At 71.5% G+C, this 113,754-nt stretch carries 104 protein-coding genes and 3 pseudogenes (1 of these 107 cut by a window edge); 61 read left to right on the plus strand and 46 right to left on the minus strand.

All coding sequences use genetic code 11. The features are described 5' to 3' along the window. Together egtC and egtD are read left to right on the plus strand one after the other, a co-directional pair. Positions 1-632, plus strand: partial view of an ergothioneine biosynthesis protein EgtC gene (gene egtC / locus DQ392_RS08005; RefSeq protein ID WP_114014817.1) — the 3' portion only. The gene continues 121 nt to the left of window position 1, outside the view; the window shows 632 of its 753 coding nt (coding positions 122-753); its start codon lies beyond the left edge, outside the window; it ends in the stop codon at positions 630-632. Further along, on the plus strand, positions 629-1,600 hold the full coding sequence (egtD, locus tag DQ392_RS08010) for an L-histidine N(alpha)-methyltransferase (RefSeq protein WP_114014818.1): 972 nt from the start codon (positions 629-631) through the stop codon (positions 1,598-1,600). Before egtC ends, egtD begins: the two co-directional genes overlap by 4 nt. An 83-nt stretch (positions 1,601-1,683) precedes the next feature. Here the strand turns inward: egtD and DQ392_RS08015 are convergent, their stop codons facing one another. Then, positions 1,684-4,422, minus strand: a complete 2,739-nt coding sequence (locus DQ392_RS08015; protein WP_114014819.1) for a SpoIIE family protein phosphatase — start codon at positions 4,420-4,422, stop codon at positions 1,684-1,686. Between the two features lie 339 nt (positions 4,423-4,761). Between DQ392_RS08015 and DQ392_RS08020 the strand changes: the two genes are divergently transcribed. The 7 genes from DQ392_RS08020 to DQ392_RS08050 all read left to right on the plus strand — a co-directional run bounded on the left by DQ392_RS08020 (position 4,762) and on the right by DQ392_RS08050 (position 12,020). Beyond that, entirely contained in the window at positions 4,762-5,880 is a 1,119-nt protein-coding gene (locus DQ392_RS08020) for an ROK family transcriptional regulator (protein WP_245981275.1), read from the plus strand. 120 nt (positions 5,881-6,000) lie between these two features. Then, positions 6,001-7,335, plus strand: a complete 1,335-nt coding sequence (locus DQ392_RS08025; protein ID WP_114014820.1) for an ABC transporter substrate-binding protein — start codon at positions 6,001-6,003, stop codon at positions 7,333-7,335. A gap of 10 nt (positions 7,336-7,345) precedes the next feature. Then, positions 7,346-8,344 carry a carbohydrate ABC transporter permease gene (locus DQ392_RS08030; RefSeq protein ID WP_114014821.1) on the plus strand — a complete coding sequence of 333 codons (999 nt, stop codon included), beginning with the start codon at positions 7,346-7,348 and terminating at the stop codon, positions 8,342-8,344. Positions 8,345-8,348: 4 nt separating this feature from the next. Further along, positions 8,349-9,284 (plus strand): carbohydrate ABC transporter permease, encoded by a 936-nt coding sequence (locus tag DQ392_RS08035; RefSeq protein WP_114014822.1) that lies wholly within the window; start codon positions 8,349-8,351, stop codon positions 9,282-9,284. Positions 9,285-9,291: 7 nt separating this feature from the next. Further along, the gene (locus DQ392_RS08040; RefSeq protein ID WP_114014823.1) at positions 9,292-10,557 is read left to right on the plus strand and encodes a 6-phospho-beta-glucosidase; all 1,266 of its coding nucleotides are present in this window, start codon (positions 9,292-9,294) and stop codon (positions 10,555-10,557) included. After that, entirely contained in the window at positions 10,554-11,654 is a 1,101-nt protein-coding gene (locus tag DQ392_RS08045) for an N-acetylglucosamine kinase (RefSeq protein ID WP_425470506.1), read from the plus strand. Before DQ392_RS08040 ends, DQ392_RS08045 begins: the two co-directional genes overlap by 4 nt. A gap of 93 nt (positions 11,655-11,747) precedes the next feature. Further along, the gene (locus DQ392_RS08050; RefSeq protein ID WP_114014825.1) at positions 11,748-12,020 is read left to right on the plus strand and encodes a hypothetical protein; all 273 of its coding nucleotides are present in this window, start codon (positions 11,748-11,750) and stop codon (positions 12,018-12,020) included. A 73-nt stretch (positions 12,021-12,093) separates the two neighbouring features. On the opposite strand, the gene DQ392_RS08055 is transcribed toward DQ392_RS08050, so the two are convergent. Then, entirely contained in the window at positions 12,094-12,288 is a 195-nt protein-coding gene (locus DQ392_RS08055) for a hypothetical protein (RefSeq protein WP_114014826.1), read from the minus strand. Between the two features lie 153 nt (positions 12,289-12,441). Then, positions 12,442-14,058: a hypothetical protein gene (locus DQ392_RS08060; RefSeq protein ID WP_245981258.1), complete on the minus strand. Its 1,617-nt coding sequence runs from the start codon at positions 14,056-14,058 to the stop codon at positions 12,442-12,444. 711 nt (positions 14,059-14,769) lie between these two features. Here DQ392_RS08060 and DQ392_RS08065 point away from each other — a divergent pair. The 4 genes from DQ392_RS08065 (at position 14,770) to DQ392_RS08080 (ending at position 17,919) form a co-directional block, all read left to right on the plus strand. After that, a complete protein-coding gene (locus tag DQ392_RS08065) occupies positions 14,770-15,150 on the plus strand; it encodes a hypothetical protein (protein ID WP_245981259.1) in 381 nt (126 codons plus the stop codon). 197 nt (positions 15,151-15,347) lie between these two features. Next, positions 15,348-16,049 carry a DUF5134 domain-containing protein gene (locus tag DQ392_RS08070; RefSeq protein WP_342774919.1) on the plus strand — a complete coding sequence of 234 codons (702 nt, stop codon included), beginning with the start codon at positions 15,348-15,350 and terminating at the stop codon, positions 16,047-16,049. An 89-nt stretch (positions 16,050-16,138) separates the two neighbouring features. Continuing rightward, entirely contained in the window at positions 16,139-17,077 is a 939-nt protein-coding gene (locus DQ392_RS08075; protein WP_114014828.1) for a M56 family metallopeptidase, read from the plus strand. 131 nt (positions 17,078-17,208) lie between these two features. Next, entirely contained in the window at positions 17,209-17,919 is a 711-nt protein-coding gene (locus tag DQ392_RS08080; protein ID WP_181856327.1) for a phosphatase PAP2 family protein, read from the plus strand. A 27-nt stretch (positions 17,920-17,946) separates the two neighbouring features. On the opposite strand, the gene DQ392_RS08085 is transcribed toward DQ392_RS08080, so the two are convergent. Continuing rightward, positions 17,947-18,753: an SAM-dependent methyltransferase gene (locus DQ392_RS08085; protein WP_114014830.1), complete on the minus strand. Its 807-nt coding sequence runs from the start codon at positions 18,751-18,753 to the stop codon at positions 17,947-17,949. Between the two features lie 247 nt (positions 18,754-19,000). Between DQ392_RS08085 and DQ392_RS08090 the strand changes: the two genes are divergently transcribed. After that, on the plus strand, positions 19,001-19,699 hold the full coding sequence (locus DQ392_RS08090; RefSeq protein ID WP_114014831.1) for a TetR/AcrR family transcriptional regulator: 699 nt from the start codon (positions 19,001-19,003) through the stop codon (positions 19,697-19,699). A gap of 222 nt (positions 19,700-19,921) precedes the next feature. On the opposite strand, the gene DQ392_RS08095 is transcribed toward DQ392_RS08090, so the two are convergent. Continuing rightward, positions 19,922-20,581 carry a DUF6214 family protein gene (locus DQ392_RS08095; RefSeq protein WP_245981260.1) on the minus strand — a complete coding sequence of 220 codons (660 nt, stop codon included), beginning with the start codon at positions 20,579-20,581 and terminating at the stop codon, positions 19,922-19,924. A 235-nt stretch (positions 20,582-20,816) separates the two neighbouring features. Here DQ392_RS08095 and DQ392_RS08100 point away from each other — a divergent pair, with 235 nt between their 5' ends. From DQ392_RS08100 to DQ392_RS08115, 4 genes are all read left to right on the plus strand, one after another. Beyond that, the gene (locus tag DQ392_RS08100) at positions 20,817-21,926 is read left to right on the plus strand and encodes a WD40/YVTN/BNR-like repeat-containing protein (protein WP_114014832.1); all 1,110 of its coding nucleotides are present in this window, start codon (positions 20,817-20,819) and stop codon (positions 21,924-21,926) included. 81 nt (positions 21,927-22,007) lie between these two features. Then, positions 22,008-22,685, plus strand: a complete 678-nt coding sequence (locus DQ392_RS08105; RefSeq protein ID WP_114014833.1) for a uracil-DNA glycosylase — start codon at positions 22,008-22,010, stop codon at positions 22,683-22,685. After that, positions 22,682-23,845 carry an N-acetylglucosamine kinase gene (locus tag DQ392_RS08110; protein WP_114014834.1) on the plus strand — a complete coding sequence of 388 codons (1,164 nt, stop codon included), beginning with the start codon at positions 22,682-22,684 and terminating at the stop codon, positions 23,843-23,845. The genes DQ392_RS08105 and DQ392_RS08110 overlap by 4 nt, the downstream gene beginning before the upstream one ends. Positions 23,846-24,078: 233 nt before the next feature. Then, entirely contained in the window at positions 24,079-25,074 is a 996-nt protein-coding gene (locus DQ392_RS08115; protein WP_114014835.1) for a sirohydrochlorin chelatase, read from the plus strand. 236 nt (positions 25,075-25,310) lie between these two features. On the opposite strand, the gene DQ392_RS08120 is transcribed toward DQ392_RS08115, so the two are convergent. Together DQ392_RS08120 and DQ392_RS08125 are read right to left on the minus strand one after the other, a co-directional pair. Continuing rightward, complete coding sequence (locus DQ392_RS08120; RefSeq protein ID WP_114014836.1) at positions 25,311-26,408, minus strand: lactonase family protein; 1,098 nt, start codon at positions 26,406-26,408, stop codon at positions 25,311-25,313. Positions 26,409-26,567: 159 nt separating this feature from the next. After that, positions 26,568-28,175 (minus strand): CocE/NonD family hydrolase, encoded by a 1,608-nt coding sequence (locus DQ392_RS08125; RefSeq protein ID WP_114015010.1) that lies wholly within the window; start codon positions 28,173-28,175, stop codon positions 26,568-26,570. A 248-nt stretch (positions 28,176-28,423) separates the two neighbouring features. Between DQ392_RS08125 and DQ392_RS08130 the strand changes: the two genes are divergently transcribed. Continuing rightward, positions 28,424-29,140: a TetR/AcrR family transcriptional regulator C-terminal domain-containing protein gene (locus DQ392_RS08130; RefSeq protein ID WP_114014837.1), complete on the plus strand. Its 717-nt coding sequence runs from the start codon at positions 28,424-28,426 to the stop codon at positions 29,138-29,140. Between the two features lie 31 nt (positions 29,141-29,171). Here DQ392_RS08130 and DQ392_RS08135 read toward each other — a convergent pair whose 3' ends face one another. After that, positions 29,172-29,660 carry a nucleoside deaminase gene (locus DQ392_RS08135; RefSeq protein WP_245981277.1) on the minus strand — a complete coding sequence of 163 codons (489 nt, stop codon included), beginning with the start codon at positions 29,658-29,660 and terminating at the stop codon, positions 29,172-29,174. Positions 29,661-30,015: 355 nt separating this feature from the next. Between DQ392_RS08135 and DQ392_RS36150 the strand changes: the two are divergent. Next, positions 30,016-30,203 (plus strand): annotated as a pseudogene (locus DQ392_RS36150) (response regulator transcription factor); the annotation flags it as partial. Between the two features lie 93 nt (positions 30,204-30,296). On the opposite strand, the gene DQ392_RS08140 reads toward DQ392_RS36150, so the two are convergent. The 3 genes from DQ392_RS08140 to DQ392_RS08150 form a co-directional block, all read right to left on the minus strand. Next, positions 30,297-31,652 carry an MFS transporter gene (locus tag DQ392_RS08140; protein ID WP_114014839.1) on the minus strand — a complete coding sequence of 452 codons (1,356 nt, stop codon included), beginning with the start codon at positions 31,650-31,652 and terminating at the stop codon, positions 30,297-30,299. A gap of 21 nt (positions 31,653-31,673) precedes the next feature. Next, the gene (locus DQ392_RS08145) at positions 31,674-33,269 is read right to left on the minus strand and encodes an acetate--CoA ligase (RefSeq protein WP_114014840.1); all 1,596 of its coding nucleotides are present in this window, start codon (positions 33,267-33,269) and stop codon (positions 31,674-31,676) included. 92 nt (positions 33,270-33,361) lie between these two features. Next, complete coding sequence (locus tag DQ392_RS08150) at positions 33,362-34,162, minus strand: enoyl-CoA hydratase/isomerase family protein (protein ID WP_114014841.1); 801 nt, start codon at positions 34,160-34,162, stop codon at positions 33,362-33,364. 188 nt (positions 34,163-34,350) lie between these two features. On the opposite strand from DQ392_RS08150, the gene DQ392_RS08155 reads away from it, so the two are divergent. The 5 genes from DQ392_RS08155 to DQ392_RS08175 all read left to right on the plus strand — a co-directional run bounded on the left by DQ392_RS08155 (position 34,351) and on the right by DQ392_RS08175 (position 40,433). After that, on the plus strand, positions 34,351-35,313 hold the full coding sequence (locus tag DQ392_RS08155) for a LysR family transcriptional regulator (protein WP_114014842.1): 963 nt from the start codon (positions 34,351-34,353) through the stop codon (positions 35,311-35,313). A gap of 166 nt (positions 35,314-35,479) precedes the next feature. After that, entirely contained in the window at positions 35,480-36,175 is a 696-nt protein-coding gene (locus DQ392_RS08160; protein WP_245981261.1) for an HAD family hydrolase, read from the plus strand. Between the two features lie 155 nt (positions 36,176-36,330). Then, positions 36,331-37,746 carry a hypothetical protein gene (locus tag DQ392_RS08165; RefSeq protein ID WP_114014844.1) on the plus strand — a complete coding sequence of 472 codons (1,416 nt, stop codon included), beginning with the start codon at positions 36,331-36,333 and terminating at the stop codon, positions 37,744-37,746. 153 nt (positions 37,747-37,899) lie between these two features. Beyond that, a complete protein-coding gene (locus DQ392_RS08170) occupies positions 37,900-39,177 on the plus strand; it encodes an AAA family ATPase (protein ID WP_114014845.1) in 1,278 nt (425 codons plus the stop codon). Further along, on the plus strand, positions 39,174-40,433 hold the full coding sequence (locus DQ392_RS08175; RefSeq protein WP_114014846.1) for a vWA domain-containing protein: 1,260 nt from the start codon (positions 39,174-39,176) through the stop codon (positions 40,431-40,433). Before DQ392_RS08170 ends, DQ392_RS08175 begins: the two co-directional genes overlap by 4 nt. 175 nt (positions 40,434-40,608) lie before the next feature. On the opposite strand, the gene DQ392_RS08180 is transcribed toward DQ392_RS08175, so the two are convergent. From DQ392_RS08180 to DQ392_RS08200, 5 genes and pseudogenes are all read right to left on the minus strand, one after another. Continuing rightward, positions 40,609-41,493, minus strand: coding sequence for a geranyl diphosphate 2-C-methyltransferase (locus DQ392_RS08180; RefSeq protein ID WP_245981262.1), 885 nt, complete (start codon positions 41,491-41,493; stop codon positions 40,609-40,611). Between the two features lie 14 nt (positions 41,494-41,507). Beyond that, a pseudogene (locus DQ392_RS08185) lies at positions 41,508-42,608 on the minus strand (family 2 encapsulin nanocompartment cargo protein terpene cyclase); the annotation flags it as partial. 699 nt (positions 42,609-43,307) lie between these two features. After that, on the minus strand, positions 43,308-43,793 hold the full coding sequence (locus DQ392_RS08190) for an MSMEG_6728 family protein (protein ID WP_114014849.1): 486 nt from the start codon (positions 43,791-43,793) through the stop codon (positions 43,308-43,310). Positions 43,794-43,991: 198 nt separating this feature from the next. Beyond that, positions 43,992-45,050: a beta family protein gene (locus DQ392_RS08195; RefSeq protein ID WP_114014850.1), complete on the minus strand. Its 1,059-nt coding sequence runs from the start codon at positions 45,048-45,050 to the stop codon at positions 43,992-43,994. A gap of 127 nt (positions 45,051-45,177) precedes the next feature. Then, positions 45,178-45,600 carry a secondary thiamine-phosphate synthase enzyme YjbQ gene (locus DQ392_RS08200; protein ID WP_114014851.1) on the minus strand — a complete coding sequence of 141 codons (423 nt, stop codon included), beginning with the start codon at positions 45,598-45,600 and terminating at the stop codon, positions 45,178-45,180. A 71-nt stretch (positions 45,601-45,671) separates the two neighbouring features. Here DQ392_RS08200 and DQ392_RS08205 point away from each other — a divergent pair, with 71 nt between their 5' ends. From DQ392_RS08205 to DQ392_RS08240, 8 genes are all read left to right on the plus strand, one after another. Next, complete coding sequence (locus tag DQ392_RS08205; RefSeq protein WP_114014852.1) at positions 45,672-46,826, plus strand: NAD(P)-binding domain-containing protein; 1,155 nt, start codon at positions 45,672-45,674, stop codon at positions 46,824-46,826. Positions 46,827-47,110: 284 nt separating this feature from the next. Then, positions 47,111-47,863 carry a (Fe-S)-binding protein gene (locus tag DQ392_RS08210; RefSeq protein ID WP_114014853.1) on the plus strand — a complete coding sequence of 251 codons (753 nt, stop codon included), beginning with the start codon at positions 47,111-47,113 and terminating at the stop codon, positions 47,861-47,863. Between the two features lie 32 nt (positions 47,864-47,895). Continuing rightward, positions 47,896-48,102 (plus strand): hypothetical protein, encoded by a 207-nt coding sequence (locus DQ392_RS08215; protein WP_114014854.1) that lies wholly within the window; start codon positions 47,896-47,898, stop codon positions 48,100-48,102. Then, complete coding sequence (locus DQ392_RS08220; protein WP_245981263.1) at positions 48,099-49,664, plus strand: lactate utilization protein B; 1,566 nt, start codon at positions 48,099-48,101, stop codon at positions 49,662-49,664. Before DQ392_RS08215 ends, DQ392_RS08220 begins: the two co-directional genes overlap by 4 nt. Continuing rightward, positions 49,651-50,307 carry a LutC/YkgG family protein gene (locus DQ392_RS08225; RefSeq protein ID WP_114014855.1) on the plus strand — a complete coding sequence of 219 codons (657 nt, stop codon included), beginning with the start codon at positions 49,651-49,653 and terminating at the stop codon, positions 50,305-50,307. Before DQ392_RS08220 ends, DQ392_RS08225 begins: the two co-directional genes overlap by 14 nt. Positions 50,308-50,460: 153 nt before the next feature. Continuing rightward, positions 50,461-51,054: a hypothetical protein gene (locus DQ392_RS08230; protein ID WP_114014856.1), complete on the plus strand. Its 594-nt coding sequence runs from the start codon at positions 50,461-50,463 to the stop codon at positions 51,052-51,054. Between the two features lie 251 nt (positions 51,055-51,305). Continuing rightward, complete coding sequence (locus DQ392_RS08235; RefSeq protein ID WP_114014857.1) at positions 51,306-52,112, plus strand: ABC transporter ATP-binding protein; 807 nt, start codon at positions 51,306-51,308, stop codon at positions 52,110-52,112. Between the two features lie 195 nt (positions 52,113-52,307). Then, positions 52,308-53,435, plus strand: coding sequence for a questin oxidase family protein (locus tag DQ392_RS08240; protein ID WP_114014858.1), 1,128 nt, complete (start codon positions 52,308-52,310; stop codon positions 53,433-53,435). A gap of 215 nt (positions 53,436-53,650) precedes the next feature. Here DQ392_RS08240 and DQ392_RS08245 read toward each other — a convergent pair whose 3' ends face one another. Next, complete coding sequence (locus DQ392_RS08245; RefSeq protein WP_114014859.1) at positions 53,651-54,163, minus strand: O-acetyl-ADP-ribose deacetylase; 513 nt, start codon at positions 54,161-54,163, stop codon at positions 53,651-53,653. 175 nt (positions 54,164-54,338) lie between these two features. Here DQ392_RS08245 and DQ392_RS08250 point away from each other — a divergent pair, with 175 nt between their 5' ends. Further along, positions 54,339-55,640 carry an exo-beta-N-acetylmuramidase NamZ family protein gene (locus DQ392_RS08250; RefSeq protein ID WP_114014860.1) on the plus strand — a complete coding sequence of 434 codons (1,302 nt, stop codon included), beginning with the start codon at positions 54,339-54,341 and terminating at the stop codon, positions 55,638-55,640. 105 nt (positions 55,641-55,745) lie between these two features. Here the strand turns inward: DQ392_RS08250 and DQ392_RS08255 are convergent, their stop codons facing one another. Continuing rightward, entirely contained in the window at positions 55,746-57,653 is a 1,908-nt protein-coding gene (locus tag DQ392_RS08255) for an ABC transporter ATP-binding protein (RefSeq protein WP_114014861.1), read from the minus strand. Positions 57,654-57,814: 161 nt separating this feature from the next. Here DQ392_RS08255 and DQ392_RS08260 point away from each other — a divergent pair, with 161 nt between their 5' ends. Together DQ392_RS08260 and DQ392_RS08265 are read left to right on the plus strand one after the other, a co-directional pair. Next, positions 57,815-58,264, plus strand: coding sequence for a MarR family winged helix-turn-helix transcriptional regulator (locus tag DQ392_RS08260; protein WP_114014862.1), 450 nt, complete (start codon positions 57,815-57,817; stop codon positions 58,262-58,264). A gap of 135 nt (positions 58,265-58,399) precedes the next feature. Then, positions 58,400-61,369, plus strand: a complete 2,970-nt coding sequence (locus DQ392_RS08265; RefSeq protein WP_114014863.1) for an FAD-binding and (Fe-S)-binding domain-containing protein — start codon at positions 58,400-58,402, stop codon at positions 61,367-61,369. 52 nt (positions 61,370-61,421) lie between these two features. On the opposite strand, the gene DQ392_RS08270 is transcribed toward DQ392_RS08265, so the two are convergent. Continuing rightward, positions 61,422-62,828, minus strand: a complete 1,407-nt coding sequence (locus DQ392_RS08270; protein ID WP_114014864.1) for an alpha-amylase — start codon at positions 62,826-62,828, stop codon at positions 61,422-61,424. A gap of 344 nt (positions 62,829-63,172) precedes the next feature. Between DQ392_RS08270 and DQ392_RS08275 the strand changes: the two genes are divergently transcribed. Next, positions 63,173-64,588 (plus strand): Gfo/Idh/MocA family protein, encoded by a 1,416-nt coding sequence (locus DQ392_RS08275; protein ID WP_114014865.1) that lies wholly within the window; start codon positions 63,173-63,175, stop codon positions 64,586-64,588. A gap of 92 nt (positions 64,589-64,680) precedes the next feature. Here DQ392_RS08275 and DQ392_RS08280 read toward each other — a convergent pair whose 3' ends face one another. Further along, positions 64,681-65,523, minus strand: a complete 843-nt coding sequence (locus tag DQ392_RS08280; protein WP_114014866.1) for a L,D-transpeptidase family protein — start codon at positions 65,521-65,523, stop codon at positions 64,681-64,683. Between the two features lie 279 nt (positions 65,524-65,802). Here DQ392_RS08280 and DQ392_RS08285 point away from each other — a divergent pair, with 279 nt between their 5' ends. Beyond that, complete coding sequence (locus tag DQ392_RS08285) at positions 65,803-67,950, plus strand: ABC transporter transmembrane domain-containing protein (RefSeq protein ID WP_245981264.1); 2,148 nt, start codon at positions 65,803-65,805, stop codon at positions 67,948-67,950. A 32-nt stretch (positions 67,951-67,982) separates the two neighbouring features. Then, positions 67,983-69,794, plus strand: coding sequence for an ABC transporter ATP-binding protein (locus tag DQ392_RS08290; RefSeq protein WP_114015011.1), 1,812 nt, complete (start codon positions 67,983-67,985; stop codon positions 69,792-69,794). 191 nt (positions 69,795-69,985) lie between these two features. On the opposite strand, the gene DQ392_RS08295 is transcribed toward DQ392_RS08290, so the two are convergent. Continuing rightward, a complete protein-coding gene (locus DQ392_RS08295; protein WP_114014867.1) occupies positions 69,986-70,783 on the minus strand; it encodes a metal-dependent hydrolase in 798 nt (265 codons plus the stop codon). A gap of 199 nt (positions 70,784-70,982) precedes the next feature. Here DQ392_RS08295 and DQ392_RS08300 point away from each other — a divergent pair, with 199 nt between their 5' ends. Beyond that, positions 70,983-73,511 carry a DEAD/DEAH box helicase gene (locus DQ392_RS08300; protein WP_114014868.1) on the plus strand — a complete coding sequence of 843 codons (2,529 nt, stop codon included), beginning with the start codon at positions 70,983-70,985 and terminating at the stop codon, positions 73,509-73,511. A 61-nt stretch (positions 73,512-73,572) separates the two neighbouring features. Continuing rightward, entirely contained in the window at positions 73,573-74,481 is a 909-nt protein-coding gene (tesB, locus tag DQ392_RS08305; protein WP_114014869.1) for an acyl-CoA thioesterase II, read from the plus strand. Between the two features lie 81 nt (positions 74,482-74,562). Here tesB and DQ392_RS08310 read toward each other — a convergent pair whose 3' ends face one another. Beyond that, positions 74,563-75,606, minus strand: coding sequence for a DUF6397 family protein (locus tag DQ392_RS08310; protein WP_220182600.1), 1,044 nt, complete (start codon positions 75,604-75,606; stop codon positions 74,563-74,565). Positions 75,607-75,707: 101 nt separating this feature from the next. Continuing rightward, positions 75,708-76,100 (minus strand): roadblock/LC7 domain-containing protein, encoded by a 393-nt coding sequence (locus tag DQ392_RS08315; RefSeq protein WP_114014870.1) that lies wholly within the window; start codon positions 76,098-76,100, stop codon positions 75,708-75,710. A 221-nt stretch (positions 76,101-76,321) separates the two neighbouring features. Here DQ392_RS08315 and DQ392_RS08320 point away from each other — a divergent pair, with 221 nt between their 5' ends. Next, entirely contained in the window at positions 76,322-76,939 is a 618-nt protein-coding gene (locus DQ392_RS08320; protein ID WP_114014871.1) for a class I SAM-dependent methyltransferase, read from the plus strand. A gap of 82 nt (positions 76,940-77,021) precedes the next feature. Here the strand turns inward: DQ392_RS08320 and DQ392_RS08325 are convergent, their stop codons facing one another. Beyond that, on the minus strand, positions 77,022-77,936 hold the full coding sequence (locus DQ392_RS08325; protein WP_114014872.1) for an oxygenase MpaB family protein: 915 nt from the start codon (positions 77,934-77,936) through the stop codon (positions 77,022-77,024). Between the two features lie 110 nt (positions 77,937-78,046). Between DQ392_RS08325 and DQ392_RS08330 the strand changes: the two genes are divergently transcribed. Next, positions 78,047-78,829, plus strand: coding sequence for a hypothetical protein (locus DQ392_RS08330; protein WP_114014873.1), 783 nt, complete (start codon positions 78,047-78,049; stop codon positions 78,827-78,829). Positions 78,830-79,562: 733 nt separating this feature from the next. Here DQ392_RS08330 and DQ392_RS08335 read toward each other — a convergent pair. After that, positions 79,563-79,745 (minus strand): hypothetical protein, encoded by a 183-nt coding sequence (locus DQ392_RS08335; protein ID WP_114014874.1) that lies wholly within the window; start codon positions 79,743-79,745, stop codon positions 79,563-79,565. Between the two features lie 297 nt (positions 79,746-80,042). On the opposite strand from DQ392_RS08335, the gene DQ392_RS08340 reads away from it, so the two are divergent. Beyond that, positions 80,043-82,973, plus strand: a complete 2,931-nt coding sequence (locus DQ392_RS08340) for a DEAD/DEAH box helicase (RefSeq protein WP_114014875.1) — start codon at positions 80,043-80,045, stop codon at positions 82,971-82,973. Next, positions 82,970-84,394: an SWIM zinc finger family protein gene (locus DQ392_RS08345; RefSeq protein WP_114014876.1), complete on the plus strand. Its 1,425-nt coding sequence runs from the start codon at positions 82,970-82,972 to the stop codon at positions 84,392-84,394. Before DQ392_RS08340 ends, DQ392_RS08345 begins: the two co-directional genes overlap by 4 nt. Positions 84,395-84,453: 59 nt before the next feature. Here DQ392_RS08345 and DQ392_RS08350 read toward each other — a convergent pair whose 3' ends face one another. Next, complete coding sequence (locus DQ392_RS08350; protein ID WP_114014877.1) at positions 84,454-85,254, minus strand: SGNH/GDSL hydrolase family protein; 801 nt, start codon at positions 85,252-85,254, stop codon at positions 84,454-84,456. 150 nt (positions 85,255-85,404) lie between these two features. Then, on the minus strand, positions 85,405-86,166 hold the full coding sequence (locus DQ392_RS08355) for a hypothetical protein (RefSeq protein WP_147266499.1): 762 nt from the start codon (positions 86,164-86,166) through the stop codon (positions 85,405-85,407). A 116-nt stretch (positions 86,167-86,282) separates the two neighbouring features. Here DQ392_RS08355 and DQ392_RS08360 point away from each other — a divergent pair, with 116 nt between their 5' ends. Beyond that, entirely contained in the window at positions 86,283-89,351 is a 3,069-nt protein-coding gene (locus DQ392_RS08360; protein WP_114014879.1) for a glycoside hydrolase family 2 TIM barrel-domain containing protein, read from the plus strand. A gap of 21 nt (positions 89,352-89,372) precedes the next feature. On the opposite strand, the gene DQ392_RS08365 is transcribed toward DQ392_RS08360, so the two are convergent. From DQ392_RS08365 to DQ392_RS08375, 3 genes are all read right to left on the minus strand, one after another. Next, positions 89,373-90,185 carry an SAM-dependent methyltransferase gene (locus DQ392_RS08365; protein WP_114014880.1) on the minus strand — a complete coding sequence of 271 codons (813 nt, stop codon included), beginning with the start codon at positions 90,183-90,185 and terminating at the stop codon, positions 89,373-89,375. A 132-nt stretch (positions 90,186-90,317) separates the two neighbouring features. Next, entirely contained in the window at positions 90,318-90,554 is a 237-nt protein-coding gene (locus DQ392_RS08370; RefSeq protein WP_114014881.1) for a DUF397 domain-containing protein, read from the minus strand. Positions 90,555-90,557: 3 nt separating this feature from the next. Then, positions 90,558-91,430, minus strand: coding sequence for a helix-turn-helix domain-containing protein (locus DQ392_RS08375; RefSeq protein ID WP_114014882.1), 873 nt, complete (start codon positions 91,428-91,430; stop codon positions 90,558-90,560). Positions 91,431-91,615: 185 nt separating this feature from the next. On the opposite strand from DQ392_RS08375, the gene DQ392_RS08380 reads away from it, so the two are divergent. The 5 genes from DQ392_RS08380 (at position 91,616) to DQ392_RS08400 (ending at position 95,885) form a co-directional block, all read left to right on the plus strand. Continuing rightward, a complete protein-coding gene (locus DQ392_RS08380) occupies positions 91,616-92,065 on the plus strand; it encodes an ATP-binding protein (protein ID WP_245981265.1) in 450 nt (149 codons plus the stop codon). A gap of 180 nt (positions 92,066-92,245) precedes the next feature. Further along, the gene (locus DQ392_RS08385) at positions 92,246-93,037 is read left to right on the plus strand and encodes a basic amino acid ABC transporter substrate-binding protein (protein WP_114014884.1); all 792 of its coding nucleotides are present in this window, start codon (positions 92,246-92,248) and stop codon (positions 93,035-93,037) included. Next, the gene (locus DQ392_RS08390; RefSeq protein ID WP_114014885.1) at positions 93,034-93,813 is read left to right on the plus strand and encodes an amino acid ABC transporter permease; all 780 of its coding nucleotides are present in this window, start codon (positions 93,034-93,036) and stop codon (positions 93,811-93,813) included. The genes DQ392_RS08385 and DQ392_RS08390 overlap by 4 nt, the downstream gene beginning before the upstream one ends. Before the next feature lie 5 nt (positions 93,814-93,818). Then, positions 93,819-94,691 carry an amino acid ABC transporter ATP-binding protein gene (locus tag DQ392_RS08395; RefSeq protein WP_114014886.1) on the plus strand — a complete coding sequence of 291 codons (873 nt, stop codon included), beginning with the start codon at positions 93,819-93,821 and terminating at the stop codon, positions 94,689-94,691. Positions 94,692-94,844: 153 nt separating this feature from the next. Then, entirely contained in the window at positions 94,845-95,885 is a 1,041-nt protein-coding gene (locus tag DQ392_RS08400; RefSeq protein WP_114014887.1) for a sigma-70 family RNA polymerase sigma factor, read from the plus strand. A gap of 234 nt (positions 95,886-96,119) precedes the next feature. Here DQ392_RS08400 and xylA read toward each other — a convergent pair whose 3' ends face one another. Then, positions 96,120-97,286, minus strand: coding sequence for a xylose isomerase (gene xylA, locus DQ392_RS08405; RefSeq protein WP_114014888.1), 1,167 nt, complete (start codon positions 97,284-97,286; stop codon positions 96,120-96,122). Between the two features lie 214 nt (positions 97,287-97,500). Between xylA and xylB the strand changes: the two genes are divergently transcribed. The 7 genes and pseudogenes from xylB to DQ392_RS08435 all read left to right on the plus strand — a co-directional run bounded on the left by xylB (position 97,501) and on the right by DQ392_RS08435 (position 104,045). After that, positions 97,501-98,943, plus strand: a complete 1,443-nt coding sequence (gene xylB, locus DQ392_RS08410; protein ID WP_114014889.1) for a xylulokinase — start codon at positions 97,501-97,503, stop codon at positions 98,941-98,943. Positions 98,944-99,060: 117 nt separating this feature from the next. Further along, entirely contained in the window at positions 99,061-100,299 is a 1,239-nt protein-coding gene (locus DQ392_RS08415) for an ROK family transcriptional regulator (RefSeq protein WP_114014890.1), read from the plus strand. Between the two features lie 243 nt (positions 100,300-100,542). After that, the gene (locus DQ392_RS08420; protein ID WP_114014891.1) at positions 100,543-101,190 is read left to right on the plus strand and encodes an N-acetylmuramoyl-L-alanine amidase; all 648 of its coding nucleotides are present in this window, start codon (positions 100,543-100,545) and stop codon (positions 101,188-101,190) included. 1,407 nt (positions 101,191-102,597) lie between these two features. Further along, positions 102,598-102,747 (plus strand): annotated as a pseudogene (locus DQ392_RS34350) (bestrophin-like domain); the annotation flags it as partial. 549 nt (positions 102,748-103,296) lie between these two features. Continuing rightward, positions 103,297-103,578 (plus strand): GntR family transcriptional regulator, encoded by a 282-nt coding sequence (locus tag DQ392_RS08430; RefSeq protein ID WP_114014893.1) that lies wholly within the window; start codon positions 103,297-103,299, stop codon positions 103,576-103,578. A 9-nt stretch (positions 103,579-103,587) separates the two neighbouring features. Beyond that, the gene (locus tag DQ392_RS34355; RefSeq protein ID WP_181856330.1) at positions 103,588-103,764 is read left to right on the plus strand and encodes a hypothetical protein; all 177 of its coding nucleotides are present in this window, start codon (positions 103,588-103,590) and stop codon (positions 103,762-103,764) included. A 35-nt stretch (positions 103,765-103,799) separates the two neighbouring features. Continuing rightward, the gene (locus tag DQ392_RS08435) at positions 103,800-104,045 is read left to right on the plus strand and encodes a hypothetical protein (protein ID WP_114014894.1); all 246 of its coding nucleotides are present in this window, start codon (positions 103,800-103,802) and stop codon (positions 104,043-104,045) included. Here the strand turns inward: DQ392_RS08435 and DQ392_RS34020 are convergent. From DQ392_RS34020 to DQ392_RS08450, 4 genes are all read right to left on the minus strand, one after another. Further along, a complete protein-coding gene (locus DQ392_RS34020) occupies positions 104,042-104,350 on the minus strand; it encodes a hypothetical protein (RefSeq protein WP_147266500.1) in 309 nt (102 codons plus the stop codon). The genes DQ392_RS08435 and DQ392_RS34020 overlap by 4 nt on opposite strands. Then, positions 104,347-104,763 (minus strand): DUF6221 family protein, encoded by a 417-nt coding sequence (locus tag DQ392_RS08440; RefSeq protein WP_114014895.1) that lies wholly within the window; start codon positions 104,761-104,763, stop codon positions 104,347-104,349. Before DQ392_RS08440 ends, DQ392_RS34020 begins: the two co-directional genes overlap by 4 nt. Then, positions 104,760-104,972: a hypothetical protein gene (locus DQ392_RS08445; RefSeq protein WP_114014896.1), complete on the minus strand. Its 213-nt coding sequence runs from the start codon at positions 104,970-104,972 to the stop codon at positions 104,760-104,762. Before DQ392_RS08445 ends, DQ392_RS08440 begins: the two co-directional genes overlap by 4 nt. 117 nt (positions 104,973-105,089) lie before the next feature. Continuing rightward, positions 105,090-105,818: a zinc metalloprotease gene (locus DQ392_RS08450; protein ID WP_245981266.1), complete on the minus strand. Its 729-nt coding sequence runs from the start codon at positions 105,816-105,818 to the stop codon at positions 105,090-105,092. Positions 105,819-105,973: 155 nt separating this feature from the next. Here DQ392_RS08450 and DQ392_RS08455 point away from each other — a divergent pair, with 155 nt between their 5' ends. After that, entirely contained in the window at positions 105,974-106,192 is a 219-nt protein-coding gene (locus tag DQ392_RS08455; RefSeq protein WP_114014897.1) for a hypothetical protein, read from the plus strand. Between the two features lie 4 nt (positions 106,193-106,196). After that, the gene (locus DQ392_RS08460; protein WP_114014898.1) at positions 106,197-106,409 is read left to right on the plus strand and encodes a hypothetical protein; all 213 of its coding nucleotides are present in this window, start codon (positions 106,197-106,199) and stop codon (positions 106,407-106,409) included. Between the two features lie 119 nt (positions 106,410-106,528). Here the strand turns inward: DQ392_RS08460 and DQ392_RS35785 are convergent, their stop codons facing one another. The 3 genes from DQ392_RS35785 to DQ392_RS08470 are packed head-to-tail and all read right to left on the minus strand — an operon-like array spanning position 106,529 to position 107,974. Further along, complete coding sequence (locus DQ392_RS35785; RefSeq protein WP_281272962.1) at positions 106,529-106,660, minus strand: hypothetical protein; 132 nt, start codon at positions 106,658-106,660, stop codon at positions 106,529-106,531. After that, positions 106,641-107,702 carry a tyrosine-type recombinase/integrase gene (locus tag DQ392_RS08465; RefSeq protein ID WP_114014899.1) on the minus strand — a complete coding sequence of 354 codons (1,062 nt, stop codon included), beginning with the start codon at positions 107,700-107,702 and terminating at the stop codon, positions 106,641-106,643. The genes DQ392_RS35785 and DQ392_RS08465 overlap by 20 nt, the downstream gene beginning before the upstream one ends. After that, entirely contained in the window at positions 107,699-107,974 is a 276-nt protein-coding gene (locus DQ392_RS08470; protein ID WP_114014900.1) for a hypothetical protein, read from the minus strand. Before DQ392_RS08470 ends, DQ392_RS08465 begins: the two co-directional genes overlap by 4 nt. Positions 107,975-108,119: 145 nt before the next feature. Here DQ392_RS08470 and DQ392_RS08475 point away from each other — a divergent pair, with 145 nt between their 5' ends. Continuing rightward, the gene (locus DQ392_RS08475; RefSeq protein WP_114014901.1) at positions 108,120-108,800 is read left to right on the plus strand and encodes an HNH endonuclease family protein; all 681 of its coding nucleotides are present in this window, start codon (positions 108,120-108,122) and stop codon (positions 108,798-108,800) included. A 62-nt stretch (positions 108,801-108,862) separates the two neighbouring features. Here DQ392_RS08475 and DQ392_RS08480 read toward each other — a convergent pair whose 3' ends face one another. Genes DQ392_RS08480 through DQ392_RS08515 form a run of 8 tightly spaced genes read right to left on the minus strand, consistent with a single transcriptional unit; the run spans position 108,863 to position 113,754 of the window. Beyond that, entirely contained in the window at positions 108,863-109,054 is a 192-nt protein-coding gene (locus DQ392_RS08480) for a hypothetical protein (RefSeq protein WP_114014902.1), read from the minus strand. An 8-nt stretch (positions 109,055-109,062) separates the two neighbouring features. Beyond that, positions 109,063-109,749 carry a collagen-like domain-containing protein gene (locus DQ392_RS34785; RefSeq protein ID WP_114014903.1) on the minus strand — a complete coding sequence of 229 codons (687 nt, stop codon included), beginning with the start codon at positions 109,747-109,749 and terminating at the stop codon, positions 109,063-109,065. Then, positions 109,746-110,093 carry a hypothetical protein gene (locus DQ392_RS08490; RefSeq protein WP_114014904.1) on the minus strand — a complete coding sequence of 116 codons (348 nt, stop codon included), beginning with the start codon at positions 110,091-110,093 and terminating at the stop codon, positions 109,746-109,748. Before DQ392_RS08490 ends, DQ392_RS34785 begins: the two co-directional genes overlap by 4 nt. Positions 110,094-110,106: 13 nt before the next feature. Continuing rightward, positions 110,107-110,454 (minus strand): hypothetical protein, encoded by a 348-nt coding sequence (locus DQ392_RS08495; RefSeq protein ID WP_114014905.1) that lies wholly within the window; start codon positions 110,452-110,454, stop codon positions 110,107-110,109. A gap of 51 nt (positions 110,455-110,505) precedes the next feature. Beyond that, positions 110,506-111,369: an N-acetylmuramoyl-L-alanine amidase gene (locus DQ392_RS08500; protein WP_114014906.1), complete on the minus strand. Its 864-nt coding sequence runs from the start codon at positions 111,367-111,369 to the stop codon at positions 110,506-110,508. Between the two features lie 59 nt (positions 111,370-111,428). Beyond that, positions 111,429-112,049, minus strand: a complete 621-nt coding sequence (locus DQ392_RS08505; protein WP_114014907.1) for a hypothetical protein — start codon at positions 112,047-112,049, stop codon at positions 111,429-111,431. Between the two features lie 8 nt (positions 112,050-112,057). Next, positions 112,058-112,660 (minus strand): hypothetical protein, encoded by a 603-nt coding sequence (locus DQ392_RS34360; RefSeq protein WP_181856331.1) that lies wholly within the window; start codon positions 112,658-112,660, stop codon positions 112,058-112,060. Further along, positions 112,657-113,754, minus strand: a complete 1,098-nt coding sequence (locus tag DQ392_RS08515; protein WP_114014908.1) for a DUF5047 domain-containing protein — start codon at positions 113,752-113,754, stop codon at positions 112,657-112,659. The genes DQ392_RS34360 and DQ392_RS08515 overlap by 4 nt, the downstream gene beginning before the upstream one ends.

The following is a 113,754-nucleotide window of genomic DNA, read 5'->3' on the forward strand; positions in this document are numbered from 1 at the left end:
ACGCGGACGGCTTCGGGGTCGGCTGGTACGCCGAGGGCGACCCGGTCCCGGCGCGGTACCGCCGCACCGGCCCCGTGTGGGCCGACGGCTCGTTCACCGATCTGTGCCGCGTGGTGCGCTCCGACGGCGTACTGGCGGCGGTGCGGGACGCCACGGACGGCTGCTCCGGCGGGGAGGCGGCCGTCGCCCCGTTCGGCGCGGACAGCTGGCTGTTCAGCCACAACGGGGCGGTCACCGGCTGGCCCGCCTCGGTCGCCGACGTGGCCGCCCGCACGCTGAGCACGCGGGAGCTGCTCGACGTGGAGGCGCGCACCGACGCCGCACTGGCCTGGGCTCTGGTGCTGCACCGGTTGCGCTCCGGCGCTTCGCTCGCAGCGGCCGTGGCGCAGCCGGCGGCCGCGCTGGCACGGGCAGCACCGAGATCGCGGCTGAACTTCCTGCTCACCGACGGACGCGGTGTGGCCGGGACGGCGGTGGGCGAGTCGCTGTGGGTGCTGGCACGGCCGCAGGAGTCGCTGACGGTGGCCTCGGAGCCGTACGACACGGATCAGGGCTGGCGGCAGGTGCCCGAGGGGTGCGTCGTCGCAGGGGATGCCGCGCACGTCGAGATTCTTGGCTTGGAGGATCTGTGAACACCCCCCGTTTCTCCCTCACCCGCAGCCTGCCGCCCGGGGCCACCTCGGCGGCGCTGGCGGCCGATGTGGCCCGGGGCCTGTCGCGCGTACCCAAGGAGCTGCCGCCGCGGTGGTTCTACGACGCGCGGGGTAGCGAACTGTTCGAGGAGATCACCGGCCTGCCCGAGTACTACCCGACCCGGGCCGAGCAGGAGATCCTCACGCGGCACGCCGGGGACATCGCCCGTCTGTCCGGGGCGGGTGCCCTGGTGGAGCTGGGGTCGGGCTCGTCGGTCAAGACGCGGCTGCTGCTGGACGCGCTGCCCGAGCGGCTGTTGTACGTGCCGGTGGACGTCAGCTCCTCGGCCCTGGAGGCGGCCGGACGGGCGCTGCTGGCCGAGCGCCCGGAGCTGAGGGTGCACGCCATGGTCGCCGACTTCCTGGCCGGGCTCCCGTTGCCGGCCTCGCCGTCCCCCCGTCTGGTGGCTTTCCTGGGCGGCACCGTCGGCAACCTGCTGCCGGCCGAACGCGCCCGTTTCCTGACCTGGCTGCGCACCTCGCTGGCCCCTGGAGACGCGCTCCTGCTCGGCACCGACCTGGTCAAGGAACCCGCGCTGCTGGTGGCCGCATACGACGACGCGCGGGGTGTGACCGCCGAGTTCAACAAGAACGTCCTGCGGGTGCTGGCCCGCGAGCTGGACGCGGACTGCGATCCGGCCGACTTCGACCATGTCGCGGTGTGGGACGCGGAACGGGAGTGGATCGAGATGCGGTTGCGCGCCCGTGCGGCACTGAGCGTGAAGGTGCCCGCGCTCGATGCGAGCTTCGACTTCCAGGTGGGTGAGGAACTGCGCACCGAGGTGTCGGCCAAGTTCCGTCCCGAGAGGCTGCGGGTCGAACTCGCGGACAGCGGCTGGCGCCTGGAGCGGATGTGGACCGATACGCGAAGCCGTTTCGCGCTGAGTCTCGCGTTCCCGGCGCCGTGAACGCGGGGACTCGCGCTCCCGGCACCGCACGCGGCGGATCTCGCGTTGCCCGCGCCGTGGGCGGGTCCGCCCGGGCCCGCCCCTCACGTCCACTGGGCCTCGTGCTCGGCGCTGTCCGTCAGAGGCATCTCGGCCCAGATCGTCTTGCCGTGCGGCCCGTAGCGGGTGCCCCAGTGCTGGGCGAGCTGGGCGATGAGGAACAGGCCGCGGCCGCCCTCGTCGACGGTGGTGGCACGGCGCAGATGGGGCGCGGTGCTGCTGCTGTCGGACACCTCGCAGGTCAGGTACCGGTCGCAGAGCAGCCGCACGGTGACGGGAGGCGCTCCGTAGCGGACGGCGTTGGTGATCAGCTCGCTGAGGACGAGTTCCGCGGTGAAGGCGGTCTCCTCCAGGCCCCATGCGGTCATCCGGTCCATGCAGGCGGCACGCACCGGGGCGACCGCCTCGGGGTCGCTGGGTACCTCCCACTCGGCGACCCGGTCGGGCGGCAGCCTGCGGGTGACGGCGACGAGCAGCGCGATGTCGTCCCTGTCGGTGTGCGACCTGCCGGGCAGCAGCGCCTCCAGGAGGGCACCGCAGGTCTCGTCCGGGTCGCGGCCCGCGCGGGCGACCTCCTCGAGGAGGGTCTCCAGCCGCTCGTCGAGGTCGCGGCCGCGCGAGCGGATCAGACCGTCCGTGTAGAGGACCAGCCGGCTGCCCTCGGGGACCGTCAGGGTGCGCGTCTCGAACGGTGACGTGCCCAGCCCCAGGGGGAGGTTGGCCGGCACGTCCAGGAGTGCGGTCGTCCCGTCGGGCCTGGCCAGTGCGGGCGGCGGGTGGCCGGCTCTGGCGATGTGGCACTGCCCGGTGGCCGGCTCGTACAGGACGTAGAGCACGGTGGCGCCGGTGACCGTCTCGGTCTCCGGGCGGCGGGTGGGGTCCTGGTCGATGCGGACCACCAGCTCGTCCAGGTGGGCGAGGAGTTCGTCGGGCGGCAGGTCGAGCGAGGAGAAGTTGTGCACGGCCGTCCGCAGCCGTCCCATGGTGGCGGCCGCGTGCAGCCCGTGTCCGACGACGTCGCCGACGACCAGCGCCACGCGGGCGCCGGGCAGCGGGAGGACGTCGAACCAGTCGCCGCCGACGCCCGCCTGCGCGGGCACGTAGCGGTAGGCGGCGTCGACCGCGTTCTGTTCCGGCAGTCCGCCCGGCAGCAGGCTGCGCTGCAAGGTGACGGCCATGCCGTGTTCGCGGGCGTAGCGCCGTGCGTTGTCGACGCAGACCGCCGTGCGGGCGACCAGTTCCTGCGCGGAGGCGAGGTCTTCGGGCTGGAAGGGCTGCTGGTCGCGGCGCCAGAAGCTGGCGAGTCCGAGAACGGTGCCCCTGGCCCGCAGCGGCACGGTGATCCGCGAGTGGAAGCCCGAGGAGAGGATGTGTGCGGCGCCTTCGGGGTCGATCTCGCGCCACTCGGTGGCGGCGGCCAGGTCGGGCTCGAAGACGGGTGCGACCTGAACCGCGTCTCCCGTCGTGCGGAAGGCCACCGGGGGGATGCGCGGTCTGCTGCCCAGGGGCTGCAACGGGTGGTCGCCGACCGCCGAGCGCAGGGCGACGCGCCGCACGGTGGCGGTGGTGGGGTCGGGCAGCGGCTCTTGTCCCTCGATCACCGGGTCGAGCAGGTCGACGCTCACCACGTCGGCGAACCGGTCCACGGCGACCTCGGCCAGCTCCTCGGCGGTGCGTTTCACGTCGAGGGTCGTGCCGACGTGCAGCCCTGCCGTGTAGAGCAGTTCGAGACGCTGGGCGGCGACTTCGGCCTGCCCTGCCACTTCCCGCAGCTCGGTGGTGTCCCGCGCAGTGGTCACGGTGCCGCTCGGGTCGCCGTCGCCGCCGGTGGGGCGCTGGTTGACGGCCAGCAGCCGTTCGCCGACGGGGTGCACCTCGTCGGTGGCCGTACGGCCCGAGACCAGCAGCTGTCCGACGCCGGACGGCAGGCGCAGCGCGCCGATGCGCTGCCCCTGCGCGCCCGCGGGCAGCCCCAGGAGGCGGTGGGCCTCGTCGTTGGCCAAAAGCAGCCGCCGGTCGACGTCGAGCACGAGGACGCCCTCGCGGACCGCGTGCAAAACCGCGTCGTGGTGCTCGTACATCCGGGTCACCTCGGTCGGGCCGAGGCCGCGCGTCTGCCGTTTGAGCCGCCTGCTGATCAGGCCCGCGCCCGCGGCGGCCAGCAGGAGCGCGCCGACGGCGCCGACGCCGACCCAGGGCAGTTCCCGGTCGAGCCGGGCGGAGACGGTGGCCAGGTCGACGCCCGCGGTGACGAGGCCGACCACCTTGCGCTCCGAGTCCCGTACGGGCGCGACCGCCCGCACCGAGTCCGTGGGCTCTCCGTGGAAGCGTTCGAGGTAGGTCTCGCCGGCCAGCGCCCTGCTGAAGTCGCCCGCGGCGCGTCTGCCGATCAGCTCGGTGAGGGGGTCGGAGAGGCGCACGCCGCCGTCGTCGAGCACCGCCACGAAGTCGATGCCGCACGCGTCGCGCGCCCGGAGGCTCACGGGTTGCAGTGCGGCCGTCGGACGGGTGGAACGGAGGGCCGCTGCGGTGGAGGGGGCGGCCGCCAGGGTGCCGGCGCAGGCCAGTGACCGGTCGCGGGCGCTGCGCACGTCGGCGGCGCGGGCCTGCCAGGCGAGGAGGGCGGCGCCCGCCAGCACCAGCAGCAGGACGATCGCCAGTTGCAGGGCGAACACCTGAGCGGCGACGCTGCGCCCCGCGAACCGTGCTCCGCGCTCCCCCGGCTCCTGGGCCCTTCGCCGCCCGCGCCACCGCCTCAGCCGTCTTCGCCACTCCCGCGCCATAGAGCATGGTCTACCGCCCTTTGCGCGCGTTTTCGCGAACGCGCCCCACGGGGCCCCAGGGGTGCCCGGATCAGGGGATGGCAGCCGACCGCCCGTCCGGCGCGCAGATCACGGCTCGGTTGCTTCCGTCCGCAGCCATTGACGTGGCCGTCGGCGGAGTTCTAGGTTCCCGCCATCGATAGGAAACTTTCCTAACGAATCCCGCCGCCCGTGCACCGTCGCCCGGGCGGCCCGGACGGACGGGGCTCCACCTTGGCCACCACACACGCCGACTCCAGCGGCATACCCGGCACCCCGGGAGCGCCCGGGACCCCGGGAACGCCACGTGTGCTGCGGGCGATGAACGACCGGGCCGCACTCGATCTGCTCGTCGCCCACGGGGCACTGACCCGCACCCGGATCAGCGAACTGACCGGCCTGTCGAAGCCGACCGCCTCCCAGCTCCTCAACCGGCTCACGGAGACCGGGCTCGTGCGGACCCGGAACAAGGAGCGCGGCAAACCCGGCCCCAACGCGCTGCTGTACGAGATCGATCCCGCCGCCGCACACGTCGCCGCGCTGTCGGCCGACCCCTGGGGCATCTCCGCCGTGGTCGCCGACATCACGGGCACGGTCGTCGGCCGCGCGCGCGTCGAGGCCGACTCGGTGGCCGACCACGTGCGCCACCGCACGGCGCAGTTGGTCAAGGAGGCCGTCGACGGCGCCCTGGCGGACGCGGGTCCCGGCACGCGGGAGCCGCACACCACGGTCATCGGCACACCCGGCGCCATCGACCCGCACTCGGGTGAGCTGCGCTACGCCCCGCACCTGCCCGGCTGGCACTCCAGGACGCTGCGCGCCGAACTGGCCGAGGTGCTCGGCGCCCCCGTCACGATCGAGAACGACGTCAACCTCGCGGCCATGGCCGAGCAGCACGAGGGGGCCGCCCAGGACCACGACAACTTCGCGCTGGTCTGGGTGGACAACGGTACGGGCGCGGCCGTCGTCGTGGACGGCACGCTGTTGCGCGGGGCGACGGGCGGCGCGGGCGAGATCGGCTACATGCCGCTGCCCGGGGCGCCGCTGGCCCGGGGCGGCCCTGGCGAGTACGCGACGGCGCGGGCAGGCGGCGGCTTCCAGAGCCTGGTCTCGGTCTCGGCCGTCCGCGAACTCGCGGGGGGCGGGCCGCTCCCCGACGCGCTGGCCGATCCGCCCGTGCGCGAGGAGACCGCACGCCGGCTGGCGGCCGGGATCGCCGCCGTGGTCGCCGTCGTCGACCCCGAACTCGTCGTCCTGTCGGGTGCGGTGCCGCAGACGGGCGGCGAAGAACTGCGCACGCTGGTCGAGCAGGAGCTGACCGGGCTCGCGCTGCCCCGTCCGCTGCTGCGGCTGAGCGATCTGGACGGCGACCCGATTCTGACCGGCGCCCTGCTGTCCGCCCTGGCCCAGGCACGCGAGCAGGTGTTCGACACCGCCTGACGGCGGCCACCGCACCCCGCTCCGCACGCCCCACGGCCGCCCACCGCGCCCCGCTCTCCCGGCGGCGCGCCCCCGCTTGCGCACTCAGGCCCCACCCCACCCTGCCCTGAAGGAGTTCCCATGCCGCCTCCGCGTCTGCGCGCCTGGCCGGCCGTGCTGCTCGCCACCGGGCTGCTGCTGTCCGGCTGCGCCAACCCCAGCGTCGGCAGCGCCGACGACGACCCGGACGCGCCCGTCACGCTGAGGTTCTGGCACGGCTGGTCCGAACCCGGCGAGGTGAAAGCGATCGACAAGAGCGTTGAGCGCTTCGAGGAGCTGCACCCCAACATCCACGTCGAGACCACGGGCAACGTCAGCGACGCCACCGTCAACCAGGCGCTGCGGGCCGGCGGCGACAAGGCACCCGACGTGGTGTCCTCCTTCACCACGAACAACGTCGGCCAGTACTGCGACTCGGGGATGTGGGCCGACCTCGACCCCTTCCTGAAGAAAAGCGGTGTCGACAAGAAGAAGGTCTTTCCCTCCACCCTGCTGGACTACACGCGGTACGAGGGCACCCAGTGCGCGCTGCCGCTGCTGGCCGACGCCTTCGGGCTCTACTACAACAAGGACGCCTTCGCGAAAGCCGGCATCGACCGTCCGCCGCGGACCATGTCGGAGTTCGCCGAGGACGCGGCCAAGCTCACCGAGCGCGACGGCGACCGGGTCGAGAGGGCCGGCTTCATGCCCAACTTCCGCCTGTACCAGAACAGTCCCGACCGGCTGTTCGCCCAGTGGGGCCCGCGCTACTTCGACCAGGACGGCAAGGCCCGCCTCGCCGAGGAGCCGCTCACCCGGCAGTTCTACCGCACGATGAAGAAGCTCTCGGACGCCCAGGGCGGCTACGCGGCACTGGAGCGGCTGCGGCAGAGCTTCGGCGACGAGATGTCCCGGCAGAGCGGGTTCATGACCGGCAAGCTGGCGATGCACCTGGACGGCGAGTGGCGCGGCCTGATGCTCCAGGAGGACGAGCCCGACTTCGACTGGGGCGTGGCACCGCTGCCGGTACCCGACGACCAGGCCGACACCTACGGGCGCGGCTACCTGACCGGCACGGTCGCCGGGATCGCCCACAGCAGCACCCACCAGAACGCGGCGTGGGAGCTGCTGAGATTCCTGACCACCGACACCGAACAGGTGGTGTCCTTCGCCAACGCGATCCACAACGTGCCCTCCACCAAGGCGGCCCTCACCTCCCCGGAGCTGGACGCCGACCCGGCCTTCCGCACGTTCCTGCGGATCGCGAGGAACCCGCACAGCCAGGCGCTGCCGCCCTCGACGACCGGCGGCATGTACGTGACGGCCTTCCAGGACTTCTCCTACTCGGTGGAGGCGGGAAAGGCCGGCGACCTGGGCGCGGGTCTGCGTGAACTCGACAGGCAGATCGACGCCGACACCCTCCAGGCCAAGAACTAGGAGCGCGGCCATGGCACCCTCCCTCTCCTCCGGCACCAGGCCGGAGACGCCCGGCCCCACCGCCCCGGCCTCCGACGCGCGGCTGCGCCGCAAGAGGAGGCGCGACAGGCTGCGCACGATCGGCTTCCTGTCGCCCTGGCTCGTGGGGTTCTCGGTCTTCTTCGGCTACCCGCTGGCCGCCACCGTCTACTTCTCCTTCATGCACTACAACCAGATCAAGCAGCCCGAGTTCGTGGGACTGCGCAACTGGTCGTACGTCTTCACGCAGATGCCCCTGTTCGGCCCGGCGCTGTGGAACACGCTGTGGCTGGTCGTGGTGATGGTCGCGCTGCGCGTGGTCTTCGGCGTCGGCATCGGGCTGCTGGTGACCAAGCTCAAGAGCGGTGTGGGCTTTTTCCGCACCGCCTTCTACGTGCCCTATCTGGCACCCCCGGTGGCCGCCACCGTGGCCTTCGTCTTCCTGCTCAACCCGGCGACCGGGCCGGTCAACGAGATACTCTCGGCGGTCGGGATCGACGGGCCGAACTGGTTCAACGACCCGGCCTGGGCCAAACCGTCGCTGGTGATGCTCTCGCTGTGGGGCATCGGCGACCTCATGGTGATCTTCATGGCCGCGCTGCTGGACGTACCCAAGGAACAGTACGAGGCGGCCGAACTGGACGGCGCCGGAGCGCTGACGAAGTTCCGCTTCGTCACCTGGCCGAACATCACGCCGATCGTGATGTTCGCGGTGGTGACCGGCGTCGTGCAGACGATGCAGTACTACACGCAGGCGCTCGTGGCCGGAAAGCTGGCCTCCGGCGTCACCATCGGCCCCGGCACGGTCATCCAGCCCGGCTACCCCGACCACTCGACGATCACCGTGCCGCAGCTCGTGTACCAGCTGGGCTTCCAGAACTTCAACACCGGGGCGGCCTGCGTGCTCTCCCTGGTGCTGTTCGCCATCGCGATGGCCGTGACCATGCTGCTCATGCGCCGCAGAAGCGGCCTGCTGTCGGCGGAGGACTGATCAGATGACGACCCCGACCACTCCGACGGCCACGCCGCCCTCCGCTGCGGCCCGGCCCCCGAGGGCGGCCCGCACGCCCTCCCCCGGACCCTCCCCGGCGAGCCGCAGGGCACGCCGCAAGCGCGTACTGCACTGGATCGCCGTGCACTCCGCCGCCGTCGCGCTCGCGCTGGCCTTCGTGCTGCCGTTCGTCTTCGTACTGCTGACCTCGGTGATGGGCGACGGGCAGGCCATGAGCGGCGAGCTGTGGCCCACCTCGTGGCACTGGGAGAACTACGCGAAGGTCTTCCGCACCCCCGGCTTCCTCGACTGGTGGCGCAACTCGCTGATGTACGCGCTGCTGGGGACGCTGTTCACCGTGTGCTCGTCACTTCCCGTGGCCTACGCGCTGGCGAAGTTCCGCTTCCGCGGCCGGCGGACGGCCATGCTGCTGGTGATCTCCACGATGATGCTGCCGCCGCAGGTGATCGTCGTGCCGATGTACCTGGTGTGGGCGCAGCAGTTCCACCTGTCGGGATCGCTGTGGCCGTTGATCATCCCGATGGCGTTCGGTGACGCGTACTCGATCTTCCTGCTGCGGCAGTTCCTGCTGACGATCCCCAAGGAGTACATCGAGTCGGCCCGGATCGACGGCTGCGGCGAGGTGCGCACCCTGCTGCGGATCGTCGTCCCGATGGCGAAGCCCGGCATCGCCGCCGTCGCGCTGTTCCAGTTCTTCTACTGCTGGAACGACTACTTCGGCCCCCAGATCTACGCGGCCCAGAACCCGGGCGCCTGGACGCTCAGTTACGGGCTCGAATCGTTCAAGTCCGCGCACAGTGTGGACTGGAACCTGACGATGGCGGCCACTTTGCTGGTCATGGCGCCGGTCATCATCGTCTTCTTCTTCGCACAGAAGGCCTTCGTCGAAGGCGTCACCCTCACCGGAGTAAAGGGCTGAGACACACATGAAGCTCGCAGTGGTCGGCGGAGGCTCGACCTACACCCCCGAACTCATCGACGGCTTCGCGCGGCTGCGCGACGTGCTCCCCATCGACGAGCTCGTCCTGATCGACCCGGCCGCCGACCGGCTGGAGCTGGTCGGCGGCCTGGCCCGGCGGATCTTCGCCAGGCAGGGCCACCCCGGCACCGTCACCACCACGGCCGACCTGGACGCCGGCGTGGACGGCGCGGACGCCGTACTGCTCCAGCTGCGCGTCGGCGGGCAGGCGGCCCGCGACCGGGACGAGACCTGGCCGCTGGAGTGCGGCTGCGTCGGCCAGGAGACCACCGGCGCCGGCGGCCTCGCCAAGGCGCTGCGCACCGTGCCCGTCGTCCTCGACATCGCCGAGCGGGTCCGCCGCAGCAACCCGCACGCCTGGATCATCGACTTCACCAACCCCGTCGGCATCGTCACCCGCGCCCTGCTCACCGCGGGACACAAGGCCGTCGGGCTGTGCAACGTCGCGATCGGCTTCCAGCGCAAGTTCGCCAAGCTGCTCGAGGTCTCCCCCGCCGAGGTGCACCTCGACCACGTCGGCCTCAACCACCTCACCTGGGAGCTGGGCGTGCGGCTCGGCGGCCCCGACGGCACGGACGTGTTGCCGAAGCTGCTGTCCGAGCACGGCGACGCCGTCGCCGACGACCTGCACATGCCCCGCACCCTCGTCGACCGCCTCGGCGTCGTGCCGTCCTACTACCTGCGCTACTACTACGCGCACGACGAGGTGGTGCGCGCCCAGCGGCAGAAGCCCACCCGGGCGGCCGAGGTCGCGGCGCTGGAGAAGCAGCTGCTCGAGATGTACGCCGACCCGGCGCTCGACACCAAGCCCGAACTGCTCGCCCGCCGCGGCGGCGCCTACTACTCGGAGGCCGCCGTCGACCTGGCCGCCTCGCTGCTGCGCGAGGGCGGCAGCACCCATCAGGCGGTCAACACCCTCAACAACGGCACCCTGCCCTTCCTCCCCGACGACGCGGTCATCGAGACCCAGGCCCGGATCGACCGCGACGGCGCGCACCCGCTGCCGGTACCCGCCCTCGACCCGCAGTTCACCGGGCTGATCGCACACGTCACCGCGTACGAGGACCTCGCCCTCGGCGCGGCGCTGCACGGCGGCCGCGACCGCGTCTTCAAGGCGCTGCTCGCCCACCCCCTCATCGGCCAGATCGAGTACGCCGAGCAGCTGACCGACCAGCTCCTCGCGCACAACAAGGAGCACCTGGCGTGGGCCTGAGCCAACCGCAGACCGCACCGGGACCCGGGGCCGCCTCGCCGCTCCCGGGGGCCGAGGGGACGGTCCCGGCCGTCCTGGCCATCGACGCGGGCAACAGCAAGACCGACGCGGCTCTCCTCGGCGCCGACGGCAGCGTCATGGGCACGGCACGCGGCGGCGGCTTCCGCCCGTCGGCCGTCGGCGTGCGCACCGCCGTCGACGTGCTGGCCGACGCGGTGTCGAGGGCGCGGCAGGACGCCGCGGGCTCCCACCCGCTGCCCGCGGTGCAGCAGGTGATGGCCTGTCTGGCCAACGCGGACCTGCCCGTCGAGGAGGAGCAGTTGGCGGCGGCACTCGCCGAACGCGGCTGGGGCAAGGACGTCACCGTGCACAACGACACCTTCGCCGTGCTGCGCGCCGGGCTCGGCGCGCAGCACGGCGACGCCGCACCGTGCGGTGTGGCCGTCGTGTGCGGCGCGGGCGTCAACTGCGCCGGGATGCTCCCGGACGGACGTACCGCGCGCTTCCCCGCACTCGGCCGGCTCTCGGGCGACTGGGGCGGCGGGGGCGGACTCGCCGACGAGGCGCTGTGGCACGCGGCCCGCGCCGAGGACGGCCGCGGTGCGGCCACCGCGCTGGCGACCGCGCTGCCCGCGCACTTCGAGCTGGCCTCCATGTACGCGCTGATCGAGGCCCTGCACCTGGGACACATCCCGTACGCGCGGCGACTGGAGCTGACTCCGGTGCTGTTCAAGGTGGCCGACGGCGGAGACGCCGTGGCCTCGTCCCTCGTGGCACGTATGGCGGAGGAGGTCGTCACGATGGCGACGGTGGCGCTGCGCCGGCTGGACCTGCTGGACGCGGATGTGCCCGTGCTGCTCGGTGGAGGCGTACTGGCCGCCGCTCATCCCCTCCTCAACGACCGGATCGGCGAACTGCTGGCCCGGCGCGCCCCGCGCGCCGTCCCCCGCGTCGTGCACGCCCGCCCCGTCCTGGGCGCGGCGCTCCTCGGTCTCGACGCCCTGGGCGCTCCGCTGGAAGCACACGCGAGAGCGCGCCGCCACTTCGAGCACGGTCGGGACGGAGGCGGTCACTCCGAAGTCAAAAAATTGCACTGATGCAAAACTGGCATCCAGTTGACTTTTCGGGGAGAGTGACGTGGCCGAGGCGGCCCGCGCACGCCACCGACCAGGGACCCGAGAGGGGACGCCATGACACCGCACGAGACACCACGGGGCCACGACCCGCACCAGGCCGCCGTGGACCGTGCGAACACCGCGCTCCAGACGCACACTCTGACCGAGGGCTGGCGGAACAGCCCCAGCCAGACCCTGGGCCGCGTCCTGGCCGACCTGCTGCACTGGTGCGACGACACACAACGGGACTTCGACGCCGCCCTGGCCCGCGCCCGACGGCAACACGCCGCCGAAGCCGGCGGCGGCCCCCTCCAGCCGCGCGAGGCGGTCGACGGCGAGTCACCGTGAGGTGCGGACGGTAGCGGCTCACCGGGCCGCGGGGGCGGGGCACTTCGCGGCCCCGCGCCCGCGGCCCCAGGTGTCAGCGCCCGCCCGAGCCGACGACGCCACCCAGCAACTTGTCCAGCACCGTGCCGGCGGCCTGCAAAGTCGCCTGCTCGCGTGGGGTCAACTCGTCGGGCTGGTCCTGCGGCGCGTCAGCGGCCGCGGCGGACCCGGCCGCGAGGACGGTCGCCGTGAACACGATGGCCAGGGTGAGAGCCGGGCGACGGAACATGCACACTCCTGCGGTACGTGACGAACGGGTGCGCTTCCCACCCTCGGCGAGGCGGCCGCGTGCGCGGGGACGGCTGGCCCGGGCTCCTGCGAACGGACCACCCACGCCACCCTTGCGGCCGCCCCGACGGCGGGAACACAAGGGGCGACGCTCTCAGTGGTCGACGCCCCCCAGCAGGTGATCCATCCGCTCCTCCAGGAGTCGCACCGCGCCGGGCTGGCGGCCCGGGACCCGTCGCCGGAGGACGACGAGCTCCGGCACCAGCTCACGAGCGGCCTCCACGTTCTCCACGCGCAGACGCTCCCACTGGTGGTGCGCCCTGTCGACGGCGCCCTCCACATCGGAGGAGTCGTCCGCCTCCCCCAGCTCCAGCCGACCGCGAGCCACCCACATCCACAACTCGCAGCTGCGCGCCGGCGCCCCGGCCAAGCGTGCCAGGTCGGCGCGGACCTCCACCCAGTGCAAGACACCCTCGGAGCCGGGGCCTTCGGTCTGCTCGGCGGTCCTCTGCCAGGCCACGGCGATCCCCTCGGCCTCCTCATGGCGTCCTGCCCGCGCGGCGGTCATGATCGCCGCGTGCGGGTCCTCCCTGTCCTGGGCCGGGAGGACGGCGGCCTCCTCCACGGGGGGAGGTATCGAGGCCGGGGCGTGCGGTCGCACGACCTCGGGCGGTGCGACGGAACGGGTCTCCGCGTCCGGCACGGTGGACGGAGGGGCGCCTTCCGGCGGCGCGAAGGACTGAGTATCCGCGGGCCGTTGTACGTCCGTGTGCCGCGGTACGTCCGAGGGCTGTTGTGCTTCCGTGGACCACGGTACGTCCGTGGGCCGGCGTGCGTCCTGTACCGGGCGTGTGTCCTGTACCGAACGCGGCGGCGGCTCCGCCCCGTTCACCGGCTGCGAGGCGCCCGTCCCGGACGGGAGGGGAGCGGCGCTGGGCGTCCACGGCGGAAGACCCTCGTGGGTCTGCGGGGCCCAGCCGTTCTGCGCGGAGGGCGACTGCCAGGGCTGGTGCCCGTTCTCCGCACTCCCCGCGGGGGCGCCCTGGCTGCCCACGGGGGCGGCCGGTTCGGCTGTCGTAGGGGCCACGAAGACGGCCTGGTGTCCCTCCGTCGCGTGGGAGGCGGAAGCGGCCCGTTCGTGCAACTCGGCGAAGGGCATACGGCCACCCGCCCGCCACATGCGTACGCACTCCTGGAGATAGGTGGGCTCCGTCGGGACGGTGCCGCCCCGCAGCCGCCGCCACTTCGACTCGCGGCCCTGCCGCACGACGCGCCCGAACACACCGACCCCGTAAGCGTCCGGCAACCCGCCGGCCCTGACGGTCTCCCACACATCGGCTTCCGCCGCCACGTCCAGCAGAACCGTCGTCGATCCGGTGGGGCGTATCGCCAACTCCCCGACGAGCCACTCCCACGGCAGCCCGCTGTAGCGCACTGCCGCCGATCCCTGTCCTGGGGCCCCCAGACCGATGTGCAGTCCACCCTTGCGGGGGTCCTTGCGCAGCTCGCCCACGATCAGCACCAACAGCCGGCCCGAAACCCCCGCGACCAGGCGGACACGGGCCAGCACCATCTGCGGGTCCACCGGGCCGACCAGCTCGACGACGTCCACGCCGCCCCGTACGGCGCCGCCGCCGTGTCCGGTCGCACCCGCCAGGACTCCGCCCCACGAGACACCGCCCAGGCCGGCCACCACCACGCCGACGTCCATCAGCCCTCCGCCGACGCCCGCCACCACCAGCACGCCGTCGCCCGCGGCTTCGGAGCCCACACCCGGTACCGACACCAAAACCCCCCACACACCAAAAACCTATAGAACACGGACAGTTAGCAGCCGACGACACCGACGGACGGCGGAGCCCCGGACCTTGCCGACAGCAACCTCCAAACCTTCGGCAACGGACTCCAATTCAACACGACGCGCTGCCCCTGGGCGATCCGGACGGCCCCGTGAACCGACCGGGAACCGCCGCGGACGGGGACCGGGCGCGACCGCGGGGGTGGATTCGGACGCCGCACCGGTTCGCCACCCCATCGAGTGAATTCCGCCGGGACGCCCGCCCGGACAGCTCTCCGGACTGCGGCGACGAAGAATCGCGAGCAACGAAAGGAAGGCTGCTCGGTACGATCAGATTCTTCCTCTTGTTCACCTCGTACGCTCACATCCGAAAAGAAGCGGGAACCATTTCACCGCACTGGCTCGTTGTCCGACTGTCGGCGAACCGCGCCGACGCCGCGTGCAATTGCCGATGAATTTGCACACGGCATCCACTCATGGCGGACCACCGACCCGGACCTGTAGCTTCCGGCGGAAGGGGGACCGCGACGGAGGGGATGGGAGGGGAAGAGAACGTTGAGCGTTCGGATGCCCTCGCCGTGCGAACAACGCGGCTCAGCAAAATCGGCTGCCGGGAAATGCGCGCACACGCAATCCGCCCGGCAGCGGAACGGCCCGGAGACCCGGTCGGAGGACGGTTGCGGCGTGCCGGTGGAGTTCGCCGCTTTCTGCGCGCTGTACCGGACCCGGTATCTGCAGTACGCGCACAGCCGCCTGGCCGACCTGCCGACAGCGGACGTCGCGGTGCGTACCGCGTTCGCTCAGCTGGCGGAGCAGTGGGACCAGGCGCTGCGCAGCCCGCACACCAACGCCTACGCCTGGCGCCTGCTCAACCGGCACATCAGCGCCCTCGAGGGGGCAGCAGACGACGCCGGCGGGGAAGCAGCACGCCCGAAGGGACACGGAGTCGGCCGCTCGCTCCTGCCCGACCACACCAACGAGACCCGCATCCTCCACCAGGACCTGGGCATTCCGTTCGTGGAGGCCACCGAGATGATGGGACACGTCTCCCCGCGACCACGCTGAGCCACCCGCCCCTGCCACCCGCCCCTTCACAAGGCTCTGCTCCACCGCTGCGCCCCACTGCACCCGTGCGCTCCCGTGTACGGGGACGGCGGCGGGCAGTCTGTCCACGAGCAAGGAGGGGGAGCGCCCCGGCGGGTAAGGGCGGCACCCCGCGAGCGAGGGGGTGAGCGATGCACGGTTCCGCCACGGTCGCTTGGTTGCTGGCGGCTCTCTGCGCGGTGACGGGCGCCTCTTGCGTGCTGCGCGCACGAGGGGCGGGCCACCGGCAACGTGCCGACGCGGGCGGCGAGGCAGCGATGGGCTTCGGTATGGCGGTCATGGCCGTCCCGCTGCTGTGGAGCGTGCCACCCACGGTGCGCTCTCTTCTGGCGTGGGGCTTCGCCGCGGCCTTCGGCGCACTCCTGGCACACGGCGCGTGGCGGGCGACGTCCAGCGGTCGCGGGGACAGGGCCCGCTACGGGAAGAGGTCCTGGCGCGGGGAGAGAGTGAGCGACCGGGACGGGAGACGGTCCCGGCACGGAGGTCCGCGTCAGCACGTGCACCATCTGGTCGGCGGAGCGGCGATATTGTACATGTCGGTGGTCATGGCCCTCGGCACGGCGGGCGCGTCGGGCTCCGCCCATGCGGCGTCCGCCTCGCCCCACTCCGCTCACTCCGCGCCCGGAGGTGTGCCCGTCGTCACGGCGCTGCTGCTGGCCTACTTCGCGATGTACGCGCTCTGGACGGCCGCGCGGCTGATGCCCGCCGCGACGGACCGGGGGGCCGCGGGGGTGGCAGGCGGAAGAGAGGGCGGCACCGTGGGCGTGCCCGCCGCTGACCTGATGCGGCAGGCGGGAATCGCCGCGGGGTGCAGGCTGGCGATGGCCACGGGGATGTTCGCCATGCTGATCACGCTGTGACGGGCGAAACGCGCCCCCACAGTGAGCCGCGTCACTTCTTCACCGCCGGACGTATCACTGTCTCGTAACGGCCTCTTAGGCTGAGCGGCATGACGGTCCCGCTCGCGTTGATGGTGCTCGCCCTGCTCGCCGCGGGCCTGGCGCCGCGCGTACTGACCCGCTCCTCCTGGCCCGACCGTGAGCCCGTGCTCGCCCTGTGGGCGTGGCAGTGCCTGGTGGGTGCGGTGCTGTTGTGCTGCGGGCTGGCGATGGCACTCTCCGGTGCCGCCGCCTTCGCGGTGGTGCGCAGCCATGTCTTCGCCGGGGCCCCCGACGGGGTGGTGCGGGTGTACACGTCCAGTGCGTACGCGCCGTGGGCCGGAGCGCTGTGCCTGTTGCTCGCCTGCGGGGGTGCGTGGACCGGCGCCATGCTGCTGCGGGAGATCAAGGACGCGCGGACAAGGCGCCGCAAGCGCCGCGCGGAGCTGCGCGAGCGCGTGCCGAGGCTGCCGGGTGAGCCGGCGGCCTCCAGCGAGCGGCTGGTCGTGCTGGAGGAGGAGAGGCCGGACGCGTGGTGGCTGCCGGGTGCCACACCGCAACTGGTCATCACGACCGCGGCGCTGCGGCGGCTCAAGGGACGACAGTTGGACGCCGTGCTGGAACACGAGCAGGGGCACGCGCGGGCCCGCCACGACTGGCTTCTGCACTGTTCGTCCGCGCTGGCCACCGGGTTCTCCCGGGTGCCGGTGTTCGCCTCTTTCCGCGATCAGGTGCACCGCCTGGTGGAACTGGCCGCCGACGACGCCGCGTCCCGCCGGTGCGGCCGGCTGACCATCGCGCTGGCGCTCGTGGAGCTCAACGAGGGCCGAGGGGTCTTCGGCCCCTGTTCCACACCGGTCGCCATGGTGCCGCAGCGCGTCCACCGGCTGCTGACGCCCGCTCCCCGGCTGCCGGTCAGCCGCCGGGTGCGGATGACCGCCGTGGCCTCCTTCGTGCCTGTCGTCCCGCTCCTCGTCGCGTTCGTCCCCGGCCTCTCGGCTCTGCGCTAGCCCCCCGTTCCCCCTCAGGGGTTCCGCTCGGTCCCTGGCCCCGGCCGCTGGTGGTCCGGTGCGCGGAGGGGAGGGTGAGGGACGCGCGGGGGACTTGCCCCGTGGCCGGTGACAGGGGCGATGATCGGCGCATGCGTGGTCCGATCCGACAGAGCTCTCCCGGCGCCTGGCAGGCCGCAGTGGCGGCCGCGCTGGGAGCCGCCGCCGTCCTGCTGATCGTCTTGGCCCTGCTGCCGTGGCAGCCGCTCGCCACCCTCGACACGGATGTGGCCTCCGCGCTGCACGCGGCGGCGCTCGACAACCCGGGGGTCACCCGTGCCAACCGGGTGCTGAGCGACTGGGTGTGGGATCCGTGGGCCTTCCGGCTGCTGGTGGCCGTCGTGGTGGGGTGGCTGCTGTGGCGCGGAGAGCGTCCGTTGGGCTGGTGGCTGGCCGGCACCGTGCTGGTCGGTTCCGGGCTCCAGCAGGGTCTCAAGGCGGCGCTGGCCAGGGAGAGGCCGCAGTGGCGGGAACCGGTCGACTCCGCGCACTACGCCGCCATGCCGTCGGGGCACACGATGACCGCCGCGCTGGTGTGCGTGGTGCTCCTGTGGCTCTGGCGCGAGCGGGGGCTGCCCGCCGGGGAGACGCGGTGGCGCTCCGCGGCGGTCGTGGCGTGCGTGTTCGTCGCCGGGGTGGCGTTCACCCGCGTGTGGCTGGGCGTGCACTGGCTGACGGACACCCTCGTGGGCGTCCTGCTCGGTACGGCGCTGGGGCTGGCCTCCGCAGCCGCGTGGGCGGCCCTGCGCGCCGGAGAGAGGCTGCCCGCCCCCTCGGCCGGTAACGCGCCGCGGGAGCGGTAGGGCACCGCGGGATCGGCAGCGCGGGGCTCAGGGCTTCCTGGCGACGCCCCCGACGTTGTCGACCTCGTCGGGTTCGCCGAACGGAAGGGCCTCGGGACGCCACCGGGTGACGGAGACCAGTCCGGGTTCGAGGATGTCGAGCCCGTCGAAGAAACGGCCGATCTCGTCCCGGGTGCGGTTGACGCGGGGGTTGTCGCTGGTGCGGTTCCACTCGCGCACCATCGCGCGCACCGCTTCGGGGTTGGCGACCTCGGCCGAGTCGCTGAAGACCAGGTGGCTGCCGGACGGAAGGGCGTCCAGCAGACGGCCGACCACCTCGTAGGCGCTCTCGTCGGTGATGTGGGCGGCCACACCGAGCAGGATCAGGGCGACGGGCCGCTCGAAGTCGAGGGTGGCGGCGGCTCCGCTGAGAATGGCGTCGGGCTCGCGCAGGTCCGCGTCGATGTAGTGGGTGACGCCCTCGGGCGTGCTGGTCAGCAGGGCACGGGCGTGGGTGAGGACCAGAGGGTCGTGGTCGACGTAGACGATCCGCGCCTCGGGCGCGACACGCTGGGCCACCTCGTGGGTGTTGTCGACCGTGGGCAGCCCCGTGCCGACGTCGAGGAACTGCCGGATGCCGACCTCGCCCGCCAGATGCCTGACGGCGCGGCACAGGAAGGCGCGCTGCGCCCGCGCGGTGGTCACGATCCCGGGGTTGCTGCGGGCGATCTCGTCACCGACCTGGCGGTCGATGTCGTAGTGGTCCTTGCCGCCCAGCCAGTAGTTCCAGATCCGCGCCGAATGCGGCACCGTGTCGTCGATCTCTTCCGAGTCGGGCCCCAGGTGGTCCGCCATCGCTCTCCCCTGCTCTCCGCGCGTGCGCTGACGCTGTGTGCGCACTAACGTACCGTCGGCCCGGAGTTCGAGTGCCACACGGAGAAGCGACGTCCCGTTTCGCCCTGGTTGACGTCGATATCGGGGCGATCCCCCGCGTCGCCCCGATATCGACTGCTGCACCGGATGTCCCCGCACGAGGGGCGCGGACATCCGAAGACTCACTGAGTATATTGGCTGCCAGCCAGCCAACGCCAGGAGTTACAGCATGTCCCCTCGGAGCGCATCGGTCAATGAGGAGTTGCGCCGACGTTCGCGCGAACGCCTGCTACAGGCGACCGTCGAGCTGGTCGCCGAACACGGTTACGAGGCGACGACACTGGGTGCGATCGCCGACCGCGCGGGCTCGGCACGCGGCCTGATTTCGTACTATTTCTCAGGAAAGCGCGAGTTGTTCCAGTCCGCCGTGCACCGGCTGATGCACTTGACGCTGGCCGCGGCACTGGAGCGCGCGCCGCTGCCCGAAGAGCCGGGCAGCGGGGAGGAGACGCTGGCCCTCGCCATCGACGCCATCATGGGTCTGGCGCGTGACCACCCGGTGCTCATGCGCGCCCACATGGCGGGCATCCTCCAGCAGGAGGGGTTCGTCCAGTGCGACGAGCAGCGGCGCCTCGCGGCCCTGCTGCGCACGGCGGTGGCCCGCTACGGATCCCCCGACCCCGACCGCGACTACCCGCTGCTGCGCGCGAATCTCATGGGCTCCGTCGTCGCGGCACTCCTGCCGGGCGCTCCGATGCCGCTGGAGAGGCTGCGCGGAGAGCTGTTCACCCGGTACGGACTGGCCTGGGACCGGGGCACGCCGCCCGAGGGGCCCGGCGAGCGGGCGGACGGCGCCTCTTCCGCGGCTCTCATCCGGCAGTTGGGCCGTGTCACACCGTACGGCCAGGAGCCGCGCTCCAAGCCGTAGAGCACCGCGGAACAGCGGTGCCGCGGACGCCCTGGTCCGACAGCGGGCACGGTCCGCGCCCCCTGCTCGTACTCGCGCTCGTGTGGAGTCGGCTGAGCGCGCGGAAGAAAGCCGCGCTGTGCTCGTGCGGAAGCCACACTGCTGTGCTCGCGCGCCGGCCACGCCCGTGCGGCAGCCGCGCTGGACCGGACGACGGGGCAGGCGACGGGCACGGCGTCGCGTTCAGCGGCGGGCGTGCCGGGGCGGCAGCAGGCCGTCGTCGCGGGCGTCCGCGATGACGCGCAGGGACTTGCGGCGGCTGTGCCCGGTGAGCCGCATGACAGCCAGGACCGGGTCGGCGCCCTGCTGTCGGGCAGCGGCGTACGTCTCGGCCACCGCGCGCCGCGCCGCCTGGCCGCGAGGCCCCGGCGGTCGCCCACGGCCCCTCACCGGCGCGGGCGGCGGTGCGGCGAGCAGCACGCACTCTCCCGTCACCCACACGGTGGGAGCTTTCTGCGGAGGGCGGAGCGCGTCCGGGCACGCGTCCGCCAACGGCCCGTCCAGCCACGGCGTGAGTTCCGTCAGCGCCCGTGGCCTCAGCGGCGGATCGGCCCGCACCTCCTCGACGCGGATCGCGTCGTCCACGACAGCGGCGAGTACTTCCACCTGTGCACCGTCGGACAGGGTGAGACCGACGGCGTACCAGGGCGCCTGCCCGCTCGCGTCGTACGGCGCGGGGCACGCGCCGGTGCCGTGGCCCAGCAGCCGCCAGGCCGGACAGGACGGTCCTGGCGGCTCACCGTCCGGTGGCCCGGCGTCCGGCGGACAGCCGGAGGGTTCACGTGTGTGGTCACAGGAGGAGTGATCCGGCGAGCAGCGGGAGTACGGGGGTCTGTCCGACACGTCGCGGCACCGTAGTCCCGGACGCCCGGCGGCGTGCCCCGGCGCGCACGGGGTCCTTCGAGGGCACTCCTATCGACGGAGCCGCGGCAGCCCGAACGGCGCATCCCTGCCGCCGTACGGGGGCCGGTGTCTCGTGCACGGGCGCGCACTCCTCCGCTGCCGGGCCGGGATGTCAGTGGGCCGGTGCAGACTGAGCGGTACCTCAGGACAACGACGTCTCCAAGGTGGTGCCGACATGGCGGATGTGCTGCTCGCGGTAGGTACGAGAAAGGGCTTGTTCCTCGCCCGGCAGAAGGCCGGGCAGCGGGGTTCGGGCGACTGGGAGTTCACCGGCCCGCACTTCAACGCGCAGGCCGTGTACTCCCTCAGCGTCGACCGGCGCGGTCCGGGAGGGCCCCGGCTGCTGGCGGGAGGGGACAGCGCCCACTGGGGCCCCTCGGTCTTCCACTCCGACGACCTCGGCAAGACGTGGAAGGAGCCGGCCCGTCCGGCCATCACGTACCCGAAGGACACCGAAGCGTCCCTGGAGCGGGTGTGGCAGCTGCAACCTGGCGGCGCGGACGAGCCGGGTGTGGTCTACGCGGGGACGGAGCCGGGCGGCCTGTTCCGCTCGCAGGACGGCGGCGAGTCCTTCGAGCTGGTCCGCCCGCTGTGGGAGCATCCGACCCGGCGTGACTGGGTGCCGGGCGGCGGCGGGCTGGGGCTGCACACGATCCTGGTGGATCCGCGCGACTCCCGGCGGGTGACGGTGGCCGTCTCGACGGGCGGCGCCTACCGGACAGCGGACGGCGGAGCGAGCTGGGAGCCGTGCAACCGCGGGGTGTCGGCCGTCTTCCTCCCCGAGGGGCAGCGCTACCCGGAGTACGGGCAGTGTGTGCACAAGGTCGCACGCGACGCGGAGGACCCCGACAGGTTCTACCTGCAAAACCACTGGGGGGTCTTCCGCAGCGACGACGGCGCCGACACCTGGCAGTCGATCGGCGAGGGACTCCCCTCGGACTTCGGCTTCCCCGTGGCCGCCCACCCGCGCCGGGGCGGCGTGGCCTACCTCTTCCCGCTCAACGCGGACGCCGACCGGGTCCCCGCCGAGCACCACTGCCGCGTTCACCGTACGCAGGACGCGGGCGGCAGCTGGGAGGCGCTGGGCACCGGGCTGCCGCAGTCGGCGCACTACGGCCCGGTGCTGCGGGACGCGCTGTGCACCGACGACGCCGACCCGGCGGGCCTCTACTTCGGCAACCGCAATGGTGAGGTGTTCGCGAGCGCGGACGAGGGCGAGAGCTGGCGGCAGTTGGCCCGGCACCTGCCGGACGTGCTGTGTGTACGGGCGGCGGTGATCGACTGAGCGGCGGGGATGCGTGGGCGGAGCGTTCTCTCCGCCGGGTGGCGGCCCGGCCGGGCGGATGAGCCAGTAGAGTGACGGCTCGTGGCTGCACGACCGTTGAACGAGATTGTCGAACCGGGCTGGGCCAAGGCGCTGGAGCCGGTCGCCGAACGCATCGCCTCCATGGGCGAGTTCCTGCGCGCGGAGATCGCGGAGGGGAGGACGTATCTCCCCTCGGGAGCCAACGTCCTCAGAGCCTTTCAGCAACCGTTCGACGAGGTGCGCGTCCTCATCGTCGGCCAGGACCCTTACCCCACGCCGGGGCACGCGGTCGGTCTCTCCTTCTCGGTCGCGCCCGACGTGCGGCCGTTGCCGGGCAGCCTGGAGAACATCTTCCGGGAGATGAACAGCGACCTGGGTCTCCCCCGCCCTTCGAACGGCGATCTGACGCCCTGGACGCGACAGGGCGTGCTGCTGCTCAACAGGGCGCTGACCACGGCCCCGCGCAGGCCCGCCGCGCATCGCGGCAAGGGCTGGGAAGAGGTCACAGAACAGGCCATCCGGGCGCTGGTCGCGCGGGAGCGTCCTTTGGTGTCGGTGCTGTGGGGCAGGGACGCACGCAATCTGCGTCCCCTGCTGGGCGGCCTGCCCTCGGTGGAGTCCTCGCACCCCTCCCCCATGTCCGCTGACCGGGGCTTCTTCGGTTCGCGCCCGTTCAGCCGCGTCAACCAACTGCTGGCCCAGCAGGGTGCCGAGCCCGTGGACTGGCGCCTGCCGTGAGCACGGGGGCGGCCGGCGAGGGCACATGGGTGCTCGGGGTGGACTCGGGAGGGTCGGGGCTCCGGGTCGCCCTCGGGTGGCAGCAGGCGGACGTGAGGGCGAGTCCCCGGCCGGTGGGGAGTGTCACCTGTGCGGAGCCGGTCCGCACGAACGCCTCGGGCATCGATCCGGCGCACATGGCGGAGCAGTTGGTGCCCGCCGTGCGGACCTTGCTGGACGAGGCGGAGGCCCGGCCCGCGCCCGGCTCCGGGATCGCGGCCGCCGCCGGGGCCAGGCGCGCCCCACAGCCGCGGATCGCGGCGGCCTGTGTCGGCGCCGCGGGGATGGCCACGCTCGGCGACGGGCTGCGCGCCGAGTTGCCGGGTCTTTTGGCGCGGGAGTTCCGGGTACGCCGGTCGGCGCTCGCCGCCGACGCCGTGACGGCGTACGCGGGCGCGCTCGGCGAGCGGCCGGGGGCGGTGGTCGCGGCGGGCACCGGGATGATCGCCATGGGCACCGATCTGGCCACCTGGCGACGCGCCGACGGCTGGGGCCACCTGCTGGGCGACTGCGGCAGCGGCGCCTGGATCGGCCGCGCGGGCCTGGAAGCAGCCCTGCGCGCTCACGACGGACGAGCGGGTGGCTCGGCGGCGCTGCGGGACAGGGCGGAGTCCGTATTCGGAGCGCCCCTCAGCGGGCTGCCAGGCCGGCTGTACCCGCGCACCGACCGTCCCGCCGTGCTCGCCTCGTTCGCGCCGGAGGTGGCACGGTGCGCGGAGCGGGACCACGTGGCGGCGGGCATCCTGCGAGCGGCCGCCCGCGAGATCGCGGGCAGCGCCGTGGCCGTGTGCCCTTCCGGCGACGCCGCGTGCCCTGCCGACGACAAGGGACCCGTGCGTCCTTCCGGCGGCGAGGTGCCGGGTGAAGGGCCGCGGGAGGCGCGCGGGGTGACGCCCGTGCGCGTCGCCTTCACCGGTGGCCTGTTCGCCATGGGCGAGCCCCTCACCGAACCGCTGCGCAACGAGTTGGCCGAGCGGCTGCCGCAGGCCCGGGTGGTCGAGGCCGCGGGAGGCCCGCTGGACGGCGCGCTGCTGCTCGCGGGGCGCCTGGCCACAGGCGGTGTCGCGCTGCCGCCCGACCCGGCTCTGCTGCACCTCACGGACGCTCCTGGGGCCGCCTGAGGCAGGCTCCCGCCCGCCCCCGGCGGCGTCCGCCTGTGGGCGCTGGCCTGTCCTGCCGGATCGTCCTGCCACCTCCCGCGTGGCCCAACGGACACATCCGGTCGTAGACGGAGCAGCCTGGGGCAGGAAGAGTCAGAGAACAGCGCACTTCGACCCGGGCGAAACGGGACATACGCCCACCTGCCTCCCCCGGCCGAACAGCCGACCTCATCAAGGCATTAGCATGCGGGCGCATGAGCTCCCCCACAGGACCGGACAATGGCCTGCCCGTACGAATGCCACGTCCCCGCCGGCCCGGACGGCACCGCCGCCCGGAGCCCGTCGTCGCCCCCGAGGGCGCGCCGGCCCTGGTTTTGGCCGTCCCCGGCACCCCCTCCAGCGCCACGCGCAGCCTCGCGGAGGAGACGCTGAGCATCGCGCGCTCGGAGCTGCCCGGTCTCGACGCGCGGATCGGTTTCACCGACGGTGACGACGAGGAGTTCCCCACCATCCGCGCCGCCCTCACCTCGGCGGTGACCGACCGTGCGACCCGGATACGGTACGCGCGGGAGGCCCGCGAGATGTCGGCGGCGACCGCCGGCGGAGCGGCCGCGGAGGAGTCCGAGTCCCCCGTCACCGCCCCTGCCCGCGAGGAGGAGGACGGCCTGCCCGCCGTCGTCGTCCCGCTGCTGGCCGGACCGGACGCCGCCCAGCTGCGGCGCATCCGTCAGGAGGTGCTGGGCAGCGGCTCCGGAGCCGAGCTGACCGACGTCCTGGGGCCGCACCCGCTGCTCGCCGAAGCCGTTCACGTGCGGCTCTCCGAGGCGGGCCTGGCACGTGCCGACCGGGCCCGGCTCTTCACGGTGGCGACAGCGGCGGACGGCATCATCCTGGCCACCGTCGGCGGGGAGGAAGCCGTGCAGGCGGCCGGTATCACCGGCATGCTGCTGGCGGCCCGGCTGGCGGTGCCGGTACTCGCCGCGGCGCTCGACGACGAGGGCGCCATCCAGCACACGGCCGAACAGCTGCGCGGCTCGGGTTCGCAGAACCTGGCCGTCGCCCCGTGCCTGATCGGCCCGGAGATCGCTGACGGGCTGCTGGAGGCCGCCGCGCAGGAAGCGGGCTGCTCGACGGCGGAGCCGCTGGGTGCCTACCCCGCGCTGGGCAAGCTCGTGGCGTCCACGTTCGCGACCAAGGCCGGGATCGCCCAGCCGGAGGCAGCCCAGCAACAGGGCATGCCGGTGCGCTGAGCTGGCGGCACGGTCACCCGCCGCGAGGCGGGCGGCCCGCCACGCAGGGGTGGGCGGCCCGACGCGGGGCGGCTGAGCCCGGACGACGCAGCGGTCGCGCGTGCTGTGTGCGACAGAGGCGCCGTACCCGCGCGGAGACCCCTTTGGCGGGTACGGCGCCTCCGTCCGACCGGACATGGGCTTCTCTCAGCGCGGGTACGGCGCCCCCGCCCGGCGGTAAGGGACCATCCAGCCGGTCAGTCGAGAGGGACGTCGAAAACGACGCAGGAAGCGGCGGGAGCCGGCAGTGAGCCTCCTCGGTGCGGCATGCCGGTCTCGGGGTCCACGTCGAACCAGGTGACATCACCGGACCGTTCGTTGGCCGCGTACAGCCGGCCGCCCGCCGGGGGCGCGGCGAGATCGCGCGGCCAGTGGCCGCCGCACGGAACGGTGGCCGTGAGGACGGGCAGCTCATCCGCCGTCAGGTCGAGGACGGCGATGCTGTCGTCACCCCGGTTCGCGACCCAGGCGAAGCGTCCGTCGGGCGAGAGGACCAGCGCGGAGGGGTAGTTGTCCGGGCCCGTGCGTCCGGACGGCACGACCCGGCTCTCCCCCAGAGCCTCCAGCTCACCGGTCCCGCTGTGCCAACGGCAGGTCGTCACTGTCGAGTCCAGTTCGTTGACGACGTACACCCGTTCGCCTTCCGGCGGTTCCGCTGTCCGGCCGCTCGCCCCGGAGGCGAAAGCCAGATGGCGCGGGCCGGTTCCGGCGCGGAGCGGCACCTCGCGGTGGAGGCGGAGACCTGGGGGCGTGCCCCGCACGTCGTAGATCCACACCGAGTCGGTCCCCAGATCGGTGACGAGCAGCCACTGCCCCGACGGGTCGGGTACGACGGCGTGGGCGTGCGGCCCCTCCTGCCTGTCCGCGACGGGCCCGCTCCCGTGGTGCTGACGCGTGACGGGAGCAGGTCCCAGGCTGCCGTCGGCGCGCAGGGGCAGGGCGGTGACGCTCCCCGAGGTGTAGTTCGCCGTGAACAGACGGCCATCCGCAACACTCAGATGCGTGGGGCCTGCGGCGTCCACGGAAACGGTGCCTCCCAGAGGTTCGGGAGGCCCGTCATGGCGCGGGGAGAACGCCGCGGCACCGCCCTGGTCGCTCTCGCTGACCGCGTAGAGGGTTCTCCCTGCGGGGGCCAATGCGAGGAACGACGGGTCCGCGACGGCGCCTTCCGTGTGATGCAGCGGGGTGAGTGCCCCGGTGGCGGCGTCGAGGCCCGCCGTGGTGATACCGCGGCCTCCCGCGGAGGTGAACGATCCGATGTAGGCCCGTGCCCGGCGGTGTGTACCCTCGGCCATCGCGCTGCCCTTCGCCGCTCCGTCTGGGACAACGACGGTAACAGGTAGACGCATTTGGTCTGGACCAATCGTCGGCCGTGGGCTGCTCATGGACCGCTCGCCGGCCGCCGGCCATTGACTGCTCGCCGGCCGCCGGCCGTTTCCTGGAGGGCTGCCGCGTTACGCCGGCTCGGAGCTGGTCGGAAGTACCAGCGCCGAGTCCGCGTGGAGCGTCAGGTGCACCGGCGTGGCGGCGGTGGCGTCCAGCGGCGACTCACCTGTGCCGGGGCCGTGGGTGTAGCGCGGATGGGCGCCTCCGCTGATCTGCCAGCGTATGCGGTGACCGGCGGCGAAGCGGTGGGCTGTGGAGCTCATCGGCACGGTGGTCTGCGAGGACGACGCCCCTTCCGCCGTCCGTAGCCGGCGGAATCCGTCACAGACGTTGACAGAGCGGCCCTGTGGGTCCACATCGCACAGGCGGGTGAAGACATCGGCGTATCCGGTGTCCGTGGAGACGGTCACCCGTGCGCAGACGGGGCCCAGGATCTCGAGGGGCTCGGTCAGCGGCGGGCCGGTGAAGGTCACGACGTCGTCCCGGGCCTCCAGCGCGCGGTTGTCCCGGGGCCCTGCGGTGGGGGAGAGAGTCGGGCCCCCGAGAGAGGGGGTGGGGTCGGCAAGGTCGTGGCGGAACGCCGTCACGGGTGCGGAGTCCGTCGGGGCCTGCCGGGTGAGATGTCCGCCGGCGAGGGGATACCAGGCGGTGGCAGTCGTGGCCGGCGGCCAGTCGTCGAGATCCCGCCAGGTGTTCTCGCCGCTGAGGTGCACGCGCACCGCCGTGGGCCGCAGCCCGGAGGGATCGGCGTACAGGTGGGCACGCAGCCAGGCGAGGCTTTCGGCGAACACCTGCGGCCATCCGCGTTGCAGGGCGGACGTGTGTGTCCAGGGGCCGACGAGCAGGGTGGCCTCACATCCGGCCCGGCGCAGCCGGCCGTACTGCTCGAGGGTCTGGTCGGCCAGCGTGTCGTACCACCCGGTGATCAAAGCGGTGGGCACGCGCAGCCGCTCCGCCGACTGTGCCAACGACGCGCCTCGCCAGTAGGCGTCCTCGGCGTCCGGATGTGTCAGCGCGTCGTCCAGCCAGGGGATCTCGTCCCCGAGGGCCGACACGTAGGCCCCCCGCAACGGTTGCGTGGCGGTGACGTCGCGTACGCGGCGCTGGAGACGCAGTGTCGCCCTGAGGAACGGCGCCATGCCCTGGTGCTGGTAGTGGATGCCGACGGCCGCGGCGAGGGCGTTCTCCAGACGGAGCACACCGTCCGCGTGGAACAGGTCGTGGGGGTCGTGCAGCCCTACCTGCACCACCATCGCCTTCAGCTCCGGCGGTGGGTCCGAGGCCAGCGCCCCTTGCACGTAGCCCAGGTAACTGGGCCCGACGGTTCCCAGCACTCCGTTGAACCAGGGCTGTTCGCGCAGCCAGGACACGGTGGCCAGGCCGTCGGCGGCCTCGTTGCGCCACAGGTCGAACGCGCCGCCCGAACCGCCGGTGCCGCGGCAGCTTTGCAGGAGAACGTGGAAGCCTTGTTCGGCGAAGAGCAGGCCGTACTGCGGTGACCACGGCAGGCCTCGGCCGTACGGCGAGCGGACGAGGAGCGTGGGGAAGTCGCCCTGGGCGCGCGGGAAGTAGTGGTCAGCGATCAAGGGGCTGCCGTCGGCCGCCGGTACCACCAGCCCCGGTTCCCATCCGGCCTCGTGCTGTTTCGCCGGCAGTCCGCGCCAGGTCGCCCTCATCAGCCGGGAGGACAGTGGCGGCTTTCCGGTGGGTGGCGCCCAGGCCTGCCCCGCGACGGCTTCGGGCGTGCGTGATGACATCGTGCCCTCCTCTATTCTCGTACTACGTACGAGAATAGAGGATGCTTGGATGGTCTTCGCAAGAGCCGTCGCTCGACAGCCGGAGATCTCGACAGCCAGAGCCACTCGGCGGCGGGAAGCGCGCAGCGGCCGGAAGCACGCGGCAGCCAGGAAAGGAGAGCGGAACCGTGTCCCGTGACGGAAGGTCCGGTGCCGGCGGCGTCGATCCCGAAGAGCTCTGGTTGCGCCCCGGCGAGCCGCGCAGGGGCCGCAAACCTTCCTTCAGCCGTGCGGCGATCACCGCAGCCGCCGTCGCTCTCGCGGACACCCACGGGCTCGAGGTGGTCACCATGCGGCGGGTGGCCGCCGAGGTCGGCGCGGGCGTCATGTCGCTCTACAGCTACGCCCCCGACAAGGACACACTGCTCGAGCTGATGGTCGACCACGTCAGCGGCGAGCTCACGGCCACGGACCCGCCCAGCGGAGACTGGCGTGCCGATCTGAAGGCCGTGACCCACGTGCAGCGCGCCCACATGCTGCGCCACCCCTGGCTGCCCGCCGCCCTGCTCACCCACCGTGTCCCGGGCCCCAACACGCTGGCCTTCCTGGAACACGTGCTCGCCGTCCTGCGGCCCACCGGGCTGGACGGCGCGGCGAGGCTGGAGGTCTTCGCTCAGATCACCTCATTCGTGACGGGCCACGTCTCTCACGAGATCGCGCAGGCCGCGGTCTCACGGTCACCGGACAGGACCGCGGCCGAGGGCCGCTACCTCGCCGCTGTCGCGGCCGACGGCTGCCACCCGGAACTCGCCGAGGCCCTTGCGGCCCCCCGCCGCCCCCTCGCGCCCGACGCGACCTTCACCCGGTTCCTCAACCGCCTGATCGACGGCCTCGACACCGACTGATGCCACGCATCCGCGTGGCCCGCCCGGCACATCAGCTCTGGGACCGGCACCGGTGGAAACGGCGGTGCAGCTCGCGGAGTTCGTCCGCCAGGTCCGGGACAGGACCGCGCACCGGTACGTCGGGCAGCACCTCTTCGATCGCCAGCGGGCGGACGGGAGCAGCGGGAACGTCCCATGCGGCGAGCCACTCGGTGAGCTGAGCGGTGGAGTGCGCGTAGACGATACGGCCGAGCCCGGCCCAGCCGTGCGCGGCGGAGCACATCGCGCAGTGCTCACCTGAGGTGAACACCGTGGCGGCCGCCCGGTCCCGCGCGGTCAGGTGGTCGACGGCCCAGCGCGCCAGCGCGAACTCCGGGTGGCGAGTGCGGTCGTCGAGGCTGTGCACACGGTTCCGGTCCTCCGCGAGCGACTGGCCGTCGGCGCCGACCAGCACCGAGCCGAAGGGCTCGTCCCCTGCCGCGAGGGCCTCGGCGGCCAGCTCCACGGCCCTGTGCAGGTGAGACAGCTCGGCGGCGGTCAGCCCGGTCGGTTCACCAGCCGTTCCACCAGTCCCATCGGTCGGTTCGCCCGTCGTTCCATCGGTCGGTTCATCGGTCGTCAAGGTCGTACTCCTCGCCATACGGTCGGCCACCGTCCGAGCCCACCGCCCCGGCGAGGCCCGGACCGGGACCATGATCGTCCCAGCCTGCCAGGCACGGCACGCGCTCGCCCAGGACACCGCACGGAGCCGCTGACGTGTCCGCGGCAGCACCGCGATCGGCTCAGGGAGCCCGGCCGGGGCCGGCCGGCATACGAAGCTGCGGGCGGCACCGTCGAGTCAGCGCCCGTTGGTGAGCGCCGCGGCACCCGCCCGTGCGGACTTCTCGTCGAGCTTGCCGGCGCTCACCGACCGCGAGCGCGACATCCTTCGGCCAACTCGCGCGTGGCCTGTCCGACCGCGACATAGCCCAAGCCGTGTTCCGCAGCGAGGCCACCGTCGCGACGGCCGCATCCACGGCAGACTCGGCGTCGACACGCGTACCGCGCCCTCTCCGTCGCCACGGAGCAACGCGTCCTGCCGTAGCGCGGCTGCCCGGCGGCGGCACCAGCACGCAGGCCCGGGGCCGCGAGGGTACGAGGGCGGCGTTCCGTCCCTCGTACCCTCGCGGCAAGCCGCCTACTTCTCCAGCACGCTCGTCCGGGTGAGCGGCAGGTGCACGGTCTCCCGGAAGGAGAAGAGCACCACCAGGGCCGAGACGGCCGCCACGATCATCAGATAGAACCCGGGTGCGAGTGGGCTCCCGGCGAGCGAGACCACGCCCGTGGCCACGAACGGCGCGGTGCCGCCGAAGAGCACGTACGCGGCGGTGTATCCGATGGCCGAACCGCTCGCCCGCAACTGTCCGGGGAACATCTCGACCATCGCCGGTACGTTGGAGGTGCCGATGATCGCGACGAGGACGGCCAGAACCGTGGCTCCCACGACGGCTCCGGGCAGCCCGGTGCCGATCAGCCAGAAGGCCGGGAGAGTCGCCACAGCGAAGCCGCCGCAGGCCACCAGCAGCATCGGTTTGCGTCCGAAGCGGTCGCTGGCCGCTGCCATCAGCGGGCATGCCGCGCTGTAGGCGAGCATCGCCACCACGCTGGTGAGCATCGCCTCCGCCTTGCTGTAGCCGACCTCCTCCGACATGTAGGCGATCATGTAGCTGCTCATCAGGTAGTAGCCGATCGCGTTGGTGATGCTGTAGCCGAACAGCGTCAGCACCTGCCTGCGGCACACCCGCCACGCGTCCCGCAGCGGCGCCTTGTGCACCGCGTCGCGCTTCTCCATCGCCCGGAAGACCGGGGTGTCCTGGATCCGGCTGCGCAGGTAGAGGCCGATCAGACCGAGCGGCCCCGCCAGCAGGAACGGAACCCGCCAGCCCCAGCTGTTCAGCGCCGCCTCGTCGAGGGAGGAGGTGATGGCCAGGCCCGTCATGGCGCCCGCCACCGAGGCCAGGCCGACCGTGAGCGGGACGACGCTGGCGTAACGGGCACGGCGCCCGTCGGGGGCGTACTCCATGATGAAGGCCGCCGCACCGGTGTACTCGCCTCCGGTGGAGAAGCCCTGCACCGCGCGGAGCAGGAAGAGCAGTACGGGCGCGGTGAGGCCGAGTGTGGCGTAGCCGGGCAGCAGCCCGATCAGGAACGTCGAGCCGCTCATGCACAGCACGCTCAGCGCCAGCATGCGGTTGCGGCCGATCCGGTCGCCGTAGCGGCCGAAGAAGGCGGCACCCAGCGGGCGGGCGATGAAGCCGCCGGCGAAGACCGCCCAGGTGGCCAGGAGGGCGGCCGTCGGGTCGTACTGGGGGAAGAAGAGCCCGGCGATGGTGGCGGACATGATCGCGTACGCGCCGGAGTCGAACCACTCGACGAAGTTGCCGACGGCGGTGGCCGCGGTGACCTTGCGCCGCACCCCGCTCTCCTCGGCGGGGTCGGCCGTCTGCTTGGCGGGGGGTTCCTGCGGTGCCGGAATCCAGCGGTCCGTCGTCATGTCCGTCGTCCTCCTGGTCGGCTACGCGGCGTCGGGGTCGGCAGGGCTGGTGTCGCGTGCGCGCAGCGCGCCGCGCTGGATCTTTCCGGTCGCCGAGCGCGGCAGTTCGTCGGCGAACTCGACCAGTCGCGGGTAGGCGAACCGGGAGTGCGCGGCGCGGGCGAAGTCCGAGATCTCCCGTGCGAGCGCCTCGCTCGGCTCGTATCCGGGAGTCAGCTCGATCCAGGCCTTGACGGCCTGGCCGCGCACCGGGTCCGGCACTCCGACGACGCCCGCCTCGGCGACCGCGGGATGGTCCCGCAGCACCGCCTCCACCTCGTAGGGTCCGACGCGGTATCCGGACGTCTTGATGACGTCGTCGGTGCGGCCGAGGAACCAGAAGTAGCCGTCCTCGTCCATCACGGCCTGGTCCTTGGTCCGGTACCAGGTGCCGCCGAACGTCTCGGCGGCGGCCTCGGGCCGGTTCCAGTACCCCAGCGGGTACTGCGGGTTCGACCCGGCGCGCAGGCAGATCTCGCCGGGTTCTCCGACGGGCACCTCGCGGTCGTCCGCGTCCAGCAGCGCGACGTCCCAGCCGGGCAGGGGCCGGCCCATCGAGCCCGGCTTGACCGGAACGCCGGGGAAGTTTCCGAGCAGCGGGTACGACTCGGTGGAGCCGTAGTAGTCCAGCGGGGTCACGCCGAACTGGGCGCGGAACCACTCGATGAGTTCCGGGGTGAGCGGCTCGTTGGAGCAGCACACCACGCGCAGCACCTGCGGGTAGCGACTGCCCGCGTCCGGGACGGCCTGCATCATCTTACGCAAGAAGGTCGGGTTGACCAGGGCCGTCGTGACCCGGTTGCGGGACATCGCCGCCAGCAGCCCCTCCGGGTCGAAGCCGCCTGCCGGCCGGTGGACGAGGTGGACGGCGCCCGCACGCAGCGGCCCCATCAACTTGGCCATGGACCAGGCCCAGTCTCCGGCACCGTAGAACACGTCGCCGGGCCGCAGGTCGTGGCAGTACCGGAACTCGTTGTGCCCGAGCAGGGTGCGGTGGGCGTGCACGATGCCCTTGGCGGCGCCGGTGGTGCCGGAGGTGTAGAAGATGAGCGCCGGGTCGTCGGGCGCTGTGTCCGCGGTGTCGAACTCACGCGGCAGCGCGCCGATGGCGGGATCGTCGACGTTGACGACCGTGCCGGAGAAACCGCCGGCACGCTCCAGCGCGGCGGTCTCGGTCACCAGGACGGTGGCGCCCGAGTCGGCCAGCCTGTACCGGATCGGTTCGTCGGCCCACAGCAGGGACATCGTCACCAGGACGGCCCCCGTGCGCAGCACGCCGAGGTAGGTGGCGGGGGTGTCGGTGCGCTGCGGCAGCAGCACCGCCACCCGGTCGCCCTTGCGGACGCCGGTCCTGTGCAGCTCGGCGGCGATCTGCCGCGAGCGGTCCTGGACCCGCTGCCAGGTCACCTCCTCGCGGTGGCCGGTGTGGTCCTCGAAGATCAGCGCGAGCTTGTCTCCGGGGTGCCGGTCGGCGACGTCGGCCGCCATGTTGTAGCGCGCGGGCACGCTCCACCGGTGTTCCTCGACGAGCCTGCGGTAGGTGGCCTCCCCGGTGGACGGGGTGAGGCTGGTACTCATGGGGGTGGGGGTTCCTCTCATACAGATGAGCGCGACCGGTCTCGGGGATGACTGCGCCCTGTGCGGCAACCGGTGCCGGGCGGCGAGTTCGGTCAGCGGCGGCGGCCGGCCAGGAAGCGGGCCATCTCGCGCTGCGGCTCGCCCGTCGCGTAGGCGGCCGTGTGCACCTTCTTGGCCGCGGCGATCGCCTCGTCGAGCCCCGCGTCGTCCAGCTCGCGGATCCGGCCCTTGGTGAGAGCGACCGCGCCGGGCGGGAACTCCGCGAGCCGGGCGGCCTCGGCCAGCGCCTCCGCCCTGACCTCGTCCGCGGCGACGAGCCGGCTGAGCAGTCCGAGCCGCTGGGCCTCGGTGCCGTCCACGAGCCGCCCCGTGAGCGCGAACTCCGTGGTCTTCGCCCGGCCGAGGATGCCCCGCATGGCCCAGATGCCGGTGATGCTGGGGATACCGGAGAGCACTTCCGGCTGGCCCATCTTCACCTCGGCGTGACCGATGCGCAGATCGGCCAGGAGCGCGAACTGGAACCCCGATCCCGCGGCCACTCCGTTGACGGCGGCGACGGTGGGCTTCTCCAGCCCTCGCAGCACGCGGAAGAGGCGGCCGAAGTCGTCGATCCACGCTGCGGCCGCGGCGTGGTCGTCCGGGTCGATGGCGGCCGTCTCCGCGAGATCCTGGCCGGCGCAGAAGGCCCGGCCCGCGCCGGTGAGGACCACCGCGCGGCACTTCTCGTCGGCGCCCAGCGTCTCGAGCGCCGCGATCAGCTCCTCGCGCATCGGGCCGGTCCATGCGTTGAGCTTCTCCGGGCGGTTGAGCGTCACTTCCGCGACGAAGGTCTGGGTGGACGCGCCCTGTACCGGGTGCTCGTCGACGATGACGGTGCTGCTCGTCTCGGTCATGGAAGAAGGTGCCTTTCTCCGGGTGTGCCCACGCGGCGACGGACGCGCCGCAGCGCACGGTGAATCGGGGATGGGGGCGCATCGCCCGTGAACGGGCGTCCCGTGAGCAGTCATGCAAGCAGCGCGGGTCGGGCCCCGGCCAACACCAATGCGGACCCTCGGTGATATCGCAGCGATATGGTCCGGCCATGGAACTCCGTCACCTGCGCTATTTCGCCGTGCTGGCCGAGGAACTGCACTTCGGCAGAGCCGCGGACCGGCTGCACATGGCCCAGCCGCCGCTGTCGCAGCGCATCCGCGACCTGGAGCGCGAGATGGGGGTACGACTGTTCGACCGCACCCGGCACCGCGTCCAGCTCACCGAGGCGGGTGCGCTGCTGCTGGAGTACGTCAGGCCGGTACTGGTCGGGGTGGACAGCGCCCGTGAGGCGATGCGCCGGATCCGGCCCGGGGAGGCGGGGGTCCTGCGGGTGGGCGTACCGCCCGACACCACGCCCGTGGTGTTGCCGACGCTGACCGCGGGCCTCACCCGCCGGGTGCCGGACGTCCTGATCGACCTGCACGAGCTGACCACGGACGAGCAGCTTTCCCGGCTGCGAGAGGGGGAGTTGGACGCGGGCGTGGTCCGCCACCCCTCGGACACGATAGGTCTGGAATCCGGCCCGGTGGCGCGGCGTGAGCTGGGTGTCGTCCTGCCGGCGGACCACCCGCTGGCAGCCGGCACGGGCACCGCTTCCCGCGCGGTGCGCATGCGGGACCTCGACGGCGCACCGCTGGTCATCTTCCCCCGCGCGATGGCACCCCGGCTCTACGACCACATGCTCACCATCTGCCGCGACGAAGGGTTCCTCCCCGGTTCCATCCGCCACGCCCGCAACCCGAACTTCGTCCAGGGGCTCGTGCTGGCCGGGCGGGGTGTCCATCTGAACGAGCCCCCCGGCACGCCCCTGCCCGACGGGTTGGTCTGGCGGCGGTTGGAGGGGGCGCCGCTGGCCTGGCTCACGTCGGTCGTCTGGGTCCCGAGCCGCCACAACGAGACCATCGCCGCCTTCACCGAGGCCGTGTCGGAGGGACTGGCCGCGGCGGGTCACCACATGGAGGACCCTGCTGCTTCCGCGCCAGCTGTGTTCGAGCCGCCCGCCTCGGGCTGAGTCCGGGAGTGTGAAGGGCTGACGCGCTGGAGTGCTGAGGCACTGACGGGTTGAGGCGTTCAAGGGGTGACGCGCTGGGGGCCGCACCCCCCCCGGGCTTGCCTCGACAGGGCTGCGCCGAGGCCGGGCCCGACCGCCTTGCCCAGGGTTTGGCATGCTGGAGCGCATGAGCAGTCCCTCCGCCCGCCCGGCGGTCGTCTTCGACCTCGACGGCACACTCGTCGACAGTGAGCCGCACTACTACGAGGCGGGCAGGCAACTCCTGGCCGCGCACGGCGTGCCCCACTTCTCCTGGGAGGAGCACTCACGGTTCATCGGGATCGGCACCCGGGAGACCCTGGAGACCCTGCGCCGCGTGCACGGGCTGACGACTCCGGTGGACGAGCTGCTGGCGGAGAAGAACCGCCTCTACCTGCAACTGGCGCACTCGGGCACGGAGGTGTTCCCGGAGATGCGGAAACTGGTCGAGCGCCTGCACTCCGCCGGCGTTCCGCTGATTGTCGCCTCCGGGTCGTCGCGCGCCGCCATCGACGCCGTCCTCGGTGCGACGAGCCTCGATGCCCTGCTGCCGCTGCGCGTCTCGGCCGAGGAGGTGGCGCACGGCAAGCCGGAGCCGGACGTTTTCCTGGAGGCCGCGCGCAGGCTGGACGCCGAGCCGGCCGACTGCGTGGTCCTGGAGGATGCCACGCCCGGCGCTGAGGCGGCACACCGTGCCGGTATGCGGTGCGTCGCCATTCCCTACGTCCCCGCGACGGCGGAAGACCCGGCCTTCGCGAAGGCGGGTCTGCTGTTCGCGGGCGGACAGCGCGCGTTCGACGCCCAGGAGACCTACGACTGGATCACCGGCGGGACCTCACTCTGACCGTCCGGGACGCGCCGGTCTCGTCACCGGCCTGGAGCAGGTTCCGCGGGGGCGGAAAACGCGTGGCGCGCCGCGGAGACGGGCGGTACGGTCTCGGCGATGACTTCGCATTCTTCTGAGGGATTGGAGGTCCTGTCCGCGCAAGGTGAGTGCTGATGGGCGCTCATACCGCGGAGCGGGACTCCCGGCTTTCCTTCTGGCTGCGCGTGCGCGAGTTCGCCGTGCCGCCCTCCATGATCGTTACCGCTACCGCCCGCCGCCTGTCCGGGGACTGGGCGGGGGCGTGCGCCGCCGCGCACATCGACGTCGACCTCGACCTGCGTTCCGTGGCCCGTATCCGGGGCGGGGAACTCGCCGCCCGCCTCAGGAACGACCTGCGTCACCTGGCGCCCGACCTGTTGCGCTGGCACATGCCGAGGATCGCTCCCGACGGGCTGCTACGGCCGGGACTGACGCTCACGCTGGCCCGTTACGACGCCGCAGGCCCCGACGGCGCGGGCCCCGTGCACCTGGTGGCGCGGACCCCGCCGGCCTGGGCCGACGCCGGCCAGCGCTTCAGCATCGCCCTGTGGGACGGTTCCCGGTCCGGCCCCGACGCGCCGGCGGGTATCCGCCACCATCCGCACCCTGGGCCCCACCGGCGCTTCCGCCTCGATCTGCACCGTCACCTGTGGGACGTACGAAGCACCGACGCTCTGCCGACCCGGTCAGGAGCCGACCGGCCACCCACCGACCGCGGCTGCGACAGTGGCCCGGAGCTTCCCGGGGTGGGGCCGTGGAGACACCACTGCCCGGTCGACCGCTGGGCGGCCGAGGCGGACATCCTTCTGCGTGGCGAGGGACGGCCCGCAGGCGCCGTCACCGTACGGCTCGGGGCGCGGCGCCGCCTGGTCCTGAACCTCCGCCCGGACGACGACGGAACCGGACGCCCCGCGAGGTTGCGCAGCGCCACGGCAACGGACGGCAGCGTCTCGTCCCTGCCGGTCCTGCCCGAGGCCGCCACCTGGACACTGCCCGACCTCGCGCTGCTCCGTGCCGGCCTCGTCGAAGCCGGCCGGTTGCACCCACTGGTCGCCTCGGCGCTGGTACCCGATCGCTCGCCGACAGGCTCGCCCGTGGCCACGGAGCAGCCGGATGGGTCCCAGGTCGTGGAGTGCCGGGGCGCACAGCACCGGATCGGCCTCGTCGACGGGGTACTGACCCCGCTGGACCACGATCCGTCCGAGATCCGGCGTGAGGAGTTGCTGGCCGCACTGAGCGGAACGCCCCTCCCCTGCCTCCAGGCCATCGACCGGGCCCACCTCAAGCCCGAGTGTCTCGCCGGCGTCCGCGAACGGCTCGACCATGGCGACAACGCCGGTGCGCTGGCCGCCGTCGAGAGCCTGCTGGGTCCCGAGGCGGTGTTGCGGAGCGGCGCCCTGCGGGACGAGCTGGAGGCGGCCGCGCAGCGGCGCATCACCCACAAACTGTTCAGGGAGGGCCTGGTCGGAGCCGGTCCCCGCCGCGACCACCCGAAGCGTCGCCGCTCGCCCGACCACCGCTCGCACCCCCGCGACGCGACCTTCTACTGACCCGAGCCCCGCCCGCTCCCGCCTCGCTTCTCCCTTGCCCGCACGCCCGCCCCCGAGGGCGCCTCTCGCCGGAACGTTCGCCCGCTCCCTCCATCTGGTCGGCGCCTCCGCCCGGCATCCACCAGCCTCCCGACGACACCGAAGGTGATCTCTTTGCCCACATGCACTCCGTCCGACGCTGCCCTCGCCCCCTCCCACCCGGCCGGCGCCTCCCAACTCGACGTCGCGGGCGAGCTGCTGACTCTGCTGCGCGACCGTACGACCGAACCGCGCCCCGACACGCAGCTGGAAGCCCTGACGCTGGCCGTGGCCGCCGATCTGCCCGTCCTGCTGTGGGGCGAGCCGGGGATCGGCAAGACCGCGTCCCTGACCCAGCTCGCCAGGGCCCTCGACCTCCCCCTGACCACGGTGATCGCCAGTGTGCACGAACCATCCGACTTCTCCGGACTGCCCGTCGTCGGAGCAGACCCGGCGGAGGAGGGCATTCCGATGGCGCCGCCGGACTGGGCCGTGCGGCTGGTACGGGCCGGCCGCGGGCTGCTGTTCCTGGACGAGCTGTCCACCGCGCCGCCGGCCGTCCAGGCCGCCCTGCTGCGCCTCGTACTCGAACGGAGGATCGGCGCCCTGCGGTTGCCGCCCGGGGTCCGGATCGTCGCTGCCGCGAATCCGCGCTCCTCGGCGGCCGACGGGTGGGAGCTGAGCGCCCCACTGGCCAACCGGTTCGTCCACCTCCACTGGGTCCACGACCCCGAGACCGTGGTACGCGGACTCGGCGGAACGTGGCCCCGGGCGACACTGCCGCGGCTCGACCCGGAGAAGCTGCCCGAGGCCGTCGACTTCGCTCGCCGCGCGGTGTGCGGGCTCCTGTCCGCCCGCCCCGGCCTGGTGCACCGGCTGCCCGGCAACGAGACCCGCCGGGGCGGCGCCTGGCCCTCCCCGCGCAGTTGGGAGACGGCCGTGCGCATGGTCGCCTTCGCCACCGCCGCCGGCTCCTCGAGGGAGGTGCTCTCCTTGCTGGTCAGGGGCGCGGTGGGGGACGGCCCGGGGCTGGAGCTGATGGCGAGCCTGGACCGGATGGACCTCCCGAACCCGGAGACGCTGCTCGCCGACCCGTCCGGAGCGCTCCTGCCCGAGCGGGGAGATCTGCGCCAGGCCGTGCTCGACGGCGTGGTGCAGGCCGTGCGCAACCGCCCCGACAAGTCCCGCTGGGACGCGGCGTGGACCCTGCTCGTCCGGGCCGTGGAGACGGGCGCCCCGGACCTGGTGGTCGTCCCCGCGAACACACTGGCCGCACTGCGCCGCGACGACTGGGACGTGCCGGAATCCATCGGCCGGCTCGCCGGAGCGGTCACCCTCTCCCAGCGCGCGGACCACGCGGCGGAGCGAGCAGCCCAACGGGCTGCCGGTGTCACCGCGAGGCCGGGGCGATGACCGCCGCCGCGCCGGAGGCGCTGGACCTCGACAAGCTCTTCGCCGCCCGGCTGCACGCCGCACGGAGCCGGCCGTACCTGGCCACCGCGTTGTTCGCCCTGCACACCGTGGAGTCCCGGCAGGCACCGACGATGGCCGTCGACCGGCACTGGCGCTGCTACGCGTCACCGGCGTTCGTGGACCGGACGCCGGTGGAGGAACTGGCCGGAGTGTGGGTGCACGAGGTTTCCCACCTGCTGCGCGATCACCACGGGCGCAGTGACCGGTACGCACGGGAGCACGGGGCGACCGGTCCCGCGGAGCACCTGCGCATGAACATCGCGGCCGACTGCGAGATCAACGACGACGCCTTCGGCGACGGGTTGGCCCGGCCGGAAGGCGCCGTCGGGCCAGGGGCGCTGGGGCTGCCCGACGGGGAACTCATGGAGGACTACCTGCGCCAGTTCCGGCTCGGGCCGCGTACGCAGAGCATGGCCTGGCTGGACTGTGGCAGCGGCGCCGACGGGCAGGAACGGGAATGGGACCTGGGACCCGGCGGTGCGCACGGCCTCTCCGAACAGGAACGCGAAGCGGTCAGGTTCCGCGTGGCGCGGGGCATCACCGCGCGCCCCGGCAGGACCTCCAAGGGCTGGCGGCGATGGGCTCAGGAAGTGGTCCATCCGCCGCAGCCGTGGCGGGAATTGCTGGGAGCGGCGGTCCGCTCCGCTGCTCCCGGCTCCGGCGCGAGCGAGGACTACACTTACGGCCGACCGTCGCGACGCTCGGCCGGCGTGCCCGGCGTCGTCCTCCCCAGCCTCCGGCGCAGGCCGCCCCGGGTCTCCGTGGTCATCGACACCTCCGGTTCCGTCGACGACACCGAACTGGGCAGCGCGCTGCTCGAAGTGGCGGCGATCTCCCGGGCCCTCGGCGGACGTCGGGACCTGGTCTCCGTACTGCCGTGCGACGCAGCGGCCCGGGTCGTGCATCCGCTCTGCCACGCCGAGGGCATACCGCTGCTCGGCGGTGGAGGTACCGACCTGCGCACGGGGTTCACCCAGGCCCTCCGCGCGCGGCCCCGACCGGACGTCCTGGTCATCCTGACCGATGGGCAGACACCCTGGCCCGACACACGGCCGCCCTGCCGGACGGTGGTGGGCCTCTTCCCCCGCGGGTACGGAAACCGGTCCTGGGACGAGGACGACCCCGACCACGTGCCCGACACGCCGCCGGCGTGGGCGCGAGTGGTGGACATCGGATCGGCTCCCGCGGTGGGGTGAGCGAGTCGGCTCGTGCGGTGCGGTGAGTCAGCGGCGAACGGCCCCGGTCACGACCACACGTGCGAGCGACGCGGCCAGGGGCCCGAAAGCGCCGTCGCCCCGGAAGCCCCGGCACTCCGGAAGCCCCGGGCCCGTCGGATGGATGACGGGCCCGGGACCTTCGGTCAACCGTGGATCAGACGCGGTCGGCAGCGATCAGGAGATACTGGAAAGAACCGTCCTTGTAAGAGTTGATGAACGCCTCCTCGATGCCGGTGACGAGGGAGGACGTGGCTCGCAGCTCCCAGTACGGCAAGGTCGCGCCGGTCAGGTCGATGACTGCCTGCGGCACGAGACGGTTGTCGGCCATGGCGCGCAGATACTCGCGGCGGGAATGGATGTTGCACTCGAAGTGCGCGTTGATCTGCGAGACCCACTTCGAGGGCTGGCCGTAACGCGGGTTCCAGCAGCCGGTGATGGTCACATAACGGCCGCCGGCCGCGAGGATGCGGGCGTGCTCGGCGAAGAGGTCGTGCAGGTCGACGTACATGCTCGACTCGTTGTTCCACGAGGCCGCGGCCTGCCCCGAATCGAAGGGCGTCTCCAGCATGTTGCACACGCGGGCTTGCACATGGTCCTCGATGCCGAGTTCTATGGCGCGCTGGTTGGCGAAGTCGGCCTGCTTGGCCGACAGCGTGACGCCACGGACCTCGCACCCGAAGCGCTGATGGGCCAGGACCATCGAACCGCCCCGGCCGCAGCCGGCGTCCACGAGCATGTCGTCGCGCCCGACGCGGCCGAGGTGGTCCAGGAGGACCTCGGTCTGCGCCGACTCCAGACGGTGCAGCTCGGCGATCAGCCGCTGCTCGTACCCGCTGTCGCCGGCGTCTCCGAGGGCGGCGTGGTCGACGTCGCCGATGCCGTAATGGTGGTGGTACAGCCCGTCGACCTCGCCCAGGCGCAGGTTCACGGGCCTGGCCTCCTGGTCCCAGTAGCGGGCGATGTCACCCTGGTAGGGCGACGCCGGGGAGGGCACGAAGGCGTGGGCGCCCTGTGCGGTGGTGAGCTCGGTGCTGGTCACGAAAAGGTCCGTCCTTACCAAAAATCGGGCAGGCTGTACCGGTAGGTGTTCGTCTGGTGCCAGTAGTGGTTGCCGTCGACCCATGCGGCCACGCCCCGCAGGAAGCGCAGCACGCTCGGGACGGGACAGGCGGCGGCCAGGGCGGCGGCCTCGGCTTCGAAGGTGTGCATGAGGTCGTTGTGGACCTCGACCGCCTTGAGATAGGCGTCCTTTTCGGAGAGGCCCTCCCGCTCGGCGATCACGACGGGCAGATTCAGGTGCGTGCCCGGGCTCTTGAGTTCCTTGGTGTACGAGTAGAGGTCGTTGACGAGGGTGGTGGCGTTGCCGGCGAGCGCGATGACCCGCTGCACAGCGGGCCTGGCGTGCAGGTCGGCCGGGAGCTCGTAGCCGCCGACGGTGTCGGTGATCGTGGGGCACGGGCGGAAGTTGTTGAACTGGCGCATCGCCAGGTACTCCCACACCTCGGGCACGTGTTCCGCCTGTGCCCAGGCGGCCTCCGCGAGGTACCCCAGGTGCAGACGGGACATGTCGTGCCGGTACCTGTCGGCCTGGGAGGGGGACGCCTTCCGCACGAAGTACTCCATCGCGGAGCGGTAGGCGCGCCGGGGAGCGTCCGACTGGAGCGACTCCACCCACTCCGCCTCGTACTCCCCCGTCGTGTGCAGCGGGTCGAGAGCCGTGTGCGCGAGCAGGAGGCGGCTGCCGAGGCCGATGGGCGAGCCGCCGTGGTCCTCGCAGTAGCAGTCGTCGACCGCGTTCTCCGCGACCATCAGCCGCGTGGCGACCATCAGGTGTTCGATGGTGGGAGCGTCCGGATGGCAGGCGACCATGTAGCGGCCGACGGAGAAGCCGTCGAACTCCTCCTCCCACTCCGGCGGGTAGGCCTGGACCTCGTCCACCGCCCACCTCTTGATCCTGCGGCTGACCTCCCCCACCCGTGCCGCGTCGGGCTCAGGAACGGGGTGGTAGTAGAGGCCGGGGACCGGCTCACCCTGTGCCGGCGGGTCGGACGCCCCGAACACCGACGAGCCCTCGGAGACCCCGCACGCCGGGGAGACTTCCCGCCTGCCGGGACGCAGGCTCGACGTACCCGGACCGCTGGGGCCGCACAGGATCCGCTCCAGGACCGAGCTCGCCTGCCTGGCGTGCCTCGCGGCGGCAGCGTCCTCCTCCGTGCACCGGGAGTTCGGCTCACCTCCCCGTGCCGTCGTCTCACCACCCGTGCCGTCATCGCGCCCGGGCGCGGGCACGGGCACGGGTGCGGACTCGGGCACGGCCCGGTGCGCGGGTGCGGACTCGGTCACAGGCGCGGACCCGGGTATCTCCTGGGCGGTCTCCCGCACGGCGGGGAAGGGTGAGGGGAAGGAGGGGGGCCCTGGCAGGGTGAGCAGCGCGTCTTCCCCGGATTCGGCCTCGTCAGCAGGTGCGGCTGCGGCCCGGGCCGCAGCCGCAGGCGTACTCGACTGCTGAGGGGAAGACCCAGGATCGGGCATCCGTAACTCCTTCGCGACGGTGGTGATCGGCGTACGCGGCGGCAACCGAGGAAGAACGGAAGGGGTGAACATCGGGAAATCCGCTCAGCTCCCGAGAACCAGTTAACGTCCGGCCCACCCAGCTCGTCCCACGACCTCGATGGAGTTACTCCGATGCAGTGATCCCGCCCCAAGCCGTGTTTATCCGGACGAAAAAGTGGACGGTGAGGACGCGCACGGCAGCACGTTCGACCGACGGCAGGGCATGGTCGAGGGCCCGCGCAATCGCCCACGGCCGGCCCCGGCTCCTGTCACGGTGCCGGTGGCGGAACCGGCCAGCCGTCACACATCCGTCACCCGTCGCCTGCGGTCCGATGCCGGCCAGACATAGGGAAGACCTTCGGGAACGTCCGGAAAGTGCGTGCGATAAAAGGAGGGATCTTTGGTGACCAGCGCTGACTGGTGGCTGCGGTGGAAGGCGGAGTCGCCCAGCCAGTTGGGCAACTCGTCGGCTGCCGCGAGTTCCGCGTAACCGCGGGGCGGGTCAGCGAAGTCCTCGAGCGCGGCGAAGTCCCGCATCATGGTTCCCGCACAAGTGTCCGCCCTGCCGCTGTCGGTCCAGACGTGGCACATCTCGAGGCCATACCGGACCAGAGCCTCCTCGTAGCCGGCCCACATCCGTACGGCGGGGTGGTTCCGCCAGCCGTAGCCCGGCACGGTCAGACCGCGCAGCACCTGGAGCGTCTCCACCCGCTGCTTGCCCAGCCTGCGCATGTCGAGCACGGCCGCGCTGGCGGCGAACTCCGGGTGAGGGAGAAACGTCTGCATGCTCGCTGCCCAGCCCTTCACGCTGGTAGGCGCCCGTGTCCGCGCTGTGCAGGGCCCCGACGGAAGCGGCGGGTCGTCGACGTTCGTGTCCGCGGGCCTCCGCAGGAGCAACAATCACAGTACTGACCACCCGTCACTACCACCGTCACCGACACCTGGTGGACCAGCGGTCCCGTTCGACGTCCTGTGCTTCCTGACTCAGCTACCTGACAGGCACCGGACGACGTACGTCATGTGCTGGACGTTGCCAACCCAGAGCCATTCCGTCGGCCCGCCCGTGCCCCGCCCGGACGTCGCGGGCCCGTCCGCGCAAGCGCGCAGCCAATGCTCTCCGGCCCCACCGGTCGCTTCCCGGAACTCGGGCAGACCGAGAATCTGCCGGGCCGCCCTCCGGTTGACCGCGATCCGCTCGGTTCCGCGGGTCAAAACCTTGCAGAGAAGGAACGCGTTCCCGGTGGTGTAGCGGAGAAAGCCCCAAGGCGGGCCTCCTTTTCTGTCCGGCTGCGGCACCTGGGCGAGGGCGCCGACGGGCTGCACCCCGTAGTCGCCGTACCCGAGCGACGGCAAGTAGGTACGACCGCTCGCCCGTATCTCGCTCCACATGTGCCAGTCGGTGCGAGGCTCTTCGCGCAAGCCCTGTTCCAGCATGTCGCCCGTGACGCGAGGGAATCCCCCGCCCAGCACGGCGGCGGTCCGCCACGGTGCCAGGGCAAACAGCGCGTCAAGGGCACGCAGGGCCTCCTTGCCCGCCCCGGGCCGGTCTCCGAGGACGCTGCTCATGTCCAGCATCAGATCGACGGGCACAGTGGAACAGGCCCGAGCCAGGAGCATCCGAACAGCTTCAGCGGTGCCGCCGTCCCACTCCGTCGCGACGCGTACGCGGACGCCGACACCGCAGCCACAGCGGCGGGCCACCTCCACGGCCGCTGTCTGCTGCGCCTCGGTCCGTTCCGGCCCCGTGACGGGACGCAGCCGGCCCAACTCGCTGTAGGCAGACAGTGCGTCGGCGAGCCCGGAAATCTGCGCGTCCTCGGCGAAGGGAGCGTCGATCCAGCCGTCATGATGACGATGGACGCCACTCACCGGGGCGACGAACTTCCGCACCGCGGCCTCCAACCGTGCCGACCCGACGGCGGGCAGGGGCGGAAGATTCCACAGCGGCATGAGAGCGGCCCTGACGTCCGGTCGCAGACGTCGATAGGCCGCGACCGCGTGCGGCCGAGCCGGCAGGACAGGAACATAGAGCGGTCCGGACATCGCAGCTCCCCCTCGGCACTGCCCGCGCGCTTTCCCTCTCTCCCAGGGTCAGCGAACGTGAGGCACGTGAGAAGAGAGCCCTTTCAGCCTGAATGGCCGACATGCGCGTTGCGTGCCGATGCCGCGGCTACCCGAGGAACGACAACCGGACCTGGCGGCTGGGATTGTCCCCGTTCGTGTCGACCAGGCAGATCGACTGCCAGGTGCCCAGTTCCAGGGAGCCGCTGAGGACGGGGAGGGTGGCGTGGGGAGGGACGAGGGCGGGGAGGACGTGGTCGCGGCCGTGGCCGGGGCTGCCGTGCCGGTGGCGCCAGCGGTCGTCGGGCGGCAGCAGATCCCGCAGTGCGGCGAGCAGGTCGTCATCGCTGCCGGCACCGGTCTCCAGGATGGCGATGCCCGCGGTGGCGTGCGGGACGAACACGTTGAGCAGACCGTCGCGGCCGCGTGCCGCGTCGGCGAGGAAAGTCTCGCAGTCGCGGGTGAGGTCGTGGACGGTCTCGGACGAGCCGGTGGAGACTCGCAGGACGTGGGTGCGGAGTGCGTCGGTCATGCTCCCATTCTGGGGCCGGGTGCCGTCCGGGTCGCGGGAAGGTTCCGGGGCCGCGTGTGGTTGGCGCAGGCATGGAGACTGTGGAGGCCGTGGTCATCGGTGCCGGGCAGGCGGGGCTGTCCAGCGCCTACCACCTGCGGCGTACGGGCTTCGTGCCCGGTACGGACTTCGTCGTCCTGGATCACTCGCCCGCGCCCGGCGGGGCGTGGCAGTTCCGGTGGCCGACGCTGACCTACGGCCGGGTCCACGGGATGCACGCGCTGCCCGGCATGGAGCTGACCGGAGCCGATCCCGGCCGCCCCTCGGCGGAGGTGATCGGAGAGTACTTCCGCGCGTACGAACACGCCTTCGGCCTACGGGTCCGGCGCCCCGTTGACGTGCGGGAGGTGCGGGAGATCGGTGAGGCCGGCCACGGCGGCCGACTCCTGGTGCAGACCTCGGACGGTGACTGGTCGACACGGACGGTGATCAACGCGACGGGGACCTGGGATCGCCCGTTCTGGCCGCGGGTGCGGGGGCAGGAGCTCTTCCTGGGCCGGCAATTGCACACCGCGCAGTACCCGGGTCCCGGCGCGGACGCCTTCGTGGGCAGGAGGGTGGTGGTCGTCGGGGGCGGCACCTCGGCGGTACAGCATCTGATGGAGATCGCCGAGGTCGCGAGGGAGACCGTGTGGGTGACCCGGCGGCCGCCGCTCTTCCGGACGGGCGAGTTCGGGCCGCAGGAGGGCCGTGCGGCCGTGGCGCTGGTGGAGGAACGGGTGCGCCAGGGGTTGCCTCCGCAGAGCGTGGTGTCGGTGACAGGACTGCCCATGACGGAGGAGCTGCGGCGTGCTCGGGAGCGCGGGATTCTGGAGCGGCGTCCGATGTTCTCCTCCGTGACCGCCGACGGTGTCCAGTGGGACGACGGGAGCCGGGCAGCCGCGGACACGATCCTGTGGGCGACCGGGTTCCGCCCCGCCGTCGATCATCTGGCCCCGCTGCGGCTGCGCGAGTCGGGCGGCGGCATCCGGCTGGATGGCACGCGAGCGGTCCGCGACCCACGCGTTCACCTGGTCGGTTACGGGCCGTCGGCCAGCACCATCGGCGCCAACCGTGCCGGGAGGGCCGCCGTGCGGGAGGTACGGGACCTGCTGACGGCCACTGCCGGCCCCTCGGACACCGACGCATCAGCGAGTCAGGCGACTCACGTGACTCCGGCGGCTCAGACGGCTCCGGCGGCCGCCTGAACTCACGGCCCACCGACGCGGACGAATGGTGCCGTGACTCCTCTGGAGTCCCTGGCGACTCACGCAGGGTGGACAGCTGGGACGAGCGCCCCGTCCGTGGTCCGGATCTGGTGCCTGGCGGCGTACTACTGCGACAGTAGGGCCCGACGGTGATCACCCGTACGGTCTTCCGCAGGGCGGCGGCCGGAGGGTCGCCGGCGCGGACAGGCATGGAGCCGGCGGACAGGCGTGGAGCCTGTGCGGGTCGGCGCGAAGGCTGACAGGTGAGACGGAAGGGAGGCGTCGTGCGCGTAGCGCTCTTCGTCACCTGCATCAACGACGCGCTCTATCCGCGCACGGGACAGGCCGTGGTGGCGCTGCTGGAGCGGCTCGGTGTGGAGGTGGACTTCCCCGACGCGCAGTCGTGCTGTGGGCAGCCGCAGTTCAACACCGGCTACCGGCACGCGACCGAGCCGTTGGTGGAACGCTATGCCGACGCCTTCGAGGGGTACGACCACATCGTCGTCCCGTCCGGGTCGTGCGCGGCGATGGTGCGGGACAACTACCCGCGCATCGGCGCGAAGGCCGCTGCCGAGGGGCGGGGCCGGGTGCTGTCCGCGGCGGCGGAGCGGGTGGTGCCCCGCACCTACGAGCTCACGGAGTTCCTGGTGGACGTGCTGGGCGTCACGGACGTGGGGGCGTACTACCCGCACACCGTCACCTACCACCCGACCTGCCATGGGCTGCGCATGCTGGGGCTCGGCGAGCGTCCCAGGCGACTGCTGGAACAGGTGGAGGGACTCCAGCTGAGGGAGCTGGAGGGCGCGGAGGAGTGCTGTGGTTTCGGAGGGACGTTCGCCGTGAAGAACGCGGCCGTCTCCTCCGCGATGGGCGCGGACAAGGCGCGCCACATCGAGGCGAGCGGCGCAGGGTCGGTCTGCACGGTGGACAACTCGTGTCTGATGCACATCGGCGGCGTCCTCTCCCGCTCAGGGTCGCGGGTGCGCCCCGTGCACCTGGCGGAAATCCTGGCGAGCACGCGTGAGGCGCCGCTGTGAGACCTCAGCGGCGGACAGGTGAGGCGGCCCCAGTGGCGGACGAGGTACGCCCCCTGGTGAACGAGGCGGCCCCCGAGCCGGGCTGGAGTTCCGGCACGACGGGCGAAAGGGTTCGGGTGCGGACGGGCGGCACGGACGCCGGGCACGCCAGGCACGCCGAGAGCGCCGTGCGCGTCGACAAGGCGAGCCGGGCGAGCGAGTCGGGCGTGACGAGCGAGTCGAGCAGGGAGGCACGGTGAGCGTCACCTACCTGGGCATGCCGCCCTTCCCACAGGCGGCACAGGACTCCACCCGGGACACACGGCTGCGCGGCAACCTGCGGCACGCCACCCACACGATCCGCGACAAGCGGGCGGGCGCGGTGGCGGAGCTGACGGACTGGGCGGCGCTTCGCACGGCCGGTGCGCAGATCAAGGACCGCACGCTGCGCCATCTGGACACTTATCTGGAACAGCTGGAGGCCGCCGTCACCGCGGCGGGCGGCACCGTGCACTGGGCGGTGGACGCGGCGGAGGCCAACGAGATCGTCACCCGGCTCGTACGGGAGACCGGCGAGCGCGAGGTCGTCAAGGTCAAGTCGATGGCGACCCAGGAGATCGGCCTCAACGAGGCGCTGGAGGACGCCGGGATCGCGGCCTACGAGACCGACCTGGCGGAGTTGATCGTGCAGCTCGGGGACGACCGGCCCTCGCACATCCTGGTCCCCGCCATCCACCGCAACCGCGGCGAGATCCGCGACATCTTCGCCGAGAGGATGGGCCGGTGGGGGCGGCCCGCGCCGGACGGGCTCGGTGACAGCCCCGCTCAGTTGGCGGAGGCCGCACGGCTGCACCTGCGGGAGAAGTTCCTGAACGCGAAGGTGGGCATCTCCGGGGCGAACTTCATGGTGGCGGAGAGCGGGACGCTCGTCGTCGTCGAGTCCGAGGGCAACGGCCGGATGTGTCTGACGCTTCCCGAGACGCTGATCTCGGTGGTCGGCATCGAGAAGGTCGTCCCCACGTGGCAGGACCTGGAGGTCTTCCTCCAACTGCTGCCGCGTTCCTCGACGGCCGAGCGGATGAACCCCTACACCTCGACCTGGACGGGCAGTGCCGACGGCGACGGCCCCCGCAGTTTCCATCTGGTGCTGCTGGACAACGGCCGTACGGACACACTGGCCGACCAGGTGGGCCGGCAGACGCTGCGGTGCATCCGCTGCTCGGCATGTCTCAACGTCTGCCCCGTCTACGAACGTGCGGGCGGGCACGCCTACGGGTCGCCCTATCCGGGCCCCATCGGAGCGATCCTCACCCCGCAGCTCGACAGCGTGGAGACCGGCCTGGACGCGTCCTTGCCGTACGCCTCGTCGCTCTGCGGTGCCTGCTACGAGGTGTGCCCCGTGGCCATCGACATCCCCGAGGTGCTGGTGCACCTGAGGGAGCGCGTCGTGCAGGGCGGGACGGTCACGGTCCGCGGGCAGCGTACGACTGTGCGGCCCGCCAAGGGGCACGCGGCCGAACGAGCCGCCATGCGGGCGGCCTCCTGGACCTTCGATCATCCGCGCGCCCTGCGCGCGGGCGAGCGCCTCGCCTCGCGGGCCCGCCGGCTGGTGCCGAACAGGCTGCCGGGGCCGGGCAGCGCCTGGACGGACACCAGGGACACGCCCCGGGTACCGCCCGAGTCCTTCCGTGACTGGTGGCGGCGCACGCGCACACCCGCGGGGGCCGCGGGGAAGAGCGGAGGGGAGAGCGTCCGTCAGGAGGGACGGCCGGAAACGCCCGGCGGGAGGGACCGACAGGAGGGGTCCGATGAGCAGCCGTGAGACCGTGCTGGGCCGGGTGCGGCGCGCCCTGGCCGACGTGCCCCGCGGGGAGCGGCCCGACGAGGCGCCGGTCGGCCGCGACTATCTGCGGGTGCACGGGGAGCGCAGCCCGGGGGAGACCGTTCGGCTGCTGAGGGAGCACCTGACCGACTACCGGGCCCGGGTGCACCACTGCTCCCCCGCCTCGCTGCCGGAGACGGTCGCCGAGCTGCTGGCACGGCAGGGGTCGCGCAGTGTGGTGACTCCGGCCGGGGTTCCGGGCGCCTGGCTGCCGCAGGATCTCGAGCACGTCGCGGACTCGCCGGCGTTGACTCCGCACGATCTGGACGCGGTCGGCAGTGTGGTGACCGGCTGCGCGGTCGCCGTGGCGGAGACGGGCACGCTGGTGCTGGACGCCTCACGGGACCAGGGGCGGCGGAGCATCACGCTCGTGCCCGACCATCACGTCTGCGTGGTGCGGGTGCCCGATCAGGTCGTCGGCTCGGTTCCGCAGGCGCTGGAGCGGCTGGATCCCGCCCGCCCGCAGACGTGGATCTCCGGCCCCTCGGCCACCAGCGACATCGAGCTGAACAGGGTGGAGGGCGTACACGGGCCGCGCACCCTCGACGTCGTGCTCGTGGGCGAGGAGTCCTCGATGTTCTGACCGCCGATCACCCAACTCTCCGGGCTCACGGAGACGTCAGGGGAGGATGTTCTTCAAGTTACTTACCGGAACCGGTGGTTCGGGGCGCGTGTGCGTGCAAAAGTTCGACGCGATCATCTTCCCCCAGCGCTTCCCACAAGGAGACACGCGCACGTGAGCCACTCCCCCATCTCCGCCCCCCACACCGTGGCCCCCGCCGGGCCCGCGGAACCCGGCTTCAGACCCGACGCACCGGTCAACAGACCACTGCTGATGGTCGTCATGCTCTCCGCCGCAGCGCTGTCGGCCCTCTCCGCCATACTGAGCGCGTCGATGGTGTACCTGGGAGGCAAGGACCTCGCCGACCAGAACGTGCGCAACGCGGTCGACAGCGACCCTTCCGCCGTAGGTCTCCCGGCGGACACCCGGTCCGCCGATCTGAAGCGGATGTCCCCGACGGCCTGGGACGACGTCGTCACCCACTGGCAGGACACCATGTCCGCACGTGCGGCGTTCGCGGTCGCCCTGGCCCTGCTGGTGCTGCTCTGTGCGCTGCTGGCCCGCAACGCCTCCCTGTGGTCCCGTGCGGCCCTCAGCGTCGCGGTGCTGCTGGGAGGCGCCTTCCCGCATGTTCTGGTGCTGCGGGACGCCCCGCCGACAGGGCTCTACGCGACCAGCCTCGCAGCCCCCGCGCTGGCCGTGGTCACCGTGGTGCTGTGCTGGCTGCCGCCAGTGGGACGGTACGCCAAGGCCCGCAGCCGATCCTGAACTCTCCCTCAGCTACTGCTTCCGGCACCGGCCCGCCCGGTGCCGCGGACGAAGGGCGACCTGGTCGCCGGGGCGGTGGAGGTCTGCTTCCCAGGCGGCGCTCCGCCGACGCGTGCCAGCGCACCGACGCCTGCCGACGGTGAGACAGTCGAGCAGGCTGCTGCACCGTACAGCTAGTCTGGTCGCCCGCACGGCAGCCGGAAGCGAGCCCTCCGGGTGCCGCGACCGCCCGAGCTCACCGGAGGCCCGCCATGAACCAGCCCGCGCCCCGCCAGGTCGCCTCGATCGAGGGGGTCGGTGTCCGCCGCATGACCTCGGACCAGGTCATCCTCGACGGGATCGACTGGTCGGTGCGAGCCGGTGAGCACTGGGCACTCCTGGGAGCCAACGGGGCGGGCAAGACGACGTTGCTCAAGCTGATCGGCGCCGTCATGCACCCCACGTCCGGCACCGTCGAGGTGCTGGGCAACCGCCTCGGCCGAGTGGACGTGCGAGAGCTGCGCGCCCACATCGGGCACGTCTCCACCTCCCAGCGCGTCCCCCAGGACGCGCCGGCGCACACCGTCGTGCTGACCGGCGCGACGGGCACCGTGCAGCCGCTGTGGCGCAAGTACGACGACGAGACCCGCCAGCTGGCCCACGACCTGCTGTCCGAGCTGGAGTGCAAGGAGCTCGCGGACCGGCCCTTCGGGGTGTGCTCCGGCGGGCAGCGGGCCCGCATCCTGATCGCCAGGGCGCTGATGCCCGCGCCGTCCCTGCTGCTGCTGGACGAACCGTTCAACGCCCTGGACCTGCCCTCCCGCGAGGACCTGATCGACGCGCTGCGCCGGCTGGCCGCGGACCGTCCGGCTCTGGCGACGGTCACGGTCACCCACCACCTGGAGGAGCTGCCGCCGACCACCAGTCACGCACTGCTGCTGCGCGAGGGCCGGGTCGGCGCGTGCGGCCCCGTCGGCGACGTGCTGACGGGAGAGCTGATGACCCGGTGCTTCGGCCGCCCCATCGACGTCACTCACCAGGACGGCCGGTGGCTGGCCCGCTCGGGACACCGCAGCTGAGAGGGCCGCTCCGGGGGGCGGCCGGGCCCGGCTCGGACAGCCGCGGCGGGCGGGTCCAGGCCGGTCCCGGGCCCCGAGTCCGTCCCGGAGCCCGCATCGGTACTGGATCCCGGAGCCGGTCCTAGGACCCGAGGCAGACCGCGTTCGGTCCCGCGCCCGTTCCGGCACGGTGCGGCCCGCCCGTAGCGTCCCGGTATGGACTCCTCGACGACACGCCTCGGACACGGCGACCCCACAGGAACGCTGGACGAAGCCCTCGAACGCCTCCACTCCACCGGTCCCGAGTTCGAGGGCTGGCTGAGCAATCACGCTCCCATGGCGGTCGAGGCGCTGGTGCGGCACGGAGAGACACGCACGGCGCACCGCTGGCTCGACGGTTACGCGGAGAAGCTGGAGGACCCGCCGGGGAGTCGCGCGCCCGTCACGGACACCAACTGGCGTGCGGCGCTGGGCGACCCCTCCCGCCTGACGGACTGGACGCGCTTTTTCACCCACAAGGTGGAAGAGCGGCCCTGGCGCGACGTCCTCGCTCTCTGGTGGCCGCTGCTGCTGCCCGGCATCGCCGGAGGCGCGACCCACCCCGTGATCCGGACGGGCCACGCCGTGCGCGCCCTGCTCACCGAGGACGGCGAGACCGCACCGCGCCGTACGGAGCTCGCCCACGCGCTCGGTTACTGGGCCGCACGGCACAGCACGCTGGCAGAGATCGAACCGCTCCCCCGAGCGGGGTCAGCGGACGAGAGCTACGAGGCCGTACCGCTGATCTCCCAGCAGAGCGGCGGCATCCGCGAACGGCTCGCCCGGATCGCCGCACTCCCCCAGCGACCGCGCACGACGGAGGCCGAAAACCAGCCGGAGCGAGAAGGAGGGAGCACCGGTCCGCACGGAGGAAGCACCGATCCGGAGGGTGCCCGCGCCGACCTGGAGGAGATCGTTCGCGCCGCCACCCACCGGTACGCCACCCACGCGCACGGCTCACCCGTCATGCTGGTGCACGCGGCGACGGCCCCCAACGCCGTACTGCGCGTCCTGCCCGCGCTGCCGCACGAGCTGTGGGCCGCCAGTGTCGACGCCGCCTGGGCGGCGAGCGCAGCCGTCACCGCCGTCTACGGGTCCTCGCAGGGCATGCCCGTTCCCGCCGGCGGCGGACTCACCCCGCGGGAGGCGTTCGCCGAGGCGGCCGCACACGGGGACGAGCACGCCATCAAGTTCGCGGACACCGCCCTCGACGTCGCCGCGCGGCAGAACGGCGACGATCCGCTCGCGGTGGCCGCTGTGCTGCGGACGACCGAGCTGATCGAACCCGCCCGCCGGCCACGGTGATTCCACGTCCTCCACGGGTCGGTCACAGGCTCGCCTTCGGTGCTGCGGGAGCAGTTGGACCGCTGTCGCGGTGAGGGTGGCCGGCCGTCGGAACGAAGGTGGGGGCGCGCTTCAGCGCCCGCGCCGTCAGCCCCGTCGCCCGTGCCAGGACGCCCTGGGGCGCCGCGGAAACGCACGCTTCGGAGAGACGGCGGAGGGGCCGGTACCCCGCCGTGTCAGTCGATCTGCGCGGCGAAGGCCGCGTACGCCCCCTCGTCGAAGAGCACGAACCTGACCTCCTCAACCGCAGTGTCCGCCCCGCGCACCGCCTCCACCGCGATCCGCGCGGCGTCTGCCACCGGCCAGCCATAGGCACCGGTGGAGACGGCGGGAAACGCGACCGTCCGCGCACCGAGTTCGTCCGCGACGCGCAGAGACTCCAAGAAGCAGGAGGAAAGCAGCGCGGGGTCGCCACCGGAATCCCGGTACACCGGGCCGACCGTGTGGATGACCCAGCGGGCCGCGAGCCGTCCCGCCGTGGTGGCGACGGCCTGCCCGGTGGGTAGGCCGCGCCCGTAGTGTCCGGCGCGCAGTCGGCGGCACTCGTCGAGAACGGCGGGGCCGCCCTTGCGGTGGATCGCCCCGTCCACGCCTCCCCCGCCCAGCAGCGAAGTGTTGGCGGCGTTGACGACGGCGTCGACGTCCTGCTCGGTGATGTCGCCCCGCACGAGGGTGATGTTCGTCGGCATGTGCACCATCCTGGCGCGGCGGGCGGCTGGACGCACACGGGTTGTCCGCTGCGCGCCCCCTGGTGGGCGTGCACGCGTTCGTATTAGCTTGCCCCACCACTACGTGGCTAGGTGGCCGCTCACCACGTCCACTCACCGCTTCGCTGCACCCTTCTCGTTGGAAGGACGGTTCCTGATGGCCCGTACTCCCTCTCGTCGCTCCCTGATGGCCGGTGGCACGGCCGCCGCCCTCGCCACCCCGCTGCTGGCGCACACCGCGGTCGCCGCCCCGCCGGGCCGGTCACCGGGCGGACACGGTGGGCAGCGGGTGACGCCGGGCGCCGACGTGGCGGCGGCCGGCGGGTGGCGCGTACTGCGGGGTCGGAAGGTCGGTGTCGTCAGCAATCCGACGGGAGTGCTCAGGGACGCGCGGCACGTGGTCGACTCGATGGCCGAACGGGACGAGCTGCACATCGTCGGCGTCTTCGGCCCCGAACACGGCTTCCGGGGCAGCGCGCAAGCGGGCGAGTCGGAACCGGAGTTCGAAGACCCCCGCACCGGTCTGACGGTGTACGACGCGTACGGCGCCGACGCGGCGAAGATGGCCGCTCTCTTCCGCAAGGCCGGAGTCGACACGGTCGTCTTCGACATCCAGGACGTGGGCGTGCGCTTCTACACCTACATCTGGACGATGTACCACGCGATGGTCGCTGCCCGGGACATCGGCGCGACCTTCGTCGTCCTCGACCGGCCGAACCCGGTCGGGCGCAGAGCCGACGGCCCGCTGCTGACGCCCGAGTACTCCTCCGGCGTCGGCCTCAAGCCGATCATCCAGCAGCACGGCATGACCGTGGGAGAGCTGGCTCGCTACTTCAACGGCGAACTGCTGCCCGCGGAGGGCGACGGCGGCAAGGCCGAACTGGAGATCGTCGAGGTGCGCGGCTGGTCCCCCCGTACGACGGCGCAGCACACGGGGCTGCCCTGGGTACCACCGTCCCCGAACATGCCGACGCCCGACACCGCCACCGCTTACGCGGGCACCGGCTACTTCGAGGGAACGAACCTGTCCGAGGGGCGGGGCACCACCCAGCCGTTCCAGTTCGTCGGAGCGCCCTATCTGGACCACCACTACAGCGACCGCCTCAACGCCCTGCGCCTGCCGGGTGTGCGTTTCCGTGAGGGCTACTTCGTGCCCACCTTCAGCAAGCACGAGGGCAAGACCTGCGCGGGTGTCCAGCTCCTGGTGACCGACCCGGAACGGTACGAGGCGGTGCCGACCGCTGTCGCCATGCTGCGGGAGGCCATGCGGTACGACGGCTTCGCCTGGCGCAAGGATCCCGACACGGAGCGGCCGTACTGGATCGACAAGCTGTCGGGCTCTCCCCGGCTGCGCGAGATGCTCGACGCGGGCGCGTCCCTGGAAGAGGTCACCGGATCCTGGCGCCGTGAGGTCCGCGACTTCGAACGGACCAGGCGGCGTTATCTGCTCTACCGGTGATGTGCCCCACGGGCCTCTTCCGGTGAGGCGGCCCGCGGGCCTCCACCGGTGGGGCCGGCCCACGGGCGGCGGCCCACTACGGCCGATGGGCCCTCCTGACCGCTGTCAGCCCACCACCACGTCGGCCGGCTCCCGGTCGTCGGGCGACGCGTCGGCGCCGGTCGTCTCCCCGTCACGGCGCACCAGGGCGGCGTACTTGCCGTTCGCTGCGAGGAGCTCCTCATGCGTGCCCCGTTCCGCGATCCGGCCTCCGTCCAGGACGACGATCTGGTCGGCGCCGCGGATGGTGGAGAGGCGGTGCGCGATGGTGAGGGTGGTCCGCCCGGCCGACAGCGCGTCGATGGCCTCCTGTACAGCACGTTCGGTGCGGGTGTCGAGCGCGCTGGTGGCCTCGTCGAGGATGAGCACGGGCGGGTCTCTGAGGATGGTGCGCGCCAGCGCGAGTCGCTGTTTCTCGCCGCCGGAGAAGCGGTAGCCGCGCTCTCCGACGAGAGTGTCGTAACCGTCCGGCAGGGCGGCGATGTGGTCGTGGATCTGTGCCGCCCTGGCAGCGGCGCGCAGTTCCTCGTCGGAGGCCGCCGGTTTGGCGAAGCGCAGGTTCTCGGCGACGGTCGCGTGGAAAAGATACGTCTCCTGGGACACGACACCCACCGCCTCGGAGAGGGTGGCGAAACCGAGGTCGCGGACGTCCACCCCGTCGAGAGTGACGCGGCCCGCGCTCACGTCGTAGAGCCGGGGGACCAGGTAGCTGAGGGTGCTCTTGCCCGACCCTGTGGCTCCCACGACGGCGAGGCTGCTGCCCGGAGGGACGGTCAGATCGACGCCGTCGAGGGTGCGGGCCCGCGCCCCGACGGTGCTGCCGACAGTGCCCGCGCTCGCGGGCATGTCGGTGTCACGGGAGTCGTCGTCGTAGGAGAAGTCGACGCTCTCGAAGCGCACTTCGCCCCGCACCGAGGGGAGAACGACAGGGTGCTCGGGCTCGGTGATGGTGACGGGCAGGTCGAGGTATTCGAAGATGCGCTGGAAGAGCGCCAGCGAGGTCTGCATCTCCACGCCGGTGGTCAGCAGCGAGACGGTCGGCCGCAGCAGCCCCTGCTGGAGGGTGACGAAGGCGACGAGGGTGCCGATGGAGAACGCCGGGCCACCGAAGTGGGTGAGCATGCCGGCCGTCCAGTAAAGCAGGGCGGGGATGGCGGACATGACGATGCCGATGGTCGCCATCCGCCAGCGCCCCGCCATGTTGGAGCGCACCTCCAGGTCGACGAGGCGCTCGGACTCGCCCGCGAAGCCGCGGGTGAGCGAGTCCGACCTGCCCATGGTGCGTCCGAGCAGGATGCCGCTGACCGACAGTGACTCGGTGACCAGCGCGGAGATGGCGGCCATCTGTTTCTGCCTGTCGGTGGCGACGCGCTTGCGTTCCCGCCCCACGCGCCGGCTCACCCACACGAAGAAGGGCAGCAGCACGAGGGAGGCGAGGGTGAGCCGCCAGTCGAGGGCGAGCATGGCGACGATGGTGGCGACCACGCTGGTCAGGTTGGAGACCAGCGAGGTGGCGGTCGAGGTCACCGTCGCCTGCATACCACCGATGTCGTTGGCGATGCGGGACTGGACCTCACCCGTCCGTGTGCGCGTGAAGAAGGCGAGCGGCATCCGCTGGAGCTTGGCGTAGACACCCGTGCGCAGATCGTGCATGACGCGCTGGCCCACGGTGGTGCTGATCAGTGTCTGGAGCACGCCGAAGACGCTGGTCATGACGGCGGTGAGGATCATGCCGAGGGCCAGCAGCGAGAGCAGACCGGTGCGCTGCTGGGGGATGGCGACGTCCAGGATCTCGCGCAGCAGGAACGGGGACGCCACGGAGACCAGCGAGGAGGCGGCCACCAGGAGACCGACCAGGATCAGTCGGCCGCGGTAGGGGCGGAACAGGCGCAGGATGCGGCGCACCTGCGCGGGCTGCTCGGGCGTCGACGGGTCCTTCGGTGCCGGCCTCCAGCCGGGCTCTGCATGGCGCAAGGGGCTCCTCGGAATCGGTGGTGCGGGGCGGGGGGTGGCGAGTGCGGCACACCCGTGTGCCGTCTGCCCGTCACACCGTGTGCCGCTCGCCGTCGGAATTCCGGAGCATAGTTCATCGTTACCTATACTCACAATGAACATTGTCCTGATAGCTTGCGGTCATGCCCCAGCACTCCGCCGGCGAACACGCCTCCGACCTGGCTGACCAGCTCCTGCGCCTGACCAAGCGGATCAACCACGCCCACCGGCAGAACTTCGCCCCAGTGGGCGTCACACCCGCGCAGGCCCGGATGCTGCGGACCGTCTCGCACAGTCCCCAGCCACCCCGGATGGCGGACCTCGCCGAGCGGCTGGGTGTGGTGCCCCGGCAGGTGACGAGCCTCATCGACGCACTGGAGGAGCGCGGCCTGGTGCGCCGTTCCCCCGACCCCGCTAACCGCCGGGTGACCCGGATCGAGCTGACACAGGGCGGCTTCCAAGCGCTGGAGGAGCTGAGGCAGGCCCGTCGGGCCGCGGCACAGGAGCTGCTGGCCCCGCTGACCTCCGCACAGCGCGACGAGCTCAGCCGCCTGCTGGCGCTGCTGGACGGGCGTGGCCACGGCTCGGCGTAGCCAGGGGAGGACGAGCGTTGTCCGGCCGGTACGACCCCCACGGCCGGTGTCGGAGGGCCGATTTAGCATGAGACGCACATTCCAGCCCTGCCCTCACCCGAGCCACCTCGCCCCCTCGCGTGCCCAGGAGATGCCATGCCGCTGCTCGAACCGAAGCCTGGAGCACTGCGCCCGCGCACCGGCGCCGGTCACGCCCCCGCCGCCGACCGGGTGCCGCAGGAGCGGGCGCACGGCACCCCGCAGCCGCTCCGGAGCGACCTGGAGAAGCTGCTGGGCTCGGAGAAGGTGCTCTCGAAGGTCTCCGACCTGGTGCGCTACGCCTCCGACGCGAGCCCGTACCGCTTCATTCCCCAGGTGGTGGTGCTCGCCGAGGACGCGACGGACGTCGCCGCGGTGCTCTTCTACGCACACGAGCACGGCCGGGACGTCGTCTTCCGCGCCGCCGGCACGTCGCTGAACGGCCAGGCGCAGGGTGAGGACATCCTCATCGACGTGCGCCGCCACTGGACGGGTGTCGAGGTCTTGGAGGAGGGCAGGCGGGCACGGATCGGGCCTGGCACCACCGTCTTCCGGACGAACGCCGCGCTGGCGCCGCACGGACGGCTGCTGGGTCCCGACCCGGCCAGCGCCATCGCCTGCACCGTCGGCGGAGTGGTCGCCAACAACGCCTCCGGGATGACGGCGGGCACCACCCGCAACTCCTACCGCACCGTCGCCTCGCTGACCTGCGTCCTGGCGAGCGGCACCGTCGTGGACACGGCCGACCCGGCGGCGGACGAGAAGCTGGCGCGGGAGGAGCCCGGGCTGTGCGAGGGCCTGCTGGCACTCAAGGCCGAGATCGAGGCCGACGCGCGGCTCGTCGCCCGCATCCGGGCCAAGTACGAGTTGAAGAACACCAACGGCTACCGGCTCGACGCCTTCCTGGACGGCGTCACGCCGGTCGAGATCCTGCGCGGGCTGATGGTCGGCTCCCAGGGCACGCTCGGCTTTCTCGCGGAGTTCGTCTTCGACACCCTGCCGCTGCACCGTCGCACCTCGACGGGGCTGTTCTTCTTCCCGTCGCTGTCGGCCGCGGCCGCCGCGGTGCCCCGCTTCAACGAGGCCGGGGCGATGTCCGTGGAGCTGATGGACGGCAACACCCTGCGGGCCTCGGTGAGCGTCTCGGGAGTGCCGCAGGACTGGGCGGACCTGCCCAAGGAGACCACGGCCCTGCTGGTCGAGTTCCGCTCCCCCGACGACGCCGTACGCGAGGAGCGCGAGCAAGCGGCACGCGCGGTGCTGGCCGACCTGGACCTGGTGGCCCCTGTCCCCTCGGTCACCAACGAGCTGACACGCGATCCAGGGACGATCGCCTCGTACTGGAAGGCGCGCAAGGCGTTCGTCACGGCGGTCGGGGGCTCACGCCCCTCCGGCACCACCCTGATCACCGAGGACTTCGCGGTGCCGCCCTCCCGGCTGGCCGAGGCGTGCGAGGCGCTGCTGGAGCTTCAGGAACGCCACGGCTTCGACGCCGCGGTGGCCGGGCACGCGGCGCACGGCAACCTGCACTTCCTGCTGGCCTTCGACGCGGCGAACCCCGAGGACGTGGCCCGCTATGCCGCGTTCATGGACGACTTCTGCCGGATGACCGTCGAGCGATTCGACGGCTCCCTCAAGGCAGAGCACGCCACCGGCCGCAACATCGCCCCGTTCCTGGAGCTGGAGTGGGGAGCCGAGGCCACCGAGCTGATGTGGCGCATCAAGCGGCTCCTGGACCCCGCCGGGGTGCTGGCCCCCGGCGTCCTGCTGGACCGTGATCCGCGAGCGCACCTGCGGGGGCTGAAATCCATCCCCAGCGTGGAAGCCGTCGCCGACCCGTGCATCGAGTGCGGTTTTTGCGAACCCACCTGCCCGAGCGAGGACCTGACCACCACACCACGGCAGCGCATCGTGCTCCGCCGCGAGATGCTGCGGCAGCGCCCCGGTTCCCTGGTGGGCGAGAACCTGCTCGCCAGCTACGGATACGACGCCGTGGACACCTGCGCGGGCGACTCCACCTGCGCGCTCGACTGCCCGGTCGGCATCGACACGGGCGCGATGATGAAGTCCTTCCGACACGCGCGGCACTCCTCCCGCGAGGAGCGCACCGCCGCACGCACGGCACAGCACTTCGCCCGTGTGGAGCGCTCGGCCCGGCTGGCCGTCGCGGCCGCCGACCAGCTGCGCAAGCGCCTGCGCGGCCGCGACGGCACGCTGGGTGACCGGATGCTCAAGGCGGTGACCGGCGCGGCGCGCAAGGCGGTGCGCCCGGACCTGGTGCCCGAGTGGCTGCCCGAGATCCCGGCTCCGGCCGCCGGCCGCCTTCCGGCGACCAGCAGGCAGCTCGCCTCCGCCGTGTACTACCCGGCCTGTGTGAACCGTATCTTCGGTGACCCGGACGGCTACCAGGGAGCGTCGCTGCCTGAGGCCATGGTGACCGTCTCAGCGCGCGCGGGACGCCCGGTGTGGATACCGGAGGACGTGACGGGCACCTGCTGTGCCACCATCTGGCACTCCAAGGGCTACGAGGCGGGCAACACGCTGATGGCCAACCGCATGGTGGAGGCCGCCTGGCGGTGGACGGACGGCGGTGAACTCCCGCTCGTCGTGGACGCCTCCTCCTGCACCCTGGGGATCGCCGAGGAGGTGGTGCCGTACCTCACGCCGGCCAACCGCAAACTCCACGAACGGCTGACGATCGTCGATTCCCTGGTCTGGGCCGCTCAGGAGCTGCTTCCCCGGCTCACCGTCGAGAGCCGCGTCGCCTCGGCCGTCCTCCACCCCACCTGCTCCATGCGGCACCTGGGTGACGAGGCGGAACTGCGCCAGGTGGCGCAGGCGTGCGCCCACGAGGTCGTGGTTCCGCTGGACGCCGGGTGCTGTGCCTTCGCGGGCGACCGCGGATTGCTGCACGAGGAGCTGACCGCCTCCGCGACGGCCCGCGAGGCCGCGGAGGTGGGCCGGCGCTCGTACGACGCGTACCTGTCGGCGAACCGGACCTGCGAGATCGGCATGGACCACGCCACAGGCGACCGCGGGTACCACTCGGTGATCCAGGAACTGGAGCGTGCCACCCGCCCTCGCTGACGGCGGCCGACGCAGGGGCGGGGCGGGCCACTGTGCGGGCCCGCCCCGTGCGTCACTCCGTCGCGTCCACGTGCAGGGCGACGGCGCTGCGGGCCGGCAGCGTCACCTGCGCGGTGCCGTCTGAGCCGACCTCCACCTTCTGTCCGCAGCCGCCCTGCGCGGAGGCCACGTTGCAGTAGGTCCCGGACGGCAGCGAGGTCGTGAACGCCCTGCTGACCTCGCTGTCACTGTTGTTGAGCGCGACGAAGCCCTTGTCGCCGCGGCTGAAGGCAAGGGCCTGCCCCTCGGACCACCAGTCGGTGAGCTCCGCCGTGCCGACCGCGTTGTGGAAGCCGACCATCCCGGTGATCTCCGGCTTGGCGTGGTTGCCGGTCCAGCCGGTCCCGCCGCTGGGCGGCCCGGCGTCGGCGTCGCTGAACTCGTAGCCCGAGTAGACGTTCGGCGAACCGTAGGGGTGGGCGAGCAGGAAGACGTTGGCGAGCGTGTGGGCCGCACCGTCCTTGTAGGTCAGCGTCGAGCCGTTGCGCTCGGTGTCCCAGTTGTCGACGAACGTGCGTGCGGAACCGCCCTCCAGCATGCCGTCGCCGAGGTTCTGGAGCGCGCCGAGGTCTCCGCCCTGGAACGCCCCCTTGAGCGCGCGGCCGTAGCGGAACTCGTCGACGTCCCCCACTTCCGTGTACTCCTCCGGCTGTACCGCCTCGCCGTCGCCGTGTATCACCTCGCTGACCCAGAAACCCGGGTCCTCGGTCATCTTCGCCTTGATGGCGGCCATGTCGGCCGCCGCCATGTGCTTGGCCGCGTCGATCCGGAACCCGGCCGCCCCCAGGGACCGCAGGTCGTCGAGGTAGCCGGCGATGGCGCCGCGCACCTTGTCGCTGCCGGTGTCGAGGTCGGCGAGGCCCACCAGTTCGCAGTTCTGCACGTCGTCACGGTTGGTGTAGTCCGCGATGTCACGACGGCAGGTGTGGAAGTCGGCGTCCTCCCAGGTGCCCTCGTAGGCGTACTTGGAGTACGGGGTGCCGCCGGTTCCCGTGCCCGATCCCGAGGTCATGTGGTTGATGACGGCGTCCGCGATCACCTTGACGCCCGCCGACTCACACGCCTGCACCATGTCCGCGAAGTCGGCACGGCTGCCGAGCCTGCCCGCGATCTTGTAGCTGACCGGCTGGTACGACGTCCACCAGGCGTCCCCCTGAATGTGCTCGCCGGCGGGCGAGACCTCCACATAGCCGTAGCCGGCGGGACCGAGCGTGTCCGTGCACTCCTGGGCGACGGACGCGAAGGGGCGCTCGAACAGCGTGGCGGTGACAGCCCTCTCACCGGGAGGGGAAACCTTTGCCGCGGTTGCGGAGGGGCCCGCCTGCGCGGGGTCCGCCTGCGCGTGCCAGGGCGCCGTCGCGAGCAGGCCGCCGGCCGCCAGTACCCCTGCCGTGCTCGCGCTGAGCAGACGTTTTCTCATGATGCGGCTCCTTCGGTGTGCGGGCACTCAGGTGCCCGGAAGGCAGCCAGGCGCCTGGGCCGCCGTGGGGGGACGTGGACACGCGGGTTCGAGCGAGCCCGCGTGACCACGAGGTTGACCGGGAGCCTGCCGTCAGGGCGTGAGCACGTCAAGAGGGTGCGCAAGGAATTCCAGTCCCTTGCAGCAAGAAGTTGCGGGGGCGGAAGTCCCGCACCGGACGCGGAAGTCCATCCACGAACGACGAGAGTCCAAGTCCGCGCTCTTGCGCACCACTGGTCTCAACCAGCAGGGTCCATAGCCGAGTTCACCCACCCGGACGACATGCGAAGACTGCGGGAGACCCGATGAGTGACGACCAAGGATTCAGCCGCCGCTCCGTACTGCGGACCGCCTCAGCCGCCGGAGCGGGGCTGGGCATCGGGGCAGTGAGCACCCCGGCGGCGGAGGCCGCGGCGCCCGGCCCCGCTGCGGCCGCCGCAGCCGCGCAGGGCGAGGCCGCGACACCGCCACGGCGGGGTCGCACCATGATCGGCGTACCGTTCGACGAGCGCCGCACCGTCCGGGTCGGCATTATCGGCCTGGGGCAGCGCGGCGGCAGCATGATCGACCTCTTCCTGGCCCTGGAGGGCGTGCGGGTGGTCGCGCTGTGCGATCCGGTGCGGGAGAAGACCGAACGCGCCGCCAAGAAGGTCACCGACGCGGGCCAGCCGGCGCCGGCCCTCTACGCCAAGGGCGACCACGACTTCGAGAAGCTGTGCAGACGCGGGGACCTCGACTTCGTCTACGTCGCCACCCCGTGGGACTGGCACTTCGAGATGGCGAAGGCCGCCATGAAGGGCGGCAAGCACGTCGGCGTCGAGTGTCCGATCGCGCTGGAACTCACAGAGCTGTGGGAGCTGGTCGACCTTTCGGAAAAGACCCGCAAGCACTGCATGCAACTGGAGAACTGCGCCTACGGGCAGAACGAGATGCGGGTCCTGCGCATGGCGCACGAAGGGCTCTTCGGTGACCTGCTGCACGGCGCGGGCGCCTACCTCCACGACCTGCGCGGCCTGATGTTCGACCCCGACTACTACGAGGGCCCTTGGCGCCGCAAGTGGCACACCCGGCTCAAGGGCGACCTCTACCCGAACCACGGCTTCGGCCCCGTCGCCAACTACATGGACGTCAACCGTGGCGATCGCGCGGTCCGGATCGCCACCTTCGGGTCCCCCTCCCTCGGCCTGGCCGCCTACCGCGAGGAACACGCGCCGAAGGGCGACGAGAGCTGGAAGGAGACCTACATCAAGAGCGACATGGCGATCAGCCTCATCCAGACCGCCAAGGGCCGGGTCATCCGTCTGGAACAGGACGTCTCCAACCCCCACCCCTACTCCCGGCTCAACATCCTCGGCGGCACCAAGGGCGTCTTCGAGGACTACCCGCCCCGCGTCTATCTCGAACCGGACATGTCCGGCGACGAATGGGGCGACTTCGACGGGTACAAGGAACACGACCACTGGCTGTGGAAGGAACACGCCAATCCCCCCGGCGGGCACGGCGGCATGGACTACATCATGCTCTTCCGCTTGACGCAGTGCATGAGGCTGGGGCTGGTACCCGACTTCGACGTCTACGACGCGGCCACCTGGACCGCCCCCGTGCCGCTCAGCCACGCCTCCATCAAGGCCAAGGGCCTGCCGCAGGAGATCCCGGACTTCACCCGTGGCCTCTGGAAGAAGGAACGCCCGGGTGTCGACTCCGAGAAGCCCGAGGAATGAGTCGGGACGTGACGGAGGAGAACCTCGCCCCCTGAGAAGTGGCGGGCGCCCGGGCCCGGTTCGTCGCGCCCGGGAACCGCTCGCTCACCCGCTCAGCTCTTGAGCGAAGCCTTGTCCCCCATCACGACCGTGGGGTGCTTGCCCGGATCCAACGTCCGCAGCAGCGTCTCCATCCCGGACTTCGACAGGCTCACACAGCCCGATGTGCCGCTGCCGTGGTCCATGTGCAACCAGATGCTGCCCCCCTTGGCCTGGCCCTGCGGCCGGGTCGGGTCGAGGGGGGAGGTGCCCTTGACGCGGTTGTAGTCGATGGCGATCACGTGGTCGAAGTCGTGCCGGGTCTTCTTCGGCCAGTACGAGGGCGGAGTGAACGCCGACGTGTGGGCGTACGGCAGCCTGGCGTCGGGTCCGGGCAGTACCCCGCCCGCGTCCGAGAGCGAGAAGACACCGACCGGGCTGCGCTTGTCGCCCTGACGGTGGTCGCGCGTCCAGCCCTTCTTGCCGTTGTGCGCCTGCCAGCTGTGCTCCTCGTGCCACGCCTTGCCGTGCCGGGTGTAGAGGCGGACCGTCGCGGCCGCCGAGTCCTTGCCCCTGCCCTCGACGGCCACGACCTGAGTGCTGTTGTCGGGAATCTTCGCCTGGAGACGGTCACCCACACGAGGGATTTCCGTGGGGTTCTTCGCCAGCTCGGCCTTCGGTGGTGGCTCTGAGCCCTTCTCGGCCTTCGTACTGCCCGAGCCCTGACCTCCACCATCGTCGGACCCGCAGCCCGCGAGGAGCACAGCCAGCACCGTGCCACCCGCTGCCGCCACCAGAGCGGCCCTGGCCTTGGCGCGCGCTCTCGCCCTGGCAGCCGGCACGTCCTGGGCACGGCCCGTGGTGGTCCCGCGCGCCGCTGCCGCGCCGCTTGTCCGTCCTGCCCCACGTATGCGCATGTCCTCCATCCTCGCATTGGCCTGAACCGTGACGCCGCCCGGGAAAACCCGTTGCCATTCCGCGAGTGACCGGATGAGATCGGCGGACACCCGCCGGGCCCCCGTCGCCCGGCCCGCACGGGTGCGTCCCGCATGCCCGCTCGCCGCATTCGCTCCGCACGTCTGTCCGCCGGCCGACCACGGCCTCTCCTGACCCGGCTCCCACGGACCCCGACACGTCGCAGCGCGCCTCGCCTCCCGCACCCGGCCGCCCGCGCTTGCGCAACCGTTTGGAACGTCATGCAGATTCGCGACCTCCCCTACTCCGACCCCGGCGACCCGGACGTCAGGTCGGGCTTCCGGCTGCTCGTGTGGCTGGGCCGCCGCCAGCTCGGCGGCCAGCTCAAGGCGTTGGGCTGGGGCGTGCTGCACCTCGCCTCCATCGCGTCCTTCCCCGCCGTCGCCGGCTTGGCCGTGAACGCCGTCGTGGACCGCTCGGGTGCCGGACTCACCCGGGCCGGAGCGGCGATGCTGGCCCTCACCCTGGCCGTGACAGTCGGCGACACGATGCTGCATCGGGTCGCCGTCACCAACTGGATCACCGCCGCCGCACGCATCCAGCAGCTGCTCGCCCGCCGCACCGCCGCCCTGGGCTCCACGCTCACCCGCCGCGTCGCGGCCGGCGAAGTGGTCGCGGTTTCGACAGGAGACATCGAGCGCATCGGCTGGTGCGTCGAAGCGGTCTCCCGCTTCAGCGCCGCCCTGCTGACCACGCTGGGCGTCTGCGCGGCCCTGGTGGTCTACCAGCCGCAGCTGGGGCTCCTCGCCTGCGCCGGCATGGTCGCTCTGGCACTGACCGTGCTGCCACTCCTCCCCCGGGCGACCCGGCGGGCCGACGCGCAACGCGAGAAGGCCGGACGCGCGACCGAACTCGCCGCCGACACCGTCGCCGGTCTGCGCGTCCTGCGCGGCATCGGGGGTGAGGAACTCTTCCTCGCCCGCTACCGCCGAGCGTCACAGGAGGTACGGCGGGCTGCCGTGCGGACGGCACGCATGTGGTCGTTCATCGAGGCCCTCCAAGTCGCCCTGCCCGGACTGCTGCTGATCGCGGTGGTGTGGTACGGCGCCGGGCTGGCGGTGGACGGCCGTATCGCCGTAGGCGAGCTGGTCATGGTGTACGGAGCCATCAGCTTTCTCCTCATGCCGCTCCAGCTCTTCGGCGAGTTCGCGATGTCGTACTCCTTCTCGCGCCCTTCGGCCGCCCGCGCGGCACGCGTCCTGGCACTGCGGCGGTCGGCCGGTGAGGACAGCTGCGCGAGCCGCCGAGACGAGCGCGGGAGCCACCGGAGCGGCGAGTACGCGGCCTCTGATCTCCCGGCCGGCCGCACAAACGGCTCGGAGGGACTGTACGACCCGGTCACCGGGCTGCACGCGCCGCCCGGGATGCTCACCGCCGTGGTCTGCGGCGACCCGGACGCGGCCGGACACCTCGCGGAGCGGCTGGGCGGACACCCGGCGTCCATGGCCGGGGGCCGCAGCGACGGGAACGAGGGAGAACAGCAGCCGACCGGCACGTCCGTCTCACCCGGCTCCGTCCCACTCCGCTCCCTCCCGCTCGACTCCGTGCTGCTCGACGGCGCACCGCTGGACGGCATGACGCTTGAGCAGGCGCGCACCGCCGTCCTCGTCCAGGACAAGGACCCGGTACTGCTCTCGGGGACTCTCACCGACCTCTTCGACGTGCCGGCCTCCGGCGCGGTGACTCCCGCCAGGGCCCTGGCTGCCGCCCAGTGCGGCGACGTGCTGGAAGCCCTGATCCAGGGCAGCCCGGACGCGGAGGGCGACGCGATGCGGGCCCGGATCACCGAGCGAGGGCGTTCGCTGTCGGGAGGCCAGCGGCAGCGGCTCGCCCTCGCCCGCTCGCTGCTGACCGACCCGCGCGTACTGGTTCTCGACGAACCCACGTCGGCCGTCGACTCGCACACCGAGGCACGGATCGCCCGGGAGCTCGGACGGCTCAGGTCCGGTCGGACGACCGTGGTCCTCTCCTCCAGCCCACTGCTGCTCGACCGCGCCGACCGCGTCGTCTTCCTGCACGAAGACAAAGCCGCCGCGAGCGGAACGCACCGCGACCTCCTGCGCACCCACGCCGCGTACCGAGCCGTCGTCAGTCGCGAACCGGATGATCCCGGCTCCGAAGGCCCCCGGCCCTTCCGGGCACACGCTGCGGCGGCGAACGGCGCTTCGCCGCGCAGCAGCGAAACGACCGAGGACGGCACGTCAACCGAGGACGGCACGTCAGCTGCGGACACCGCAGCAGCCAGGAAGGCCACGCCGGCGGGAAACACCGCGTCAGCGGGGAGCAGCGCGTCGGCGAGGAATGACACGTCGGCGAGGAGCAGCGCGTCATCGGGGCGCGTCCACAGCGAGGAGGTCGAGTCCGCGTGAGCGTCCGGAGCACCGCGACGCAGGGGGCGGCCGTGCCGGCCTCCGCATCGCCGCACAGCCGATGGTTCGGGGTGCCCGCCCCCGCGTACGACCCGTCGGCGCCCGAGGACGTCACCATCCTGCCTGTCGGGTCTCCCGCGACGGTGCGGTCCTATGTGCGCGCGTTGCTGCGGCGTCACCGCCGCGCCTTCGTCCTGCTCGTCACGGTCAACAGCATCGCCGTCATCGCCTCGATGGCCGGGCCGCATCTGCTCGGCGGGGTGGTCGACGACGTGGCCGCCCATGAGCGCCAACTGCACCTGGTCCGCGTCACTGTCCTGTTCGCCGTCGCGCTCGTGGTGCAGACCGTCTTCACCCAGCAGGTACGGCTGCGGGGCGCGATGCTGGGCGAGGAGATGCTGGCGGACCTGAGAGAGGACTTCCTCGTGCGCTCGGTGGCGCTGCCGCCCAGCGTCCTGGAGCGGGCCGGAACGGGCGACCTCCTGTCCCGGATCACCACCGACATCGACCGGCTGGCCGACGCCATGCGCAAGGCCGTACCCCAACTGGCCGTGGGGCTGGTATGGACGGTCCTGTTGGTCGGTGCTCTGTGCCTGACAGCGCCGCCTTTGGCTCTTGCGGTGCTCATCGCGCTTCCCCTGCTCGTGATCGGCTGCCGGTGGTACTTCCGCAGGGCGCCACACGCCTACCGGGCCGAGGCCGCCGGTTACGCGGCCGTCGCGGCCGCGCTGGCCGAGACCGTGGACGCGGGACGCACCGTGGAAGCGCACAGGCTGGGTGCACGGCGGGTGGCCCTCTCCGAGCGGCGGGTCGGAGAGTGGACGGCCTGGGAACGCAGGACCATGTGGCTGCGCACTGTCCTCTTCCCCGTCGTCAACCTCAGCAACATGCTGATCATCGGCGGCGTGCTGCTGCTCGGCGGCGCCTTCGTGATGGAGGGCTGGATCAGTGTGGGCCAGCTGACGACCGGCGCGCTGCTGGCACAGATGCTGGTCGAGCCGGTGAACATGATCCTGCGCTGGTACGACGAGCTCCAGGTCGCCCAGGTCTCGCTGGCACGGCTCGTCGGAGTCCGGGAGATCGAACCGGACAGCGGCGTGGGCGGTCTCACCCCCCGGGGAAAGGACGTGCGCGCGCGTCAGGTGCGGTTCGGCTACCTGGCCGATGTGGACGTGCTGCGCGGCATCACGCTCGATGTGACCCCCGGCAGCCGTGTGGCGCTCGTCGGTCCTTCCGGGGCGGGCAAGTCCACACTCGGGAGGCTGCTGGCGGGCATCTACGGGCCACGTCGGGGAGAGGTCACTCTGGGAGGCGAGCGGCTGAGCGACATGCGCGCGGAGGACGTGCGTCGCCATGTGGCGCTCGTCAACCAGGAGCACCATGTCTTCGTCGGCACCCTGCGCGACAACCTGCTGTTGGCCTCCCCGAAGTCCGGCGATGCCGAGTTGTGGTCCGCGCTGGCCGCCGTGGGGGCGGACGGCTGGGCCACCGCGTTGGCGGACGGGCTCGACAGCGAGGTCGGATCCGGGGGCATGACGATCACTCCGGCGCAGGCCCAGCAGATCGCACTGGCCCGCCTGGTTCTGGCCGACCCGCACACACTGGTGCTCGACGAGGCGACATCCCTGCTGGATCCCCGTGCCGCACGGCATCTGGAACGTTCCCTGGGCCAGGTCCTCGCGGGCCGTACGGTGGTGGCGATCGCCCACCGTCTGCACACGGCCCACGACGCGGACGTCATCGCGGTGGTCGAGGACGGACGCGTCAGCGAACTGGGCAGCCACGACGACCTGGTGGCGGCCGACGGCCCCTACGCGGCGCTCTGGCGCTCGTGGCACGGATGACGCGGCCCGGCGCGGGCCCGGGGCCGTGCTGGGTTGGTGCGCTCGCACCACGGGTGCCGTTGCCAGGCGCGGAACCGTGACAGGGGGAGGAACCCGCGGCACGGGCGGCCTGGTCCGGCGCGGGTCCGAGGCGAGCCAGGACGCTCGCGGCGCGGACGGCCCGGTCCGGCGCCGCCCCGTGGCGGGTCGGTTCAGGTGCCTATGAAGCCGAGGGCGACCAGGCTGCCCGCTCCGCCGAGCACCATGAACGCCGGCATCAGTACGGCGTTCTCGATCCAGGCCCCGGCGCGGAAACGCATGAACCGGGGGGTGCCCAGCGGGTACCACCGCTTGCCCGCTATCGGGATCGGCCACAGGACCGGGCAGCCGGAGACCGTCAGGGCGTCTCCGATGTTGTGCACCAGCGCACCGAGCGCGATCGGCACGCCCATCCACAGGTACTCCTGGCCGTCGCCGGTGAACAGCCAGCCGGCTCCATTCCCCGGCTCCTCCAGCAGGCCCGCCAGGATCCAGGCGCAGGCGGCTCCCAGGAGCCACACCAGCACGTCGCTGGACACCCGGGCCATCCGCCACAGCAGGCCTTCGACGGCGAGCACCACATGGATGAAGAGGATGACCAGCACGGCCCAGCGGCCCCACAGGGCAGCCGCCGTGGAGAAGCCGGCGCCTATGAACAGCGCCCACGGCCACGTGTGGGTGAGGGTGCGGTGTCCTCCTGAACGGTGACGCTCCCCGCGCGAGCGGGTGCCGTTGTAGACGGCCGTGGACAGCTTGTCGATCACTCCGCACAGAAGGTGGGAGATGGGTCCGAAGGCCCGGGAAATGGTGGCGGACTTCTGGTCGAGGTCCGGTGCTAGAGCAGCCCCGGCGCACAACAGGGTGCCGACGACCACCACCAGCCAGGGCATCGGGTGGTCGAGTGCGGCAGCGGCGGCTCCCACACCGAGCCAGGCAGTTGCCCCCGACAGCGAGTGCGCCGGTCCCATCATGCGTATCCCCGCCCTGTTCTGTGCGTCGCGTCCCTCGCGGTCCCGCGGCCGGGACTGGGCCCCGCGCCCCCGCGCTGTTCTCCTCCGGGCCCGGCGCCCGGCTCGCCCGCCGGTCTGACGCCCGGTCGGCCACACAGCGTAGCGCTCGATGATCACCCGGAACCCACCGGTTCCCTGATCGGCCGGGGCAGGGGGCAGTATGGGGGGCGTGACAGCCACCCTTATCGACCAGATGCCGAGCGACGCCGACCCCGACGCCCTCTTCGAGTCCTTTTCCGGGTGGGCGCAGGAGCGGGGCATCTCGCTCTATCCCGCCCAGGAGGAAGCGCTGATCGAGGTGGTCTCCGGGGCGAACGTGATCCTGTCGACGCCGACCGGGTCCGGCAAGAGTCTGGTGGCGGCGGGGGCTCATTTCGCGGCGCTCGCCCACGACAAGGTGACTTTCTACACCGCACCGATCAAGGCGCTGGTGTCGGAGAAGTTCTTCGACCTGTGCAAGCTCTTCGGTACCGAGAACGTCGGCATGCTCACCGGCGACGCCTCGGTCAACGCCGATGCCCCAGTGATCTGCTGCACGGCCGAGGTGCTCGCCTCCATCGCCCTGCGCGACGGCGCCGACGCCGACATCGGCCAGGTCGTGATGGACGAGTTCCACTTCTACGCCGAGCCCGACCGGGGTTGGGCCTGGCAGATTCCGTTGCTGGAGCTGCCACAGGCCCAGTTCATCCTGATGTCGGCCACACTGGGTGATGTCACACGATTCGAGAAGGATCTCACCCGCCGTACAGGCCGCCCGACGGCCGTGGTGCGGTCCGCGACCCGGCCGGTGCCGCTGAGCTACGACTACCGCACCACGTCCCTGACGGAGACACTGACCGAGCTGCTCGAAACGCGTCAGGCGCCCGTTTACATCGTGCACTTCACCCAGGCGCAGGCGGTGGAGCGGGCGCAGGCGCTGATGAGTATCAACATGTCGACCCGGGCGGAGAAGGACGAGATCGCCAAGGTCATCGGCAATTTCCGCTTCACCACGAAGTTCGGCCGCAACCTGTCCCGCTACGTGCGGCACGGCATCGGCGTGCACCACGCGGGAATGCTGCCGAAGTACCGGAGGCTGGTGGAGCGGCTGGCGCAGGCGGGGTTGCTGAAGGTCATCTGCGGCACGGACACCCTCGGGGTCGGCGTCAACGTGCCGATCAGGACGGTGCTGTTCACCGCGCTCAGCAAGTACGACGGCAGCCGGGTGCGCACGCTGCGCGCCCGCGAGTTCCACCAGATCGCCGGCCGGGCCGGGCGCGCCGGTTTCGACACCTCGGGCTACGTCGTCGCGCAGGCCCCCGAGCACGTGATCGAGAACGAGAAGGCGCTGGCGAAGGCAGGCGACGACCCCAAGAAGCGTCGCAAGGTCGTCCGCAAGAAGGCTCCGGAGGGCTTCGTCAACTGGAGTCAGCAGACCTTCGAGAAGCTGATCGCATCCGACCCCGAGCCTCTCAACTCCCGCTTCCGGGTGACGCATGCGATGTTGCTGTCGGTGATCGCGCGTCCCGGCGACGCGTTCGCCCAGATGCGCCGGCTTCTGGAGGACAACCACGAGGACCGCCGCTCCCAGCTGCGGCACATCCGGCGGGCCATCGCCATCTACCGCTCGCTGCTGGACGGCGGGATCGTCGAACGGCTGGACGAGCCGGACGCGGAGGGCAGGACCATCCGGCTGACCGTCGATCTCCAGCGGGACTTCGCCCTCAACCAGCCGCTGTCCACCTTCGCGCTCGCCGCTTTCGAGCTGCTGGATCCCGAGTCGCCCTCCTACGCGCTGGACATGGTCTCCGTCGTGGAGTCGACGCTGGACGACCCCCGTCAGATCCTCGCCGCGCAGATGAACAAGGCGAAGGGCGAGGCGGTCGCGCAGATGAAGGCCGACGGGATCGAGTACGAGGAGCGGATGGAGCGGCTGATGGAGATCAGCTACCCGCAGCCGCTGGAAGAACTGCTGTTCCACGCCTACGGCCTCTACCGCAAGTCCCACCCCTGGGTCGGCGACCACCCGCTCTCCCCCAAGTCGGTCATCCGCGACATGTACGAGCGCGCGATGACCTTCAGCGAGTTCGTCTCCTTCTACGAACTCGCCCGCACCGAGGGAATCGTGCTGCGCTACCTGGCGAGCTCCTACAAGGCCCTGGAGCACACCGTCCCGGACGACCTCAAGTCGGAGGACTTCCAGGACATCATCGAATGGCTCGGGGAGATGGTGCGACAGGTCGACTCCAGCCTGCTGGACGAATGGGAGCAGCTGGCCAACCCGGAGGATGAGACGGCGGAGGAGGCCCAGGAACGGGCCGACCAGGTCAAGCCCGTCACGGCGAACCCCCGGGCCTTCCGCGTCCTGGTGCGCAACGCGATGTTCCGCAGGGTGGAGCTGGCTGCGCTCGACAAGTGCGCGGAACTGGGCGAGATGGACGCGGACGCCGGCTGGGACGAGGACGCCTGGGCGGAGGCGATGGACGCCTACTGGGACGAGTACGACGAGCTGGGCACGGGGCCCGACGCCCGGGGGCCGCGGCTGCTGCGGATCGAGGAAGTACCCGAGGACCGGTTGTGGCGCGTACGGCAGACGTTCGCCGATCCCCGCGGGGATCACGACTGGGGTATCTCGGCCGAGGTCGATCTCGTCGCCTCCGACGAGGAGGGGCGTGCGGTGGTCAAGGTGACCGATGTCGGCCCGATGTGAGCACGGCGAGCACTGAGCCGATCGAGACGGCGTCCTTGGACGTGAGAAGGGAACGCACGAGATGACCGGGCCGAGCCCAGCGGAACGCCTTGTCGACCTGCTCGACCTGGAGGAGATCGACCTCAACATCTTCCGGGGACAAAGCCCCCACGAGTCCCTCCAGCGGGTCTTCGGCGGGCAGGTGGCCGGGCAGGCGTTGGTGGCGGCCGGGCGCACAGTGGGCGACGAGCGGCCCGTGCATTCGCTCCACGCGTACTTCCTGCGTCCGGGCACGCCAGGCGTGCCCATCGTGTACCAGGTGGAGCGGGTACGGGACGGACGTTCCTTCACCACCCGCCGCGTGGTCGCCGTGCAGCGGGGACGCACGATCTTCAATCTCACCGCCTCCTTTCATGTGCGGGAGCCCGGATTCGAGCACCAGTTGCCGATGCCCGACGTGCCGGAGCCGGAGAGCCTGCCGAGGCTCGCCGACGAGATCCAGGCGCACCTCGGCTCACTTCCCGTGCCGCTGGAGCGCATGGCCCGCCGTCAGGCGTTCGACCTGCGCTATGTGGAACGGCTGCGCTGGACGCCGTCCGAGTTGCAGGGCGTCGAGCCACGCAGTGCGGTATGGATGCGTGCGATCGGGTCGCTGGGGGACGACTCTCTCGTACACACGTGCGCGCTGACCTACGCCAGCGACATGACACTTCTGGACGCCGTGCGGCTGCCTGTCGAGCCGCTGTGGGGCACGCGGAACTTCGACACGGCGTCTCTCGACCACGCCATGTGGTTCCACCGCCCGTTCCGCGCCGACGAGTGGTTCCTCTACGAGCAGGAGTCCCCCATCGCGACGGGAGCGCGAGGGCTTGCCCGAGGCCAGATCTACGACCGTGAGGGCAAGTTGATCGTCTCCGTCATGCAGGAGGGGCTGTTCCGCCCGCACCGCACCGACGCGGACGAAGCCGCCCCTGGCCGGAGCAGCTCGTAGCCCTCTTCCCGCGCCGTGCCCCTCGCGATGCACAGCGCTTCCCCGACAGGCCGGATATCTCCGCTCCCGGCCTGTCAGCGGTCAGTGGGCCGGGCGGACGGAGGGCTTCGGTTTACGGCGCCTGAGCAGCGCCCAGCGCTTTCGTGGCGCAGGCACGGATGTCTCAGGCGTAGGCGTCAGTGGCCGTGGCGTGACCGGATCGGGCCGTTGATCCCCACTGGGGCCCGGGAGGAAGGCCGTGGGCTCCGCCCGCCCAGGCACACCGGCAAGGGCTCCGTGGGACGCAGGGATGCCTGCCGGGGAAGGCGCGATCGCCCTGGCGCTCTCCAGTTCCGCCTCCAGCATCAGCCGGTGCCAGCGCACCTCTGACTCCCCTTCGGCCAGACAGAGCTTCTCCAGCATGGCCTGCGTGGCCACAGACTCGCTGCGCACCTTCAGCAGCGCGGGCCGCAATCGCGCAAGCTCGCTCCGCTCGCGGGGGTCGGGCACGGCTTCGACGAGGGCCTCCTCGCCCAGCACGCTCGACTTGGCGGCGGCACGCTCCCACGCGGTCTCCGCCTGCCTGGACAGTTGCGCCACCCGCCGCGCTCGCCAGCCGGGAGCACGGTGGTCGGTCCCGGCGGCCAGCGCGGCGCGCATACCCGCCGGCAGGCGCCCCGCCAGCAGTGACGGGTTGTTCTCCGCGAATTCCCGCAGTTCGTCCGCTCGGTAGAGCCAGACCAGCACACGGTAGCGATTCACGTAGAGAGCGACCGGCCTGAAACAGCCTGCCCTGGCGAGGCGGGCGAAGCGCGAGGCACTGATGTCCAATAGTTCCGATGCCTCGTGCGCCCCCATGACGCGTAGCCTCTCCCGCAGTCCGCTGGGGAAGTCCGCAGCTCCTTTGATCCGTTCCAGCTCCTCCCGCGGCACCCTGCGTGGCCGACCGGGCGGTCCCGGCACGGTGCGTACTTCCTCGATCTGCACCGCCAGTTCGAACTCCCCCAACCGCAGACCGAGCTCCTTGGCGGCCGTGCTCACCGCCACCTCACCCGCGAGCGGCCTCCCCGCGGCCCTTTTCCGTGCCTCGCCGGCCGCGGGCGGAAACGGCGTCGCCGAACGGCGTACGTCGGACTTCTCTCGCATGCGTCATCCCCGTCGTTGCTCACGTTCCTTGCGTGGGAAACGACGATAGCCCGCCGGCGCTCCTGCCGCCCGGCCTGTGGATAACTCTGTGAAACCCCAGGTCAATGGCTATTTCGGATCGCGAGCCCGAGGTGTTCGCCGACGCGGTTGACCAACAGCGTCATCTCGTAGGCGACTTGCCCGACGTCGGCCTCGGCGCCGGCGAGGACGCACAGACAACTGCCGTCGCCCGCGGCCGTCACGAACAGCACGCCCTCGTCGAATTCGATCATCGTCTGGCGTACCCGCCCCGCCTTGAAGTGCTGGCCGCTCCCCTTCGCCAAGCTGTGCAACCCGGAGGAGACCGCGGCCAGATGCTCGGCGTCCTCCCGGTCGAGTTCCTGGCTGCTGCCCGTCACGAGCCCGTCCGTGGAGAGAACCAGCGCGTGCCGGACCGAGGAGATCCGCTTCGTCAGGTCGTCCAGCAACCAGTCAAGTCCCGTGTTCAGTGCCACCCCGCGCCCCCTTTTCCTCGGCATCCGCCGTGCCACCCTTACCCATGAGAGCACCGTCAGCAACCATGAGGTTCTGTTTCGTCGCGCACAGTTACACCCCTGTCGCTCCTGTCACACACGTATCACCGATCAGAGGGCGCTTCGCCGTCTTTTCTCCTCCGGATAGGGCACAGAAGGCCGCGTGGGACCATGAGGTGAGGCCGGCACGCGAAGATGTGGGGATGAGACATGACTCGGCTGACGGCCGTGCCGCGGTTCGGAAGTTCTTCACCGAACGCGCCGCACGCTGGGACACCCGGTTTCCCGACGACGGCCCCGCCTACGCCGCGGCCGTCGCCAAGGTGGGGCTGCGCCCGGGCGACACCGTTCTGGACGCGGGATGCGGTACCGGAAGGGCCCTGCCGGAACTCCGCTCCCGGGTAGGGGCGTCGGGAACGGTGCTCGGTGCCGACCTCACCCCGGCGATGCTGGACGAAGTGGCGCGCGCCGGCCGGCAGCCGGCGGCCACCGCCCTGCTGCTTGCGGACGTGGCCCGGTTGCCCCTGCGGGACGGCTGTCTCGACGCGGTCTTCGGCGCCGGCCTCATCTCGCATCTCCCGGGCCCCGGCAGCGGGCTCAGTGAGCTGGCCCGCGTCGTACGCCCGCAGGGACGCCTGGCCCTCTTCCACCCCTTGGGGCGCGCGGCGCTTGCAGCCCGTCAGGGGCGGCGGATCACCCCGCAGGACATCCGGGCCGAACCGCGCCTGCGGCCCCTGCTGGCGGCCACCGGCTGGCGAATGCTCTCGTACGTGGACGAGGACGAACGGTATCTCGTCCTGGCGGAGAGAGAGGCGGTCTGATCCGTGGCCGTCCCGCGCTCCCGCACGGCTTCGGCGCCAGGGCGCACGCGATGCCAGTGGCTCCTGGGGAGCCCCGGGGGCCTCAGCCCAGGGGTTCACCGTGGGCGTGCGGAACAGGGCACACGACCGGGCCCGCTCCGCCCTTCGCCGGGAAGGTACCCAGGTCGGCTGTCCGATAGCCCTCGGGATAGCCGGGGTAGCTCCTGATCTCCGGGTTCTGCCGTGCGTAGTGAGGGCGGCGGCGCGGCGGCAGCAGTCGCACGCTGCGCGCGCGCAGGCGTAGGGCGCTGCGCACCAGGCCACGGGCGGCCGGGGCCGGTCGCGGGTAGCGGAAGGCCCGGAGCAGGGAGTCGTCCAGCAGGGCCAGGCTCGCGTTGCGCACCAGGGGGCCGAGCGGCCGCGGGTACCAGGAGGCCATCAGGTCGAGCGTGGCGTCGGAGACCTTGCGTCCCCCCTCGCTCCAGTCGAAGTGGGCGTCCTCGTACGCGTCCAGGCATCGCTCGAACTCCTCGTAGGTGCGCGGCACGTCCTTGATGCCCATGTGGCGGCCCAGCGTCCGGTAGTGCTGGGCGATCGCCCGCAGCTCATGTGCTGTCAGCCGCCGCCAGCCGAAGCGGTCGAGCCAGCGTTTGGGCGTCACCACGAAGGTGCACAGCACGTAGCGCATGTCGTCGTTGGAGATGTCGTAGGCACGGTGCATCTGGTTGATCCGCCGGATGGCGCCGCGCCCGTGGACGCTGTCGAAACCGTGCTCGACCACCGCGTCCAGCAGCAGCGCCGTGTCGTCGTAGCGCTTCTGGGGCCGGTCGGTGAGCTCCGCCGTCCTGGCCAGCAGGCTGCCGATGCTGGGCACCGCGTAGGTGCGGTACAGCGCGAGTTCGAGAGCGCGCGTGATGTCCCAGGGGAACTCGTAAGCCGCGATCAGCCGGTAGATCTCGTGCGCGTCGCGCTCCGGGTCGAGCCGGAGAATGTACTTGAGTCGGTCGTAACGCCCCACAGCGTGCCCCTCTCTGCCGATCGTGCGTCCGTCCGGGCAAGGCCGAGTCTGTTGCGGACGCCCTCCGAAAGCTATGGTCACCGGGACGCGGTAGAAAGGGGAGGCCGTCGGTGGCTGAGGACGAGGATTCGCTCTATGTACTGACTGCCGTGCTGTTGACGCCGGCCCAGTTTCCGAGCGTGCTGGGCGACGACTACCCCGCCGCCTGCGACAGGCTGGGGTTGAAGCCGTTCGCCGAGGGGTACGGGCTCGTCTTGGGCCAGGACGGGGCGGGCGCACGGTGGACGGTGGTGTCCGAGGACGTCACGCAGGTGGCCTGCGCCGTAGCCGCGTGGGACTGCGGTATGGAGTTCGACCTCTCCCCCGACGAGCGGTACGTCGTGGACGTACTGCCGGGGTGGCCGCTGGCGCTGTCCGTCTCCGCGCCGGGCGTGCCGGAGCCCCACGACCCGAGTCGGATACCGGCGGCGGAGGGGAACGGAGCGGTTCTCTGTCCGCCCGACACCTCCGCGTGGGGCCCCGCCCAGCGACGGCTCGGAGCGGACGAGATCGCGCTTCAGTGGGCGCAGTGGCGGGCCCAGGTCGAAGAAGACGTCGAGTTCGTGGAGACAGGAGCGGACCCGGACCCACAGGTGCGGCGCGTTCTGGAGGAGGTTCGCGCCTACGTGGACACGCCACCGCCGCCCGGACGGATCCGCTCGGCGTTCGCCTCGGGCGAGGCGCGCACACTCCGCGCCGACGGACCGGGATGGAGCGTCGTGGCACGCACGGACGACATCGCTTTCGTGCTGCTGGACGAGGCCCCGGGGGAAGTACGCCCGGTCGGCCGCGGTGACGAGCTGCCGGACCTCCTGTCCGCCCTCGACGGCATCGCCGTGCGGCCCGCCGCCTAGGCTCTGTCCCTCGTTCACCATCAGGGCTCCCGACGCATCGGCGAACGCCGACCGCGGACGATGTCGCACTCAGCCGCGGCGGTGTCATGTGCTTCACCGACCACGTCGCAGCCTTCACCCACCTCAGGCACGCGCTCGTGCCCGCCCGCCGCCTCGCGTTCCTCGGCCCGCAGCCCGCGAACCCGGACAGCGCCCTACCCCCGCGCGACCACCGCACTCTCGCCGTTCCTGCGTGAGCCGCCCCCCGCCTCCGGGGGTATGGGGCGCTCCTCGACCCGGCGCGCATCCGCCAAGTCCTCGCCGACAGCGGGTCCACCGACATCGACGTGGCTCCGGTCGAGGCGCCCATGGCCTTCGGCGCCACCGCGGGCGACGCCACCGACTTCATCTTCTCCATGGGGCCCGACGCGCTACAACCTGCGCGATGTCGACCCGGCGACCGTCGCCCGTGTCCGTACCGGAGTACTGGAGGCCCTCTCGGAGTTCGAGGCCGCAGACGGTGTCTGCATCCCCGGGGCAGTCTGGATCGTCACAGCGACGCGTGAGCGCACTCTTCGGGCAAGTGAGGCATCGTTCGGCAAGTGATCAGCGGGGGGTCGTGATCGAGGAGACAGGCACTGAACGGACAGGCACCGACCGCCGGGCGCCGGACCTTTCCGTCGCTGAGGACGCGGACGTGTTCTCGCCGAGGACGCGGACGGCCGCGTGGCGGACCGCCCCTCGACCGCGGGGACTACCGTCCCAGTTCCTTGCGACTGACTCTGCGGAGCCTGCGCCGCTGGGAGGGGTCCAGGGCCAGGTAGGCCACAGCAGGTACGCCGACGATCACCAACAGCGCGATCCAAAACGACGTGAGCCACCACAGGAACAGCCCTACGGCCACTCCACCCACGGCGATCTTGCCTCGGTTGGTCATTGCGATCCCTCCTCCGCACCGGCGGCGCTTCACCTCGCTCGTGCGCACGATGCCGCCTCTCACCCCATTGAACGCCATTCGGGCCGAACAGGTTCCCTCTCGTCGCCACAGCCACTCCGGAGCCGTCACCCGCCGCCACCCCGGAGCCGTCGCCACAGCCGCCCCGGAGTCGTCACCGCGGCCACCTCGGGACCCGTCGCCGCAGCCGCCTCGGGCAGCCGCTTCGCGGTCCGGCCCCGGGTGAGGTACCCTCGGCCGCCCCCTTCGCTAGTCAAACTTGAGGAGTGCATCAGCGCTGTGGCAGAGACCCTGGCAAGCCCGTCCTCGCTCCCTCGGCTCACCCACTGCGTGGCCGTGTTCTTGCCGGCCGACCCACCCCGCCGCTCCCGTGTGGCCTTCTGGCATCCCGACGGCGTCCCGCCGCGCAGCCCGGCCCCCGGGCAGGACGGCGCTTCGCACCCCCGGGAACCCGCGAGCCTGACCGTGCTGGTCCCCGACGGTCCCGATGTCACCGCGCAGGCCGTGCCCGCGCTCTGTCTGCCTGTGCACGAGGCACTCCCCGTGCTCACCCGCGCCTACGCCGCACGCCAGGAGGACGGCGTCGACGGTGCCGCGGCCTTCTGGGGCGCGGCCGCGCTGCAAGCGCTTCGGCTGGTCGCCCGAGGACGCGTACTGCCAGGGCTGAGCCCCGCCGGGTACGACGCATGGCGGCTCGGTCCCCTCACCGAGGATGACGCGTCCGCCGTCGCGGAGCTCGTGGCCGCCATGCCACCGTCCGCCCACGCCGTGCCGCTGCCAGGAGACGGGCCCCTCCGGATGCCCGCCCCCGACCCCCTGGCGCGGGCGTTCCTCGACGCCGTGGCCGACGCTCTTCCCCGTACCCCGGCGGCACCGCTGGCCACGGGGACGCACGCCTTCACCGGGGACGTACCGTCCACCGTTCCCGAGCTGCGTGCGTGGGCTTCGGAGATGACCGCGGGTATCGATGCCGCCGTCCGGCTCTCCCTGCGGATCGAGGTCGACGGTCTGCCCACCTCCTCAGGGACAACCGCTCCCAGCGAACGGCCCTCCTTCCGGGGAGTGCTCCAAGTGCGCTCGTCGGCCGACAGCACCGCCATCGCGGACGCGGCCGAGCTGTGGGGGACCTCGCCGACAGCACGGCGGTTCGGACCCGAGGCGCGTGCTCAGGTGCTCCTCACGCTGCGCCGCGCGGCGGCGGCCTGGGAGGCGCTTTCCCCGCTGCTGTCGGCGGCGGTGCCGGACACGATCGAGCTGGCCGAGGACGATGTCGCCGAGCTGCTGGGCGTCCGGGTTCCGCGGGCTCTGGCCGCGATCGGCATGCAGGTGCACTGGCCACGCGGCATCGCCCGCTCCTTGACGTCCCGCGCGGTCATCGGCCCCGGCGAAAAGCAGGACGGGCGAGCCGTAGGCGGACAGCGGCGCGAGGGTTGCGGACTTCCCTCCGTGCTGTCTCCCGACGCGCTGCTCCGCTTCGACTGGCGTTTCGCCGTCGGCGACCAGCAAGTCACCCGTGAGGAGCTCGACCAGCTCGCCGAAAGCGGCCGTCCCCTGGTCCGGTTGCGCGACCAGTGGGTCCTCATCGATCCGGAGCAGGTACGCACGGCGCGGCAGCGTGAGGACCGTGAGGTCGGCACTCTGGAGGCGCTCGACGCCGTCCTCACGGGCGCGACGGAAGACGGCGGTCAGCAGCTCGAGGTGGAGGCCACCGGGTGGCTGGAGACGCTGCGGGAGCGGCTGTCCGACCCCGAACGGCGAGAGGAACCGCCCCTGCCGCCTCCCGCGGGGTTGCACGCGACCCTGCGGGACTACCAACTGCGCGGGCTGGACTGGCTGCACAGGATGACCTCGCTCGGCCTGGGCGGGTGTCTGGCCGACGACATGGGGCTGGGCAAAACGCTCACCCTCATCGCGCTCCACCTGCGCCGCCAGGAGTCTTTGGACACGGCGGGGCCGACCCTCGTGGTCTGCCCGGCCTCTCTGCTGGGCAACTGGCAGCGGGAGATCGAACGGTTCGCCCCGGCCACCCCGGTGCGCCGCTACCACGGACAGGGGCGCTCGGTGGAGGGCCTGGCCGAGGACGAGTTCGTGCTCACCACGTACGGCACGATGCGCCTGGACGCGGCCGCGCTGAGCTCGGGTGGGGGCCGGGCGTGGGGGATGGTCGCGGCGGACGAGGCCCAGCATGTGAAGAACCCGTTCGCCGCCACAGCCAAGGCACTGCGGACGCTGCCCGCGCGAGCCAGGGTGGCGCTGACGGGCACCCCGGTCGAGAACAACCTCTCGGAGCTGTGGTCGGTGCTCGACTGGACCACCCCGGGGCTCCTGGGCCGTCTGGGGACCTTCCGCAAACGCTACGCGGACGCCGCCGAAGGGGGCGATCCGGTGGCGGCCGAACGTCTCGCGCGCCTCGTGCGGCCGTTCCTGCTGCGCCGGCACAAGTCCGATCCGGGCATCGCTCCCGAGCTGCCCGCCAAGACGGAGACCGACCGGGCCGTCGCGCTGACCGCCGAGCAGGCCGGGCTCTACGAAGCCGTGGTCCGGGAGAGCCTCGAGGCGTTGCGCGGCACGGACGGCTTCGAGCGCCGCGGTCTCGTGGTCAAACTGCTGACCTCGCTCAAACAGATCTGCAACCACCCCGTGCAGTACCTCAAGGAGGCGGAGGGCGGGCTGCCGGGGCGCTCGGGAAAACTGGAGCTGCTGGACGAACTGCTCGACACGCTGCTCGCGGAGGGCGCGAGCGTGCTGGTCTTCACGCAGTACGTACACATGGCCCGCCTGCTGGAGCGTCACCTGGCCTCCCGCGCGGTGGCCACCCAGTGTCTGCACGGCGGCACGCCCGTGGCGCGGCGTGAGGAGATGGTGCGCCGCTTCCAGGAGGGCGCCGCTCCGGTGTTCCTGCTCTCGCTGAAGGCCGCGGGCACGGGGCTCAATCTGACCAGAGCCAGCCATGTCATCCATTACGACCGCTGGTGGAACCCCGCGGTCGAGGCGCAGGCGACCGACCGCGCGTACCGCATCGGGCAGACCCAGCCCGTGCAGGTCCACCGGCTGGTCACCGAAGGCACCATCGAGGACCGCATCGCCGAGATGCTGCGCCGCAAACAGGCGCTGGCCGACGCGGTGCTCGGTTCCGGTGAGGCCGCGCTGACCGAGCTGACGGACGCCGAGCTCGCCGACCTGGTGGAGCTGCGGAAGGGGGCGCGTTGAACACGTACGACCGCGAGCCCGAGGAGAGTCACGTGTGGGGGGAAGACCTGTCCGACAGCTTCGGGCACGGAGAGGACGTGCCCGCGCGTGGGCACAGCACCGGAGGCGAAGAGGGCCGGGCGGCGGGGAGGGAGCGTGTCTTCTCCCCGTTGCCGCCCGCACAGGGCCGTGGCTTCGCCCGCACCTGGTGGGGACAGACCTGGCTGAAGGCGCTGGAGGACACCGCGCTCGACGGTCAGCAGCTCAAAAAGGGCCGCCGGCTCGCCCGGGAGGGCACAGTGGGTGCCGTCTCCGTGCGCCCTGGCCGCATCACGGCGGTCGTGCGCGGCGCCGACCGGACACCCTGCCGGGCGGACGTCCTGTTGCGCGAGCTGGACGAGTCCGAGTGGGATCGTCTGTTGGACGTGATCGTCGAACAGGCGGGGCACATCGCCGCTCTGCTGGACCGGGACATGCCTCCTCGGCTGGTGGAGGACGCCGCAGACGCGGGACTCGAACTGCTGCCCGGTATCGGCGACCTGGACCCTGAGTGCTCGTGCGACGCCTGGGACCACTGTCCGCACACCGCGGCGCTCAGTTACCAGATGGCGCGTCTCTTGGACGAGGATCCGTTCGCCCTGTTGCTGATGCGGGGGCGGGGAGAGCGGGAGCTGCTGGAGGCGTTGCAGACTCGCAGTTCCACCCGGGCCGCGGCGGAGTCGAGGGAGGAGGCGGAAGCGGGTGCCCGTGGAGCCGGACTCGAAGGGGTCGACGCGGCTGAGGCGTTCGCCCTCGGAGCCGTACTGCCGCCGCTGCCGACGGTGTCCGCGCCGGCGTCCGGAACCGCACAGGCCGCTGCCTTGTCGGACGGCTCTTCCGAGGCACCTGGTCTGGATCTCGACGCGCTCGGTTTCCTCGTCTCGGACGCGGGGAAGAGAGCCCGCCGGATGCTCGCGGAGGCACGGTCCCCTGGGCACGCCGACAGCCCGCTGCCCCGTCAGCTCACGCAGTGGGAGGACGCGGCGCGGCTGGCGGCTTCCCGTCCAGGTCAGGAGGTCACCGCTCGCCTCGCCGCGGGGTGCGGGCGTCGTGAGGAGGAGTTGGCGCAAGCCGCGGCGGCCTGGTCGTTCGGGGGCTCCGACGCCCTGACCGTCCTGGACGAGGAGTGGTCTCCCCCGGCCGACGTGCTCAGGCGTGCGCAGCAGCAACTGGACGCCGTGCGGGCCGAGGGTGAGCTGCCCGGCGCGCTGCGGTCCACGGGAGCACACTGGGACGCCGAAGGGGCGAACGCGCAGCTGCGATTCGGGCCGGACGGCCGGTGGTGGCCCTACCGCAGGCAGCGGGGGCGGTGGTGGCCCGCCGGAGGGCCGGAGAGGAATCCGGCCGAAGCGCTGACAACAGCGCTGGCGGACGAGGGGGAAGCGGCCGCGAACGGGATCTGAACACGCATGTGCCGCCGCCTCGTCGTCGCGAGACGGCGGCACATACGTTGGGGGGTGTCTCAGGCGAGCCCTTCCAGCACCGGGAGGTAACCGCCGGACTGCCCGGCCGCGGTGGGGTGGTAGGACTCGTCCACGGGCAGCGTGACGCTGTGCAGCCACTCGTCGCCCGAGCAGATCTCGTGGCCCGTGAAGGCGGGCCGCACGTCACCGAAGCTGTAGCCGTGGTCGGCGGCACGCTTGGCGGTGATGTCGTTCAGGTCGTCGGACGCCGCGTTGACGGCAGCACGGGACTTCTCGCTGATGCCCACGCTGCACTCGCCGTCGAGCTTGTACATGTGCGGGTATCCCAGCACCACGACCTTGGCCGACGGCGCCTTGGCGCTGATGGCGTCGTAGACGGCGTCGAGCTTGCCGGGGAGCGTGCCGGCGATGTAGTCGCGGGCCTGCTGCACGCGGGTCAGGCAGGCGCTCTCGCCCTGGGTGACGCAGGCGGTCATGGTGTCGCCGAAGCCCGCGTCGTTGCCGCCGATACTGATGCTCACCAGACCGGTGGAAGAGTTGAGGGGGGCGAGCTGACCGGCGAGCACGTCATCGGTGACCGCGCCCGAACAGGCCGTGAAGTCGAAGGAGGAGGGGGAGTTGGCGGCGCGCCAGAGCTCGGGGTAGGCGTTGGCGCTCCGTTTGCAGTCGCTCCCGTCGTAGTCCCCGGCGCCCACTCCCGCGGAGTAGGAGTCACCGAGGGCCACGTAACCGGTGGCGGCGCTCTCTTCGGCCGATGCGGTGGCCGCACCGGTGAGGGACGACAATCCTAGGAAGACGGCGACGGCGGTTGCCGTGGACGCCCATCTGCGCAGCTTCATGGGACCTCTCATGGATGGCACGGAAGGAACAGCTGTCACATCAGACGCAGCGGTTTTACCCAGCGTTCGACGCGTCCATGCCACGTATGGGTCCCCAACTACTGTGCACAGCAGATGCGTTGGTGCGCGAGGAGAGGCGCCGCAGCCGTTTCACGCCAGTGGCTTGTCGAGCTTGTGGTCCTTGCCCGCCGTCAGACTGCATGTCACGTAGTCGAATCCCTTGCCCACGTTCTCCGCCTTCGGATACGAGATGAGCGTGCCGCCCACGGTGCCGCTCGGCTGCTCGGCCGCCTTGTCCCGCAAGGAGGAACGGCAGAGCGAGTCGGCTTTCTGCCGCACCGCGCCATCGGTGCCGTAGTCACCGGTGATCTTCTTGCGACTGACGACCTCCGCGTCGTGCGGGCTGTCGCAGTCCCTGGTCTCGACTGCTCCCTCACGCTCCTCGGAGCGGTCGTAGCAGTCACCTTCCTGAAGCAGGAAGGACGGCAGCGGCACGTCGCCGGCCCCTTCGTCCGGCCCCTCGGACGGGTCGTCCTCTTCGCCCGGGTCCGGGAAGTCGGTGGCATCGCCGTCGTCGTCCGGACTCTCGGTCGGCTCCCGCGTCTCCTGCTCCGAGGGCGAGGACGACTGCGAGGCGGAGGGTTTGCCGTCGGCCGCCTCGCCCTCGTCCGAGTCGCCGCCCGTCAGGTAGACGACGGAAGCCGTGATGAGCGCGAGCGCGACGGCGGCCACCGCGACGATCGCGGCGACGGCTCGCCCCCTGTTGCGCCCCGGAGGTGGAGGCGGCGGCCAGCCGCCGGGGGCGGGCGGGCCGAAACCACCGGAACCGGGCGGCCCGAAGCCGGACGGCGGCTGCGCGGGAGGCGGCGGGCCGCCAGACGGCGGCTGACTCGGTGGTGGCGGCATCGTCATGGCACGCACTCTGTCATGTCGCCCTCACTCTGCGCGATCTGATGACCCGACAGGCATGCCACGAGGGTGCCGGGTGGGAGAGAAAGGGAAGGGTCCATCAGCAACCGAGGAGACGCATGAGCACTTCCTGGTCGTCCGGTCCGCGCGGTTCGTCCGTCCCTCCGCCCGTGCCCTACTACGAAGACGTCTCCCCTTCGACCGGGTGTCTGCCCCCGCGCGCGTGGGTGGCGGATTCCACCGCGCGCCAGATGACGCTGACGGGAGGGAAGTGGAGGTTCCGCCTCTCCCCCACCGCCGCGCAGCACAGCGAGGCCTTCGCCGCCCCCGACTTCGACGACACCGCTTGGAGCGAGCTGCCCGTCCCCTCCCACTGGGTGCTGCAAGGACACGGCTCACCGGCGTACACGAACGTGCGCTACCCCTTCCCCGTCGACCCGCCGCACGTACCCGACGAAAACCCCACAGGAGACCACCGCCACCTCTTCGACCTGCCGGACGCATGGCCGCTGCCGTCCCGCCACACCGACGAGCCGGACGACACAGGGGAGACAGCCGCACACGGTGCCGGAGAGACCCTGTTGCGTTTCGAGGGCGTCGAATCGTGTGCACGGGTGTGGCTGAACGGGCACGAACTCGGCAGCTTCCAGGGCTCACGGCTGCCACACGAGTTCGCCGTCGGGCATGTATTGCGGCCCCGGAACAACCTCCTGGCCGTACGGGTGCACCAGTGGTCAGCGGGTAGCTACCTGGAGGACCAGGACATGTGGTGGCTGCCCGGTATCTTCCGCGACGTGAGCCTGGTGCACCGGCCGGCCGGCGGCCTGGTGGACCACGCCGTGCACGCGGACTACGACCACACCACGGGCCGCGGCACCCTGCGCGTGATCTCCGATCCTCCCGGGAGGGTCACCGTTCCGGAGCTCGGCCTGGACCTGCCCTCGGGCCGGAACGGAAGCGCGCAGGTCGAGCCGTGGACGGCGGAGACACCGCGCCTCTACGACGCAGAGCTCGCCGTCGGCGAGGAGCGGATCGCCCTGCGGATCGGTTTTCGCACCGTGGCCGTCGAGGACGGGCTCTTCAAGGTCAACGGCCGCAGAATCCTGCTGCGCGGCGTCAACCGGCACGAGTTCCACCCCAGGACCGGCCGTGCCCTCGGCCTGGAGACGGCGCGGCGCGATCTGGAGCTGATGAAACAGCACAACATCAACGCCGTCCGTACCAGCCACTACCCTCCGCACCCCGCTTTCCTCGACCTGTGCGACGAGCTGGGCATGTGGGTGGTGGACGAGTGCGACCTGGAGACGCACGGTTTCCTCGCCCTTCGGGACGTACGCAACCCGGTGGACGACGAACGCTGGACCCCCGCTCTGCTCGACAGGGCGGCCAGGATGGTGGAACGGGACAAGAACCACCCCTCCGTGGTCGTCTGGTCCCTGGGCAACGAGTGCGCCGGCGGCTCCGGGCTGACGGCGATGGCCCGCTGGATCCGGCAGCGGGATCCCTCCCGTCCCCTGCACTACGAGGGCGACCACACCTACCCCGACAGCGACTTCCACTCCCGGATGTACGCTTCCCACGCGGAGGTCGAACGCGCCGGACGGGGCGAGACACCGTCCACGGGCTCAGCGCGGCAGGACGCACGTCGTCACGCTCTTCCCTTCATCCTGTGCGAGTACGCGCACGCCATGGGGAACGGGCCGGGCGGACTGAGCGAGTACCAGCGTCTCTTCGAGACCTACGAACGCTGTCAGGGCGGCTTCGTGTGGGAGTGGATCGACCACGGAATCGCCCATCGCACCGCCGACGGCCGCTCCCGCTTCGCGTACGGAGGCGACTTCGGCGAGGAGGTACACGACGGCAACTTCGTCTGCGACGGCCTGGTCTTCCCCGACCGGACGCCGTCGCCGGGGCTGGCCGAGTACAAGAAGGTCATCGAACCCGTGCGGATCCGCGCCGGATCGGCACCAGGAAGCGTGCTGATCACGAACCTGTACGACTTCGCGGACCTCGCCCACCTCGCTTTCGCGTGGAGCTACGAGATCGAGGGGGAGCAGATCAGCGGGGGCATGCTGCCGCAGCCCGCAACACAGATTCTGCCCGCCAGCTCGGCGGAACTCCCCCTTCCTTCCGCCCCGGAGACCGGACGGACCGGGGAGGCCTGGTGGACCGTACGCGCCGTTCTGGCCCACGAGACCACCTGGGCGCCACGCGGCCACCCCGTGGCCTGGGGACAGCTGCCCGCCGCCGCGCCGCGCGGGGCCACGTCCGGCGACGTCCCCTCCGTACCCGCGGTGCCCCGCAGGCTGGAAGAGTCCGCGGACCCACCCGCGCAGACGTCCTCTGCCGGACGCATCCGGCAGGGACCGGGGGTCTTCGCCTCCGACAGCGGCGCCCTGCTGCGCTTGGCCGGCATCCCGCTGACCGGCCCGCGACTGGACGTGTGGCGGGCGACCACGGACAACGACGACGGGGCCGACTTCCAGACGGACGCCCGCGTGGGGCCCCTGTGGCGCCGCCACGGCCTGCACCGCATGCGGCACCGCACGGAGGCCGTGGAGCTCACTTCTGACGCGCTCGTCGTCCGTTCCCGGATCGCCCCCGCTGCCTCCTCGCTGGGCCTGCGCACCGTCTACCGCTGGACGGGCACGCTCGACCGGCTACGGCTCACCGTGACGGTCACGCCGGAGGGCACATGGGACTGCCCGCTGCCCCGGCTGGGCGTACGCCTCGGGCTTCCGGCCGCCTACGGCTGCGCGACCTGGTTCGGTGGCGGGCCTGGCGAGGGCTATCCGGACACGTCGGCCGCCGCCCGGATCGGCCGCTGGAGCAGCACCGTGGACGGCCTGCACACTCCCTACGTACGCCCGCAGGAGAACGGTGCGCGTCCGTACGTCCGCTGGGCCGAGCTCCGGCGCGGCCCGTCGGGAGGAGGTCTGCGCGTCGAGGCGGACGGCGGTACGTGCTGGTTCACGGCGCGCCGCTGGACGAGCGAACACCTCGACGCCGCACAGCACACGACGGACCTGGTCCCCGGACAGACCGTGTGGGTCAACCTCGACCACGCGATGCACGGCATCGGGTCGCAGTCGTGCGGGCCGGGAGTGCTCCCTGAGCATCAGTTGGCGGTGGCGCCCGCGCGGTTCTCCTTCACCTTCCGCGAGGTGACCGCGACGGGAGAGAGCTGACCTGAGCCGCCGCGCGGGCCGTCACTTGACGCCGACGCCCGCGTAGGCCATGTACCGGGGCAGCGCGTCGGCGCCCGGCAACGCACCGTCCGGGCGCCACAGCGGTACCTGTACCAGGCCGGGGTCGAGCAGCTCGAAGCCGGCGAAGAAGGGCAGCACTTCCTCGTAACTGCGGATGCGGGCGCTGACCGTCGACTCTCTGTTGTACACGCCGGTGGCCTTGTTGACGGCCGAGCCGCCGCCGAAGTCCGGGGAGCCGTGGCTCAGGATCAGACAGCTGCCGGCGGGCAGCGACGCGGTCAGCGACGCGACGATGCCGGCGGGGTTCTCGTCGTCCCTGAGGAAGTGCAGGACGGCGAGGAGCATCAGCGCGACCGGCTGGTCGAAGTCGATGAGCTGCCGGGTGACGGGGTGGTCCAGGATGCCCTGGGGGTCGCGGATGTCCGCCAGGACGAAACCGGCGTCTCCGGAGTGCGTCAGTTTCGCGTCGGCATAGGTGGCGACGATCGGGTCGTTGTCCGCGTAGACCACCCGCACGTCGGAACGGACGCCGCGGGCGACCTCATGGGTGTTGGGCGAGGTCGGGATGCCGGTGCCGATGTCGATGATCTGCCGGATGCCGTGCTCGGCCACGACGGTGCGGACAGCGCGGTGCATGAAGTCGCGGTTGCCCCGTGCGGTCTCCCGGATGCCGGGGAGGGCGTCCAGAACACGCCGGGCCGCGCGCTGGTCGGCCTCGTAGTTGTCCTTGCCGCCCAGGTAGTAGTCGTACATCCGGGCCGGATGCGGGGTGGTGGTGTCTATCAGCTCCGGGCTGAATCCGGCGTCGGACACGCTCTTCTCCGTCTCGTTCTGTTCTGTCGGCTGGTGCTTCGTCGCCGAGTGCCGACCTCGTCGCCGGCAAAGCTCCGCCCGGGCTCGTACCTCGTCCCCGTCGGTCTCGGCCCTTGCGCAAGTCCGGCGGGGTCAGGCCACCAGAAAGTCGGCTTCGCCCGCCTTCGCCGCCTGGATGAATCCCGAGATGTCACTGCGGCTGCAAATGAGCGCGGGGCCGTCGGGATCGGTGGACTGGCGCAGCGCCACCCGCCCGTCCGCGAGCTCCAGCGCCTCCACGCAGCTGCCTCCGTTCCCTCCGCTCCAGGGCTTGCGCCAGCCCTCGCTGCCGAGGTGCGCCGCGGGCATCCCGTTGTAGATACGACCCATGGTTCAGATCTCCTTGCGCAAGGCACTCAGGACCGCCCGGGTCCGCGCCACCGGCACGGCCTGGGCACTCATCCGGTCCACCGCCTCGAGGAACATGCTGACGTCGTCCCGCTGGTCGAAGTAGACCGCGCCTACCAGGCTCTCGGCACACACCATGTCGGGCAGCTCGTCGAGGGGGAACCGGAAAAGGTGGAAAGGGCCGTACATGGCCGGATGCGGTCCCGCGCTGAAGGGCATGATCTGCAGCGCGACGTTCGGCCTCTCGATGGCCCTCAGAAGGTGGTCGATCTGCTCGCGCATCACCTCGGGCCCGCCGAGGTGGCGCCGCAGGACCGTCTCGTCGATCACGCTCCACAGCAGCGGCGGGTCCGTCTCGCGGGTCAGAACCGTCTGGCGCTCCATGCGCAGCGCCACGCCGCGCTTGATCTCTCCCTCCGGAGCGTGCGGCATACCCGCGCGCAGGACGGCTCTGGCGTAGCTCTCGGTCTGCAGGAGGCCGGGTACGTAGTGCGGTTCGTAGGAGCGGATGACCTCGGACTCGCTCTCCAGGCTCACGAAGACGCTGAACCACTCGGGCAGCACATCGCGGTAGCGGTGCCACCAACCGGGCTGGTTGGCCTCCCGGGCGAGCGAGACGAAGCCGTCGATCTCCTCCTGCTCGGTCACCCCGTAGGTGCGCAGCAGTTTCTCCACGTAGGGGACTTTGAGACCGACCTCGGCCTTCTCCATCCGGCGGATGGTGGCGTGAGTGACGTCGAGGGCTCTTCCGGCCTGCTCGAAAGTCACTCCCGCGCGCTCCCGCAGATGCTGAAGCCTCTTGCCCAGCACCACACGCAGCACGGTGGGCGCTCCGCCGCCCGTCCGTGAATCCGCCACAGCCACTCTCCTCCAACCGACGTCGTCAACGCGAAGTTTGGCATGTGCCCGCCCGCGTGCACACCCTGTCAACCGCACTTCTGCAATTAACAGATTGATCCTTGCCATACGCGAGTGACGAACCGCATAGTGGAGCCGTGGCTGCCCCCCATGACGCCCTGCCCTTAAACCACCGACCGAACGGCTTGCCGACGACCCGTCCGCTGCGTGACGCGTTCCATCTGCCGGCGCGGGACACCTCCGTCGCCGTCGCCCGCACCCGCGTGCTGGAGAGACTCCGGGAGTGGTGCGTCGACGACGAGTCGAGTGCCGATGCCCAACTGCTGATGTCGGAGCTGTTCACCAACGCGGTGCGCCACACGGACAGCGAGAAGGTCAGCTGCGAGCTGTGGGTGATCGGCGTGCGCCTGCGCCTCGAGGTCACGGACGAGGGCGGAGCCGGCTCGGCGGCGCGCGTCGAGCGCGCCGTGATCCCCCGGCCGGGGGACGACGAGGGCGAGAGCGGAAGAGGCCTGCTGCTGGTGAGTGTGCTCGCCGACGACTGGGGAATACGCAAGGCCCAGGCGGGCGGCTCCGACCTGGTGACCGGGCACGCGGTGTGGGCCGAGCTGGAATGCCACAGGACGCAGGGCTGAGCCCACGGCACCCGGACGCTTCCCGGCTCGGCACGTTTCCGCACCGCACGCACCGCTGACACAGCCCGTGAGCGATGGCAGGATGCACGGCACTTACCGGCCATGATCGGGCTCTATTGCCGACCTGTCCCTCGTGGAGGCGCTGTGTCCGCACGATCCGCGCGTAAGCAACGGAACGGGATGTCCCGGATATCCCTGACAGCGGCACTGACAGCCGCCGTGCTCGCGGCGGTCACCGCCTGCACCAGCACGAAGACCACCGCGGGCGACGGGGACGAGGTGGAGCTCGTCCACTCGGGCAAGCTCACCACGTGCACGCACCTGCCCTATATGCCCTTCCAGTACAAGAAGGGCAAGGAAGTCGTCGGGTTCGACGTCGACCTGGTCGATCTGATCGCCGAGGATCTCGACGTCGAGCAGGAGATCGTGGACACCCCCTTCGAGGGCATCCAGACCGGCGAGGACCTGAACGCGAGAAAGTGCGACCTGGCGGCGGCCGGCATGACCATCACGTCCGTCCGCGAGAAGAACCTCGACTTCTCCCGTCCCTACTTCGAGGCCACACAGGCCCTGTTGGTCAAGAAGGGCGCCACATACGACTCCCTGGCCGGCCTCAAGGGCAAGAAGCTGGGCGTCCAGCAGTCCACCACGGGTGAGGAGTACGCCAAGAAGCACGCCGACGGCGCCAAGACGGTCCAGTTCGAGGACCTCGGCCTGCTCCTGACCGCCGTCAAGACGGGCAAGGTCGACGCCGGCATCAACGACAACGGCGTGCTCTACGACTACGCGAAGAAGAACCCTGACACCGAGGTCACCACCGAGTTCGACACCGGCGAGCAGTACGGCATCGGCGTGCGCACCGGCAACGACGCGCTGCGCGAGCAGATCGACAAGACGCTCAAGAAGGCCGAGTCGGACGGGCGCTACGACAAGCTCTACAAGAAGTGGTTCGGCAAGGAGCCCGCCAAGTGAGCCGCCGCAACCGCACCCGCGCGATCCGCACCGCCCAGTACGGCGTACTCGTCCTCGTCGTCCTGATCGTGGCGTTCGCGGCCGACTGGGGCGAGTTGCGCCGCGCCTTCTTCGACGTCGAGGTCGCCAAGAAGCAGTTCCCCGACGTGGTGACGACCGCCCTGGTCAACACGGTCGTCTACACGGTGCTCGGCTTCGGCTTCGGGCTGGCGCTCGGGCTGCTGCTGGCGCTCATGCGGCTGTCGCGGGTACTGCCGTACCGCTGGCTGGCGGTCGCCTACATCGAGTTCTTCCGGGGCGTGCCGGCGCTGCTGGTGTTCATCGCGCTGGGGTTCGGTGTGCCGCTGGCGTTCGAGGTGTCCATCAACCAGTACGTGACGGTGATGCTCGCCCTCGGGCTGGTGGGTGCCGCCTACATGGCGGAGACGATCAGGGCGGGCATCAGGGCGGTCCCCAGGGGGCAGACCGAGGCGGCACGCTCCCTGGGCATGTCACCGGCGCGTGCCATGGTCTCCATCGTCATCCCGCAGGCCTTCCGCATCGTGCTGCCGCCGCTGGCCAACGAGCTGATCCTCCTCACCAAGGACTCCTCCCTGGTCTACCTGCTGGGGCTGTCGATGGACCAGTACGAGCTGGCCAAGTTCGGGCGGGACGCGCTCAACCAGAACCGCAGTCTCACACCGATCCTCATAGCGGGACTGTTCTACCTGGCCATCACGCTGCCCCTGGGCCACCTGGTGCGGCGCCTGGAGGCCCGTACGGCGAGAGCGAGGTGACCGGTATGACCGGGGCGGGCGGAATGGTCCAGGACGGCGCGGCGGCCATCGAGGTCAAGGCGCTGCACAAGAGCTTCGGTGCGCTGGAAGTGCTGCGGGGCATCGACATCACCGTGCGGCGCGGTGAGGTGGTCTGCGTCATCGGGCCGTCGGGGTCGGGCAAGTCGACCCTGCTGCGCTGTGTGAACCTCCTGGAGGAGCCCACCTCGGGGACGGTGCGGGTGGCGGGCGTGGAGGTCACCGACCCGGATGTCGACATCGACCGGGTACGGCGCCGCATCGGCATGGTCTTCCAGGCGTTCAACCTCTTCCCCCACCTGTCGGCGCTGGGCAACCTGACGATCGCCCAGCGGCGCGTGCTGGGCCGGTCCAGGCCGGAGGCCGAGGAGGTCGCCCGGCGCAACCTGCGCCGCGTCGGGCTGGCCGAGAAGGAGGACAGCTACCCGGCGCGGCTCTCGGGTGGCCAGCAGCAGCGGGTGGCCATAGCCCGCGCGCTGTCCATGGGGCCTGAGCTGATGCTGTTCGACGAGCCCACCTCCGCTCTGGACCCCGAACTGGTCGGAGACGTGCTGGCGGTGATGCGCGGACTGGCCGACGAGGGCATGACGATGCTGGTCGTCACGCACGAGATGAGCTTCGCCCGTGAGGTCGCCGACCGGGTGATCTTCATGGACGGCGGTGCCGTCGTCGAGGAGGGGCCACCGGAGCAGGTGGTGACCGATCCGCGGCACGCGCGCACCCGCGCCTTCCTCGCCCGGGTGCTCGACCCCGCCGCCGCGGACGTGCTCGAGCACGAGTCGCCCCCCTCCCCGCAGCAGCCGTCGACGCCCACGAACCGGCAGAGAGAGCCGAAGGACGGTCCCCGCGAACCCTTCTGACGTGAAAGAGCCCTGCCGCCGTCGCGGGGAACGCCTCCGTCCGCCGCACGGGGGAGGGCCGGCTGTCAGACCCTCCCTCTACATTCGTAAGCACACCGACTTCGCGTGTTCACCGGGCCCTCGGGCGACCGGAGCGGACGAAAGGCATGGAAGATGGCAGACAGCCCCCGCACAGCGGATGCTCCAGCGGACCGCCCGCTCGGCAGCGCCGAAGAACTGCTGGAACAGGCGAAGCCGTACCGCACCGAGCTGCTGGCCCACTGCTACCGCATGCTGGGCTCGGTGCACGACGCCGAGGATCTGGTGCAGGACACCTACCTGCGTGCCTGGCGGGCAGGCGACCGCTTCGAGGGAAGGTCCTCACTGCGCACCTGGCTCTACCGCATCGCCACCAACGCCTGCCTGACGGCGATCGAGCAGCGGGGACGCCGCCCGATGCCCTCCGGTCTCGGCGCGCCCACCGGCGATCCGGAACGGCCGGTGACCGAGGCCCCGGAAGTGCCCTGGCTCGAGCCGGTCCCGGACGCGATGTTCACCGGCTCCTCGCACCCCACGGACCCCGCCTCTGTCGTGGTGCACCGCTCTTCCATGCGGTTGGCGCTGGTGGCAGCGCTCCAGCACCTCCCCGCCAGGCAGCGCGCCGTCCTCCTGTTGCGGGACGTCCTCAAGTGGCGGGCCGCCGAGGTCGCCGAGCTGCTCGACACCACGACGGCGAGCGTGAACAGCGCGCTACAGCGGGCCCGCGCCCACCTGGAGCAGGCCGCGCCCGTCGAGGAGGAGCTGTCCGAGCCCACGGACCCGGCCTCGCGTGAGCTTCTGGACCGCTACGCGGCGGCGTTCGAGCGCTCCGACGTGACCGCCATCGTCGATCTTTTCAAGGAAGACGCCGTCTGGGAGATGCCGCCCTTCGCGCAGTGGTTCCGCGGCAGGGAGAACATCGTCCGGCTCATCGGCGCCCAGTGCCCGATCCCACGCGACGCCGGCCTCATGCTGCCGACCAAGGCAAACGGCCAGCCCGCTTTCGGCCTCTACAGCCTGCACGAGGACGGGGTCTACCGGCCGTTCCACCTCCAGGTGCTCACCCTGCGGGACGGGCAGGTCGCCCATGTGGGTGCGTTCTTCGGCGACGGACTCTTCCCGGTCTTCGGCCTGCCGGACACCGTGACCCCGCAGGAGGCCGCCGCCCGGCGCTGAGAAGCCGGGCCGAGCCGCCCGGGCCGAAGCGTCCGAGCCGAGAACGGGCGGTTCCCGGCGTGACCGAGGACGGACCGCTCCCTGCGAGACCGAGAACGGGCGGCTCCGGCCGGGAGAGGGCCTCCTCAGCTCCGGACAAGCGGTCCCTGCGCCCGAACGAGCGGTTCCTCGGTCCCGGGCACGCGGCTCTCCACCGGACAGGGCGGCGCTGCGCCAAAAAAGAGAGGCGGGGATTCAGACGCCCAGCAGATGATCCATCGCGAGTTGGTCGAGGTGTTCGAAGGCCATGCCGCGGCCTGCCGCCGCTGTCACGTCGAAGTCCTCGAAGGCGGTGCGGTCGGCCAGCAGCGCGCCGGCCGTCTCGCCCGGTTCGAGCGTGGGCCGGGACAACTCGTCCAGCCTGGAGTGGCGCAGCGCCTCCTGCACCGCGGGGTCGGCACGGAAGGCCGCGGCACGCTCGCGCAGGATGAGGTAGTTGCGCATGCAGCCGGCGGCCGAGGCCCACACTCCGGCGGTGTCCTCGGTGCGCGGCGGCTTGAAGTCGAAGTGCCGCGGTCCTTCGTATCCGCCGCGCTCCAGCAGGTCCACGAGCCAGAAGGCGGCGCGCAGATCGCCGGCGCCGAAGCGCAGGTCCTGGTCGTACTTGATGCCGGACTGGCCGTTGAGGTCGAGGTGGAAGAGCTTGCCCGCCCACATGGCCTGCGCGATGGCGTGCGGGTAGTTGAGCCCGGCCATCTGTTCGTGTCCGACCTCCGGGTTGACGCCGAACAGCTCGGGACGCTCCAGCCGTTCGAGGAAGGCGAGCGCGTGGCCGACCGTGGGCAGCAGGATGTCACCGCGCGGCTCGTTGGGCTTCGGCTCGATCGCGAAGCGGAGACCGTAGCCCTGCTCGGTGACGTACTGGGCCAGCAGGTCGAAGGCTTCCTTCATCCGGTCGAGGGCGGCCCTGATGTCCTTGGCGGCTCCCGACTCGGCACCCTCCCTGCCGCCCCAGGCGACGTAGGTGCTCGCGCCGAGCTCCGCGGCCAGGTCGATGTTGCGCATGGTCTTGCGCAGGGCGTAGCGCCGCACATCGCGGTCGTTGGCGGTGAAGGCACCGTCCTTGAAGACCGGGTGGGTGAACAGGTTGGTCGTCGCCATGGGCACGGTCATGCCCGTTGTCTCGAGCGCCTGCCGGAACCGCTTGATGTGCGCGTCACGTTCGGCCCGGGTCGCCTCGAAGGGGATGAGGTCGTCGTCGTGGAAGGTGACGCCGTAGGCGCCGAGTTCGGCGAGTCGGTTCACGGCCTCGACGGGGTCGAGCGGCGCACGGGTGGCGTCACCGAAAGGGTCGCGTCCCTGCCAGCCCACCGTCCACAGGCCGAAGCTGAACTTGTCCTCGGGTACGGGCTCGTAGCTCATCTGCTGTCCTCTCCCACGCCTTGTCAGGCCCTTGCGCACCGCGTGTCCGTCCGCTGTCCGTCCGCGGCGCGCCCGCCCGGCGGGAGCGGCGTTCCGCGACGGCCGTAACGAGGGGGTGACGGGCCTGAGCACTGCCGCGCACGGCTATTCGTCATGGCTGCTGACAAATTAGTATGCGCACAGCACCGGCAGCGAGGGAAGGGATCGGCAGCCCATGGCCGCACCGGAAGGGCCGCTCGTCATCGGGGTCGACAGCTCGACCCAGTCCACCAAGGTCCTCGTCGTGGACGCCCCCACCGGCGAGGTCGTCGCCCGGGGTCAGGCGCCGCACACGGTCTCTCCCGGCGACCGCCGGGAATCGGACCCCGAGGAATGGTGGCAGGCGCTGAGCACCGCGGTGGCGCGGTGCGGAAGGGTCGCAGGGGAGGCCGCCGCCGTCTCGGTCGCGGGACAGCAGCACGGCCTGGTGACCCTGGATGCCGACGGGCGCCCGGTACGCCCGGCCCTGCTGTGGAACGACGTACGCTCCGCGCCGCAGCGCGACCGTCTGGTGGCCGGCCTCGGGGGCCCGCGGGCCTGGGCCGGGCGGGTCGGCAGCGTGCCGGCCCCGGCCTTCACCGTCACCAAGTGGGCCTGGCTGCGCGAGAACGAGCCCGAGGCGGCGCGGGAGACAGCGGCCGTACGGCTGCCGCACGACTTCCTCACCGAACGGCTGACGGGGCAGGCGGGCACGGACCGGGGCGACGCATCGGGCACCGGCTGGTGGTCCTCACAAACCGGGTCGTACGACGAGGAAATCCTGAGCCTGGCCGCGCTGGACCCCGCTCTCCTGCCGCCCGTTCACCGAGCGGGCGAGGCCGCGGGCACGGTGGCCAAGACGGACGGCGGTTTCCTCACGCCCGGCACCCTGGTGGCCACCGGCACCGGCGACAACATGGCCGCCGCACTCGGCCTCGGGCTGCTGCCCGGACAGCCGGTGCTCAGCCTGGGCACCTCGGGCACCGTCTACGCCGTGTCCGAGCGCCGTCCCGCCGACCCCAGCGGCACAGTGGCCGGGTTCGCCGACGCGGGCAGCGGCTGGCTGCCACTGGCCTGCACCCTCAACTGCACCCTGGCCGTCGACCGGCTGGCCACGCTGCTCTCCCGCGACCGCGAGGACGTCGAAGCGGGCGGCCGCGTCACCGCGCTGCCCTTCCTCGACGGCGAGCGCACGCCCGACCTGCCGTACGCCACGGGGCTGCTGACCGGGCTTCAGCAGGCCACCACCGGCGGCCAGGTGCTCCAGGCCGCCTACGACGGCGCGGTCTTCGCACTGCTGCGCGCCCTCGGCCTCGTACTGGGCCAGGCGGGCGACGATGCGGATGACGCGCCCCTGCTGCTGATCGGCGGCGGCGCCAAAGGGATCGCCTGGCGCGAGACGGTACGGCGGCTGTCCGGGCGAGCGGTCCAGGTGCCCCGGGCGGAAGAGCTGGTGGCGCTGGGTGCGGCGGCGCAGGCCGCGGGGTTGCTGCTGGGAGAGGACCCGGCCGCGGTCGCCCGCCGCTGGAACACCGCCGACGGCCCTGCGTACGAGCCGGTCGAGCGGGACGAGGCCGCGCTCACCCGGCTGTCCGAGACGCTCGAAGGCGCCAGGACGCTGCTCGACATGCGGCACTGAGATCCACCGCCCACACCACCCGCACCGAAAGCACCATCCACACCGAACGCACCGCCCGCACCCACTGCGACGACGGCAACAGGGAGTCCTGTCGGCCGGAAGGAGTCTTCGGCCCCGATGACAGGTCATGGCGCCAGTCCGCAGCGGGAGATGCGCCGGCGCAACCTGTCGCGTGTGCTGCACGCGGTGGCCGAGCAGGGACCGTGCTCGCGGGCGGCTGTGGCGGCGCGGTTGGGACTCACCCGCACGGCGGTCTCCACGCTCGTCGAGGAGCTGCTGCGCGGCGGTCTGCTGACCGAACAGGGCACCACTCCGCCCGGCGGGGCGGGCGGAGGTCCAGGACGTCCCGGCACCGCCCTCGCGCTGACCGACGCAGGCCCGTGCGGGCTGGGTGCGGAGATCGGCGTCGACCACCTCGCCGTCTGCGCGGTCGATCCGCGCGGACAGGTGCGCACCCGGGCCCGTCTGGAGTCCGACGGCCGGGGCAGCGCTCCGGAGCTGGTCCTCACCCGCCTGCGTACGCTGGTGGACGAGGTGGCCCAGCAGGCCCGGGGGCTGGGGCTCCGCCCCGTCCGCCTCGCGGTGGCCGTCCCCGGACTGGTCGCGCGAGGGACCACCACCGTGGTGCGCGCGCCGAACCTCGGCTGGTCCGACACCGACATCGCGAGCGCCCTCGCCGACCCTGGAGAACGCGGCACCATCGAGACACCCCCTCTCGTCGAGGCGCTGCCTCTCCTCGTGGACAACGAGGCCAACCTCGGCGCCCTCGCCGAACTCTGGCTGGGCAGCGGCCGGGTCCCCCGCGACTTCGTGCACGTCTCGGCCGAGGTGGGCATCGGGGCAGCCGTCGTGCTCTCGGGCGAACTCCTGCGCGGCGCACGAGGATTCGCCGGGGAGCTGGGACACGTTCCCGTGCGCCCGGACGGGCCCCGCTGTGGCTGCGGTGGCAGGGGCTGCCTGGAACAGTACGCGGGGGAGGTCGCGCTCCTGCGCGCGGCGGGCCTGCGCACCGACGGCGCTCGCGACGACGCTCTCACGGCTCTGGCGGAGCGGGCGGGCGCGGGCGACACACGCGCCCGTGACGCGCTGGAGGAGGCCGGGACGGCTCTGGGCGTCGCGCTCGCCGGGACGGTCAACCTGCTCGACCCCCGTGCCGTGGTGCTCGGCGGCGCTCTGGCCCGGTTCGCGACCTGGCTCCTGCCCGCGCTGGAGCGGGAGTTGCGGGAGCGTACGGCCGCGCCCGGTGTTCCGCCTGCGCTGGTGATCTCCGGTCTCGGCGCGGAGGGGCCGCTCCTGGGGGCCGCCCATGCCGCCGTCCGCGTGGTGCTGGACGATCCGCTGTCCTACCTGGGCTGAGCGGGGGAATAATGCCCGCACGAAGAGCACCCGTACGTCCGGGACGGTTCGGTCGCTGACTCGCGGCATCCGCAACGGTCCGCTTGGCGCTCGCGCGCCGTCCAGAGGTCAGTCCAATGGCACAGTTGTGCGGCTCTTGGCAGCCTTCCCGGCGGCTGCCATCATCAACGCGCGTCAACTCCTCACGCGCGTGCACCCATTGCTTCTCACCCCCTCCCCCTCTTCCCCCCACTGGGAGACACGATGGACTCAGCACACCACCACACCTCCATGCCGGCCCGCCGCACCTCCCGGCGCACGCTGCTGCGCGGCGGGACCGGTCTCGCTCTCGCCGCGGGCCTCACCGGCGCCTCGCTGCTGACCGGCGGCGCCGCGGTGGCACGCTCCAGAGCATCGGCCGGCGTCGACTATCCCGAAGCGGAGTGGATCCCCGCCTCCTCGTCCAACTACACGGTGGCCGACCGGCCGGCGGAGTACCCGGTCGAGTTCGTGGTCATCCACGTCACCCAGGAGTACTACGACGACGCGCTCGCCATCTTCCAGAACCCGGACAAGGCCGTCTCCCCGCACTACTTGACCCGCTCGGCTGACGGCCATGTCGCCCAGGTCGTACGGGAGAAGAACGTGGCCTGGCACGCGGGCAACTGGGACTACAACACCCGCAGCATCGGCATCGAACACGAGGGCTGGATCGACGCCCCGGGCACCTGGTTCACGGACGCCCTGTACGAGGCGTCGGCCGCGCTGACCGCCGACATCTGCCGTCGCCACGGCATCCCGGTGGACCGCCGGAACATCATCGGCCACGACGAGGTGCCGGGAGCCGACCACACCGACCCCGGGCCGTACTGGGACTGGGCGCGGTACATGGAGCTCGTCAAGGCGCAGTGACCGCCACCGGTCACGGCCGGACCCTTCCCGTCCCGCTCCGGCATCCCTCGTCGGCTCGGGACGGGAAGGGTCGCCCCGGTAAGCACACCGGCAGGTGACCGGCGCCGGGTGGGGACGGTGGCGTACCGCCGCCCGGTCACGATCCGCCACGGCGCGGCACGACCCGCCGCCACCACGTCTGGCTCCACACACATGAGCCACGGACGCCCGCGCCGGACGCCCCTCAACCCCCCGCGTGAGCACGCCAGTTCGGGGGCACAGAGCCCGCTGCGTGCAGGCATTTCAGTCCATCGTGTGACTACCGGCAAGAAGCCTTCTGCGCGCCCCCTCACGCCCCTCATGCTCGGCGTGTGCAGCAACGGGACAGCGAGCGGGCCGACGGCCACACACGACGAAGGACACTGACGACGGCGCTCGTTGTCTGCGCCGCGCTCGGTACGGCAGGAGGGGCCTCGGCGCTCGGTGCGTCCTCCCTCACGCCCCGACACGCTCCGAACAATTCCTCCATGGCCCCTGCGGCCGCCGTATCCCCCGCCGGCACCGGCCCAGACGGCGCGGTGACCACGCCGCCGGTCCCACCACACCCGTCGCCGGTCTCGCCGTCTCCGCCGCCGACTCCGGGTGCCTCCACCGCCCGCCCCGACGCGACGGTGGGGGCCACGCAGTCGTTCGGCGCCACGGCAGGTCCGCGGCCTGACGATGGCTCGCGTCTCACCGTCCACACCGACGACTCGCGGGTGACCGCGACATCCGGGCGGCCGCACGGCTGTCCGGGGGCCTCCCTGACCATCCAGACCGCGCAAGGCACCGTGCACCTCTCGTCCGGCCGTCGGCCCTGCCACTCGGAACCGCCCACGCCGAGCCCCACACCGACACCCACTCCCACGCCGCCGGAGCCGACGCCGAGTCCCCCCGCACCCACTCCACCGTCCTCACCCCCCGCCAGCCCGGCGCCTCCGCCTCCGAAACCTCCGGCCACGGCTCCCTCCGGACCGGCGGCGCCCGTCGGACATACACAGGCTCCGCCCCGGCCGCCCGAGCGGCCCTCCCCGACGCGCCCGGACGACCCCACGCCCGCGTCGCCCCAGCCGTCGCCCTCCCGCAGCCTTGCCGCGGCCCCGCGCCACCTCTCCCCCGACCGGCGACAGCCCGACGGCTCCATGTCGATGGTCACCCGCGCCTTGCTGGTCATCGCGCCGGCCGTGCTCGCGGCAGCCGCCCTGCGCCCCCGTACGCACAGCGCCCGGCAGGCGGCCTCCGGGGCGTCCGGCGGCGGCTGATCCCTCCGCCTCCCTTCCCCCGGTCCGCGCACGCGCACCGACACGCACCGCCGAGCACGCTTCCGATCCCGCCGCCACGAGCTCCACCCCCACGCACGTATGTCTGCCCGCGCACCTGGAGGCCCTGTTGTCCGACTGGCTCGTTCTGGTTCTCGGCCTGCTCGCCGCATGTCTGGTGGTCGCCGCGGTCTTCCTCGTCAGACGCCGGCGCCCCAGCGGCGAGCAGGATCCGACCGAGACGCCGGACGTCATCGAATACATGACCATGATGATCGGTTCGACTGCTGCGTAGCTCCTGGTGGGGGAAGCAACAGGTCAGGTCAGGACACATCTCCTGGTATTTTAGTGCAGTTCGGTGCAGGCATAGGTACTAGAAGGGAGTAGGAGGCGTCGTCCGTCTCCCATTCATCTCCCATTTCCCACTCAACGCAGACGGCCGACCACTCGGGTCGCCTACTTGGGAGGTAGGACTGGCGCCCGAGGGTCGGCCGTCTGCTGATCTTGAGGGTAGACCTGGCGCTCACGGATATCGATCACTCGTTCGAGTGATGAGAGTGCCGTGGCCCTCCCGCAAAAGGGGGTGCAGGGAGGGCCACGGCAGCGCGAGGGGCGGATGACTCGCCCAAGACACGGCCGGAGCGCGGTCAACTGGGGGAACAGGCTCGACGGTTACGGCTGCCGCGGTAACCAGATGCCAGTCATGAGTCCCCCTTCGCCGCACCACTGCGGCATCCATTCGAGGGTAGCTGCCTCATAGAGCTCTATACAGCTCTGTGCAGCTACCCGTAGGTTTGTGCAGCTCAGGGGCGCTCTACCGTGTGACACTATGGGAGATGATCATGGTGGGTGGGTGGACCCCGGCCTGCCGGTCTACGTGTACGTCCAGGTCGCTGACGACATCGCGCGCCGTATCGATGCCGGGCAGCTGCGGCCCGGAGCGCGCCTCCCAGGCGAGCGAGACCTCGCAGAGGAGTACGGCATCGCTTACGGCACCGCCCGCCGCGTCGTGCAGGAGCTCCGCGACCGCGGGCTGGCCATAACGCTCCCCGGCAAGGGCACCTACATCCAGGCCCCCGAGCCCGGGCTGGCTGACAGTGGCGGCGCCTAGACTCGCTGCATGACCACTTCGGGGGCGTGTTGCGGCCGGTGCGTGAGTGCGGTGGCTGCGAATGCGGCGATCCGCCGGCTGGTGGCTGGTCGGGCGGTGTGGACGCCGGAGGCGCTGGCGGAGTTGGATCGGCTGCGGGCGGTGTGGCGGGCTGCTGTGGCGCGGGAGCTGACGACCGCGGCGTGACGGGGGTTGTCGTCCGGCAACCGTAGGATCAGGGTATGGCGAACGTGATCGACCCCGAGACGCATGCTGATCTGATCGAGCTCCAGCTGGCGGTGTTCGCCGCGGATCGGGAGTTGTCCGCCTACACCGGGGATGACGCGGAGCCGCTACGGGAGGCCATGCGGCAGGCCGCCGCGAAGAAGAACCAGGCCCTCGAGGACTCCGGGCTCGTCGGGGAGCACGGCTGGTACACCGCCGAACAAGATCTCAAGCGGGCCGCACGAGCAGCCGAGGCAGGCTAGGGTTGATTGCCTCGCATGCCTCGCCGAAGACCCTGCCGGTAGGGCGAGGTGTTGATATCCGGCGCCACTGGCATCCCGGCGCGACCCTGGCGTAGCCGTCGGACGTAAGCGGTCATGCCCAGCGCTTCCGCTTCGTCCGGGTCTGTGATCTGTTTGCCGGGTGACAGGATAGCCGGAACCGAATCATCGATCGGCCTCCGTCGGACTTCCCCGCCGCTGGCGTGACGGCCCATGGCGCGGCTGGCCAGGTAGCCCGCGAGTGTCGCACCGACACCGATGCCCGCCAACAGCCAGTAGATATTCACGGCTTCCACTCCTCGCGGTACTCCGGGTGGTCGGCGTGGGGCAGGGCGAGCAGACGCAGCGTCTCGCACCAGCCGTCTCGGTCGGAGTACTCCTCGGAGTGTCCGCACTCGCCGCATCCGTCCCCGTGGTCGTTGCCGTCCTCGTCCTGCCAGCCGCCCACGACATGGTGTAGCTCGATGATCCGCCGCTTGGCGTCGACCTCGGCGAGGACCCGGGCCGGGTCGTGGCGGGCGATGTGGGCGGCGACAGTGCGGTCTCCGGCGTAGAACTCGTCCTCGCCGGTGCCCACGGTCGCGGAGGCGGGCAGGGACCAGTCCGCACGGTTGCCCGAGCCCTCCCACATAGTGGCCCGCGCTGCCTGCTCGTCTTCGTCGAGCCGTGCCCGCAGGAACGCCACCAGGTCGCCGGTCACGCGCTTGCCGCTCTCAGCCTCGACGACCTGAACGCGTCACTCAGCGAGTCGCCCTCCAGCACCACGGTCCCGTCCTCGTCCAGCACGTCAATCACGGACAGCGTGCTGGCGTCGGACCCCTCACGTAGGTAGTCCACGGCATCGTCCACCGTGTCGAATGGCAGGCGGTATTCCTCGAAGTTGCGCCAGAAGTGCGCGTAATAGGCCACCGGTCCTCCTCACGGTTTCGGCCCCGTCGCGCTGTCGACGGGGCCGTCCGTCCACATGCAGCCAGCATGATGGATTGGATACCGCCAGTGTGGCAGGTCGCGGTGACAGGCGGGCGGCTACGAGAGGCCCTGCGCGCGGGCGTTGGCGACGAGGGCTTTCAGCCCGTTCACGTCGTAGCCGACGAGCTTCCCGGCGTTGCTGGTGGAGTAGCCGCCGTTCGGGCTGCACATGATTGGCTTGTTGCCGTAGCTGGTGGCAACGCACTCGTAGGGCCCGGCTATGCCGTCGCCGTCGAGGTCGACGTTGGGGTGGTCGAGGCCGATGGCGTGCAGCACCTCGTGGACGATCGTGTTCTTCAGCTTGTAGTCCGGCATGTACCAGGTGCCGTCCCAGTACTCGGAGTCGTAGGCGACCATGCCGCCGCGGCTCATCCCCTGGTCGGGGAACGGGCAGGGCATGCCTTGTGACCAGCCGGGCGTGCCGAGGGGCCGGTGCAGCTCGGTGATCTGGATGTGGTCGGCGGGCCCGCATTTGGTGACGTCGACGGGTTCGACTCCCCCGACCTGGATGTGGATGCCGGCGTCCCGTATCTGCTTGATCGCTTCGGTGTAGTAGGGGGCGTAGCGGGCCTTCATGGCGGCCGTGTCGAACGTGATCGTGTACGTCTTCGTCGGGGACACGCTGGTGACGCCGAGGATGGTGGCGTGCTTCCAGCCGGTGCCCTGCGTGACGACCGTGCCGGTCTGGGTAGCTGCGGTGCGGGTGGTGGTGGCGCCTGCCTGGGAGCCGGTGAGGAGGATTCCGGCGGCGACGGTGGCGGTGATGACGCCCAAGGTTCTACCCAAGATGATCTCCTTATGTAGTTGTGGGGGGTCGCGCCCGTTGTGGCGCGCTATACGCGGATACATGGCAGACGACCGGACAGACCAGAAGGTTGCATGTTCAACCAAGATTCTTTGCCCGGGATGCGGGCCCGGTCGCTGTGCCGCAGGCTGGGGGCATGGCTGCCCCGGTGATCGTGTACCCGCCCGACCAGGACGGCGGCCGTCGCGTGCGCTGCTACGACCGCATCCTCGGCCGGGCCCACAGCCTCGAAGAACTCGCCGATCTCCTCGCCGACGCGGGCTGGACCAGAAGCAAGCTCGACCTCGACGGGCCGCTCGTCGAATGGCGCGGCGGCGGCCACGACGTGTGGCACCCCGACAACGCGGCCGGGTAGCGGCATGCCCCCGGTCGTCGTCCACGCACCCGACAGTCAGGGCGGCAGGCGCGTCGTCGCCCGCGGTCGGATCCTCGGCGTCGCCTACAACGTGATGGAGGTCCTCGACCTCCTCGAGGGCGTTGGCCTTGACCGGGCCGACGTGCGCCTCGACGACGTGGACCTCATCGACTGGCGCGGCGGCGGCTCCTACGAGTGGACACCCAGCAGCGGGTAGCCTCACACGGCGGTGCCCCCGCCACTACGACTGGCGGGGGCACCGTGCTGGGTGGGGAGTTAGAGCGGGCGGAAGTCGCGGGCGAAGTTCACGGACTCGTAGACCCGAGTATCCCCGCCTCACCGTGACTCGACCTTCACCGCCGCGATGGTCGCGGTTCTGTCGGGCGTTACCTCCAGCACCCGCACCTGGTCACCGCGGTCGTGCACGTTCACGTAGTACGCGCCGATCTCAATCTCTTCCGGTCGCACTTGGCGTCTCCTCTTCTTCGGTGTCGAGCCTGGCGGCGAGTTTCGCGGCGAGGCTGTAAGCGGGGTGGTCGTCGAGTTGGCGTCGGCGCCGGTTGTATCGCTGGGTGGTGCGCGGGTCGGAGTGGGAGACGGCGTCTTGGACGTCTTGGAGGGGGACTCCGTTGGCGAGGTTGTCGGTGATGAACTGGTGCCGCAGGGTGTGGGGTTTGATCGTGGCTGCCTGCGGGATTCCGGCGCGGCGGGCGAGGACTCGGAGGTGCTTCCACGCTTCGGGCTGCGTCCAGCGCCGCAGGCGTCCGGTGTCGGTGATGAAGAGCGGGCCGTCGGTGCGGTCGCCGAGGTAGCCGAGGAGCGCGTCGAGGGCGAGCGGGGGTACGGGTGCGGGGCGCTTCTTGCCGCCCTTCTGTGTGAGTGGCAGGGTGCGGTGCCCGTGGTTGTAGCCGAGCTGGTCGGCGTCCAGCGACAGGAGTTCGTCGACGCGGGCGCCGGTGAGGTAGAGGAGCGTGACGAGTGCGTAGGAGCGGGGTGCCCAGTCGCGGGCGGCCTCGATGAGCCGGGCGGTCTCTTCCTCCGTCATGCCTTCGGTCGGTGAGTAGTCGGGGTCGACGTAGGGGCGGAGGACGGCGGCGAACGGGTCGGAGTCGACGGCTTGGAGGCGGGCGGCGTAGGTGTAGAAGCTCCCGGCGGCGGCGAGAGCTTGGGCCTGTGTGGTCTCCGCCGGGGGCTTGCCGTTGCGGGTGGGGGTCTTGGCGAGGTGTTTGGCGTAGGCGTCGGCGAGGGGCAGCTTCGCCTGGAGCGGGTGGATACTCGCGCTGCGGGCGTATTCCTCCCACGACTTGAAGGTGCGGACGTAGGCCCGCCGGGTGTGGCGGGACTTCTGCCGTGCGATCCATCCTCCGGCGATGGTGGGCAGCGGGTCGGCGTCGCCGTAGAACTCGGCGAGGTGGTCGGCGAGGGCGCGGGCTTCGTCGGGCCAGTCGTCGCGGGGGTCGTGCCGGTCGGTCGACAGTTCCGCCGACGGGCGCGGAACGAGGGCGGTCACCGCTCACCGCCCAGACTCGGCCGAGTTCGCTCACGGTCTGCCAGTCGGTCCGCCTCGTCGAGTAGCACCCGCGCGGCCTCATGCTTGCCGTCGGCGGCATACACCTCAGCGCGTTCGCGGAGGATGTCCGCTGTCTCATGCAGCGCGGTGCTTGCTGCATAGGCCGCCGCCGCGTCGTAGTTGCGCTCTCCGGTCCATCCGAGGATCGGAGCGTGGAGGAGCGCGTCCCGCACCTGCTCGGTCACGTCGTAGTACACGGTCGGGTCTGCCACGGGCACTCCAGGTTGAGTGTTGGATAACTGTCATTATCAACCATCGTGTTGAGTCGTCGCCAGCACATCCGGGCATCTGTTACAGATCATCTTGGACTGATACTTAAGCCCGTTTGCGCGTCGCCTCGCGTGGGATGCTGCTGGCATGTTGAAGACGCGCCTCCCTGTCGCCGTGGCGGTCGCGGCAGTACTCCTGTCGGGTTGTCAGCAGATGGCCGACGATCCAAAGCCCGCGGACTCCAAGCCGGCCGCCGCCGGTGACGCCTTGACCGTCAGCGACGCGGTGGACGAGCTGCCGGTGAAGCCGGAGCACACCCGCGGCTACGACCGCGAAAAGTTCAAGCTGTGGGTGGACGCCGACCACGACGGCTGCGACACCCGCAAGGAAGTCCTCATCCAGGAAGCGATCGAGAAGCCTAAGCAGGGCGAGGACTGCAAGCTGTCGGGCGGGAAGTGGGAGTCGTACTACGACGGCAAGACCACCACGAACGACCGCTCCTTGGATATCGATCACGTGGTGCCGCTGGCGGAGGCGTGGGCGTCGGGCGCGCACGGCTGGGATACAGAGAAGCGGGAGCGGTACGCCAACGATCTCAAGGCGAAGCGCTCCCTGGTGGCCGTGAGCCTGGGGCCGAACCGGTCGAAGGGCGACAGGGATCCGGCCGAGTGGATGCCGCCGGCCAAGGGTGCCTACTGCCAGTACGTGAACGACTGGGTGGCGACCAAGCTGCGGTGGGGCCTGTCAGCGGACAAGGCGGAGCGGAAAGCGCTGCGCAAGTACGGGAAGCCGTGCGACCAGACCGTCGAGTACGAGAAGGCGAAGTAGCGCACACGACGATGCGCCCCGCTCCCCTGCCATGGCAGGAGGGCGGGGCGTTGTCATGCCGCCTAGTCGGCCAGCGGTTCGGCCGGGGGTGCGATGGCGGGTTCGAGGAACGGGTTGTTGGACGGCGGGGGCGGCGGCTCCGGCGACGGTTCGGGCGGCGGGTCCACCCAGCCCATGTCGACTTGGGAGCCGAGGTCGGCGCCGCCGGGGGTGGGGCGTGGGGTGACGGGTCGGGGCTGCGACGGGTCGGGCACGGGGCTCCTTACGGGTAGGTGCGTCGGCTGGGGTCGAGTGCGGCGGTCTCTGGTGTGGGCCCGTCCTGGCCGCTGCCGCTCCCGGTGGGGGCGCAGCTGTAGGAGGTGGCCCCGTCGGTGGTGGGCGTGCACTGGTAGGTGACGCCGTTGTACGTCCAGGTCCATGACGAGGGTGCTGGGCCGGCGGGTCCGCGTTCGCCTTGCGGGCCTTGTTCGCCGCGGGGCCCGGAAGCGCCGGGCTCGCCCTTGGGTCCTTGGGGCCCGGGTTCGCCGGGGGCGCCGTCCTTGCCGGTCTCCCCTTGCTCACCCTTCGGCCCCTCGTCCCCGGCCTTCCCGGCTTCTCCGGTCTTGCCGTCGGGGCCGCTGTCTCCGTCCTTTCCGCTGGCCCCGGGCTTGCCGGTGGGTCCTCGGTTGCCCTGGTCGCCTTCGGGTCCGCGGGGTCCCCGAGGGCCGACTTGCCCAGCGTCGCCGGAGTCGCCGCGGGATCCAGGTGGGCCGGCGACGGGTTTCTCGCCGAGCTGCTGTACCTGCTCGGCGAGGGCATCGCGGGCGTCGTTGGCTTCACGGAGGTCCCCGGCGAGGCGCTGCATAGTGAGCACCACCCACGCGAACGCGGCCAGGGCCACCACGACCGCAGCGGCGTACAGGAGGTCGTTGCGGCGCCGCCGCTTGCTGGGGTGGTGGTGCGTGCTCACGAGCCCGCCCCCCTCGCCGCCAGGTACGTCTGGAGTAGCAGCAGCAGGATCGGCGCCACCAGCGCAGTGAAGACGAGCCGGCGGTCGCTGCGGCGCCGGTCTTCGGCGGCGCGCCGGTCCTGGTCTGCTTGTCGTGCGTCGGCGTCTCGGGCTTCTTCGATGGCGCGGACTCGTTCGCTCATTCGGCGGGAGTCGTCATCGCGGGCACGGTGTTCGTAGTCGTAGCGCTCGATTGAGACTTTGCTGTCGAGGCGGGAGCCGAGCTCGCGGACGTCTTCCTTGAGGTCTTGGTGGACGGCTTCGAGGCGTCGCACCACCTCCCCGAGTGTCGGCTCGTCCGACATGTGGGCCCCCTGGTCAGGCTCCGGCGGCAGGGGCGTCCGGCTTGGACGGGCTCACCTGCCCGCGGGTGAGGAGTGCGAGTCCGGCGAGGATGAGGCCGGTGATGGCGCCGACGGTTTCGGGGGCGACTTCGAAGCCGAATGCGGCGGTGAGTGCGGCGACGGCGGCGACGAGGCCCGTGAACGCGTTTGGGGCGATGGGCCGAGTGACGACGGCTGCTGCTGCTGCGAAAACCGCGCTGATGACGGCGACGATGGCGCCTGCTTGCGCGGTGGTCATCCCGAAGTTGAGGGTGACGAGCACGGACAGGGCGGCGGAGACGGTGTTGAGGACGAGCGCGGGCTCGCGGCCGAGGACTCTCACGGCAGGATCCTTCTGAGAGAAGAAATGGACTGATCGTGTTCCGGTTAGGGGCTACTTGACCTTCTTGGAGAGCTCGGAGACCTGCTTGGTGAGCTCGGAGACCTGCTTGGCCAGCTCGGCGATGTCGTCCCGGGCCCGGGAGGTCTGCTCGTAGTTGCCGACCAGAACCGAGATGGGCATCCAGGTCGGGTTCTCCTTGACGGTGGAGGCGGTCTTCGGCGCGGGGGCGTAGTCGCCGGTCCAGAACGTCGTGTAGGCGGTCTTCTTGTCCATGTTTTCGATCTCCTTCTCGGTGCCGGTGACGGATCCGCTGCCGGCCGAGCCCTTCAACCGGGCGGCGACGTCGCGGCGGAACTTGGTCATGTCGAACGAGGGATCGGGCTTGCCCTCGATGCTGGTTTCCTTGTGGCCGACGACGCTGTCGGCTGACCAGCCGTAGTGGCGGCAGATCGCGGCGGCCCAGCGGACGGCGGCGTCGTACTGGGCCGCGGGGTAGGGGTCTTTGCTGGTGCCGAGGTTTTCGATCTCGATGCCGTAGAAGTGGGCGTTTCCGTCGACCGTCCCGCTGGACGCGGACGGGTGGGGGTGGGTGGATGACTCGTTGACGACGGCGTTGAACGCGTTGCGGGCGGCGGTCCCGGCGTGGTTCGCACGCCCGGAAGAGATCATGGTGGCTGTGCCGTCCTTCGCGAGGTGCGTGTGGCATAGGGGTCCGGGCAGGTCGGAGCGCCCGTTGTAGCAGAGGGCGCGGCTGTCGCGGCCGGCGGTGTGGTGGATGAGGACGCCGTTGATGCCGCCCCAGGCGCCGACGTGGTTGCGGTTGTGGGTGCGCCAGCCGCTGTACTTCTCGGAGACCTTGACGCCCTCCTTCTTGAGGGCGGCGACGAACGTGGATGCGGACATGGGTGTGGCCATGGGGCCTCCTCACAGAAAAGGCCCCGGCCGAATCGGCGGGGCTGCTGGGTTGGCGCAGGTCAGAGGGAGCAGAACGTGCCGTTGAGGCTGACCCAGGGCGGGTTCTCGTCCGTGGCGCCGATGCCGATCAGGACGAGCGTGCCCTCGGGGTTGATGTCGAGCTTCACGCTGGAGAGGGTGGTGCGCTGCACGGAGCAGGCGCAGGTGATGGTCCGCTTGGTCGACGGCCGCGCGTTCGTTGGCAGCGGGCTGCTGTTGATCTGGCTGTTGTTGAAGGGGGTGCCGGTTTCGCCGCCGCTGTAGGTGATGCCGACCCCGCCCCGGAACATCAGGGAGATCTCCCCGAAGAAGTTGACCAGCCGGTACTGCACGTTGCCGTTCGCGTTGCCGTCGTGGGTGTAGCCGGACGCGAGGCTGATCGTCGTCCACTGGGAGGAGCCCGCGGCGAGGACCACCCAGGCGGTGCCGTCGTAGCCGGTGAAAAGTTTCTCAGCCGCGAGGTGGGCGACCATCCCGGCAACCGGAGAGGTGACGGTGGCGTTGCGCTCGGCGGCGGTCGCGAACCGCATCACGGACCGCGGGGTGAGGGCGTCAGCGAGCCCCTTCGTGCCGGCCCGCACGTCGGGCTTGTCGCCGTTGTCGAGCCAGGGCACGCCCTGGCCGTAGTCGTCGGTGGGCACAGGGCCTCCTAGATGGTCCAGTAGCTGATGCCGTCGAGCGCGATCCAGGAGGGTTGACTCGCGGTTTCGTAGATACGCAAGGTGCCCGTGTCCGTGATCTCGGCTCGGATCACGGCTGGGTTGACGCCGGAATCCCGGGCGACCGCGAACCCTGCCTCGACACCTGCCGGCGGGCGGATAGCGGCAGGGATGGTGGCGATCGTGGCGCCGTTGGCGATGGTGCCGGACGACGGCCCGACCCGGCCGCGGAATGTCACCTGGCGGCCCTGCACCAGGTAGGCCGGGCTGTATCCGTGCCCCGGCCACACGTAGCCGGATGCGAGCGTGAGGCTGGTCCAGCCTGCGCCGCTGCTCTCCAGGCGCCCGGCTGCGGCCCAGTTTCCGGAGCTGGAGCGGGTGACGACGATGACGTCGCCGGTCGCCGGGGCCGGGTAGCTGGGCAGGCGGCGGGCGCGGATCTCGCCGCAGTCGACGGTGCCGTTGCTGTTGACGGCGGTGACGGTGGCGAGGCGCCAGTCTGCGCCCCGGACGACGGGGGCGGTTTCACCTGCGGTGACGGCGGCTCCGCGGATGGCTGCGGCGAGTTGCTGGGGGCTGGCAGGGGTGCTCATGCGTCCTCCCGTCCGCCGATGCATTGCACGGTGAAGTCGCCGCCGACCAGGTCGAGGGAGAAGCTCTCGACTTGGAGGAGGTCGCGGTCTCCGGAGCCGTAGGTGACGCGGAGGATGTCGCCCGGCTCCAGGCACGGGTTGGGGACGCTGGACAGGTCCGCGGTGGCGTTGGGCTTGAGGCTGTCGCGGAGGAGCTTGTTGGCGGCGGCCTGCGCCAGGGTCGTCGTGGTGAGCGTCGCCGAGCTGTAGAACGTCGGGACGCGGCCGAACGCCCCGTACACGTAGGTCGGGCTGGTCGGGTCCTCGTCAGCGGCGTAGGCAGAGACGGGAGGCGTGTCCTCTTCGGTGTTCTCCCCGCGGGCGGTCACCCAGTTGTAGATCCCGTCGCGGCTGTAGCCGCGGGTGGCGGAGACGAGGGCGCCACGGTCGCCGGCGTCGACCTGCCACGAGATGGGCGCGGTCAGCATGTCGGGGAGCTCGGCGATGACGAACACGCCGTCGGCGTCGGCGTAGCATTCGGCGCCGATCGCGGTCGCGCACTCCTGCACCGCCGCCCACCGGTCGCCCTCGGCGTCCCAGGTGCGCACACCGATGACCTGGTCCGTCGCGAAGGCGACGATGACGGCGCCGGGGATGGCGGCCTGGATGAGCCCGGTGATTGCGGTGACGGCGGTGACGCCGCCGCGGGTGGAGTACGCCTCGACGAACTTGTCGTCGGCCACGACTGCCTCGAGGCCCGATGCTTTGATGTCGACGGGGCCGATGTCGGGGTCACCTTCGACGGCGTCGACCCTCCCCCAGAAGACGGGCACCAGCTCGACGTGCCCGTCTCCGTACCGGATGCCCCGCTGGATGCGGAGTCGGGAGCCGTAGATGGCGAGCTGAGCGGTGGGTGTGCGGGGGATGAAGCTGGTGTCGAGGATGGTGACGTTGGCGGTGCGCCGCACGGCCTGCGACCTGTCGACCGTCACCGACCCCGCGGTGTGCTCCAGTGGGCCGACGGTGCCGTCCGTCTTGTGGAGTTGGACGACGGTGACTGGGGTGTGTGACTCGACGAGGGTCGGCAGGAACAGGCGGGACGGGGGCGGGTACAC

Source organism: Streptomyces reniochalinae (assembly GCF_003323735.1).
Classification (GTDB): domain Bacteria; phylum Actinomycetota; class Actinomycetes; order Streptomycetales; family Streptomycetaceae; genus Streptomyces; species Streptomyces reniochalinae.

Coding starts and splice junctions, on each gene's coding strand:
- DQ392_RS08015 (WP_114014819.1), bottom strand. CDS start 4,422: ATGGCGCGGGAGTGGCGAAGACGGCTGAGGCGGTGGCGCGGGCGGCGA.
- DQ392_RS08020 (WP_245981275.1), top strand. CDS start 4,762: ATGAACGACCGGGCCGCACTCGATCTGCTCGTCGCCCACGGGGCACTG.
- DQ392_RS08025 (WP_114014820.1), top strand. CDS start 6,001: ATGCCGCCTCCGCGTCTGCGCGCCTGGCCGGCCGTGCTGCTCGCCACC.
- DQ392_RS08030 (WP_114014821.1), top strand. CDS start 7,346: ATGGCACCCTCCCTCTCCTCCGGCACCAGGCCGGAGACGCCCGGCCCC.
- DQ392_RS08035 (WP_114014822.1), top strand. CDS start 8,349: ATGACGACCCCGACCACTCCGACGGCCACGCCGCCCTCCGCTGCGGCC.
- DQ392_RS08040 (WP_114014823.1), top strand. CDS start 9,292: ATGAAGCTCGCAGTGGTCGGCGGAGGCTCGACCTACACCCCCGAACTC.
- DQ392_RS08050 (WP_114014825.1), top strand. CDS start 11,748: ATGACACCGCACGAGACACCACGGGGCCACGACCCGCACCAGGCCGCC.
- DQ392_RS08055 (WP_114014826.1), bottom strand. CDS start 12,288: ATGTTCCGTCGCCCGGCTCTCACCCTGGCCATCGTGTTCACGGCGACC.
- DQ392_RS08075 (WP_114014828.1), top strand. CDS start 16,139: ATGACGGTCCCGCTCGCGTTGATGGTGCTCGCCCTGCTCGCCGCGGGC.
- DQ392_RS08080 (WP_181856327.1), top strand. CDS start 17,209: ATGCGTGGTCCGATCCGACAGAGCTCTCCCGGCGCCTGGCAGGCCGCA.
- DQ392_RS08085 (WP_114014830.1), bottom strand. CDS start 18,753: ATGGCGGACCACCTGGGGCCCGACTCGGAAGAGATCGACGACACGGTG.
- DQ392_RS08090 (WP_114014831.1), top strand. CDS start 19,001: ATGTCCCCTCGGAGCGCATCGGTCAATGAGGAGTTGCGCCGACGTTCG.
- DQ392_RS08100 (WP_114014832.1), top strand. CDS start 20,817: ATGGCGGATGTGCTGCTCGCGGTAGGTACGAGAAAGGGCTTGTTCCTC.
- DQ392_RS08115 (WP_114014835.1), top strand. CDS start 24,079: ATGAGCTCCCCCACAGGACCGGACAATGGCCTGCCCGTACGAATGCCA.
- DQ392_RS08120 (WP_114014836.1), bottom strand. CDS start 26,408: ATGGCCGAGGGTACACACCGCCGGGCACGGGCCTACATCGGATCGTTC.
- DQ392_RS08125 (WP_114015010.1), bottom strand. CDS start 28,175: ATGAGGGCGACCTGGCGCGGACTGCCGGCGAAACAGCACGAGGCCGGA.
- DQ392_RS08140 (WP_114014839.1), bottom strand. CDS start 31,652: ATGACGACGGACCGCTGGATTCCGGCACCGCAGGAACCCCCCGCCAAG.
- DQ392_RS08145 (WP_114014840.1), bottom strand. CDS start 33,269: ATGAGTACCAGCCTCACCCCGTCCACCGGGGAGGCCACCTACCGCAGG.
- DQ392_RS08150 (WP_114014841.1), bottom strand. CDS start 34,162: ATGACCGAGACGAGCAGCACCGTCATCGTCGACGAGCACCCGGTACAG.
- DQ392_RS08155 (WP_114014842.1), top strand. CDS start 34,351: ATGGAACTCCGTCACCTGCGCTATTTCGCCGTGCTGGCCGAGGAACTG.
- DQ392_RS08160 (WP_245981261.1), top strand. CDS start 35,480: ATGAGCAGTCCCTCCGCCCGCCCGGCGGTCGTCTTCGACCTCGACGGC.
- DQ392_RS08165 (WP_114014844.1), top strand. CDS start 36,331: ATGGGCGCTCATACCGCGGAGCGGGACTCCCGGCTTTCCTTCTGGCTG.
- DQ392_RS08175 (WP_114014846.1), top strand. CDS start 39,174: ATGACCGCCGCCGCGCCGGAGGCGCTGGACCTCGACAAGCTCTTCGCC.
- DQ392_RS08190 (WP_114014849.1), bottom strand. CDS start 43,793: ATGCAGACGTTTCTCCCTCACCCGGAGTTCGCCGCCAGCGCGGCCGTG.
- DQ392_RS08195 (WP_114014850.1), bottom strand. CDS start 45,050: ATGTCCGGACCGCTCTATGTTCCTGTCCTGCCGGCTCGGCCGCACGCG.
- DQ392_RS08200 (WP_114014851.1), bottom strand. CDS start 45,600: ATGACCGACGCACTCCGCACCCACGTCCTGCGAGTCTCCACCGGCTCG.
- DQ392_RS08205 (WP_114014852.1), top strand. CDS start 45,672: ATGGAGACTGTGGAGGCCGTGGTCATCGGTGCCGGGCAGGCGGGGCTG.
- DQ392_RS08225 (WP_114014855.1), top strand. CDS start 49,651: ATGAGCAGCCGTGAGACCGTGCTGGGCCGGGTGCGGCGCGCCCTGGCC.
- DQ392_RS08235 (WP_114014857.1), top strand. CDS start 51,306: ATGAACCAGCCCGCGCCCCGCCAGGTCGCCTCGATCGAGGGGGTCGGT.
- DQ392_RS08240 (WP_114014858.1), top strand. CDS start 52,308: ATGGACTCCTCGACGACACGCCTCGGACACGGCGACCCCACAGGAACG.
- DQ392_RS08245 (WP_114014859.1), bottom strand. CDS start 54,163: ATGCCGACGAACATCACCCTCGTGCGGGGCGACATCACCGAGCAGGAC.
- DQ392_RS08250 (WP_114014860.1), top strand. CDS start 54,339: ATGGCCCGTACTCCCTCTCGTCGCTCCCTGATGGCCGGTGGCACGGCC.
- DQ392_RS08260 (WP_114014862.1), top strand. CDS start 57,815: ATGCCCCAGCACTCCGCCGGCGAACACGCCTCCGACCTGGCTGACCAG.
- DQ392_RS08265 (WP_114014863.1), top strand. CDS start 58,400: ATGCCGCTGCTCGAACCGAAGCCTGGAGCACTGCGCCCGCGCACCGGC.
- DQ392_RS08270 (WP_114014864.1), bottom strand. CDS start 62,828: ATGAGAAAACGTCTGCTCAGCGCGAGCACGGCAGGGGTACTGGCGGCC.
- DQ392_RS08275 (WP_114014865.1), top strand. CDS start 63,173: ATGAGTGACGACCAAGGATTCAGCCGCCGCTCCGTACTGCGGACCGCC.
- DQ392_RS08280 (WP_114014866.1), bottom strand. CDS start 65,523: ATGCGCATACGTGGGGCAGGACGGACAAGCGGCGCGGCAGCGGCGCGC.
- DQ392_RS08285 (WP_245981264.1), top strand. CDS start 65,803: ATGCAGATTCGCGACCTCCCCTACTCCGACCCCGGCGACCCGGACGTC.
- DQ392_RS08295 (WP_114014867.1), bottom strand. CDS start 70,783: ATGATGGGACCGGCGCACTCGCTGTCGGGGGCAACTGCCTGGCTCGGT.
- DQ392_RS08300 (WP_114014868.1), top strand. CDS start 70,983: ATGGGGGGCGTGACAGCCACCCTTATCGACCAGATGCCGAGCGACGCC.
- tesB (WP_114014869.1), top strand. CDS start 73,573: ATGACCGGGCCGAGCCCAGCGGAACGCCTTGTCGACCTGCTCGACCTG.
- DQ392_RS08310 (WP_220182600.1), bottom strand. CDS start 75,606: ATGCGAGAGAAGTCCGACGTACGCCGTTCGGCGACGCCGTTTCCGCCC.
- DQ392_RS08320 (WP_114014871.1), top strand. CDS start 76,322: ATGAGACATGACTCGGCTGACGGCCGTGCCGCGGTTCGGAAGTTCTTC.
- DQ392_RS08335 (WP_114014874.1), bottom strand. CDS start 79,745: ATGACCAACCGAGGCAAGATCGCCGTGGGTGGAGTGGCCGTAGGGCTG.
- DQ392_RS08350 (WP_114014877.1), bottom strand. CDS start 85,254: ATGAAGCTGCGCAGATGGGCGTCCACGGCAACCGCCGTCGCCGTCTTC.
- DQ392_RS08355 (WP_147266499.1), bottom strand. CDS start 86,166: ATGACGATGCCGCCACCACCGAGTCAGCCGCCGTCTGGCGGCCCGCCG.
- DQ392_RS08360 (WP_114014879.1), top strand. CDS start 86,283: ATGAGCACTTCCTGGTCGTCCGGTCCGCGCGGTTCGTCCGTCCCTCCG.
- DQ392_RS08370 (WP_114014881.1), bottom strand. CDS start 90,554: ATGGGTCGTATCTACAACGGGATGCCCGCGGCGCACCTCGGCAGCGAG.
- DQ392_RS08385 (WP_114014884.1), top strand. CDS start 92,246: ATGTCCCGGATATCCCTGACAGCGGCACTGACAGCCGCCGTGCTCGCG.
- DQ392_RS08395 (WP_114014886.1), top strand. CDS start 93,819: ATGACCGGGGCGGGCGGAATGGTCCAGGACGGCGCGGCGGCCATCGAG.
- DQ392_RS08400 (WP_114014887.1), top strand. CDS start 94,845: ATGGCAGACAGCCCCCGCACAGCGGATGCTCCAGCGGACCGCCCGCTC.
- xylA (WP_114014888.1), bottom strand. CDS start 97,286: ATGAGCTACGAGCCCGTACCCGAGGACAAGTTCAGCTTCGGCCTGTGG.
- xylB (WP_114014889.1), top strand. CDS start 97,501: ATGGCCGCACCGGAAGGGCCGCTCGTCATCGGGGTCGACAGCTCGACC.
- DQ392_RS08415 (WP_114014890.1), top strand. CDS start 99,061: ATGACAGGTCATGGCGCCAGTCCGCAGCGGGAGATGCGCCGGCGCAAC.
- DQ392_RS08420 (WP_114014891.1), top strand. CDS start 100,543: ATGGACTCAGCACACCACCACACCTCCATGCCGGCCCGCCGCACCTCC.
- DQ392_RS08430 (WP_114014893.1), top strand. CDS start 103,297: ATGGGAGATGATCATGGTGGGTGGGTGGACCCCGGCCTGCCGGTCTAC.
- DQ392_RS34355 (WP_181856330.1), top strand. CDS start 103,588: ATGACCACTTCGGGGGCGTGTTGCGGCCGGTGCGTGAGTGCGGTGGCT.
- DQ392_RS08435 (WP_114014894.1), top strand. CDS start 103,800: ATGGCGAACGTGATCGACCCCGAGACGCATGCTGATCTGATCGAGCTC.
- DQ392_RS08455 (WP_114014897.1), top strand. CDS start 105,974: ATGGCTGCCCCGGTGATCGTGTACCCGCCCGACCAGGACGGCGGCCGT.
- DQ392_RS08460 (WP_114014898.1), top strand. CDS start 106,197: ATGCCCCCGGTCGTCGTCCACGCACCCGACAGTCAGGGCGGCAGGCGC.
- DQ392_RS08475 (WP_114014901.1), top strand. CDS start 108,120: ATGTTGAAGACGCGCCTCCCTGTCGCCGTGGCGGTCGCGGCAGTACTC.
- DQ392_RS08490 (WP_114014904.1), bottom strand. CDS start 110,093: ATGTCGGACGAGCCGACACTCGGGGAGGTGGTGCGACGCCTCGAAGCC.
- DQ392_RS08500 (WP_114014906.1), bottom strand. CDS start 111,369: ATGGCCACACCCATGTCCGCATCCACGTTCGTCGCCGCCCTCAAGAAG.
- DQ392_RS34360 (WP_181856331.1), bottom strand. CDS start 112,660: ATGAGCACCCCTGCCAGCCCCCAGCAACTCGCCGCAGCCATCCGCGGA.